General features: G+C 52.5%; 72 protein-coding genes, 2 pseudogenes, 1 CRISPR repeat array and 1 riboswitch. Of the genes and pseudogenes, 34 read left to right on the plus strand and 40 right to left on the minus strand.

The features are described 5' to 3' along the window. The first annotated feature begins 275 nt into the window (after nucleotides 1-275). Complete coding sequence (locus tag ACFSSA_RS08425) at nucleotides 276-476, plus strand: hypothetical protein (protein WP_386819993.1); 201 nt, start codon at nucleotides 276-278, stop codon at nucleotides 474-476. 35 nt (nucleotides 477-511) lie between these two features. Here the strand turns inward: ACFSSA_RS08425 and ACFSSA_RS08430 are convergent, their stop codons facing one another. Continuing rightward, complete coding sequence (locus ACFSSA_RS08430; RefSeq protein WP_386819994.1) at nucleotides 512-1,627, minus strand: DEAD/DEAH box helicase; 1,116 nt, start codon at nucleotides 1,625-1,627, stop codon at nucleotides 512-514. 8 nt (nucleotides 1,628-1,635) lie between these two features. On the opposite strand from ACFSSA_RS08430, the gene ACFSSA_RS08435 reads away from it, so the two are divergent. From ACFSSA_RS08435 to ACFSSA_RS08445, 3 genes are read left to right on the plus strand one after another with little or no spacing between them, the layout of a single operon-like run. Next, a complete protein-coding gene (locus ACFSSA_RS08435; protein ID WP_386819995.1) occupies nucleotides 1,636-2,784 on the plus strand; it encodes a methyltransferase in 1,149 nt (382 codons plus the stop codon). A gap of 59 nt (nucleotides 2,785-2,843) precedes the next feature. After that, nucleotides 2,844-3,311, plus strand: coding sequence for an MgtC/SapB family protein (locus ACFSSA_RS08440; protein ID WP_386819996.1), 468 nt, complete (start codon nucleotides 2,844-2,846; stop codon nucleotides 3,309-3,311). Beyond that, nucleotides 3,304-3,630, plus strand: coding sequence for a hypothetical protein (locus ACFSSA_RS08445; protein ID WP_386819997.1), 327 nt, complete (start codon nucleotides 3,304-3,306; stop codon nucleotides 3,628-3,630). Before ACFSSA_RS08440 ends, ACFSSA_RS08445 begins: the two co-directional genes overlap by 8 nt. Nucleotide 3,631: 1 nt before the next feature. On the opposite strand, the gene ACFSSA_RS08450 is transcribed toward ACFSSA_RS08445, so the two are convergent. From ACFSSA_RS08450 to ACFSSA_RS08480, 7 genes are all read right to left on the minus strand, one after another. Further along, nucleotides 3,632-4,060: a rhodanese-like domain-containing protein gene (locus ACFSSA_RS08450; RefSeq protein WP_386819998.1), complete on the minus strand. Its 429-nt coding sequence runs from the start codon at nucleotides 4,058-4,060 to the stop codon at nucleotides 3,632-3,634. A gap of 41 nt (nucleotides 4,061-4,101) precedes the next feature. After that, entirely contained in the window at nucleotides 4,102-4,380 is a 279-nt protein-coding gene (locus ACFSSA_RS08455; protein WP_386819999.1) for an RNA recognition motif domain-containing protein, read from the minus strand. A 75-nt stretch (nucleotides 4,381-4,455) separates the two neighbouring features. Then, nucleotides 4,456-4,728, minus strand: a complete 273-nt coding sequence (locus ACFSSA_RS08460; protein ID WP_386820000.1) for a GNAT family N-acetyltransferase — start codon at nucleotides 4,726-4,728, stop codon at nucleotides 4,456-4,458. A 69-nt stretch (nucleotides 4,729-4,797) separates the two neighbouring features. Beyond that, nucleotides 4,798-5,367, minus strand: a complete 570-nt coding sequence (locus ACFSSA_RS08465) for a hypothetical protein (RefSeq protein ID WP_386820001.1) — start codon at nucleotides 5,365-5,367, stop codon at nucleotides 4,798-4,800. A 1-nt stretch (nucleotide 5,368) separates the two neighbouring features. Then, nucleotides 5,369-6,796, minus strand: coding sequence for a DUF1501 domain-containing protein (locus ACFSSA_RS08470; RefSeq protein ID WP_386820002.1), 1,428 nt, complete (start codon nucleotides 6,794-6,796; stop codon nucleotides 5,369-5,371). A 14-nt stretch (nucleotides 6,797-6,810) separates the two neighbouring features. Further along, nucleotides 6,811-9,909, minus strand: a complete 3,099-nt coding sequence (locus ACFSSA_RS08475; protein WP_386820003.1) for a DUF1800 family protein — start codon at nucleotides 9,907-9,909, stop codon at nucleotides 6,811-6,813. A gap of 230 nt (nucleotides 9,910-10,139) precedes the next feature. Beyond that, nucleotides 10,140-10,826, minus strand: a complete 687-nt coding sequence (locus ACFSSA_RS08480) for a haloacid dehalogenase type II (protein ID WP_386820004.1) — start codon at nucleotides 10,824-10,826, stop codon at nucleotides 10,140-10,142. A 277-nt stretch (nucleotides 10,827-11,103) separates the two neighbouring features. Here ACFSSA_RS08480 and ACFSSA_RS08485 point away from each other — a divergent pair, with 277 nt between their 5' ends. Both ACFSSA_RS08485 and ACFSSA_RS08490 read left to right on the plus strand, forming a co-directional pair. Further along, nucleotides 11,104-11,595: a hypothetical protein gene (locus ACFSSA_RS08485; protein WP_386820005.1), complete on the plus strand. Its 492-nt coding sequence runs from the start codon at nucleotides 11,104-11,106 to the stop codon at nucleotides 11,593-11,595. Nucleotides 11,596-11,969: 374 nt separating this feature from the next. After that, nucleotides 11,970-12,539, plus strand: a complete 570-nt coding sequence (locus ACFSSA_RS08490) for a fasciclin domain-containing protein (protein WP_386820006.1) — start codon at nucleotides 11,970-11,972, stop codon at nucleotides 12,537-12,539. A 56-nt stretch (nucleotides 12,540-12,595) separates the two neighbouring features. On the opposite strand, the gene ACFSSA_RS08495 is transcribed toward ACFSSA_RS08490, so the two are convergent. Then, nucleotides 12,596-13,918: a DUF1552 domain-containing protein gene (locus tag ACFSSA_RS08495; RefSeq protein ID WP_386820007.1), complete on the minus strand. Its 1,323-nt coding sequence runs from the start codon at nucleotides 13,916-13,918 to the stop codon at nucleotides 12,596-12,598. A gap of 33 nt (nucleotides 13,919-13,951) precedes the next feature. Beyond that, a complete protein-coding gene (locus tag ACFSSA_RS08500) occupies nucleotides 13,952-16,510 on the minus strand; it encodes a DUF1592 domain-containing protein (protein ID WP_386820008.1) in 2,559 nt (852 codons plus the stop codon). A 332-nt stretch (nucleotides 16,511-16,842) separates the two neighbouring features. Between ACFSSA_RS08500 and ACFSSA_RS08505 the strand changes: the two genes are divergently transcribed. Continuing rightward, nucleotides 16,843-17,733, plus strand: a complete 891-nt coding sequence (locus tag ACFSSA_RS08505) for a type II secretion system protein (protein WP_386820009.1) — start codon at nucleotides 16,843-16,845, stop codon at nucleotides 17,731-17,733. A 29-nt stretch (nucleotides 17,734-17,762) separates the two neighbouring features. Here the strand turns inward: ACFSSA_RS08505 and ACFSSA_RS08510 are convergent, their stop codons facing one another. Next, nucleotides 17,763-18,932, minus strand: a complete 1,170-nt coding sequence (locus ACFSSA_RS08510) for a nucleoside monophosphate kinase (RefSeq protein WP_386820010.1) — start codon at nucleotides 18,930-18,932, stop codon at nucleotides 17,763-17,765. A 143-nt stretch (nucleotides 18,933-19,075) separates the two neighbouring features. Here ACFSSA_RS08510 and ACFSSA_RS08515 point away from each other — a divergent pair, with 143 nt between their 5' ends. Beyond that, complete coding sequence (locus ACFSSA_RS08515; RefSeq protein WP_386820011.1) at nucleotides 19,076-20,083, plus strand: L,D-transpeptidase family protein; 1,008 nt, start codon at nucleotides 19,076-19,078, stop codon at nucleotides 20,081-20,083. Nucleotides 20,084-20,142: 59 nt separating this feature from the next. Continuing rightward, the gene (locus ACFSSA_RS08520; RefSeq protein WP_386820012.1) at nucleotides 20,143-20,823 is read left to right on the plus strand and encodes a tetratricopeptide repeat protein; all 681 of its coding nucleotides are present in this window, start codon (nucleotides 20,143-20,145) and stop codon (nucleotides 20,821-20,823) included. 43 nt (nucleotides 20,824-20,866) lie between these two features. Here the strand turns inward: ACFSSA_RS08520 and ACFSSA_RS08525 are convergent, their stop codons facing one another. The 4 genes from ACFSSA_RS08525 to fabV form a co-directional block, all read right to left on the minus strand. Beyond that, entirely contained in the window at nucleotides 20,867-21,151 is a 285-nt protein-coding gene (locus tag ACFSSA_RS08525) for a DUF167 domain-containing protein (RefSeq protein ID WP_386820013.1), read from the minus strand. A 20-nt stretch (nucleotides 21,152-21,171) separates the two neighbouring features. After that, nucleotides 21,172-22,458: a chromate efflux transporter gene (gene chrA, locus ACFSSA_RS08530; RefSeq protein WP_386820014.1), complete on the minus strand. Its 1,287-nt coding sequence runs from the start codon at nucleotides 22,456-22,458 to the stop codon at nucleotides 21,172-21,174. 93 nt (nucleotides 22,459-22,551) lie between these two features. Then, entirely contained in the window at nucleotides 22,552-24,216 is a 1,665-nt protein-coding gene (glgP, locus tag ACFSSA_RS08535; RefSeq protein ID WP_386820015.1) for an alpha-glucan family phosphorylase, read from the minus strand. Between the two features lie 91 nt (nucleotides 24,217-24,307). Continuing rightward, nucleotides 24,308-25,498, minus strand: a complete 1,191-nt coding sequence (gene fabV / locus ACFSSA_RS08540; protein ID WP_386820016.1) for an enoyl-ACP reductase FabV — start codon at nucleotides 25,496-25,498, stop codon at nucleotides 24,308-24,310. Nucleotides 25,499-25,952: 454 nt separating this feature from the next. Here fabV and ACFSSA_RS08545 point away from each other — a divergent pair, with 454 nt between their 5' ends. The 3 genes from ACFSSA_RS08545 (at nucleotide 25,953) to ACFSSA_RS08555 (ending at nucleotide 28,521) form a co-directional block, all read left to right on the plus strand. Then, the gene (locus tag ACFSSA_RS08545) at nucleotides 25,953-26,240 is read left to right on the plus strand and encodes a hypothetical protein (protein ID WP_386820017.1); all 288 of its coding nucleotides are present in this window, start codon (nucleotides 25,953-25,955) and stop codon (nucleotides 26,238-26,240) included. A 69-nt stretch (nucleotides 26,241-26,309) separates the two neighbouring features. Next, nucleotides 26,310-26,684 (plus strand): hypothetical protein, encoded by a 375-nt coding sequence (locus ACFSSA_RS08550; protein WP_386820018.1) that lies wholly within the window; start codon nucleotides 26,310-26,312, stop codon nucleotides 26,682-26,684. Nucleotides 26,685-26,775: 91 nt separating this feature from the next. Then, nucleotides 26,776-28,521: an SMP-30/gluconolactonase/LRE family protein gene (locus ACFSSA_RS08555; protein ID WP_386820019.1), complete on the plus strand. Its 1,746-nt coding sequence runs from the start codon at nucleotides 26,776-26,778 to the stop codon at nucleotides 28,519-28,521. A 4-nt stretch (nucleotides 28,522-28,525) separates the two neighbouring features. On the opposite strand, the gene ACFSSA_RS08560 is transcribed toward ACFSSA_RS08555, so the two are convergent. Next, nucleotides 28,526-29,245: a spermine/spermidine synthase domain-containing protein gene (locus ACFSSA_RS08560; RefSeq protein ID WP_386820020.1), complete on the minus strand. Its 720-nt coding sequence runs from the start codon at nucleotides 29,243-29,245 to the stop codon at nucleotides 28,526-28,528. Nucleotides 29,246-29,346: 101 nt separating this feature from the next. Between ACFSSA_RS08560 and ACFSSA_RS08565 the strand changes: the two genes are divergently transcribed. Then, on the plus strand, nucleotides 29,347-29,859 hold the full coding sequence (locus tag ACFSSA_RS08565) for a PH domain-containing protein (protein WP_386820021.1): 513 nt from the start codon (nucleotides 29,347-29,349) through the stop codon (nucleotides 29,857-29,859). 160 nt (nucleotides 29,860-30,019) lie between these two features. Further along, nucleotides 30,020-30,331 (plus strand): DMT family transporter, encoded by a 312-nt coding sequence (locus ACFSSA_RS08570; RefSeq protein ID WP_386820022.1) that lies wholly within the window; start codon nucleotides 30,020-30,022, stop codon nucleotides 30,329-30,331. A gap of 22 nt (nucleotides 30,332-30,353) precedes the next feature. Here ACFSSA_RS08570 and ACFSSA_RS08575 read toward each other — a convergent pair whose 3' ends face one another. Beyond that, a complete protein-coding gene (locus tag ACFSSA_RS08575) occupies nucleotides 30,354-31,976 on the minus strand; it encodes a sulfatase-like hydrolase/transferase (RefSeq protein ID WP_386820023.1) in 1,623 nt (540 codons plus the stop codon). 331 nt (nucleotides 31,977-32,307) lie between these two features. Here ACFSSA_RS08575 and ACFSSA_RS08580 point away from each other — a divergent pair, with 331 nt between their 5' ends. The 3 genes from ACFSSA_RS08580 to cas9 all read left to right on the plus strand — a co-directional run bounded on the left by ACFSSA_RS08580 (nucleotide 32,308) and on the right by cas9 (nucleotide 40,416). Further along, nucleotides 32,308-34,719, plus strand: a complete 2,412-nt coding sequence (locus tag ACFSSA_RS08580; protein ID WP_386820024.1) for a ligase-associated DNA damage response DEXH box helicase — start codon at nucleotides 32,308-32,310, stop codon at nucleotides 34,717-34,719. Further along, nucleotides 34,719-36,821: an ABC-F family ATP-binding cassette domain-containing protein gene (locus tag ACFSSA_RS08585; RefSeq protein WP_386820025.1), complete on the plus strand. Its 2,103-nt coding sequence runs from the start codon at nucleotides 34,719-34,721 to the stop codon at nucleotides 36,819-36,821. Before ACFSSA_RS08580 ends, ACFSSA_RS08585 begins: the two co-directional genes overlap by 1 nt. Nucleotides 36,822-37,041: 220 nt before the next feature. Further along, complete coding sequence (gene cas9, locus ACFSSA_RS08590) at nucleotides 37,042-40,416, plus strand: type II CRISPR RNA-guided endonuclease Cas9 (protein WP_386820026.1); 3,375 nt, start codon at nucleotides 37,042-37,044, stop codon at nucleotides 40,414-40,416. Between the two features lie 56 nt (nucleotides 40,417-40,472). Here cas9 and ACFSSA_RS08595 read toward each other — a convergent pair whose 3' ends face one another. From ACFSSA_RS08595 to ACFSSA_RS08605, 3 genes are all read right to left on the minus strand, one after another. Beyond that, nucleotides 40,473-40,802, minus strand: a complete 330-nt coding sequence (locus ACFSSA_RS08595) for a YegP family protein (RefSeq protein ID WP_386820027.1) — start codon at nucleotides 40,800-40,802, stop codon at nucleotides 40,473-40,475. A gap of 191 nt (nucleotides 40,803-40,993) precedes the next feature. After that, nucleotides 40,994-41,446, minus strand: a complete 453-nt coding sequence (locus tag ACFSSA_RS08600) for a type II toxin-antitoxin system VapC family toxin (protein WP_386820028.1) — start codon at nucleotides 41,444-41,446, stop codon at nucleotides 40,994-40,996. Then, complete coding sequence (locus ACFSSA_RS08605) at nucleotides 41,443-41,691, minus strand: type II toxin-antitoxin system Phd/YefM family antitoxin (RefSeq protein ID WP_386820029.1); 249 nt, start codon at nucleotides 41,689-41,691, stop codon at nucleotides 41,443-41,445. The genes ACFSSA_RS08600 and ACFSSA_RS08605 overlap by 4 nt, the downstream gene beginning before the upstream one ends. 167 nt (nucleotides 41,692-41,858) lie before the next feature. Here ACFSSA_RS08605 and cas1 point away from each other — a divergent pair, with 167 nt between their 5' ends. Together cas1 and cas2 are read left to right on the plus strand one after the other, a co-directional pair. Continuing rightward, nucleotides 41,859-42,779: a type II CRISPR-associated endonuclease Cas1 gene (gene cas1, locus ACFSSA_RS08610; protein ID WP_386820030.1), complete on the plus strand. Its 921-nt coding sequence runs from the start codon at nucleotides 41,859-41,861 to the stop codon at nucleotides 42,777-42,779. Continuing rightward, entirely contained in the window at nucleotides 42,746-43,081 is a 336-nt protein-coding gene (gene cas2, locus ACFSSA_RS08615) for a CRISPR-associated endonuclease Cas2 (protein ID WP_386820031.1), read from the plus strand. The genes cas1 and cas2 overlap by 34 nt, the downstream gene beginning before the upstream one ends. A 63-nt stretch (nucleotides 43,082-43,144) precedes the next feature. Continuing rightward, nucleotides 43,145-45,092: direct repeats of the CRISPR family, unit length 36 nt; unit sequence AGTCTGCCCTCTGCAGTTTTTGAATCAAGGCAAAGC. A 492-nt stretch (nucleotides 45,093-45,584) separates the two neighbouring features. Here cas2 and ACFSSA_RS08620 read toward each other — a convergent pair. Then, entirely contained in the window at nucleotides 45,585-46,196 is a 612-nt protein-coding gene (locus tag ACFSSA_RS08620) for a hypothetical protein (protein WP_386820032.1), read from the minus strand. A gap of 68 nt (nucleotides 46,197-46,264) precedes the next feature. Then, nucleotides 46,265-46,942, minus strand: coding sequence for a FadR/GntR family transcriptional regulator (locus ACFSSA_RS08625; RefSeq protein WP_386820033.1), 678 nt, complete (start codon nucleotides 46,940-46,942; stop codon nucleotides 46,265-46,267). 117 nt (nucleotides 46,943-47,059) lie between these two features. On the opposite strand from ACFSSA_RS08625, the gene ACFSSA_RS08630 reads away from it, so the two are divergent. The 6 genes from ACFSSA_RS08630 (at nucleotide 47,060) to ACFSSA_RS08655 (ending at nucleotide 52,604) form a co-directional block, all read left to right on the plus strand. Further along, nucleotides 47,060-47,458 carry an RbsD/FucU domain-containing protein gene (locus ACFSSA_RS08630; protein WP_386820034.1) on the plus strand — a complete coding sequence of 133 codons (399 nt, stop codon included), beginning with the start codon at nucleotides 47,060-47,062 and terminating at the stop codon, nucleotides 47,456-47,458. Next, on the plus strand, nucleotides 47,458-48,267 hold the full coding sequence (locus ACFSSA_RS08635) for a TIM barrel protein (RefSeq protein WP_386820035.1): 810 nt from the start codon (nucleotides 47,458-47,460) through the stop codon (nucleotides 48,265-48,267). The genes ACFSSA_RS08630 and ACFSSA_RS08635 overlap by 1 nt, the downstream gene beginning before the upstream one ends. Before the next feature lie 63 nt (nucleotides 48,268-48,330). Next, a complete protein-coding gene (locus ACFSSA_RS08640) occupies nucleotides 48,331-49,269 on the plus strand; it encodes an aldo/keto reductase (RefSeq protein WP_386820064.1) in 939 nt (312 codons plus the stop codon). A 64-nt stretch (nucleotides 49,270-49,333) separates the two neighbouring features. Beyond that, a complete protein-coding gene (locus ACFSSA_RS08645) occupies nucleotides 49,334-50,368 on the plus strand; it encodes a zinc-binding alcohol dehydrogenase family protein (RefSeq protein ID WP_386820036.1) in 1,035 nt (344 codons plus the stop codon). Between the two features lie 79 nt (nucleotides 50,369-50,447). Then, the gene (locus tag ACFSSA_RS08650; protein WP_386820037.1) at nucleotides 50,448-51,692 is read left to right on the plus strand and encodes a tagaturonate epimerase family protein; all 1,245 of its coding nucleotides are present in this window, start codon (nucleotides 50,448-50,450) and stop codon (nucleotides 51,690-51,692) included. Between the two features lie 84 nt (nucleotides 51,693-51,776). Further along, nucleotides 51,777-52,604 carry an amidohydrolase family protein gene (locus tag ACFSSA_RS08655; RefSeq protein WP_386820038.1) on the plus strand — a complete coding sequence of 276 codons (828 nt, stop codon included), beginning with the start codon at nucleotides 51,777-51,779 and terminating at the stop codon, nucleotides 52,602-52,604. A 41-nt stretch (nucleotides 52,605-52,645) separates the two neighbouring features. Here the strand turns inward: ACFSSA_RS08655 and ACFSSA_RS08660 are convergent, their stop codons facing one another. Both ACFSSA_RS08660 and ACFSSA_RS08665 read right to left on the minus strand, forming a co-directional pair. Next, entirely contained in the window at nucleotides 52,646-55,174 is a 2,529-nt protein-coding gene (locus tag ACFSSA_RS08660; RefSeq protein ID WP_386820039.1) for a protein kinase domain-containing protein, read from the minus strand. Nucleotides 55,175-55,188: 14 nt separating this feature from the next. Beyond that, nucleotides 55,189-55,797: a class I SAM-dependent methyltransferase gene (locus ACFSSA_RS08665; RefSeq protein WP_386820040.1), complete on the minus strand. Its 609-nt coding sequence runs from the start codon at nucleotides 55,795-55,797 to the stop codon at nucleotides 55,189-55,191. 130 nt (nucleotides 55,798-55,927) lie between these two features. On the opposite strand from ACFSSA_RS08665, the gene ACFSSA_RS08670 reads away from it, so the two are divergent. Beyond that, complete coding sequence (locus ACFSSA_RS08670; protein ID WP_386820041.1) at nucleotides 55,928-57,259, plus strand: DUF1501 domain-containing protein; 1,332 nt, start codon at nucleotides 55,928-55,930, stop codon at nucleotides 57,257-57,259. Then, a complete protein-coding gene (locus ACFSSA_RS08675; protein WP_386820042.1) occupies nucleotides 57,256-59,676 on the plus strand; it encodes a hypothetical protein in 2,421 nt (806 codons plus the stop codon). Before ACFSSA_RS08670 ends, ACFSSA_RS08675 begins: the two co-directional genes overlap by 4 nt. 17 nt (nucleotides 59,677-59,693) lie before the next feature. Here the strand turns inward: ACFSSA_RS08675 and ACFSSA_RS08680 are convergent, their stop codons facing one another. The 3 genes from ACFSSA_RS08680 to ACFSSA_RS08690 form a co-directional block, all read right to left on the minus strand. Further along, a complete protein-coding gene (locus ACFSSA_RS08680; RefSeq protein WP_386820043.1) occupies nucleotides 59,694-60,617 on the minus strand; it encodes a PEP-CTERM sorting domain-containing protein in 924 nt (307 codons plus the stop codon). A gap of 1 nt (nucleotide 60,618) precedes the next feature. After that, the gene (locus tag ACFSSA_RS08685) at nucleotides 60,619-62,595 is read right to left on the minus strand and encodes a TonB-dependent receptor (protein WP_386820044.1); all 1,977 of its coding nucleotides are present in this window, start codon (nucleotides 62,593-62,595) and stop codon (nucleotides 60,619-60,621) included. Between the two features lie 73 nt (nucleotides 62,596-62,668). Next, a complete protein-coding gene (locus ACFSSA_RS08690; RefSeq protein WP_386820045.1) occupies nucleotides 62,669-63,481 on the minus strand; it encodes a DUF4465 domain-containing protein in 813 nt (270 codons plus the stop codon). A 97-nt stretch (nucleotides 63,482-63,578) separates the two neighbouring features. Next, nucleotides 63,579-63,706, minus strand: a riboswitch (cobalamin riboswitch). 154 nt (nucleotides 63,707-63,860) lie between these two features. Here ACFSSA_RS08690 and folD point away from each other — a divergent pair. Then, the gene (gene folD, locus ACFSSA_RS08695; RefSeq protein WP_386820046.1) at nucleotides 63,861-64,739 is read left to right on the plus strand and encodes a bifunctional methylenetetrahydrofolate dehydrogenase/methenyltetrahydrofolate cyclohydrolase FolD; all 879 of its coding nucleotides are present in this window, start codon (nucleotides 63,861-63,863) and stop codon (nucleotides 64,737-64,739) included. Here the strand turns inward: folD and ACFSSA_RS08700 are convergent, their stop codons facing one another. The 5 genes and pseudogenes from ACFSSA_RS08700 to ACFSSA_RS08720 all read right to left on the minus strand — a co-directional run bounded on the left by ACFSSA_RS08700 (nucleotide 64,740) and on the right by ACFSSA_RS08720 (nucleotide 69,677). Beyond that, complete coding sequence (locus ACFSSA_RS08700; protein WP_386820047.1) at nucleotides 64,740-65,330, minus strand: 2OG-Fe(II) oxygenase; 591 nt, start codon at nucleotides 65,328-65,330, stop codon at nucleotides 64,740-64,742. A gap of 140 nt (nucleotides 65,331-65,470) precedes the next feature. Further along, nucleotides 65,471-66,460, minus strand: coding sequence for a UDP-glucose 4-epimerase GalE (galE, locus tag ACFSSA_RS08705; protein ID WP_386820048.1), 990 nt, complete (start codon nucleotides 66,458-66,460; stop codon nucleotides 65,471-65,473). A gap of 57 nt (nucleotides 66,461-66,517) precedes the next feature. Beyond that, nucleotides 66,518-67,180, minus strand: a pseudogene (locus ACFSSA_RS08710) (beta-galactosidase small subunit-related protein); the annotation flags it as partial. A gap of 30 nt (nucleotides 67,181-67,210) precedes the next feature. After that, nucleotides 67,211-67,711 (minus strand): beta-galactosidase domain 4-containing protein, encoded by a 501-nt coding sequence (locus ACFSSA_RS08715; RefSeq protein WP_386820049.1) that lies wholly within the window; start codon nucleotides 67,709-67,711, stop codon nucleotides 67,211-67,213. A gap of 7 nt (nucleotides 67,712-67,718) precedes the next feature. Next, on the minus strand, nucleotides 67,719-69,677 hold the full coding sequence (locus tag ACFSSA_RS08720; RefSeq protein WP_386820050.1) for a glycoside hydrolase family 2 TIM barrel-domain containing protein: 1,959 nt from the start codon (nucleotides 69,675-69,677) through the stop codon (nucleotides 67,719-67,721). Between the two features lie 153 nt (nucleotides 69,678-69,830). On the opposite strand from ACFSSA_RS08720, the gene ACFSSA_RS08725 reads away from it, so the two are divergent. Both ACFSSA_RS08725 and ACFSSA_RS08730 read left to right on the plus strand, forming a co-directional pair. Beyond that, nucleotides 69,831-72,776 carry a ligand-binding sensor domain-containing protein gene (locus ACFSSA_RS08725; protein WP_386820051.1) on the plus strand — a complete coding sequence of 982 codons (2,946 nt, stop codon included), beginning with the start codon at nucleotides 69,831-69,833 and terminating at the stop codon, nucleotides 72,774-72,776. Between the two features lie 3 nt (nucleotides 72,777-72,779). Beyond that, complete coding sequence (locus tag ACFSSA_RS08730) at nucleotides 72,780-73,448, plus strand: response regulator transcription factor (RefSeq protein ID WP_386820052.1); 669 nt, start codon at nucleotides 72,780-72,782, stop codon at nucleotides 73,446-73,448. Nucleotides 73,449-73,475: 27 nt separating this feature from the next. Here the strand turns inward: ACFSSA_RS08730 and ACFSSA_RS08735 are convergent, their stop codons facing one another. Further along, nucleotides 73,476-74,234 (minus strand): type II secretion system protein, encoded by a 759-nt coding sequence (locus tag ACFSSA_RS08735; protein WP_386820053.1) that lies wholly within the window; start codon nucleotides 74,232-74,234, stop codon nucleotides 73,476-73,478. Between the two features lie 252 nt (nucleotides 74,235-74,486). Between ACFSSA_RS08735 and ACFSSA_RS08740 the strand changes: the two genes are divergently transcribed. Next, entirely contained in the window at nucleotides 74,487-76,067 is a 1,581-nt protein-coding gene (locus tag ACFSSA_RS08740) for a DUF4955 domain-containing protein (protein ID WP_386820054.1), read from the plus strand. Between the two features lie 176 nt (nucleotides 76,068-76,243). Beyond that, nucleotides 76,244-76,915 (plus strand): hypothetical protein, encoded by a 672-nt coding sequence (locus tag ACFSSA_RS08745; RefSeq protein ID WP_386820055.1) that lies wholly within the window; start codon nucleotides 76,244-76,246, stop codon nucleotides 76,913-76,915. Between the two features lie 134 nt (nucleotides 76,916-77,049). Here the strand turns inward: ACFSSA_RS08745 and ACFSSA_RS08750 are convergent, their stop codons facing one another. Together ACFSSA_RS08750 and ACFSSA_RS08755 are read right to left on the minus strand one after the other, a co-directional pair. Beyond that, nucleotides 77,050-79,014, minus strand: coding sequence for a glycoside hydrolase family 97 protein (locus tag ACFSSA_RS08750; RefSeq protein ID WP_386820056.1), 1,965 nt, complete (start codon nucleotides 79,012-79,014; stop codon nucleotides 77,050-77,052). Nucleotides 79,015-79,177: 163 nt separating this feature from the next. Beyond that, nucleotides 79,178-80,706 (minus strand): annotated as a pseudogene (locus ACFSSA_RS08755) (arylsulfatase). Between the two features lie 196 nt (nucleotides 80,707-80,902). On the opposite strand from ACFSSA_RS08755, the gene ACFSSA_RS08760 reads away from it, so the two are divergent. Beyond that, nucleotides 80,903-82,072, plus strand: coding sequence for an AraC family transcriptional regulator (locus ACFSSA_RS08760; protein ID WP_386820057.1), 1,170 nt, complete (start codon nucleotides 80,903-80,905; stop codon nucleotides 82,070-82,072). Nucleotides 82,073-82,528: 456 nt separating this feature from the next. Here the strand turns inward: ACFSSA_RS08760 and ACFSSA_RS08765 are convergent, their stop codons facing one another. The 3 genes from ACFSSA_RS08765 to ACFSSA_RS08775 all read right to left on the minus strand — a co-directional run bounded on the left by ACFSSA_RS08765 (nucleotide 82,529) and on the right by ACFSSA_RS08775 (nucleotide 84,189). Next, the gene (locus ACFSSA_RS08765) at nucleotides 82,529-82,942 is read right to left on the minus strand and encodes a hypothetical protein (protein WP_386820058.1); all 414 of its coding nucleotides are present in this window, start codon (nucleotides 82,940-82,942) and stop codon (nucleotides 82,529-82,531) included. Between the two features lie 318 nt (nucleotides 82,943-83,260). Beyond that, nucleotides 83,261-83,518 carry a hypothetical protein gene (locus ACFSSA_RS08770; RefSeq protein WP_386820059.1) on the minus strand — a complete coding sequence of 86 codons (258 nt, stop codon included), beginning with the start codon at nucleotides 83,516-83,518 and terminating at the stop codon, nucleotides 83,261-83,263. Between the two features lie 131 nt (nucleotides 83,519-83,649). After that, nucleotides 83,650-84,189, minus strand: coding sequence for a macro domain-containing protein (locus ACFSSA_RS08775; RefSeq protein WP_386820060.1), 540 nt, complete (start codon nucleotides 84,187-84,189; stop codon nucleotides 83,650-83,652). A gap of 366 nt (nucleotides 84,190-84,555) precedes the next feature. Between ACFSSA_RS08775 and ACFSSA_RS08780 the strand changes: the two genes are divergently transcribed. Further along, nucleotides 84,556-84,822 carry a hypothetical protein gene (locus ACFSSA_RS08780; protein ID WP_386820061.1) on the plus strand — a complete coding sequence of 89 codons (267 nt, stop codon included), beginning with the start codon at nucleotides 84,556-84,558 and terminating at the stop codon, nucleotides 84,820-84,822. Between the two features lie 127 nt (nucleotides 84,823-84,949). Here ACFSSA_RS08780 and ACFSSA_RS08785 read toward each other — a convergent pair whose 3' ends face one another. Further along, nucleotides 84,950-85,432 carry a hypothetical protein gene (locus tag ACFSSA_RS08785; RefSeq protein WP_386820062.1) on the minus strand — a complete coding sequence of 161 codons (483 nt, stop codon included), beginning with the start codon at nucleotides 85,430-85,432 and terminating at the stop codon, nucleotides 84,950-84,952. A 402-nt stretch (nucleotides 85,433-85,834) separates the two neighbouring features. Continuing rightward, the coding region (locus ACFSSA_RS08790; protein WP_386820063.1) for a hypothetical protein at nucleotides 85,835-86,474 on the minus strand (640 nt) is incomplete at its 5' end.

Raw genomic sequence — 86,474 nt, forward strand, 5'->3', positions numbered from 1 at the left:
CCGCCCCTCTCCTTAGACAAACACCAGCCACGTTAGCTCTAGTTTAGAACTGTCCAGAAAATGGGGTCAGGCCAGCCGGACGTTCAAAAGCCCAAAGTCTTTGGGTCGTCTCATGTGTCGCCCTGAATATCATCGGTTTATTCGGAGTTTTACTGCTGCCTATCGGCTTTGCGGGATGGGCCGCGCTGCCGATCGGGTTCGGCATTAATGCTGGTTTTGGTCTGGTTTTACTCCTGATCGGCCTACGCAGTAGAAATCCTGAAACAGCTGCGAGTTTGTCCTCCTTCGCCCAAGCAGGTGGCTACCTGCTTGCTGCTCCGGGGCCGTGGCTGGTAGGGCTACTTAGCACGACGGCAGGTGGCTGGCCTCTTGCTTTCGGCCTGATCGTTTTTCTAACCGTAATCTCCGCGTTCGCCGGTCATCTCGCGGGCAAAAACGGCGAGATGGATATCGGCGGCCCCGACGATCCCATGTAGTCCGCGAGGGGATAAGGCTCCATGCCAGGGAAACATCAGCCCATTTCCGTAAAGTCCACGCCCAGTGCCTCTTCGAATTTTGCGATTTTTTTCCGCTCCCGGGGATCTATCAAAGCTATGGATGTCCCCTTCTTTCCCGCCCGGGCGGTCCGTCCGCTACGGTGGGTATAGTATTCGAATTGCTCCGGCAATTGGTAATGGATTACAAACGAAAGCCCTTCCACATCAATTCCACGTGCGGCTACATCCGTGGCGATGAGAATACGTGTTCTCTTATTGCGGAACCCGCGTAGCACTTTGTCCCGCTCCCGCTGTGAGAGATCGCCCTGGATCACATCCACCGGGATACCGAATTTCTCGAGTTGGCGGCCAAGTGCAATCGCCCCGGCTTTGGTTCGGACAAATATCAGACCCCGCTCATCGGCATGATCATCGAGAAACTCGGAGATAAACTCGTTTTTCTCGTCTTTTCCACACACTGCATAACGGTGATCGATATTTTGGTTAACGACGTGAGCCTTATCGACTTTCAACATTTCCGGCTGGCTGTGCATGGAGCCCTTGACGAGCGTTTGCAGAGAATCCGGAAAGGTGGCGGAAAACAACCATGTGCTGCGGCGCTGCCTGGTAAGGCCGAAGATGGAAACGAGCTCTTTTTTGAAACCCATACTTAGCATTTCATCCGCCTCATCCAGGACAAGGTGCTTCACATGGATCAATGTCAGCGCTTTCTTTTTCAGTAGGTCCAAAAGTCTACCCGGAGTGGCCACCACGATATGGGTTGGCCTTTGCAGATTCGCAATCTGTTTTTCCATCGGCTCACCGCCCGTAAGGGTTTCAACAAAGATTTTTTCACCATAATACTTCGTATACCTGAAAATTTGCTTTGCGATCTGCTTGGCAAGCTCCCTGGTGGGTGCGATCACAAGGCCTTGGATTTGCTTTGCCTTGGGATCGATTTTCGTAATCAGCGGCAGGCCGAAGGCCGCCGTTTTGCCAGTGCCGGTCTGTGCTTGCGCGACGAAATCTCCCCCGCTTTTCAATAGGTATGGGATGGAACGCGCCTGAACCTCCGTGGGAGTGATGATACCCAGCTCGTCCAAGCCTTTTACCAAATCTGCGGGAATTCCTAATTGTCTGAATGTGCTCAAAATCGTTTGTGAATAAATTTCTGACGGGAGAGTGCATCGGCCAGCCGGAAAATACGAGCGATATCAAACAGGCGATTTTGCCAATGGATTTTACATACAAAATATATCAACCTACCGCCATGAACCCGATCTTGACCCAACACCCAACGACAGATCCTGCAATTATTCTCCAGCTTCGTGATAGGCAATATGCGGCGGAGCTGATAGCAACGGCACTCCTGCGATTCGACTTTTTCAGTTGGTTGCAGGAAAATGAAGGGACGACGGAGGAAGCGGCAGCGAAGTATTTTCAGTGTGAGAACCGTCCTTTTGATGTCTTGCTCACCTTGTGCCGTGCCTACGGATTCATCACCGGTGGAGCTGATGGGCTGAGCCTTACGGGCATGGGCAAAGAGCATTTGGTCGAGGGATCACCATGGTATCTGGGTCCCTATTACACACCGATGCGGGATACTCCCATCGTCCGCACCTACCTTCATGTTCTCGGCACCGGAAAGCCCGGAAACTGGCGGGCAAAGGATACTGGAGCCGACTGGCATGATTCTATGCGGGAGCCGGCTTTTGCTAAAGAATTCACCGGGCTGATGAACTGTCGTGGCCTTCTTCTCGGCCAGAAGTTGGCAGAGAGTATCACGCCGTTTTTGGGAGAGCGGACAAGGCTTCTCGATATTGGAGGCGGCTCTGGCATTTACTCCGCCACACTTTGCGCAGCCCATCCGCAGCTGAGCGCTACGGTTTTCGAGCAGGCGCCTGTGGATCGCATCGCTCGTTCGGAAGTTGGCAGACATGGCTTGGAAGATCGGATCTCTGTGAAGACTGGGGACATGTTTCTTGATGAATGGCCGGAGGCCGAAATCATTCTCCTTTCGAATGTGCTGCACGATTGGGACATTCCTCAAGTTCGCGAAATCATAATCCGAGCTGCAAAATCCCTGGTCCCGGATGGCCTGTTGATCATTCATGACGCATTTATCGACGATGACAAATGCGGCCCGGTCGAGATTGCCGAATATTCCGCCCTGCTGATGAACATCACTCAGGGAAAATGCTATTCTGTCGCCGAGTATGCCGGGATTCTTGCACCGCTGGGTTTCGAAATTGGATCTTTCAACCCGACGATTTCCAAGCGGGGCTTCGTGACCGCCATAAAAAAATGAGGCCCCGAAAATCCCTTCAGTCCATTTGAAATCCGACGTTTTTCCGTTAACATTCTGGAATGGATTTTTTAAGTGAACTCAGGGATATCGGTCTAATTACCCTCGCCTGCCTGTTGGGCGGTGCCGTGGGTCTAGAGCGGGAGTCCGACGGGAAACCCGCTGGCTTCCGCACCCATATGATCATTAGTGGCGCTGCTTCTCTGCTGGTCGTCTGCGGCAAGTGGCTTGTCATTGATGAGATCTTTGCAGGACCGGAAGGTAGTTTACGTTACGATCCCATCCGAATTATCGAGGCCGTTATTGTAGGCGTAAGCTTCATCGGAGCCGGCACCATACTGAAGATTTCCAATAACGATCACGGTGCCAGGGTGAAATACCTCACCACTGCGGCTTCCCTGTTGTTTTCAGCAGGGATTGGGATCTGCGTTGCGTTGGAACGCTTTGTAATTGCGATTGGAATGACCGTTCTGATTTTGGTCATCAATGGCGTTTTTGGCCGATGGGAAGAAAAGCACCTGAATGATTGATTTCCCGTCGATACCTACTTCATATCACATCCATACCATGCCCTCCAGAGGACGCCACCAATCAACATCCAAGGAATGCCGGGCATCGATCAAAAAGATTGAAGCCATGGATGGAGTGATCGGTGTGATTATCGGACGATCGTATGGAGGTAAATCGCTGGGGCCGGGTAGTTCGACAGGGACAATCAAGGTTCAGAGACAAATTTCCGGCGGAATCAAAGCCGTCACCCAGTCAGCAAAAGGATTGCAGGAACTTTATATCCGCACGGAATCCGGAAAAGAAATTGAGATCGCCGATGCCATCACACGCTGGGCTTAAGCTACTTCTTCTCCGCTTTGCGGATGGGGAGGCCAGCATCGATCCAGTTCTGTAATGAGCCGGAATTGGCGACATCAATCCCCTCTTCCGCGAGTGCATTTGCAACCGCGCCTGCACGGGCACCTGAGCGGCAATAGACGATAATCTTCTTATCCTTGTTCTTTTGTAGGAACGGCTTCCAGAGTTTCCTGGCTCCGTCAAAGTCACTTTTTGCAAGGAGTTTTGCCGGCTCGGCAACGCCGGACTCCGCCCATTCGGATGGCTCACGAACATCGACCAAAACAGCCTTGCCTTCTTTGATCTGATCCATGGCTTCAGCAGGGGTAAGTTTTGTCACCTCTGCCGCAAAAGTGATCGAAATCAACCCCATGAACGTCAGGAGTATGGACGTCAGTCCACAGCTGGATAGGATACGGAAATTAGGATTCATCACTGTGCTTGAGCTCTAGCGTTTGTTGACATACCGCCTTTTTAAAATGGCTTATGCTTTGTTTGTTTCTTCAAAATCGTCGAGTTTGCCGCACGTTTCACCCGGAGAGTCGAAGCTTTCAACTTCATTCCGTTGAGTTCTTCAATCGCTTTGATGGCCTCTCCCAGCTCAGGCATTTCCACAAAACCAAAGCCCTTGGAGCCTCCGGTTTTCTCATCCAGGACGAGATCGCAGGACTTCACCTTCCCGTGTTTTCGGAAAAGCTCGTGGATTTCTTCTTCTGTAACGCTGCGGTCGATATTTCTGATCAGTATTTGCAAAGTGATTGGACTTGGTTCTGGGGATATCGTGACTCAGGAGAATGCGATGGACTAGCATAAAACCGGGGCAAAAAATCAGGCCAAGAGATCGGACACCTCGTGATGTTTTCTCATGTATGCTACCGCGTATCCGCAGATAGGCCGCACTTTCAGCCCTTTTTTCCTCACATCTGCCAGCATCCCTTCCATCAGTCTTCCCGCGGCTCCGGTTCCCCGCAAAGCAGGATCTGCCTCGACGTGGGGTATGGTTATTACATCGTTTTCCAAAACGTAATCAGCGAAGGCGAGTTTTCCCTGCTCAGTCAGCTCATAGCGACTCTCATCGGCGTTATTGATCACGGATCTCATACGCTAACTATACATCAGAACCCTTGAGCGCTACCCAATGATTTTTTCCCGAAAAACGTGGATCGTGTCTTACTGAGCTGGATAGCCGCGGAGAATATGGCCGTCCGGATGAATGCCTATATCATCCTCATTGTAGGGAACGCGATCCGGCCCAGCACTTCGGAGCTCCAATAACCCTGTGCCCAAAGGATGGATGATAATGGGTGAATCCCAGCGATCCACCAGCAGGCCGTCATTGTTGAAAGCGGCTGAATCCGGAGAAACATACTGGAGATCCTCCGGGTTCTCTCCTTTTAAAAATGCTGAGAGTTGCTGATTCGTTGCTATCAAGCGGGTGTCCAAGTTTTTGAACAACAATAGCATACCTTCCACCGCATGGGATAGCTTACGTAAATCTTCCTCGGGCTTTGTGGTCACCGCCCCATACCCGGCAAGCAGTTCATCTCCCGGCCGGGTTTGGGTTCTACTCTCATCATCGTAATCCGGAGGGAAAGGCACTTCCCGGGAAGGAAGAGTCGATTGTTCAGCCTGCTTTCCACGGGATATCAATAGCACCATGAGTAATGGCACAATGACTGCCGCGAAAAGCAGTATCTGAGTGAATCTTCTATGGTATTTCAAACCCAAGGAACGAAACATATCAGGCAATGAAACCAAGATCGGGACTTGAGGAAAAATTGCCGATGTTTGGGAGTATCAAATCCATATCCGCGCTCGATACGCCAAACCAGAGCGCCATTTCCTCATAGAATTTATCAATTGAAGTTGTTGGCAACATACGACCGCCCAATCCGATATCATCGTTACTGTTGAGCGCTAGGTCCGGGAATGCTCCATACACTTTTCCTCCGGCAACCGGCCCTCCCCAGACCATCTGGTTCCCACCCCACGCATGATCTGTTCCACGTCCGTTCGATCTCAACGTGCGTCCGAAGTCGGATGCAGTGTAACTGATGACATCATCAGCGACTCCCAGAATTTCCAGTGCTTTTTGGTATGCGGCAATTGCCTCTGATAGCTCGGTCAGCATACCGGCCTGGGTATTGAGCAGCTCTCCGTGATGATCCCATCCACCGCGTTGAATGAAAATCGTGCTCCGGCGGAGCCCCAATTGATCGCGGGCCTTGATCGTTTTCGCCGCGGTCAGCAATTGCTTTGCGATGTTTGAATTCGGGAACAAAGGAGCAATCGCAGAATCGTCAATGCTCTTATAGATCGCATCAAATGCGCGCTGGGACTCGTGGCTGAGTTTGACGTGATCCGCAAAAGCGTCCTGCATAAGATTGCGATAGGTCGCGCCAAGCAAGCCATCCACCGCAAGATTCTTCCTCGCGGTGATATTATTTAATCCGGCAGAGTTTCCCGTCGGAAGAAGAGCACCATTCTGAGTGATCGCAAACTGTCTGGTCGCCTTTCCAATCTGGAAAACGTTATTTCCGGCCAGAGAAATCGACATGGAAGTGGCACCTGTATTCATTTCCGAATGGATCACATCCGCCATACGTCCTGCCCAACCGGACAACTCGGAGAGGCCCTGCGGAACCGACGTCTGCCACTGGTTGATCTGATCGATATGGGAAAACAGCGACTTGGGCAACTTTACCCCGGAGCTGCTTGAGACATACTGGGCCTTGGTCACCGGCTGCACCAATGTGCCAATGTTCGAAACCATCGAGAGTCTTGGACCTGAGGCGGCAAACTCGCCGGTCCCGTTGAACATGTCCGCAAGTCCCTGACAGCTGGGATGAATTCCATAGAGATTTCCGTCCCCTCCCCCAGCCTGATTCAGGTTGATGAGATCGGCTTTTGGCAAGGCCATATCACTGCGCGACGCTGCGTAATCATTATAACCCCCATCGCGCCTGACGAGGAGGTTGAAAGTATCGCAACCGCCCGCAAGAAGGATGCATACGAGAGTTTTGCAATCGTTGCCGGACGGCAGATTCGCCGCTGCGGCTTGGTTGGTTAACTTGAGGTTCAACAGGCTGGCCAGCACTGAGATGGAACCGAGCGAAGCGCACGATGCTTCGCCGAGAAATTGACGACGGGTTTTTAAACTGGGATTCATTTGGGTTTTTTTGATTATTTCAAACAAGCACCTTCCGGAGAAACGAGCACCAGATAAGCGGCAAGCCGCGCCCTGTCCGTCATGTTGTTTTCAGAGGCTAAAGAGGTGGAAATGATTGCCCTGCTCTGCGCACCGAGCGTTCCAGCACAATAGAGCAATGACAAGTGATCGAGCAGTGCCGGGATGTCCGGAGCAAGTGCTTCCAACTCGCTAAGATCTTCCCGCTGCTGGTTGGAGTTTATATTCGGGACCTGAATTCCCTTGGTGCACATATTCCAGAGATAGTTCGGGAATGAAATGGAAGAGTAGGAATCGGTTATACCAAAGGCCGGTGAGTCGAGCTCCCGCTGGGCAAGCTCTCCAAAGAGCCGGTAATCCGGCCGGAAATAGTTGAACACACTCGGTGCGTTCATGGGCTCCTGGAGAGTAGTTTCCTTATAAGATGTGGAACTATCCCAGCTCCACCATAGGAGATTGCTGATTCTCCCCATCTTCAGCATTCTTGCCAGATGCATGGTGCGCACCGTTGGCTCACGCAATTGCCCGAAGTGTGGGGTGCTGAGATGTCGCATCGGATCGCGGGCCTCCTCGTCCAAGACGATCGCGCGAACCACCGCCTTGAGATCGCCTACCTCTCCGTTTCCATTGTTGGTGAAAACAGCGGAAATCCTAGCCACATACTCTGGAGAAGGATTGGACGTGATCAGAAATTGAATCAACTGCCGTGATATGAATGGAGCTGTGTTCGGATGGATCACTAGCTGATGAATCGCATCTTTGACATCCTTGAGCGCGTTCGCATCATTCGCGCTACGGGCGGGAATCGTATATTTCGTGCCATTCCCGGAAACCACCGTTTTAGCATTGAAATCGTGCTCCGAGGCAAAAACCTTCATCGGGGTATTCATATACGGGCCATCATCGCGGTAACCGCCACCGAAATTCGAGGCATTGTAATGAGTCCCCGTGAAGACTCTGGCGAGCTGAGTGATGTCGCCATTGTCATAAGTCGGTATGGGCTCGCCATCACCATCGAGCTTCTGGGTGCCATCCGGGTTCAGTTCCCACAGCCCGATGCTGAAAAGTTGCATCACCTCCCGCGCATAGTTTTCATCCGGAAACCGGTTTGCCGCGGCGTTTTCCTTCCGGTTTCCCAAATGGCTGAGATAGTGCCCCATGTATGGACTAAGCGAAACCTCCAACAGGAGATCCTCATAGCTACCAAAGGCGTGATTGATCATTTTGTCATAATAATCCGCCGTCGTTTCCAGCTGATTGGCCAGCATGGCACCAGCACGGGAAGCGACCAAAATCTGGCTCAAAGACCATGCGACACGTTGCCGCAGCTGATCCGGTGCGCGAACCGCGTTACGCGGCCATGAGTTCATGAAGTTAAGTCCGTGAATCAGGTCCGAACTGGCTGCGTAGCCGGCAAGCGAAGGGTTGTTTTCATTGTTCTTCCAGTCATTTTTGATTGCCAGCACATATGGCTTGGTGAACACGGGCGGCTTGGCCAGCTGCTCATCCACCCAGGCTTCCGCGCCGATACTTGCAACCCTCTCGACCTCGGCTTTGTCCGCCGGACCGAATGTGCACTGAAGGAGCAGACGCGCGGCTTGCGCATTCGTCAGCTGTTTTCCCGGACCGGATCGACGGTAAATTTCATTGAACGCCGCCAAATCGCCCGAGACGCTGGTATCAGCCGTGCCATTTCCGGTGGTGTCGTAGGAGCGTGCCTTTCCGGCGGAGTTGGATTGTCCGCTGGCACTGGAAAAGCCGAAGTAGGGTTCCAGCCAATCCGGCACCCCGTCGAGATCAGCATCGTCTTCAGTGATACGGACGCGATAAAAACGGCGGGGATCAGAGAGAGCGATCGGGGTTTCCCACATGCCTCCATTTCGTGTCGCAGTAGTGTTCATATCATCCCACACATCGGTCGCGCCCAGGTCCGTGGAGGTCTCCACCACTCCTTTTCGTGCGTTCAAATAGGTCCATTTGAGTTTTGCCGCAGTCCCCTGGCGCTCTGCGATTTCAGAGGCGAAGACACTGAAGGGATCGAAAGGATCTGTTCCCGCGGCAGCCTCGCGGGCATTATTGACTCCATCTCCGTCGGAATCCGCATTCGGGTTCAGATCTTTTGCTTTGTAAAGTGCTTCCCATACATCCGGCAGTCCGTTCTCATCAAGATCCTGCGAGCTAGGGCTCATAGTGATCTGATGCGGAGGTAGGACAGGTGGTGGAGTGCCGCCTGTAAAACTGAAATCATCCACATTCACCGCGGTGACCTTACCTTTGGACAACACTTTGGAAGTGGCACTCTCCACATAGGGAACTCCGATCCCTGCGTAAACGATATCCCCTGCCTGGAATGCGGCGGTCGCTGCGGCATTGGTGGGATCATTCTGGTTGGAGGTGATTGGCCGACTCGGAATATCCAATGAGAAAACCACGGTGCCGGATTCATCTTTCACCTCGCCGAGAACATCCCATAGCGGTCGCCCCAAGGCATCTACGCTGGAGTTCGAGGTGACCGTCAGCGAAAGGGTGAACCACTGACTGCTCGCAGTGGAGCCCGGGAGGGAATTCGGCAGTCCCAACTCACTATTCGCCTCCCATCCGCTGACTTGCCATGCCTGGAACTCGGTCGAGGACTTACCGATCCCGCTCAATCCATATCGTTTTCCCCCGTCTCTTCTTACAAGATTCAGGACGATTCCATTTCCACTACTCCATAGCGGACTTGAGCTCAGATATACGCTACAAATAGCATGGTTCGCGGTGACCGGAGCGCTATTGCCGATCGTGATTTTGAAGCGACTCGATACCTGATAAACCGCACCCGAAGCTCCCGCTGTGTGAGTCGCGCGATAGCTGCTTTCAGCTTCCGAGGTGTTGATGTAAAGCCCCTTGCTTCCGTTGACTCCATTACTACCTCCGATCTTGAATAAATTTCGTTGTGTGGAGGGACTTGCAATATTGGTCTCAGACCATTTCAGCAAATTGAGGTTTCCGGTGGGATCTAGGTCAAAGCTTTCGAAATCACCATACACGGTGAATGTTGAAAGCCCTGCCATCACGGCGAATGCCGAGACATGGGATATTTTTGTGGTCACGTGGGTTTGTGGGTTTTTGATCGGAAGTCATTTTTATACAAAAATGGTTCCAACCTAGGCTATGTATTCGACGAGAAATAATTGCAGACTATTTACGAAAAAAAAGCAAAGTCGAAAATAGCACGATTTCCACGCTCTTCCAAAAGCCGCCAAACCTAGGTCTAATTCAGCAAAGCGAACCAAAAATTCGTCCGGTTGCTGTTAGCCCTTACCTTCGTAAAGACAGGACACTATTCCAGCGTCACCAAATAGTCCGCAGCTTTTGATAAATCCGCGGAGCTATGTTCCGGTGGAGGTCCCAAGGGATAAAGTTGTGCGCCGGGACGAGAGAGAAAAACTGCCCGCAGGCCCGCCCAACGCGCTCCGGCAATGTCCCAACCGTGAGCCGCCAGCAGCATGGAATTTTCTGGCTTCACGCCCATTTGCTCCGCCGCCCAAAGATAGGTCCTGCGGTTTGGCTTGTAGGTTTCGATTTCACCGACACTGAGACGTTTCTCGAAAAAGTGGCTCAGGCCTGCATTTTCCATCTGGGCATCCACACCCTTTTGGGGAGAGTTGGTCAAAGTGACCAAGCGGTATCCCGCATCTTTGAGTCTTTCCAAAGCAGGCTTCACATCCGGGTGGGCCGGAAGCGAAGTGATCGGCTTGATCGCTTCCTTAGCCTCTTCGATACCGAGATCGATCTCATTTTTTCTGGCGACCATCACCATCGCCGCTGCTCCGATTTCGCCAAATTCCTGATACGACTCTCCAGCAGACTCCACCAGAGAATATTGAAGCATCGTGGTGAACCATAGGGTCACCAAGTCATCACGTCCGCCAAATGCCTTCGCGACACTCTTTTTCAGAGGTTCCAAATCCAAAAGAGATTCGTTCACGTCAAAAAAGAGGACTTCCGGGCGTTTGCTTGTTTTCATGGTCTCGGTTTCTCCAAGGGATCTGGGGGTGAGCATAGCCAAAGAGCTCATTGCGGTTAATCCGCATAATTTCCTGCGATTCATTGTCGAAGGTAGCATCCCCTCTCCGCCAAGCAACCGCCTCTCCGATATGGGATGGAGAAAATCTCTCCATTCATTCATCCCGACCATGCAAGATGCACTCATTTTGACCCCGTCGTTTGTCTTAGCGGAGGAGAATCCCTTATATTTCTTACCGTCGTCCACTTGGCATGATTTGAGCAAATAAGGAATTGCCATGAAAAATTCAATTCCTAGTCAGAAAAAACATAATGCCTCAATATATCAACGCCACGCCACAAAATTGAAAACCGGTGTTTGTGCGGTGATCTCCGCACTCGCCTTTCAGCTTGCCCATGCTGATATTCCGGATCGCCCGGCCACGCATTTGGGCGGGATGTATAAAGTAGCCAGCAGTAGCGATCCCCTGTTTCCGATGAATGGACAACAGGAATGGTTTCTCGACTTCGGGAAAGGGATGTCGGATGGCTCGACAAGCGGAAAGGTAGCAGTGTCCCTCCGTCAAAATCCAAAGGTCAGTATTCGTATTATGGTGTGGCAATATTTTCCCGAACAGGGCGCATTACTGATTGGTAATCAGACCGAAGAGGGTTCACGACAAGCAGTGGCAAGGGCTGTCTGGTCGCTCGCAAACGATTCAGGGAAAGTAGTGCTTCTCCGCGATAATTCTGCTCTCGTCTTAAATCAAGCTGATCAAAGTGACTACTGAGTGGATTCCAAGACCGCTCCTCTGCGAGCACTTTCTTCCCCTAACGCGGCTCCTGATCCTCCAAATCGGGCGTCGCGTTTTCATTTAAATACATTGAAATATTTCATCTCCGTTATCGCCGCCGGGATCTGCAGGTTGCATGAAGCAGGGTTCCCATTTGCATGATTTTTCATAGATGCACGCAGACCTCATCCTGCGCACAACATTCCAAGAACCTTATATAACTTAAGGGATAAAATGGATTCAACGCATGAAAATCGAGGATCGGCATACGCGCTGCGATAACGAATACCGAAACGCAGAGGAATGGATTCGATGCTAACCCAAAAGGGAAATCGCCTCCTTCACGACGCAACCTCAACCAAACAACTATTATGAAGAACAAGAATATTACACAAATCGCTCTGGCTCTCTCAATCGCAGCTGTCACTCCTATCGCATTCGCTCAGGAGGCCGGAACTGCGGACAAGAAAATGGAGGAAAAAGCAATGCCGGAGATCAAACAAGGCTCCCTGACCAATGTGATCGCAGACAGTGTGACGTTCAAAACGCTTTCCGCAGCGCTCAAGGCCGCCGAGCTGGATGTGACCCTCGGGGGCAATGATAACTTCACGATCTTCGCTCCTACCGACGAAGCTTTCCAGAAGCTTCCGGAAGGAACTTTGCAGAAGCTTCTTCTCCCCGAGAATAAGGAGAAATTGCGCTCACTTCTTCTCTACCACGTGATTGCAGGAAACGTCATGGTTGCTGATCTCAAGGATGATCAGAAAGTGAAAACCATGAATGGCGAGCTTCTGGAAATCGATATCGACGGTGACGAAGTCAAAGCCAACGACTCAAAAGTCTACAGTGTTGATACAATGGCTACCAATGGTGTGATGCACTCTGTGGGCGAGGTGATCGTTCCCGAATCACTTGATGATTTTGCCGGTCTTGAAGACTAATATTTGATATATCACGAGGCCGCCGACTCTTATTGAGTCGACGGCCTTTTTTGTATTCAAGCTTCGAATAATTCTTTGATAATTCCGGTCGAATCGCCGTGCGATTCGGCTTCTACTCCCACGCCGTTTAGCAAGCTCAACCATAGGTTACAGAGCGGAGTTTTCTTGTCTTCCATCACCAGATGGCGACCGTGGACAATTCCCGCACCTCCCCCGGCTACCAAGGTCGGGCAATTTTTGAGGCTATGGCCGGTTCTAAGATTACTTCCGAAGGTGATCACAGTATTATCGAAAAGGCTGGAACCATCGGCATCCTTCAGCGCCTTCAATTTGTCGAAAAATTCCGCAAGCAATCTCGAATTTGCCAAATCCCTCATTTCTGAAACGATATAGCGCTCTCCCGCAGTGTAATGGCTCATCGTATGGGCGCTCATCTCCGCGCCAAGACTTGAGATCAGGGCATTGACAGGCATACGATAACTGAGCACCCGAGTTGCATCCACCTGCATTGCAGCGACCATGAGATCATACATCATCCGGATTTCTTCGACTCCTTCCAACGATTCACCGGGCGTTTTCAGACCGCGTTCCGGCTCTTTCACCGGAATGCCCAGCCACTGCTTTTCCTTCTCGAGGCGGACTTCGATTTCCCGGATCGATTGGAAATACTCATTAAGTTTATCGGCATCGGTTGGATTGATTTTACGCTTCAACGAGGTTGCGTCTGACAATACCGCGTCAAGCACACTGTGTTGCTCCGCGAGCAATTTCTGGCGCTGCTCCAGAGGCATTGTGCTATCGGAGAAAAGCCTGTGATAAGCTGCCACCGGTGTGTTTTGGGCAGCAATCGGCTTTCCATAGCGATTCCATGCCAGCGATAGGCCGGGACCGTGACCATCCGAGGAGCCGCCCCCTGCCCCACTCTTGCTGGCCAACTGTATGGAGGTAAACCGCGTATTTTTCCCCAGCTGCTCTGCCGCAACCTGATCGGCCGAAATGGTATTGTGGAAACTTTGTCCGGAAATCGCATAGCGGTTCGCCCCCGTCAGCCAGAAGGTGCTTCCGCTGTGTCCGTCGTTGGAAAACTGATTTTCCAGATTCTGGATGATCGTCATATCATCCCGATGCCGCTCCAGCGGTTTGAGCATTTTTGGCAGGGTGTAGTTTCTGCCCACTTCGTTAATATCCGGATACCAGCGGTTCTCCGTCACGCCATAACCCATACCTAAAAAGACCATCCGCTTCGGTGCAGCAGCGATGTTTGTAGTAGCTGCCGAGGCATATTTCCGGAATCCCAGCGATTCCAAGAATGGCAACGCGACCAGTGCGCTGCTGCCTCGGAGAAACGCCCGGCGTGTGTGTTGTGCGAATGATTTCATAGGATCTGTGGATGATTGGTTAGAATTGATCGGTTATTTCGTTTGGAACATCTCGGACTGCACCAGAGCATGGATGAAGTCGGCGATCCGGTAGTCTTTTGCGTGTGCTTGCTTCGTGATGGACTGCGCCAAATCGTAATCGGTGAAGCCATACGGGCGGCCCAACCCGTAGGAGATCAGCTGTTCGGTAAATCCCAGGGCAAACGCGTCCAACCGCGAATAAACTACGTCCCGAAGCTCATAAAAGCCGGAGAATTCCGTGCCGTCGTAAAGGGCCCCTTTCGAATCTATCTCAAAGCTTTTCTCTCCATCTCCGCCATGTGCTTTCACCAGTTCTTCCATACGCCAGCCACCTGCCGCATCGAAGTTTTCCAAGCCATAGCCAATGGGATCGATCTTCACGTGACACTGTGCGCACTGGGGTTCTTCCTGATGGGCTTCCTGTAATTCCCTGGCTGATAGAATCTCACCTTCCAGCCGGCTTAGCTGCGGGACGTTTGCCGGGGCAGGAGGCGGTGGATCATTCAACAAATGCCTCAGAACCCACGCTCCGCGCTCCACGGGTGATGAGCGGAGACCATCGGAACCCATCGCCAAAACCGCTGCCGTTCCCAATAACCCGCCGCGTGGTAATCCTTCAGGAACTTTGACTTTGCGGAAATGCCAACCCTCGACCTCGTCGATCCCGTAGTAATCGGCAAGCACGTCATTGATCACAACAAAGTCCGATTTCAATAGATTCTCCAAAGGGAGTTTTTCATCCATTAAGGTTCTGAATGTCTCGTAAATCTCCCTGCGTGCGCTCTCACGGGTCGCATTGTCAAAATCCCGATAGCTGACGGCATTGAACTCAAACATATCGAGCCGATACATATCCAGCCACTGGTGAAGGAAGCTTTCGACAAAACGATCCGAACGATCGTCCGCGAGCATTCGCTCCGTCTGCTGACTCAAGACTTCCGGATCGGATAATTTCCCCTCATCCGCCAGCCGTAATAGCTCCTCGTCCGGGGCAGTGCTCCAAAGGAAATACGAGAGTCTCACGGCAAGCTCCCTCTCGCTCAACCTGGGTTTCCCCTGGCTTCCGGTGGATTCGACCATGTAGAGAAAGCTTGGAGATGAAAGAATCACCGATAGCGGCTCCACAAGGGCCTGTTCTGTGTTCAGTCCATCTTCCAAACGATTCTCATACAGACCGAAAAGCTTCTCGATGAACTCTTCGCTAGGGGCTTCCGTCCTTGACGCCCTACCGGCAAATTTTTCGATAACCGCACGGGCGTAGGTTGCATCATCCCAATTCCGGGGCTTTTCAAAAAACACCTCATCCAAAGGATTTCGGGTGTCTTCTGCCGGTGCCGATGGCCCCTCGATTTCCACCCAGTCGATCCAGCCGCCGGGAGTGGTGCCCATGCCATTGACCTTCCTATCGTAAGTCCAGAGATTTTTGTCTCCACGACCCTGGTGGCTTCGCTGATGAATGATGTATTGAGCCTTTTCACCTGCTATGTGAGTGACCGGGAATTCAATGATCTCCGGCTCCTCCACCGTGCCATGAATCTTGCGCCAGCCGAGCCGTGTTTCACCGGAATCCCCGGAAACCTTTTTCGTGAATTCGAGGTATTGGAGGCGTTTGGATGCGTCGGGATAGGCGCCGGCACGGACTCTGAGAACGTAATTCCCCGCATCGTCTGAGGACAAGCCGGGTAACTTCACAGTCACAAATCCACCACTCTTGATGGTGACCTGAAGGGTTGCTCCGGTTTTCGTCTCGGGACGTCCGAGATACTCTTCAAGCTGCGGAATCCAATCTACCGCATTTTGCCGGCTCCGTCTGGCTCCGTAGGCATCACCGAAGCCAAAATCGGTAGCCGGCTTTTCCTTCTGTGCGAAAAAAGCATCCGATCTCTTTATCGCCTCCTTATACGCCTCCAATCTTTCGCGATAGTTCCGGCTGGCTCCCATCTCTGGCTCCACCCTGAAAATTTTCGACTTCAACGGTGGAGACTCCCTCATTGCAAGGGCAAAGGATTCCTTCGCAACCGACATGTATTGCTCGAACTGGTCGCTAGAGAAAAACAATGATGCTCCCAGGGTATCGAATCCACCTGTATCATCATCTTTCGGCAGCTCACTCACATCCGGAGCCACCCCCAGAAGGTCTTTCATCGTATTCACATACTCCCGCTGATTGAGGCGACGCATCGTGATCACTCCTCCGTTATCGCTCAGGATTTTACGGGCGGATACCATCTGGTTGGAAAGATCTCCCAAAAATGCCGTCTTTTCTTCTGCGGGAACCTGCGGCTCTTTCTTTGGCGGCATCTCGCCGGAGTTGAGAACATTGAGAATTTTTTGCCAGGTCTCGGCAGTCTGCAGATCATGTCCCAGATCAAAGGATAGCGTCTCCAAATTCACTTCACCCTCTTCGAAAAGCGAATCATGACATTCGTAGCAATAGTTCTCAAATAGCTGCTGATACTTGTCCGGCATGATCGCCTGAATATCGTTGGCAGAATCTTCAGCATTGGATTCAGGCATCATTAGAGATGTGACCAATAATATTGCTGTATGTAATGCTGAACTTTTTTTCATAAAAATCTAATGAGCACATAAGAGGAATCTTTCGTCACCTGTCACGGTAAGCACCTCTTACCCTCCCTACTCCCGCCTAATTGGAAAATGGCCGAAAAATTTTGCCAGCTCGCGTCACCTTTTCCCGGAAAGCGTTGCGCAAGCGAAGAATCCTATGCCTCTCCCTCCTCAAAAAATCGGCGTATTGTGAAACATTTCATTGTCAACAATCTCCAAGATGGTAGTCTTAGGTTTAGTTGGTCGCCTGTAGTTTCCCGTTTCCAGCAGCACATCCTTATGAGCAATGGGCGCTTTTAGGCTTATATCCAGAAAGACAATCCAAAACCCACCAAATGAAATCAAAATACAATTCTCTCTGTGCCGACTCTAATCGGTGTCTCAAAAATACCGCCGCACGAGGCTTCACACTGGTTGAACTACTCGTGGTCATCGTGATCATAGCCACGCTTGCGGGCATCTCCTTTATGGGTGCGAGAAAAGTGTTGCAGTCAGCGCGCGAGTCCACCGCAGTCTCAAATTTGAGAACGATTTCGCAAACTTTATTTACTATCCAATCGGATGGCGGAGCCCTCGGGGAATTTAAGCTAAACGGGAGTTATCCTGCTGAAGCCGGCTACACCAAGCCCGGCGGTAAATTATATACCTGGGCATATGAAGCGGCGGAACAAATGGGATATGGCCATTACGACTCGGATGGCTGGGGCGGACGTTTTGTATGGACCACCGATCCCAACGAAACAGTATTCCACGATCCTACCGCAGACTGGGAGATCGAAGACACGGGGGTGCCAAATGCCCGTGGCAATGGGACCCTCTGGAAAACCTCCCACTATGCGTATAACTCCCAGCTGGGATCCTTCATCAATCCGTGGAGTCAGAATTTCCAACGCGGCGCAGGCGGCTATGAAGGAGACCGTGACGCTCTGATCTCTCAGACCACCAGACCCTCCACATTGATTTACGTTGCCCAAGCTGCGGCAGCCGATAAACTTTCCGAGCTGGAATCCTCTATGCCCGGACACGTTGTCCGTTCGAATTCACTCCATATCTCGCCTTGGATTGGAGGAGGTAGCCCGGCCACACGTATTCGTGGCGGCGCAAATTGCGCATTCGCAGATGGCCATATTGGCTGGGTGAATACTCTCAAATTATATGAAGGAAACTGGAACTCGCCAAACCTTGTCCACGATTCCACAAACCCGGCAAAACCAGTCCTGAAATAGCTTTCGAGCCGTTCCGTCGTGGGTTCTCTCTATCCGCGGCGGATCTTTGATCCACTGAAGAACACTGTGATCCGGTAAACCCTTTTTTGCCGGGTTTCTATCTTCCCAGTCTGCAAATCAAAGCGTTCCGGGATTTCCTGGCGGTGTATATCCACCATTGCCTGGAAGCCTCGTTCCGAATAAATATCGATCAGAATGGCCAGCGCCACCGGATCGTGGAAAATTGGTTCTTCGGTATTGATCGTTGCCCGCCCTGTGACCGCATAGCGTTTGATGACGGGCATCATTTTCTCCTGGATGAAATCCACGACCTTGAGCAATAGCTCCGGATATTCCACCTGGTAGCTATCCAGCCGGTTCACCAACTCCTGCCGCGCCTGTAACACAATTTCATCGGCCAGGGGTATGTGACGCAACGTGTCGTAGGTCCGTGGGTCAAGCTCCAGAGAGCTCTGATACTCCAGCTCGCGGATGATGTTTTTCTGCACCTCGGATATCGGTGCCTGGGCGTTGATGAAGTGGTAATGGAAAAGCTGCTTGAGCGATACCAATGCATCATAGGTTTTTTCTTTGAATGTCCGATACCGGTTACGCGCCAGTTCCGGATCGAAATCCGTTGCCCTTTCCTCCTCCAGCTCGCCCACTCCCGAGTGCCTGACTTCCGCATTTTTCGCCAGTGCCTCCTGTCCCCGCTTCAGCTGTCTTGCGATACTCTCCGCCTCATCCACGAATAAAACCATAATGTGAAAAACCGGCTGACGGAAAAAATGCGCACGGGGGGTATTGGAAAATTCGCGACGAAGACGCACCATTTCATCGTAAAACATTTTCAGACACTCCACCTGGACATTGGTTCTAGGGAAACCATCCAGCACCGCACTATCGCGGAATTCCGGTTTCAACAGCTCATGAAACAACAGCCGCAGGACCTCCTCGTCTCCAACCATGCCGCCGCCCGCTTTGATCTTCTGTGCTTCCGGGGAATCGAGCAGCTGGCTGACCACGATCGGGCGCGCGGTAATTCCACGCACCTTGCGGATAAAATCGGTATTGGTCCCTTTACCTGATCCCGGCGCGCCACCCAGAAGGATCAATTCCTTGGGAAATCGTAAATTCTCCACGCCGACTTCGCTCTCGAGCTGTTTCCAGACACGGTTAAAAATCAATTGGGCATCCTTGATCTCAAGGTCGGCAGACATGGTGACGGGTGGATTCGAACTCACAGTGGGAAGCATCCAATATAACCACAAGCTGCTCGTCCAGTCTCGGGAGAAGGAAATCGCACCGATTTCACACTATTTCACCTTCCAAAACGGCATTCATGTGCTCCAGTGACGGGAACATGAGATTTTCCAGTCAAACTCCCCGTCCCACCATCCGCGCACGGTGTCTCAGAGCAGGGTTTTATCCACTCCTCATTGCTTCTTTCCTTTCATTTTTTCTCATCGGCTGCACCCCCTTCGCTCTTCCCAAGACAGCGGACAGCATCGAAAAACAGCAGCAGAACCTCCGCCTTCAGATTCTCCTGGATTCGGAAAACTTCGGGCCGGGAGTTGTCGATGGCCATTATGGGGAATTCACGGCCAAGGCATTGATCAACTATCGCCGTGCGAAAGGTCTCGCCCCGGATGCGCTTCCGGATATCAGCCAGATCCGCCCCTACACCCGCTATACGATCACTGCGACCGATTTCTCTCCTCTTGGCACGATGGCCTCTTCCACCGAAGAGATGGCTAAGCAATCCAAAATGCCTTACACAACACTCATTGAGCTACTTTCAGAACGTTTCCACACAACCCAAAAGTTTCTTAGAAAACTCAATCCGGGCAAAAACTTCTCATCCATGCAAGCTGGTGAGATGATTACCGTGCCGAATGTGAAACGGCCATTCCGGGTGGATCGCTACCCTTCCTCCTACCCGGCGGCGGGTAGCTCGCTTGCGGCAAACCGCCATGTCACGGTAGATATCAACCAGCGTATTCTAACGATCGAGGAAAATGGACGCCTCATCGCCTCATTCCCCATCACACCCGGTTCGGCAGAACATCCGGCTCCCGTCGGCGAATGGCGCATCGTGGGCTCTGTGCCATGGCCGTGGTATCGGTATGACGAGGGTGTTCTGAAGCGCGGTGAGCGCACCGAGACATTTTACAATTTACCGCCGGGACCGAACAGCCCGGTCGGCATTCTCTGGGCAGGTCTCAACCGCGCAGGCATCGGTATTCATGGCACTCCGGCACCAGATACCATTGGCCGCGCAGGCAGCCATGGATGCATCCGGCTTTCCAACTGGGATGCGGCAACCTTCCACACCATCGCCGGCAAGGGAACCAAGGTTACGATTCGGTAACAAATTTCTCGGTTTCCAACCTTGGATTCCGGAATCACCTCTCTAGCCTATTCCTGTATATGCCTAAACCGAGTATCGAATTTTATAACGCAGCCATTGATGCTGTCCAAGCCGGCAAACTTCCCGAAGCCCTCGCCGCGGTGGAAAACTCTCTCACGGAAGATCCGCGCGACGGTGAAACCTGGCAGCTGTATGTATTGATTCTCAATTCCCTCGGCCGCACGGAAGATGCCCGGAAGGCTACGGAAAAGCTCCAGGATATCGGTCTAAATGAGATCGATGAGATTCTATTGAAAGCTTCCGAGGCCTCCACAAACCTGGATGCCCGGGCAGCGATCGAGCACTACCGTTCCGCCATTGAGCTTGATGCTTCCCGCCCGGAAATTCATGCCAGTCTAGCCCTCGCCTTGCTTCAGGCCGGTCAAGCGGACGCGGCTCTTTCCTCCGCACGAACCGCAGTTTCGCTCGATCCTGCCAATGCTTCCGCGAACTATGCCTTGGGGCATCTCCTCAGGCTGGAAGGCAAAGACCAGCCAGCCCTCGAAGCTCTTTCAAAGGCGGTCGCAAGCGATCCGTATTTCATGCTCGCGCTTTACGAGGAAGGCATGCTTCTCGCCTCCTCCGGAAAACTCCACAGGGCACTCGGCAACTTTGAAAAATTTCTCGAAAATCATCCGGATGACGAGAGTGCGCAGCAAGCGGTGAAAAACATCAGGCAGCGCCTGGAAGGAACCTTCTGAAAGCACGGCATGATCATCGTTGCGATCGATTTTTCGAGCTTTCTCAGAGAGAGGTTTTCCTCGGAAGTTTCAGGAGGACATCGTCCCCTGAAGCCCCGTCGATCTTGACCGTTTTGGTTTGGATCGTTCCTCCGCGCAGCACGTAAACCGCCTTCTTCGGAAGTCCCAGTTGCTTTGCCAGTAACTGGCAGACCGCCTTGTTCGCCTTCCCCGATTCCGGCTGCGCGGCAGTTTTGATTTTCAAAAGTTCGTTGTGCCACCCAATGATTTCATCGCGCGAAGCATTTGGAATCACTTTCACTCCGAGCTGGAAACTCTTCTTCTCCATATCCATTACCAAAGTTGGTCCTACAATAGGCTAGTCAATCCAAGCAACCCACAAACCGCTAAAACCCATGTGAAGGGAACCTTGAATTTCCACATTGCGATGAAAGCAGCGATCGCCGCAGCAAGAACAAAAACATCCGGACCCGCTTGCTCCGGAACAGACCATAACGCATGGCCGGCAAACACTACGCCGAGGTTTAAGATCACGCCTACCACAGCTGCGGTGATTGCCCGGAGCGCAGATCCGATCCGTGGTAGATCCCGCAGCTTTTCGACGTATGGAGCCCCAAGGAAAACGAACAAAAAGCATGGGACAAACGTCGCCCACACGGTAATGAGCGCACCGATACCAGCACCCATCAAAGGACTGAAATTCCCCGGATGCTGCCAGCCGCCGACAAATCCAACAAACTGCAGCACGATGATCAATGGGCCCGGTGTCGTCTCTGCGAGAGCCAGCCCACTCATCATTTGCTGATGGGTTAGCCATGAAAATCCCTCCACCGCCTGTTGCGCCACGTAGGGCAAAACTGCATAGGCTCCGCCAAATGTTACCAGCGCAGCCTTACTAAAAAACAGCCCTTGTGCCACTGGCGTGCTGGCCCAGCCAAGCCACAGACCAAGTAAGACGATAGGCAGTGACCAGAGGACAAAACAGATTCCGATCACCGCTGCCGCCCGCTTCAATGTTGGCTTTGGCGATGCGGGAAGCGTCAGAAAATCCCCGTCCGCCGCATCGTCCTGCAGTTGCCGGGAATTATTTCCCCGGAATTGCTCCGGAGCCCACCGGTGCCCGAGCCAGCCGATAAGCGCTGCCCCGAAGATAATGATCACAAAAGATACATCGAAGAAATAGATCCCCACAAACGACAGCAATGCCACCAACCAAAGCATTCCGCTTCTCAAGGTTTTTCCACCAATGCGCAGCACCGCATCCGCAATCACCGCAATCACCGCAGGCATCAATCCATAGAAAATTGCCGCGAGCCAAGGGATGTGGCCACCCGCCATATACAGCCAGGCGAGAAAAAACAACATGAGCGCGGAAGGCAGAACAAACAAACTGCCAGCCGCCACTCCACCCTTCCAGCCATGAAGCCGCCAACCTAAATAAGTTGCCAGCTGCTGGGCTTCCGGACCGGGAAGCAACATACAAAAATTCAACGCGTGAAGAAAATGGCTCTCGGTGATCCACTTCCGCTTCTCCACCATCTCCTGATGCATGATGGCAATTTGCCCAGCAGGCCCCCCAAAACTGATGAAGCCCAGCTTCAACCAATAGAGTAACGCTTCACGAAATGATGGCATGCCACACTGTAAACTATCGGACCGTGAACGCCCATTCATCGCTGGTTTTGATGAAGGCACGTTGGTCGATCATTCGTAGGTGGTTGGAATATTTCAGCGATACATCTTCTCATAATACTCTGCAGCCATCCGATCGGAGTCGAATTCAGGAGAGACATCATTCATTGAATTGAGCACGATCCTATTCCACTCGTCCGGAGTGTCGTAATACAGCGGAAGTATGCGCTCCTTGAGAATGGTGTAGAAACCAAGCATATCCTGTCTGTCACGCTCCGCATGATCCAGCTCCGGATCCAGAGGAGGGATGATAAAGCTATTTTCCCCATCCTTCGCGAACTCACAGATCCAGCCATCGTAGGTAGAGAGATTTACCGAGCCATTCATTGCTGCGGTCATCCCCGAAGTGCCGGACGCCTCCCTGGTCACCACTGGGTTATTGAGCCATACATCGGATCCGTTTTTGAGGAAACGGGAAAGCTCCAACTCGTATCCGGTAAGGACGGTCGCATTCGGGTAATCCTTTGTGATCCGGATCAGATGATCGAACGTATCGATTGCAGAATAGTCGAAAGGATATGGCTTGCCCGCCCAGATGATCTGAACCGGACGTTCATTATTGTTCAATATTTCACGGAACAAGCGCATTTCCTTCGTGATAAGATCTGGACGCTTGTAACCGGCGAAACGGCGGGCCCAGACAATCGTCAGGACGTCGGGGCGAAACAACTTGCCGGTTTGATCTGCCACAACCCGGAACAAGCGCTCCTTGAGTTCACGCTTGCGGTTACACAACATTTCGATGTCGTTCTCCTTGCGGGCGTTTTCCATTCCGTGATCGACCCAATACTTCTTGTTCTGGGCATTGGTGATATGTGTGATTTCGCAGATATCAGGAGCGTCTTTCCACATTTCACGGCTCACTTCCCCATGCAGTTTTGAAACACCGTTTGCTTTTTTTGCCAAACGCAGTGCCGCAAGCGAGTGATTGAAAATCTCGCCCTCGATGCCCGTGATTTTCCGGATAGTATGCTCGTCGAGACCACTGAAAAACGTGAAGTCCCGTAGCAACTGGAAGTTGTGTTTTTCATTGCCCGCTTCCTCTGGAGTGTGGGTGGTGAAGATCAATCGCTTTTTAACATCGTCCAGATTTCCATGGGTTTTATAGAGATGGAAGGCTGCTGAAAGGCCGTGTGCCTCATTGAGGTGCCAGATCTCCGGATCGACCCCCAACTCTTCAAGCAAGCGTGCCCCGCCGACTCCGAGTATGATATATTGGGCAATCCGCCGGAGCGGATCGTTATCGTAAAGCCGATGCGTAATGGCCCGCGAGAGGTCATCGTTTTCCTCGATATCCGTGGTGAGGAAAAACATCGGGACCGTGCCGAAAATCTCGCCAGCAAGAAACATCACTTTCACCCACACTGGGTGTCCATGAACCGGAACCGTATAGCGGATGCCGGTATCCTGGAGAAAGGAATAGACCTTTTTCCGGAACTGGACCGCCATCTCCCGATCCTCGCCGCGCACCTGATTGTAATACCCATAAGTCCATAGGATTCCTATTCCCGCCATATTCTGCCGCAAATCCGCGGCAGAACGCATGTGCGAGCCAGCCAGAAAGCCGAGCCCACCCGAGTAGATCTTGAAACTTTGATCAATGGCGAACTCACAGGAAAAGTAGACCGCACTCTTGGAGAACCGCGGATCAATCTCATATTTATGGGCGAACCGCTCAGGTAGAAATGACTTTCTGGACATAGGAATCGAAACTCAGGATTGTGTAGATCATATAGCAGAGCACGGAATTCTGCCTTCTCAAGGGGGCGCGTGTGACGCAATTGACAAAAATTTACGATAGCGACGGCACACCTACAGATGTATCCACATCTGCCTCATAATCCACCCCATCCAGGCCGAACCCGAACAGCTTGAGGAATCCGTTTTGATAGCCTTCGTAATCGGCCAAGGTATTAAGATTCTCTGTATTGACCTCCGCCCAGCGTTTTCCGACGATATTCTGGATTTCCGGGGACATTTCCCAGTCGTCGATTCTGATGCGACCCGCATCATCTGGAAGCGGTTGATTATTGTAAATTCTCTCGCGCAAGAGACGATCCATCTGCTCGATGGTATCCTCGTGGCTTCCTGCATCTTTCATCGCCTTATAAAGCAGAGAGATATAGAGCGGCACGACCGGAATGGCAGAGCTCGCCTGGGTGACGAGCGCTTTGTTTACCGATACCCATGCCTTGCCGGAAACCGCGGAAAGCTTCGCATCCAGCGAGCGCTGGGTTTTTTCCAGATCCTCCTTTGCCTTTCCGATCGTTCCGTTTTTATAAATCGGCCAGGTCACCTCCGGCCCAATATAAGAATAGGCCACTGTCTGAACCCCATCGGCAAGCACACCTGCCTTTTGCAGGGCATCCATCCATAATTCCCAGTCTTCCCCGCCCATAACGGCAACGGTTTCCTCGATATCATTCCCTTCAGCTGGCTGGATCGTCACCTCTTCCACGCTGCCGGTATTGGTATTGAGAGTCTTGTTTGTGTAGACTTCACCAATCGGCTTGAGCACCGACTTGTGGACTTCGCCTGTCTTTGGATTCGTGCGGCGGGGAGAAGCCAAGCTATATACCACCAAATCCACCTGACCAAGATCCTCGTGAATGGCTTGAATTACTTCGTGTTTCACCTCATCGGAAAATGCATCTCCGTTGAACGAGCGGGCATAGAGACCAGCTGCTTTCGCCTCACGCTCGAATCCGACAGTATTATACCAACCCGCTGTTGCCGTTTTCTTCTCATCGCCCGGTCTTTCAAAAAAGACACCCACTGTCGCAGCATCGCTACCGAAAGCCGCCGCAATCCTGGAAGAAAGCCCGTAACCAGTGGATGATCCGATTACCAGAACCTTCTTTGGCCCTCCCTCAATCGGGCCGCGTTCCTTCACCACTGCAATCTGCTCTGCAACATGCTTTGCGCACCCTTCAGGATGAGCTGTTGTACAAATAAACCCGCGAATTTTCGGTGAAACGATCATAGTCCTGAAATCGTATCCGCGCAGCCGCGTCAGGCAACTCCAAATCCACTCTGCGGCAGGCCGGAATAGCGCGTATTCGGCATCGTGAGCATTCCTCAAAAAGACGTAATCTATCGATATGAAATCAAACCCTGTCTTATCCGTTAACAATTAACATAATGAATCATATTCATTGGGATCGTTAATAAACCTCATAATATTTCGGCGAATAGCGCCGGCTCATCGCTGTCAGTCCATCAGCGAAGCAGAGCAGGATCTCACATGTGTTCTTCACCCCGGATTTGTAACCGTATTAGTTATAGCCAAAATAAGATCTCACTTGCCACACAAATTACCGGCCATTAATCGTAATGCCTCATAATCCCAACGATTTCACATGGGTGAAAGCTTTACACATCATACCGCGAATGGGTTCGTTCATGTCACTCCGAGCGGAGATTTTTCGGTAGCTGAGATGATATCCTACATCGGGGGAATCCTCTCGGATCCCCAAGTATCAACTCCCGCTCTCATCCTTATAAAGCCTAGGAATGTTACCACTTCGAGAACTGTGGAAGACGTGGAGGAAATCGCCAGAGGTTTCGAAAAATTATCCCCGCTGATCGCCAAGATCGCCATAGTTAGTGATTCCGACCTACACTACGGAAATGCTCGTATGGGTATTGCCTTCTCGAATCCTGCCATCTTGAAGGCTGGAGCTTTCCGCACGGTTGATGAAGCTATCCTATTTCTTACAACTTAAGTTAGACATTTAAACTGATAGATTCTCGACATCCTGACAAATCCGGATAGAAAACTATTTATCCCCCGTATGGACTCCAATTTAAGTTATAACATATCCGACAGCCTGGTATACGTCACCTTGAAAGGTGACTTCACCGTTCAGGAGTCGATGGCACTACTTGATGAGGTATTGCACCATCAGGATGTAATAATTCCCGCCAATCTTTTGATTGATGTCCGGGAAGCCACTGCACAGCGGACGACGGAACAAATCGAAGAAGTCGCATCCCACATCAATGAATGGCGGGAAAAAATTTCAAGAATCGCGGTTTTGACAGGTTCCGATCTGCATTTCGGCATTACAAGGATGGGGGTTTCCTATGTGGATCCGGCGGCCGTAAAGGTTTCGCCTTTCCGCAATATCGAAGACGCTATCGTCTTCCTTACCTCGCAGGATGTATGACTGCTGCCATGGTTATGTGAAACAGGGGGATCCGGATGCTTTTGCCCTTTTCCAGTCTCTGCTTTCTGATAAGCCCTTGGCAATTATTCCCATGAAACCCATCTTCCTGACCTTTCTGTTTCTTGCAACCAACAGCGCTTTCTCACAGATAGAAAATTATCCGACGCCACCAGAGGCAATACGCCAGGAAAATGTAGCCAAGGGAAAACTCATCCAGGGAACATATCGCGGATCCAGAATCTTTCCCGGGACTGTCCGCGATTATGCGGTATATGTCCCGGACCAATACGATGGCAGCACTCCTGCCTCCCTTATGGTTTTCCAGGATGGCATGAGTTACTGCCAGGAAAACAGGGGAACACGGGCTCACATCGTGTTCGACAACCTTATTGCCAAAGGCGAAATGCCGGTAACGATCGCAGTTTTCATCAACCCCGGAGTGGTGCCCGCAAACCATCCGGACAAGGCGGAAGCCAGATACAATCGCTCATTTGAATACGATGGCTTGGGCGATGCCTATCCGCGCTTCCTCATTGAAGAATTTCTCCCTTTCATTGAAAAAGAACACGATCTGAAAATCTCAGAAAACCCCGATCACCGTGGGATCTGTGGCTCGTCCTCCGGCGCGATCGCGGCATTCACCAGTGCTTGGGAGCGGCCGGATTCCTTCCGCAGGGTTTATTCGATGATCGGAACTTATGTGGGCCTCCGTGGCGGCAGCATCTATCTGGATCTCATTCGTAAAACAGAGCCAAAACCGCTGCGGATATTTCTCCAGGATGGCTCAAACGACAATAATATCTACGGTGGCGATTGGTGGATGGCGAATCAGTCCATGCAGCGGTCCCTCGAATGGGCAGGCTATGAGGTTAATCATGTATGGGGTAAGGGAAGACACAATCGCAAACATGGTGACTCGATTTTCCCGGATGCGATGCGCTGGCTCTGGAAGAGTAAAACCGTCTCCGTTCATCCCTCGCGATCCAATTCCCGCGCAAGTGAATACCTGATCCCCGGTGAGGACTGGAAGGTGCTTACCGCCGGGCACCAGTGGGCGGAAGGTATGGCTTTCGCGCCCGACGGATCATTGTTTTTCACCGATGTTCCCGCTTCCAAACTCTATAAAATATCCCCCTCCGGAGAGCAGTCGCTTATCGATGCAGATACCGGGAAGACCAATGGCCTAGCAATTGGACCGGACGGTCTGATCTACGGGGCATCCCCTGCCGCAAAGGAGATCCGCACCTGGGATCCTGCCACAGGAGAACGGAAAACAATTTTCAGCGGAGCCACCTCCAATGACATCGTCGTCCGGCACGATGGGCATATCTATTTTACCAATCCGGTGGAGAAAAAGGTCCACCACCTCGCTGCAGGCTCACTAAACCACAGCATCGTTGAGACAAAGCTGGAACGCCCGAACGGAATCGGCCTCTCCGCCGATCAATCATTGCTCTTCGTCGCGGATTTCACGGGGCGTTTTATTTATTCCTACCAGATCAACGAGGATGGCTCCTTGAAGAATCGCCAGAAATATTTCCACGCACACCTTCCAGACGACGGCCCGGGTGCACTTGATGGCATGACGGTTACGGCGAATGGGATGCCGTTGGTAGCCACCGAGCTGGGAATTCAAATCTTCGATCAACCCGGTCGCGTGCAGTTAATCATTCCCCGCCCCAAACCGGAGGACAAACGGACAAACTACGTAGCCTTCGGAGGCCCGGATAGAAAAACCCTATATGTAGCCACTGCAGGAACCATCTATACACGGAAGGTAAATCTGAAAGGTGCCGATCCGCTCAGCCCCACGAAGCCGCCGAAACCCGGCCTATAAAACCTTACAGACATGCGATATAGACCGTGCTTTTGGAGACCGTTTCCAACAAGGGATTTGGAAACGGCATGATTTCCGTGGTCACGGTGCGGAAGACCGCTTCGAGATCGGAGATAAACCGGGCATCCGGCGGATCGTCTGACCACATCGCAAAAACTCCACCGTCATACAATTGCGCGGCAAGTTTCTCCAATCCTTCCCTTCGGTAGAAATCGGCGTTTTCCACCGCTAGAAGATTCCTTGGCGAATGATCTATATCCAGCAGCACCGCATGGAATTTCCGGCCGGGACTTAGGGGATCGAAACCCCGTTCAGGATCCGCCGCCAATGCGAAAAAATCCCCCAGCACATACCTGCATCGTGTGTCTTCATTCATTCGCCGGCCCAGGGGAACCAATTCCTTTTCATGCCAATCGATCACCCCTTCCATGGCGTCAACCACCAGCAAGGATTCTACTTCCTTGGATTTCAAGGCGGCAACTGCGGTATATCCGAGTCCCAGCCCGCCGACAACCACATCAAATCCCGTCCCTTCCAAAGCTCCCAGGCCGAGCTCGGCAAGTGCTTCTTCCACCACATGAAACAAGCTGGACATCAGATACGCATCGCCAAGCTTTACCTCGTAAACATCCAGTCCCCCGAGCTGGAGATACTTGCGGCGCTGCAGGATCAAATCACCCAAAGGCGTTTCACGGAAATCCAGTTCTTCGAATAATTTACTCATACGGAACCCACAGCCTCACCCTGTTTCCCATAGAACCGCAAGCAGCGAAAAACCCATCATTGCCAAGCGCATAAGTTAAGCGGATGATTAGACCCATTATTATGAATGAAGAAACCACCTTTTGGAAAGGAAGCCCATCTCAATGGCTCAATATCGGTCCCTTCAGCTTGGCGATTTTGCTTAGCGCGGGCATCGTTGCCGGAGGAATCTTTTTCCCACCTGCCTTTATAGGATTGATGCTACCTGCCATTTACGCGCTCTGGAGTTACCTGACAGTGCGCTGCCAGACCTTTGAGCTCACCACCGAAAGACTCAGAATCACGAAGGGAGTGATCAATCAGAACATCGATGAAGTCGAACTTTACCGCGTCAAGGACATGGTGGTGGAGAGAAAATGGTGGATGCGCCTGACGGGACTGGGAAATATCCACCTGGAAACATCGGACCGCTCGCTTCCGCATGTCGATATTCCGGCAATCAGCGGCTGCCTGGAGCTGCGCGAAGATCTCCGCAGGAAGGTCGAGGCGATGCGTGATAAGAAGCGTGTTCGTGAAATGGACTTTGATGAAACCGCAAGCGATGGAGCATTCGATGATATGGGCGATATGATTTGAGTTCCCGATTCAGCAGACCAGGCGTTTCCCTTTTACGCATTCCATTTGACTGATGGTATCTCCTGTTTTATCGGATGACCACTTCAACGAAGTGAGGACGACCTCACCGCTCGCATAAAAATACTACCGAGGACGACCTTGGCTAACTTTGAAAATTGCTATGCCTTGGATTCTACTTTTACTCGCTGCCTGTTTTGAAATTGCCTGGGCATTGGGCCTGAAGTTCAGCGATGGTTTTACCCGTTTGTGGCCGACCATCGGCACGATTCTGGCACTGGTTATCAGCTTTATCCTGTTAGGCATCGCTTCGAAATCGATTCCAATCGGCACCGCCTATGCGGTCTGGACCGGCATCGGGGCAGCAGGCACGGTGGTTTGCGGGATCGTTTTTCTCAACGATCCCGCATCGGCGACACGCCTTGTCTGCGTCGGACTGATTTTGGCAGGCGTGCTCGGGCTGAAGCTCACTTGAAATCCCCGCTACGCAGCATTTTTCAACGCGGCACTGCTTCCAGGGAGAGTGGAATCGTCGAAGCCGGGACATCGATAGGGCCTTTCGCGACCGCGACGAGACGCTTGCACTCCGCACGCATGATATCGAGAACCTCGCTATGCTCGGCCACGCCGATGAGGTTCTTCGTTTCATTGGGATCCGCTTCCAGATCGTAGAGTTCTTCATAGACTGGCTCCTCACCGAGTATGGTGGATGTAAGCCATGTCTGGTAAAGTTCGCTTTGTTCGGCGCTGACCTTATAAATATTCTTTGGTTTCACCTTGTTCCATAACGTGCGGTCATTTTCGAAGTAGCGGATATATTTCCAGCGGGAGTTACGCACGCTTTCGATACGCGGGTTACCGAAAATGGTGGACCAAAGATTTTCCGCAAAAGCAAAGGTTCTCCAGTCCGCTGCATTCTCCCCCTTCACTAGACGCACATAGGAACGTCCCTGCATGGAGTCCGCTGGCTCAATGCCTGCCAGATCGAGAAGCGTCGGCGCGAGATCAATGGACTGGACCAATTCCGGAACACGGGAACCTTTCCTCTCCGCCGGAAGGCGCGGATCACTGACGATGAGAGGAACCTGAAGGCATGCCTCGTAATTAAGCGCTTTGCCACCCAGTCCTTGATCACCGTGCAAAAGACCATGATCGGAGGTGATGATGATGACGGTGTTTTTATCTTCGCCGCTTGCTTCCAGTTCCTTTCGAATCCGGCCGACCATATTGTCGATGCCCGTAATCGTCTCATACTCCCGGACCATGAGCTCGCGCAGCCGCTCAGGAGTATCGCTGTCATCGTAGATATCTTGCCGATACTGCGTATAGAGCAAATCGGCGGGAAGTTTCGGGGTCTTGATATCGGCTTTTGCGATAAAGGTTTCCGGGAACTTGATATCGGCCATCGCATCACGGTAACCGGTCCTATACAGCTCGGGATCGCTTGGCTTCTGTTTCATATTCAGCACACCCGCGCCGTGCGGAACATTCAGACAGATGGAAAGGCAGAACGGCTGCCCCTCCGGCCGTGCATCCAGAAAGGAAAGCGCGCCGCCGATGTAGGTCCCATCGTTTTTGAGGAAAGAGAGCGCTCCCTCGGCAATTACTTCCGGCTGGGTGTCCGCCGGATTGTCCGCAAAAATCTTGTGATGTTCCTTCGGGTAAAACTTGAGATGCCCGTGACCAGCATACCAATAATCGAAAGACTTATCCATCAGGCCTGTCTCGTAGCCGTTGTCACCGATCGGGACGTGGTTTTTCCCCACATAGCCGGTGTAGTATCCATTTTCTTTCAAGATGACCGGGTAACTCTTTGACCACGCCTCCGCACTCATCGCTGTGCCGGAATTGAAATTCACGCCGTGTTTCCGCTCATACTGCCCAAGGAAATAACAAGCTCTGCTGGGAGTACAAATCGCAGAGGTAACCGAGGCGTTGTCAAATACCACTCCGCTCTCCGCCAAGGCATCGATATTCGGAGTTTTCACAAAGGTATTTCCATAAACAGGAAGTGAATCCTGACGCTGATCATCTGTCAGAATGAAGATGATATTCGGCCGGGGCGCAGCAAAAGCCGTGGAGCTGATCAAAGATAAAAGAAGCAGTGAGTTTCGAAGCATTTTTTCAAATGAGGTGTGGTTCGTAAAAAGATAAAAGCCATAGATTCCATGGCTTTACAAATTCTCAGGAGCAATGCCGATAGCGTATCAACAAACCGTCCTTTGGAAAGAGAGGATTCCCTCTTCGCTCCGGACAGATCCTGCTATCATGTAAATGTCTTCATGCTCACCGGGAATGCATTGAAAAATCCCGTTCAAACCCATCCCCGGCTTTCATCGGGCCGGCACTCGCAAAGGATTCCCGGCCAACCGCCCCTGCAGCATCATCGACAAGGCAACTTTTTCCTCATTCGGGTTTCGTGAAGATCTTTTGAGGTTATGATAAGGGGCAATGCCAAAGCCTTCGTCGTTTCTCGCCTCAAAAGGCTTCAAGCCATTTCCCTTTCAGAAACAAACCTGGGCGGCTTATCGCAAAGGCATGTCAGGGCTCCTACACGCGCCCACCGGACAAGGGAAAACCATGGCTGTCTATCTGGCGCCACTTGTTGATTCCATCTCCAGCCCGGACAAATGCGCCATCCTCTGGATCACCCCTCTGCGGGCTCTGGCGGCAGATACACTACGTGCCTTACGGGAAGCCCAGAGCTTCTATAACCCGAAGCTGAGCTCGGAGGCACGCACCGATGATACGTCAGCTGCGGTTCGCGCAAAACTCAGAAAACGCCTCCCCCACACCCTCGTCACCACACCCGAGTCCCTCTCTCTGATGCTGACCCACGCCGATATGCGGGAAAAGCTAACCGGCTTGCGCTGTGTGATCGTCGATGAATGGCATGAGCTGTTGGGCACAAAACGCGGGGTCCAGACAGAGCTATGCCTGGCGCGGTTGCGGACTTGGTTTCCAAACCTGCGGACATGGGCGCTTTCCGCGACATTGGGCAATCTGGAGGAAGCCAGGGACACCGTTGCCCCGGAAAATGCCGCCACGATTTCGGCTACGATCAAAAAGAAAATCCTCATCGAAACAATCATCCCCAAGGAAATCAGGCGCTTCCCATGGGCAGGACATATCGGGACCTCTCTCGCTCCACAGGTTGTTGAGAAAATCGCCAATGCCCGCACCACATTGCTTTTCACCAATACCCGTTCCCAGACGGAAATCTGGTTTCAGGAACTGCTCAGCCTACGTCCGGAATGGGCGTCACAGCTGGCGATGCATCACGGATCACTGGACAGAACCGAGCGCGATCGCGCGGAAAATGGCCTACGTGAAGGAAGCCTTCGCTGTGTGGTCGCCACCTCTTCGCTAGATCTCGGCGTGGATTTCTCGCCTGTCGATCAAGTCATCCAGGTCGGCTCTCCCAAGGGCGTGGCCAGACTCCTGCAGAGAGCCGGCCGATCCGGACATCAACCGGGCGCCGATTCCAGGATTCTGGGAGTTCCGACCAATGCGTTGGAACTGATCGAGTTCGCGGCGGCCCGGCAGGCGGCGGGGGCAAAGCAAATCGAATCCCGCCGGCCGTTGCTAAAACCCTTGGATCTCCTCGTGCAGCACCTTGTTACCTGTGCCATCGGGACGCCCTTCCGCGCGGACGAAATGCTCGCTGAAATCAGATCAACCTACTCCTATCGGAACCTCAGCGAAGATGAATGGCAATGGGCACTCACATTTATCACCAAAGGCGGCAAGGCACTCTCCGCCTATCCTCGTTACCAAAAAGCGCAGATCGATAAAAACGGTTTCTACTACATCGCAGACAAACGATTAATCACCCAACACCGTCTATCGATCGGCACGATTACCTCGGACTCGCATGTCTCGCTGAGATTTGCTAACGGACATACCCTCGGCAGTGTCGAAGAGAGCTTCATCTCCAAGATAAAACCCGGGGCGAACCTTATTTTCTCCGGCCGCCACCTTTCATTGGTCAGAATCCGCGGAAAAATTGCTACGGTCAAACCAGCGAAGAAAAAGAACAGTGGCCGTATCGCCATCTGGGGTGGTTCCAAAATGCCGCTTTCGACTGAGCTCGCCCACGCATTTTCGGATCTGATCAACCTCTCGGGAAAAGCGACCGTTCCGCCTGAGCTGCGCAGCGTAAGACCTATTTTGAAAATTCAAAAAGAGTGGTCACACCTGCCGGACGATCAGGCATTACTCATCGAGCACGCACACTCCCGCGAAGGCGAGCATCTGTTTATCTACCCCTTTGGCGGTCGTCTTGTCCACGAGGGTCTCGCCGCATTGCTCGCCTTCCGCTTATCGAAGGAAAACCGCCAGACCATCACCACCACACAAAACGACTACGGATTTTCTCTCACAGCGAGGCGAAATCTACCTCTGGCAGAAGATGTCTTACGGGAGGCACTCTCGCCGGAAAACCTTCTCGACGATCTGTTGGAATGCATGAATACCGCAGAGCTTGCACGGAGACAATTTCGGGAAATAGCGCGTATTTCCGGCCTGATCCTACAACCTATGCCCGGACGCCGGCAAACCAATACCCAACGTGAGCTACAATCATCCGCAACCCTGCTCTACGAGGTGCTCCAGCGCTATGATCCCGAGAACCTGCTTCTCGCCCAATCGGAGCGTGAAATCCTGGAGAAACAGCTGGAGCTCACCCGCTTGAGCAACTCTCTGCATAAAATTTCCAAACAAGAATTCATCCTCCGGGAAACCGAAAAACTCACCCCTTTTGCCTTCCCATTGTGGGCGGATCGGCTTTCGGCCACGCTCTCCCCTCTGGATGCCAGCAGTCGCCTGGAAGCAATGTTGCAGGAACTCAACGGTGCCACTTGATGGAAATCGGTCGCTTGCGGGGCTCGAAATCCCGCACAGCTCGTCTTGGCATTGACCAAACGGAAAAGAAATGCACCCTCCCCGGCTTCATGATTTCCGTCCAAGCACTCCGCGTCGAATTTGGCCCACGCGTCCTTTTCAACAATCTTTCCTTCTCCGTTCAGCCCCGTGAGCGCATAGCATTCGCCGGGCACAACGGTGCGGGAAAATCTACGCTCATGAAGTGTATTGCCGGTATTATTCCGCCATCCGGAGGACAGATATCCGCTCCCAAGGGAACAAAGATCGGTTACCTCCCACAGGAAGGGATCCACGTAAAAGGCCGCACTCTCTGGGAAGAAACGGAATCCGCGTTCGGCGAAACCATGGCTCTGAAGAAGAAGGTCGAGCGGCTCTCCGACGAGCTGATCAAAATGGATCCGCGTTCATCACCCTATGGCGATTTGCTTGAGGAAATCGGCGAGCTCGAGCTCAAACTCTACGCAAACGATCCGGATCTAATGAAGCCGAAGATCGAGTCCATCCTCAAAGGACTTGGATTTTCCGAAAAAGATTTCACCCGCGATTGCTCGGAATTCTCCGGCGGATGGCAGATGCGCATCGCCATGGCGAAGCTTTTCCTCCAGCAGCCTGAAGTCCTTCTCCTTGACGAGCCGACGAACCACCTCGACATCGAAACGCAAATCTGGGTCGAGCAATACCTCATCAATTATCCCGGGGCGATTCTCCTCATTTCCCACGATCGCGCACTGCTCGACACACTCTGCACCCGCACGATTGCCTTTGCCCATGGGCGTGCGGAGGAATTCGCGGGGAATTTCTCGTATTTTGAGAAAGAATCCGTGCTCCGAAAGGAAATCCGGCTGAAACAATATAACGCGCAGCAGCGCGAGATTGCGGAAACACAGCGTTTCATCGATCGCTTCCGTGCCTCTGCCAACAAAGCCACACTCGTCCAGTCCCGGATCAAGCTGCTTGCAAAAATCGAGCGGATTCCAGCTCCGGAACGGGATGACTCAGTGATGAACTTCAAGTTCCCGCCTCCGCCGAACTCCGGCCACACGGTTGCTCTTATCGAAGGAGTATCAAAGGCTTACGGTCCTCTGCAGATTTTCAACAACTTCGACTTCGAGATCAACAAAGGCGAAAAATTCGCCATCGTCGGCCCCAATGGTGCCGGTAAATCCACCTTCTGCCGCCTCGTCACCGCCCAGGAAGAACCGGATTCCGGCAAGGTGACCCTCGGCCACAAAGTCGCCCCATCGTTCTTCTCCCAGAACCACGCGGACGAACTGGATCCCAACCTCACTATCCTAGAAACGGTGGAAGCTGTGGCATCCCGCGAGGCGATGCCACAAGTCCGGAACATTCTTGGCTGTTTCCTGTTCACCGGAGACGATGTTTTCAAAAAGATCGGCGTCCTTTCCGGGGGTGAACGCTCACGTGTGGCCCTGACATGCATGCTGCTGCGTCCGGCGAACTTCCTCATCCTTGACGAGCCGACCAACCACTTGGATATGCAATCCCAGGGCGTCCTCCAACGCGCCCTGCTGGACTACCCCGGCAGCGTGATGATCGTCTCCCACAACCGCGATTTCCTCGACCCGCTCGTCACCAAAACCCTTGAATTCCGTCCCGGACAGCAGGCACGGCTTTTCCACGGGAACATCAGTTATTACGTGGATAAAATCGCCGAGGAAAAGTCCGCGGGCAAAAACCTTGCCGCCAAGCAACCTGCCGGGCGGACGACAGATGCCGCGGTGACACCCGCCGCAGTGGTTCCGAAAAAACAATCCACTCCGGGAGTGAGCCGCAAGGAGCAACGCCGTCTCGACGCTCTCGCACGGGAAGCAAAGACAAAGATTCTTGCCCCACTCGAGAAAGAGCTGGAAAAACTGGAAGCAAACATCGCCCAACAGGAATCCACCCAGGCAACGCTCTCTGCCGCAATGAGCTCGGATGAAGTCACCGCAAATCCGGAAAAGCTCCGCCAGACAACCAACTCCCTGGAAAAAGCCACCAAGGCCCTGGACCTTTCATACACCCGCTGGTCAGCTCTCACCGAAGAAATCGAACAGGTCAAAAAGGAGCATAACCTTTAAGATAATCTTCCATTATTATTTCCCGATCAGACTCCAAATAAAAACAGCCACCTCGTCAGGTGGCTGTTTTTATTTTATTAGAGCACTTTTTGAAACCGGTGTGCAATGCAGGGAAACGGCTTGTGCTTCAAACTTTGTCTTGATTCAAGCTCCAAGATGCAAAAACTCTCGCCAAACACAATCAAAAAATCATACATCTATGCAATCGCGCCGCACATAAATGTATAACAAAAGCATAACTCTCTCATTTGACATTGGTTACGCATCCATAGGCTGGTGCGTTCTTGATACCACAACACCCGCTCCGAAAGCACCGGAAATTCTTGGCACCGGCGTAGTCACCTTCCCCACCGACGATTGTCTCGCCTCCAAACGCCGCGACCTCCGCCGCACACGCCGCCACATCCGCTCCACACGACAACGTATTGAGCGCATGAAGCGTTGGCTCCAGCATCGCGGAGTTCTTTCCCGCGAAGATCTCGACAAACCCGGCCATCCCGCCCCCTTTCTTCTCGCGGCTGCCACACTCCAAGGAAAAAAGGAACTTTCCGCTTGGGAACTTTGGACCGTTCTTCGCTGGTATGCTCACAATCGGGGCTACGATGGTAACTCCCTGTGGTCACGAGACGAAGCCAACGACGACGATACCGAAAAGGAGACCAACGCCAAAAATATCATGGCGAAACACGGCACCTCCACCATGGCGGAAACCGTCTGCGCCTGCCTCGGCCTCAAAGTTGCTGATCACGCCACCCGAATCTCCTCCGCCCTCCCATACAAGACCCTCAACTCCGCCTACCCGCGCGAGACTGTCTATCAGGAAGTCGGGAAAATCCTCTGCAAGCACACCGGCGTTGTCCCCGGCCTTGACACGGAAACCGTCCGTTTTCTCCTGAAAAACTCCCCCCTCACCCGCGAAGAACGCGATAAACTCACCTCCGTCGGCATAAAACTCCCCCTCCGCTACCACGGCGGCCTCCTCTTCGGCCAGCTCGTCCCCCGCTTCGATAACCGCATCATCTCCCGCTGCCCCCTCACCTGGGCGAAAACATACGACGAGGCCATCGCCGAAGGAAAGGACGACAAAGAAGCCCGCAAGCTCGCCGAGAAATTCGCCAAAGTCCCTGCCGCGAAATCCGTGGAATTCCTCGAATACCGCTTCGCCCGCATCATCGCAAACCTCCGAGCCAACGGCGAACCCATCGCCCCGGAACTCCGCCTGACCCTCCTCAACCTCGCCCGCGAGCAAGGCCGACTCACAACCAAAGACCTCAACCGCGAGCTCAAGGAATACTACGGCAAAGCCAAAACCAACATCTCCGACTACTTCACCCTCCACCCCGATAGCACCGACGCGCTCGTCCTCGACCCAGTCGCCAAGCTCATCCATACCAAACAAATCCTGACCCCCATCTGGAGCCTCCTTTCACCGGAGACACAGGAGAAACTCAAAGACTCCTGGCAGAAAAACAAAGCCATTTCCCTCGCGGAAATCATCCACCTCAGCGGCAAGCGCGAGAAACTCGAAGCCGCCCTCCAGCCCGCTTTCCTCAAAGCCAACAAACCCAAGCAGGGCAAAACCAAATACGCAGACTTCGACCAATACCTCCGCAAAACCACCATCGCCCCGGACTTCCCCTCCGGCCGCGCCCCCTACGCCAGACCCGTTCTCAAGCAAGTGCTGACGGAAGTCCTCGCAGGCCACGATCCCACCAAAGCCGCCCGCAAAACCTCCGCCTCCGAGGGCGAAACCAAGGAACAGGACGGCATCCTCTACCCACTCAACGTAAAAGGCTCCCGCGTCCGCACCCTCGAAGCGGAACGCCCCCTCGACCAGCTCACCAACAACCACCTCGTCCGCCACCGCCTCCTTATCCTCGACCGCCTCACGGAGGACATCGCCAATGAATTTCTAACGGATGGCCGCGAAGTCTCCCAGATCATCATCGAAGTCGCCCGCGAACTCAAAGAATTTTCCGGAAAAACCGCCAAGGAAATTTCCTCAGAACTCAACAACCGTCTCAAGGATTTCAAATCCACCATCAGCTATCTGGAAAAACACGCCCCGGACATGGAGCTGAACGGCAGTCTCATCCGCAAAGCCCGCATCGCCATGGACATGGGCTGGAAATGCCCTTTCACAGGAGAGCAATACGAGCCGAGCTCTTTAAAGAATCTGGATCGCGCGCACATCATCCCCTTCGCCAGCCGGAATACGAACGCCCTCCATGCTCTCGTTCTCACCCGCCCTGAAATCAACAGCAAACAGGGAAAGCGGACGTGCCTGCAATTCATCATGGACGAAGAAGAGAATAGGAAATCCGGCAAATCCAACCTCGATCTTTTCACCCTCAAACAATACGAAGCCTTCGTCGAAAAGCTCGATACCAAAGGCCACCCGGACGATGCACGCCGCAAGAAAGCCCGCAAAGCCCTGCTCCTCACCAAGGACATGGACGACAAGGATCTCGGCTTCACCGACGGCCAGCTCACCCAGACCAGCCATCTTGCCAAGCTCGCCATGCGCGATCTCACCAAGCGATTCCCCAGTGCCGCCATCGACCCCATCCCCGGCCCAGTCACCGCAGAACTCCGCAAGGCATGGGATCTCACCGGCACCCTCTCGGGCGTCTGCCCGGAGGTCTTGGACAAGGACGGCAAAGTAAAACCCAAGGGCGAAATCCGCGGCCTCACCCACATGCACCACGGCCTCGATGCCGCCACCATCGCCATAGCCGCCCACTACTTCCCCTTCAACAAAAACGGTCAGGATCAGAAAGGAAAACTCTGGCGCGCCCTTCTGAAACGCAGCCGCACCCCGGAGGAACAGGCCTTCCTCCAAAAAACCGGTCTCTTCAAAACCTACCAAAAACCAGCCTACGACCACGAAGGCACCCCGAAACCCGCCCGCACCGAGCTGAAACTCGAAGACCTCCCCGCCTCCCTCAAACAATCCCTACGCCTCTCCCTCTCACAGGCAAGGGTCATGCAGCACCTCCCGGCAGACCGCTCGGGCGCAAAGGCGGAACTCACCATTTGGGGAGTCGTCTCTACGGAAGGCGAGGGCGATGACGCAAGGATCACCCTCCGCCAGAACGCCACCACCGTCGAGGAAGGCCGCCGCAAAAGGGATCCGAAAACCCGCGAGGAACGCGCCGGGAAACTTCTTGGGCCGAATCCAAAAGGCGGCAGAGGCAAACTCGCCGCCATCAAAGGAGCCATGATCATCGGCGAAAACTACGGACTCGCCCTCGATCCCACCCCTACCGTCATCCCCTTCCACAACGTCACCGCCCGCCTCGCTGAACTCCGTAAAGCAAATGGAGGGAAATCGATACGCGTTTTGAGAAACGGGATGCTGGTCCACCTGGAGAAAAGCCCCGCCCGCTCCCAACAGGACTATTCAGGAGTCTGGCGCATTGCCTCCATCAAGAACAACAAGGGAAAATTCCTCATCGACATGATTCGCCCAGCCTACATCACTCCGCAAAACGGAGTCGAGTGGTCAGGCATGAACAAAAACATCGGCCCCCTTCTCGAATGCGGTTTGACGATTTTGCCTCGCGATTACGCGGCGAGACAGGATTGCTCATAAGAAAAATGCCCTCTCCGGAATTTCCGAAGAGGGCATCTAACGATTGAACGCCGGAATCAGCCGTGGTAGCAGTGAAGCCGAGCGTTTTCCTCACAGTTACTTTTAGCGGAGTAGCCCTGCGATGATGCGCCGACTTGAACACCGTTGGAGGCTTGCCGTTTCCAGCGGTGTTTTCCGTTTGCGTCAACGTAGAACGTCCAGTTGTCGCTGTAACCGAGTGTGCTACATCCTCCGTAACCATGTCGGTTGGCATTGGATTCGCAGTCCGCTTTGTTCTGGTAGCCTTCGCTTGAGGCTCCGACGATTTCGCCGTTGGCCGCAGTTCTGCGCCAACGCCATTCGTGTTTCTGGTCGAGGTAGAACGACCATGTTGTGTTGTCTGTCATATCTTGAATGCCGGCTTTGCCCGTCCAAACCAGGTTCTCATTGAACGCATCCCGCACTCTCACTCGAGAGCACGGGATGGTCTGAATCAATGGCAAAGCAGTCCCACGTAGGGATGTTCGACTCGGAAACAATGAACAAATAAGTTGAAAATGTCCACTAGATTATGCCAGTCCCACTATTTTTGTTTCACTCAAGGATTAATCGTAAGCCCCACCGCCTCCGCCAGCTTCCTCTGCTTCGCGTCGAAGCTCCAGAATGTCCGGGCTCCGATTTCGAGGGCGAGGGCCACTTGCAGGACGTCCAGGCTGCGAACAAAGAGAGTTCCGGAATACTGTTTCCCCAAGGCAAGGGCGCGATTCCATAACCTTGCCTCATCCGTTTCCACCAACCGAAGGATACCGTCATCAATATGCTTCTCGAAAATATGCAGAACATCCCGTGCCTGCACGGCTGTGAGGTTCCCTTCGCCTTCCAAGCGGCAGATAACGGTGGTGAACTCCAGCCGGTTCAGACGTGAAACTAGGATCGGACTGCTTGTGGTTTCGATTAACGCCAGTGCCTTATCCCGGTGAAAGTCGCCCACTCTCTCACTGATGAAAACGCTCGTATCGCAAACGATGGGTTCGGAGTTCTTGTTTTTCAAAACCGTTCATCCTCACGCATTCTCTCCACGATCCCATAATCGAACGTCGGCATTTCCCCGAGGCGCTCGTGCATTTCACTATGGATGAGTTTCCAATCGACTTTCCGTGTTTCGGAGGAATTCACGGGGGTTATTTTGCACACCTCCTTGCCCCGGCGGGTAATCAGGATCTCCTCGCCCTTTTCCACCTCCACCAGCAGCTTGGAAAGATGGTGCTGCGCCTCTCTAACGGTTGCGGTTCTCATTTGTTGACACTATTGACGCACAAGCTACTGAGGTCAAGCGACTTCGCAATATGGAGAAGGGGTTTTCAACCCCTTCTCCATATTCACACGCGATCACGTAATGGCCATTTCCCACGGTTTCCCGCATTCTGGAAACACTGCGGAAAAGTTCCGTGCAGCCTCCCCCCATGTCCTACCACATCGTCAGCATCGATGCTCCGGATTGCTCGCTCTCCTGCAGGGACGGGCAGCTCACCTGCAAGTCCAAGGAGGGGGATCGCAGCGTGCCGTTGGAAGATGTCGCCGCGATCATCGTCACTTCCTTTTCCGCCTCCATCCACTCGAAGCTGCTGCTGGAGGCGGCCAAGCAAGGAATCGGCCTGGTGATCTGCGAGAATTTCAAACCCGCCTCCCTCGTCCTCCCGGCAAACCGCTCCACCGACACCCTCCTGACCCGCGCCCAGGCATACATTCCTGCCCAGCTCAAAGAGCGGCTCTGGCACAAGACTATCGACGCGAAATGCCGCAACCAGCTCACCCTCGCCACCGAGATCGCCCCCGGCGACGAAAGGCTGGAACGACTCGCGATTTATGCGAACAGCCGCCGCCCGACCAAGGAAGCCGAGTGTGCCAAACTTTTCTGGCGCATCTACGCGGATCATGTCGCTGAAACGGATGGCTTCCTCCGCCGCCGCGATGGCGACGGACCGAACCCGCTCCTGAACTACGGCTACGCTGTCCTCCTCTCCACCATCCTCCAGAACCTTTTTGCCATCGGCCTAGATCCCACCTTCGGCATCTGCCACGTCGTCCGCGAGAGGTCCACCCCGCTTGCCTACGATCTGATGGAACCTTTCCGACCCTGTGTCGATTGGCGGGTCGCCCAGTGGATACGTCAAAATCCCGGAATCGAGAATCCGGAGGTCACCCGCGAGTTCCGGCAATGGGTCACAGGATTCCCTTTGGAAAAAATCGACTGGATGGAACTCAAGCTTGATGTGCGCGGAGTGATCGAAGGAGTCACCCGCAGCTTCCGCGAGGCCGTCACCACCCACCAATCCGGCCCCTATAAACCATGGACCCGAACCACTACAAAATGGGATGGTTGATGGTAGCCTTTGACCTCCCGGTCAAAACGAAGGACGAGCGGAAACGGGCGACCGATTTCCGCAAGTTCCTGCTTGATGACGGGTTTCAGATGATACAGTTCAGCGTCTATGCCCGACCTTGCGTCACCTTCGCCCGTCAGGAAACCCACCTCCGCCGCGTCCGCTTGGCCGTCCCTGATGAAGGATCCGTCCGGGCGATCTACATTACCAAAGCGCAATGGGAAAAAGCGTTCATCATTCACGGAAAACCCGCTCGGGAAGTGTCAGCAGAGGAAATACCAGAGCAAATCATGCTCTGGTAAAGGAAATTTCGTTTTCAGCAAATCCTCCTATCTCCTTCACGTTAAAGGAGATAGGAGAGATCTAGTCTGCCCTCTGCAGTTTTTGAATCAAGGCAAAGCCTTTTCATGTTGGCAGTGACAAAGCCAAATAGTCTGCCCTCTGCAGTTTTTGAATCAAGGCAAAGCAAACTATGAAAGCAGGAGCAGAATCAACCAAGTCTGCCCTCTGCAGTTTTTGAATCAAGGCAAAGCTTCACAGGAGTGGAGTGGCAACTCACCCGCAGTCTGCCCTCTGCAGTTTTTGAATCAAGGCAAAGCAACCCTTTCCAACTGATATGATCTGCCTTGAGTCTGCCCTCTGCAGTTTTTGAATCAAGGCAAAGCGAGACGGGTAGTCATTACGAAAAACCGTAGAGTCTGCCCTCTGCAGTTTTTGAATCAAGGCAAAGCTGGCGTTTACGTGGGCTTGCTGCACGTAGGAGTCTGCCCTCTGCAGTTTTTGAATCAAGGCAAAGCAAGCACGCGAGAACCCCTCTCGACGACGTAGTCTGCCCTCTGCAGTTTTTGAATCAAGGCAAAGCATCCTTGGCAAACACCCGGGCGACGATGGCAGTCTGCCCTCTGCAGTTTTTGAATCAAGGCAAAGCTGGGAATCCACAAACGGCGCGTTTTTGGCGAGTCTGCCCTCTGCAGTTTTTGAATCAAGGCAAAGCCTACGAGCTACACAGTAGAAGTGATTGATGAGTCTGCCCTCTGCAGTTTTTGAATCAAGGCAAAGCAATACCAGAGCTTTGCAACTGGCTTTCTGAAGTCTGCCCTCTGCAGTTTTTGAATCAAGGCAAAGCAGGCGGCAAGGTCGGCCTCCTGGAATCGGAAGTCTGCCCTCTGCAGTTTTTGAATCAAGGCAAAGCATCGAAAGCGAGATCGAGCACTACGAAGCCAGTCTGCCCTCTGCAGTTTTTGAATCAAGGCAAAGCTTATAAGGCACAATCACTACTCTAGCCCCTAGTCTGCCCTCTGCAGTTTTTGAATCAAGGCAAAGCCCAGTGAGCAAGCGGAAGAAAAATGAGGAGAGTCTGCCCTCTGCAGTTTTTGAATCAAGGCAAAGCTGAGCCGGAAGGCTGGGATGCGACCATCGAAGTCTGCCCTCTGCAGTTTTTGAATCAAGGCAAAGCGACAGGCTGTATGCCGCGGAATCCCCAACGAGTCTGCCCTCTGCAGTTTTTGAATCAAGGCAAAGCCGAGTTAACGGACTCGACAAGATCGGGGTTAGTCTGCCCTCTGCAGTTTTTGAATCAAGGCAAAGCCTGAATCCATGCGCTCAATGATCCGCAAAAAGTCTGCCCTCTGCAGTTTTTGAATCAAGGCAAAGCATGGGGCACGGGCGCGGGTGCTTTGTATCTAGTCTGCCCTCTGCAGTTTTTGAATCAAGGCAAAGCGCCTTCACCAATGTGAGCCTCGGTGCAATTAGTCTGCCCTCTGCAGTTTTTGAATCAAGGCAAAGCGGCATTTGCTTGTGGGTCGCACCTCTAAATAGTCTGCCCTCTGCAGTTTTTGAATCAAGGCAAAGCAACGCAATTCTCAAGTAATCCATATGATTCAGTCTGCCCTCTGCAGTTTTTGAATCAAGGCAAAGCCTCCGCGCCTTGTACGTTAAAATTTAACATAGTCTGCCCTCTGCAGTTTTTGAATCAAGGCAAAGCCAACACCGTTGACACCACCGCACCGCTCAAGTCTGCCCTCTGCAGTTTTTGAATCAAGGCAAAGCGAGAACAAGAAAGTGAATTTCACTGTTCCAAGTCTGCCCTCTGCAGTTTTTGAATCAAGGCAAAGCAGTTTTCGTGGTTATCCTCTCAGTCGTATCAGTCTGCCCTCTGCAGTTTTTGAATCAAGGCAAAGCGAAGATGTCCGTTGGCCACTCTACCACCACAGTCTGCCCTCTGCAGTTTTTGAATCAAGGCAAAGCTGCTAGTTCAAAGCTCTCGAGCGCGTAGCCAGTCTGCCCTCTGCAGTTTTTGAATCAAGGCAAAGCAAAAAATGGCACCCACAAGATGGGTGCCTCAAGACGGATGGGACGGGATTGCACTCCCCACCCTTCGCTGAACCGTCCGCTTTTTACTGGAGCAATTCAGGGTGCCGTCAGGACTTTTAAATTACTATGAAATCGAAACGAATCAATCTGAATCTACTCTGCCTCCCTGCATGCCTGGGGTTTCGGGAATCCGAAACAAACTCCGGAGCCTACCCTCTGCAGTTTTTGAATCAAGGCAAAGCATCACAACCCTTACCCCGTTTTCCGTGCGGGCAACTCCGCGCAATTCGACGAGATCACCAAGCACTTCGTTGGCGACCTTCCATCTTTCCAAGTATTCGAGCGGCGTGGCCTCACTTATAGAAGAGAGTCCGTCCGCACCTGGCAAAACCGTCCATCCAAACGAATCATTACGAGTGGCCTTCCATATCTGGCCATCATGCTCTGACCCACCGATGGCTGCAACATCTTCCCATAGGGAAGAATCGACGCTCAGGCCATTTGCTTCCGACCAACGTATGAGAGCTTCATACTGGGCCACTGCCGCCTATTGGCGTAGTTCGAACGATTCGTCTCCAGTTGTATCCGCATGTCTTCTGAGCTCGTCGATGGCTGCGTCAAGCGAACTTTGCGGTAGTGTTCCTTCATGCTGGTTTTCTTGCTCATATCTGTTTGGCAACACAGCAAAGTATTTTGGATCCCCCTGCGCTTCAAGGACAATTCTTCCACCATCTTTCCTTGCCCGCATCGATACCATGCGCTCCCGTGCGTATTCCCCGCGCCCTTCCTCGGATTGTTGATCTTCCCGTTGAGGTCGTCCAAGAGCTTTTTCTTCAAGGCTGGATCCATCTTCTTCGTGCTCGCGCTTAGGCCAGAATTCAGGCTTGGAAGTTTTTCTTCCTTGGCGTGCTTCTCCACATTGAGGCCTTGGGCTTTCGCCGCTTCCCGTGAAAAGTCAATCTGGCCGGCTCCCGAATTGAAGCCATACGGCTCCCACGGCACATCGAAATCTCCTATTGCCGGGTCGTTCTGGTAGGCCGACCAATAGGCGAAGTCTATCTTGAACAGTCTGCCCTCTGCAGTTTTTGAATCAAGGCAAAGCATGGGAGCCGGATTGATCCAATCAAGTTCCACAGTCTGCTAACCGATCTTCAAATGTCATTCCTTGGTGATCACTTATCCAGATCCAGGAAGTGCCGTTTGGATGAAACCAGGTGCCGTCTCATCGCGTCTGCTGCGTGGTCGCCAAGACCGAGAGCAATGGCCTCTACAATTTCCCGGTGGCCTTCCACGACATCGGTATACCAATCGATATCGCCGTGATTTTTCTGCGCGTATTCGATACAGCTGCGCTCCATTGCTCCCAGAACTCCGGAGTAAATTCGATTGCCGGATCCTTTCGCGAGAACCAAGTGGAAGGAGATGTCCGCTTTGCTGAATTCGGCGAGTGAACCTTTCAACCCCTCCATCCTCCCGATGACCTGGCGCAGTTCTTTTACAATGGATTCTCCTGCATTGACCGCCGCCAAACGTGCGCACTCGGTTTCGATAAGGATACGAAAGTCGATTAATTCCATGAATCCCGCCTCCGCGACCAGGGAAGCATACATTTCCATCGCCGTGTTCAGGGAATCCAGACTGGGCTTGGCGATGTAGGTGCCACTTCCCTTCGTTGTCCTTAACAGCCCACGACCACGCATCTGCTGTATCGCCTCCCGCACCACTGTGCGGCTCGCCCCAAATGCTTCGCAAAGCCTCTCCTCGGAGGGAAGGCGCTCCCCGGGTGCAAGCTTTCCCGAAAGGATCTCGCCTTCGATCTGTGCAATAATTTCCTGACTTCGCTGTGACACTCGGGAAAATCTGCCCATACCTGTGGCTCATCTCCAGATGTTTTATCAAAAATCAAAATTTCTGTCTGACAACTCTCCCGCAGATCTGTATGACAACCGCCACCAACCAATCGGCCAATGCTGCAAACAGGAATACTGAACCCACAAATTCTCTCTCTAATCGCCCGCGTGCGTCACACGAATACCCTGGTCATTTCCGACTGGGCCTTCCCCTACTGGCCAGAGATCGAGACCGTCGACATTTCTCTGACAAAAGGAATGCCAACCGTTCTGCAAGTTTTGGAACTATTGAAACCAAATTTCAAAATCGGCCGCATCGTCCAAGCAGAGGAATTTCTTAGCACGAATCCGGATGAGAAAATCAAAGCTTTCAATACAGCATTCGAAGAGATTCCGGACTGCATTATTGAAAGGCCTTCCCACATTGATCTCAAAAAACAAGTTCCATCCGCCATCGGTCTCATTCGCACCGGTGATCCTACCGCTTACGGAAACATCATCCTGGAATCAGTCTAATGCGCACCGCAGTCACACTCTCACAAGTCCCGGAAGCAGCAGCCGGCCCTTTTGTTTTCCACGAACCTCTGGCCGATGGCTTCGCCCTGGCAAAGTCAGCTGGCTTCGATGACGTGGAGCTATTTTTCCCCGGTCCGGATGCCTTCAGCGTAGAGGAAATCAAGGCCCTATGCGAAACCCATGGTATGGGCGTAGCTGCCGTAGGCACCGGTGCAGGCATGGTAAAGCATGGCCTTTCCCTGACTGATCCATCTCCCGAAAAACGTGCTGCGGCACTCGATTTCATCACCCGGATGATCGACTTTGGCGGTGCACTTGGCGCACCTGCCATTCTCGGCTCGATGCAGGGAAAATGGGGTGGCGATGTCTCGCGGGAGCAGGCTCTGAAATGGCTGGCAGAGGCTTTGCGAAGCGCTGGCAAGACAGCGGCGAAGCATGGCGTCCCATTCATTTACGAGCCACTCAACCGCTACGAGACGAACCTCATCACCCGCCTTCAGGATGGCGCGGAATGGATCGAAGCGGAATCGCTCGAAAACATTGTTCTCCTCGCGGATCTTTTCCACATGAACATTGAGGAAGTAAACCTCGCCGAAGCACTTCGGAGTGCCGGAAAACATGTCGGACATGTGCACTTTGCGGACTCCAACCGGCGTGCTTTCGGCTTCGGCCACACGGATCCGACACCTATTATTGCCGCTTTACGCGAAATAAATTACACAGGAAGCATCTCCGCGGAGATATTCCCCTTGCCGGATGCGAAGACCGCAGCCGCCCAAACCATCAAATCAATCAAATCGCTGCTCTGAGACAGCCGGGCACCGGTTTCAAACACCTCTGCCCAAACCAACATTTTATATATTCGACACATGATCCCTACCAGACCACTCGGCAACACCGGCATTGACCTCCCAATCCTTTCCTTCGGAGCTTCCTCCCTCGGCGCGGAATTCCGCTCCATCACCATGGACGAGGCAATGCTTTCCACCCGCACAGCTCTCGATCTCGGGATGAATTTCATCGATACCTCCCCGTATTACGGCCGCGGTATGTCGGAGATCATGCTCGGTCTGGGTCTCAAGGGGATCGATCGCTCATCATACCTTCTCGGCACAAAACTCGGCCGCTACTCGGAAGAGCATTTCGATTTCTCCGCAAAGCGTGTCGAAGAATCCACCCACATCTCCCTCCAGCGCCTGAAGACCGACTATCTGGACATCATGCTTCTCCACGATGTGGAATACACCAATCTCAATCAAGTCTGGGAGGAAACCATCCCCGCCCTCATCAAACTCAAGGAACAAGGCAAAATCCGCGCGATCGGCTTTTCCTGCTACCCGTTGAAAACCTTCAACACGGTTCTCGATCACGTGGAGGACGAGATCGACTGCGTTCTCAGCTACAACCGCTACACCCTCCAAAACACGAGTTTTGTCACAGACATTGTGCCACGCCTCAAAGCGAAAGGTATCGGAGCGATGAACGCCGGTCCCTTCTCTGCGCGTCTGCTCACCAATGCCGAGCTTCCAGCATGGCTGAAAGAACCGGAAAACGTGAAGCAAGCTGCCCGTGATGCAGCCAAGCTTTGCGCTGACAATGGCGTTGATATCGCACAGCTTGCGCTCCAATTTTCATGTGAGTATCCAGATCTGGCGACAACGGTCGCAGGCTCCGCCAACCCGAAAAACATCGAGAAATGGGCCGAGTGGCTTGACCAACCGATCGACCGCGAACTTCTTGATAAAGTTCTCGCCATCTTTGAACCCGTCAAAGACATCGGTCACCAGGAAGGACGTCCTGAGAACAATTGATTCCCGCGCGAGTAAGCCTTTATCCGCGACTCTTCCACCTGATCACCAGTCCCCTATTTTTCCCATGTCATACGCCATCGAATTCACCGACGTAAAAGAAATTAAAGCAGTCGATCTCCCCGACGCGCCAGCACCCGGCCCGGGCGAAGCTCTTGTCCGCACCCACCGCATGGGCATCTGCGGCACGGATCTTTCCTGCTACCTCGGCAAGTTCCCGTTTTTCGCCTACCCACGCACTCCCGGTCACGAGCTCGGTCTTGAAGTCGTTGCCGTCGGCGAGGGTGTGACCAGTGTAAAACCCGGCGACAAATGCTCGCTCGAGCCTTATGTCAATGACCCGGCCACCGTCGCTTCCATGAAAGGCAAATCAAATGCCTGCCCGAACGTGCAAGTCATCGGCGTTCACAAATCCGGAGGCCTGCGCAAAAGCAACTGGATCGTCCCGGCACACAAGCTTCACCCGGGTAATGACCTTTCGTATGATGAACTAGCTCTCGTTGAGACTCTCGCGATCGGTTACCACGCGGTCAAGCGCGGCAATCCACAGCCCGGTGAAACCGTCATGGTTATCGGCGCAGGTCCTATCGGGCTCGCTTGCCTTGAGTTCCTGAAACTCATGGATGTAAAAGTCCTCGTCGTCGATTTTGCCCAAAACCGCCTGGATTTCTGCAAGGAAAAACTCGGCATCCAGCACCCGGTTCTTGCCCAGGCCGATGGCTCGCATCTTTCTGAAATTGAAAAAATTACCGATGGCGCGTTCTGCGATGTAATCATTGATGCCACCGGCCACGCCGGATCGATGGTAAAATGCTTCGAATTCGCGGCAGTAGGTGGACGCGTTGTCTACGTTGGCATTACCGCCCAGGATATCAGTTTCCCGCAGGCACCGTTCTTCCACCGTCGCGAGCTGAGTGTCATGGCATCCAGAAATGCTCTTCCTGCGGATTTCCCGGAAATCATCGAAATCATCCGCGCAAAGAAAATTGATCTCAACAACTGGATCACCCATCGCCTTTCCATTGAGGAAGTGCCGGAAGGTTTTGATAAATTCACTGATCCGAAGCTTGGCGCGATCAAGGCGGTAATTGAGGTGAACTGATCTTTCCTTTGATCGGATTTCAAGCTATCCCACCTGTGTCCAGAGATCGCACCCCGCGCGGTCAACAATATACTATTTTATGAAAACCTGTCCAAAATTCACTTTCGGTGTCGGCGATCGCTTCGCACACGGCGCACACGCCCAGCTTCAAGCTTTCATCAAAGCCAAGGAACTGGGGATCGATATTGCTCCGGTATGGAACAAATCTAATCGCGAGCACGATATTATCGGCTCCCAGCCGCAAACCACCCGCGATGCGGCAGACGCAGCAGTCAAAGACCTCGGCTGGACTGGTGACTACCTGCTTGATGCGGATCATATCAATCTCAAGACAGTGGATCGTTTCATTGCTCCCTGCGATTTCTTCACCCTCGATGTCGCGGATGATATTGGCGAGGCTGCCGAGCCCGCCGATGTTGCCGCTTTTATCGAGCGTCACCCGGAGCTGATCGGCACAGTCTCGATCGAAGGTATCGAAAAACCGTTCGAAATTTCCCGTGCGGATGTCGAAAAAACGGCAAACCAGTTCCTCAAGGCCACACAGAAGGCGAAAGCAATCTACGAGCAAATCCTCGCAGTCAAAGGTCCTGACTTCGTGACCGAAGTCTCAATGGACGAAACCGATAGCCCGCAGACTCCTCCGGAACTTCTAGTAATTCTTGCTGCTCTCGCGGATCAGGAAATTCCGATCCAAACCATCGCGCCTAAGTTCACGGGCCGTTTCAACAAAGGGGTTGATTACGTCGGAGACGTCGTCCAGTTCGAGAAGGAGTTCAATGATGATCTCGCGGTTATCGCCCATGCGGTGAAAACCTACGGCCTGCCGGCCAGCCTGAAGCTTTCCGTTCATTCCGGCTCAGACAAATTCTCTATCTACGCACCGATCAAACGCGCTCTCGCACGCACCGGTGCCGGTCTTCATATCAAAACAGCAGGCACAAACTGGCTGGAAGAAGTCATCGGCCTCGCGGAATCCGGCGGCAGCGGCCTTGAGCTGGCGAAGGAAATCTATGCCAAAGCTCTTGAGAAAAAAGAAGCTCTCTGCGAGCCGTATGCAACGGTAATCGATATCGACTTCGCAAAGCTCCCTTCCGCGGAAACCGTCAATGGCTGGACCAGCGAACAATTTACGGGAGCCCTTCGCCACGATCAGAGCAACCCTGCCTACGATCCGAATGTCCGCCAGCTCCTCCACGTGGGCTTCAAAATCGCGGCAATGATGGGTGACACCTATTTGCAAGCACTCAAGGACAATCGTGAAATCGTTTCCCGTTGCGTTACGGAGAATCTTCTCGAGCGTCACATGAAGCTTCTCTTTGCTTGATCTTCATCTTTCAGGAAAGGGGTTGGATTTCGATTCCGCCCCCTTTTTTGTTTTTCTTCAGAAATACTATAATATCCCTGTCCTATGATCGATTCACACCACCACCTTTGGAACTACTCCGTCGAGGAATACGACTGGATCCCGACCGGCTCACCGCTTGCGCAAAACCAGCTTCTTCCCGAGCTAGAGGCAGTAACCGCGGAAGCCGGAGTTACCGGGACGGTCGTCGTCCAGGCACGCCAGGTTATCGAAGAATCTGACGCACTTCTGGAACTGGCGGACGCGAGCGACGTCATCAAGGCAGTCGTCGGCTGGGTGCCACTGATCGACGAGAACGTGGCAGATGATCTCGAACGCTTGTCACCTGCTTCAAAATTCAAAGGAGTTCGCCATGTGCTACAGGGCGAGCCTGACGAATACTTCCTCCGCGATGATTTCCACCGGGGGCTCGCCAAGCTCCCCGATTACGATCTGATCTACGATCTTCTCATCTTCCAGCGCCAGCTGCCGGTAGCTACCCAGCTGGTGGACCGTCAGCCGGATCTTCCGATCGTGCTCAACCACCTCGCTAAACCAGAAGCCCGTGATGGACGGATCGAGCCCGCATGGCGCGAAGGAATGAAGGAACTCGCCAAGCGTGAGAACGTAATCGGTGTGAAGTTTTCCGCACTTCTCACAGAATTTCCAGAAGGAGAGGGCAATCACGAAACCGTTGCCGCCTATTTCCAGGAAACGCTGGAAATCTTTGGAGCAGACAAGGTGATGTTCGGCACAGATTGGCCGGTCTGTCTTTTACGGACCACCTACAAGGAGTGGACCGATTCTATCCTCAGGCTTACCGCATCACTCTCCGCCAGTGATCGGGAAGCAATTTTCAAAGGCAATGCCACCCGTTGTTACAACATCGGATAAGCGCTGAACGGGAGCGCAGAAGCCCGTGGTTTATCCTACGCTCACACGCCTTTCGCACGCTGCTTGATCCATTCCAGGCCCTCGCGGTATTCTTCGCTTTGTGGGCGGGATTTCAGCAAGGTATCCCAGAGATCTATCGCTTCCTGATAGATCTCTTTTGCTTTTTCCGGCTTATCGGAAATTTCCAGAGCGTGAGCCAGATCTCCCAGGAGATAGGCACTTGAGCGCTGGATGTCCTCGCTGCGCAGTCCGCTCTCCTCCCCTTTTCCCTCGAGATCGATCAACGTTTCACGAGCCTTCTCCAGGAGCACCAGTTCCCGGACCTTGTCCCCTCCAAAGCCAAGCATCCGTCCCTTTTGCCACCACAGTAATGCTAGCCGGTAATCAACCATTCCACCGTGTCCAGATCCCTGACGTTCTAAAAGATTGATGCCATTTTCAAATGCAAGCAACGCTTCTTCCGACTTCCCCTGATCCCGCAGCAAGCCAGCTTGCAAGCCCAACTGGGCGGCCTTCCGTATGGCGGCGATCGTCGAGTCCGGCCTCTTTTTCAAAACATCATCCAGCAGATTCATCGCGGCAGCGGAAGTCTTCTGGGCGGCATCCACATCGCCGGATAAGACCGATGCCTCGGCCATCGCCCCGTAGCATCCAGCGAGCTCCAGGCGCAGCCTGATATCCGCAGGGTTGTCCTTCAGTAATCGCACCATTTCCTGGGCAGCCAGCGAGCGCACCTCCCGCGCATCACCGAGTTTCCCAATCCCTTCCAGAATTGTTGCCGAGGAGAGATAACATGCTGCCAACTCGGAGCGTAGAACGGCGATGTCAGGCCGCGCGTCAGCCAGCTGGTTGAGCTTCTGGGTCGCCGCCATCAACTGGGCCAGCGCCTTCGCGTCCTCTCCTGAAGCTGCCAGTAGCTTTGCCTCGTGAAAATCGAGGATCGCCAAAAGCTGCTGATGCCGATCGGCATCCACCTCGGCTTCCGGAACGTCCAGTAATGCCCGGCGCGCGGCAACGAACGCTTCCCTGGTATCCCCATCCCCCTTCTCCTGTTTGAGCAGCGCCAGGAGAAATGCATCCCTGCCAAGACGCAGTTTCATTTCTCCATCGATCGAGCCCGTCCAGGTGTCAATCGCCTCAGCCAATCGCGTCGCGGCAAGGTCTGTCTCTCCTGCGGAAATAGAGACTTCCGCAAGCTGCAACCTCACCCGGGCACGCTCATCATCCAAACTCTTTATCTCGGCTGTGCGGCGTAGGAAATCCTCGTAAAAGCGTTCCAGTCTTTTCAAACGCAGTTCACGGCCGTCCAATGGCGGCAAGGTCCGGTGGCCTTTTTCCAAAGCCCATTCGAAAAGGCGGTCACCAATCAATCGGGAGGCCTCCAGGCGTGCCAGGCCAAGCTCGCGCTGATATTCCATTTCCTGCTCAGTCGCTTTCTTATCCCGGAGGGCCGAGGACTTGCCCTCCAGTGCCTCATTGGCCTTTGTGTTCAACAGAATCTTCTCCCGCTCCCGCTCGATCTGTTCGTTACGAAGCTGTTTACTGCTTAGATACCATAGCCCCCCCAATACAATGCACCCGGCGGTAACCATACCCGCATAAAACGTGACATTCCGTCCCGAGCGCTCTGCACGCTGGCGTTGATCAATCAGTTTTTCCCGGACTTCGGTAGCTTCCACCGTTACGTCAACTTGTGCGATCCCGGCCATCACCTCCACCATCGAGCCAGGCCTCTTGATGGGATTGAGCTTCAAGCAGCGGTCAATCCACTCCCGGTATCCGCGCTCCAGTTCATTGCGCGGCTCAGAGGGCCAGGAAACATCCGGCTGCGAAAGGAGGTTTTTTGCGATTTTTCCGGAATCGGCATGAATTCCATCCTTTCTCGTCTCCCCTTGAGCTGGTGCCACCGAAGCAAAAATATCCTTACAGCGGGGGAAGTCTCCGGTGAGCAAGCGAAACGCCATGACACCGAAGGCAAAAACATCCCATTCGTAACCTTCCTCATCGAAATACCCGTTTGCATTCACCAGCTGCTCGGGTGGTTGATACAAAAGAGCATCGGTAAAATCAAAATGACTGATCCCCGGCATATTTCCCAGCGTCCAATCGCTCAGGAGAACCTTACCTGCCTCGTCGAAAAATACGTTTCCCGGTTTGAGATTTCCATGCGCCACACGCCGCCCATGCATTCCCGCGAGAGCTTTCCCGACCTCTTTCACAATCCGCCAGGAATCATCGCCGGGATGTTTATCAATCGCGTGCTGGAGACTCCTGGGCTGCCATTTAGCAGCATCTCCCTCGCCTTCCCCGTCCGCCATCAGAGGAAGAACCCAACAGGCGGGACGTCCTTGTAAATCGGCCGATTCCACCGTCATCACACCTTCCGGCCATCCCCCTTTTTCCAGCCTCTCGGTCATTGTGGAAATCAGGCCGCGATTGATCGCCATTCCTTCGAAGACTTTTACCGCCCACACCTTGCCGTCATCATCCTTTGCGGCGAATACGCGTCCGCTTTCTCCGGCTCCGATCAATCCCAGAACCTCGAGCCCATTCATCTCCGGCAACTTCATTAGAAATGCTTATCTCAATTGGCCGTTTTCTGCACCACCAAATACACATGTAGCTCCGGGTGCTGATCATACTCCAAATGCCTCACAACACAGCTGCATCTTCGCATGATTTCGAGAACTTTCGGGATTCCCAATGTGGCATGATAGAGCGGCACTCCTTGAAATGGATTCGTGGCCTCACCGGCACAATCGAGACCTCCGATCGTGAAGATAAAGACCCCGTCATCGGACAGGCTGTTGCCTATCTTTTCCAGCACTCCTTCCTGAAGTTCCAGAGGCACGTGCCAGATGCTATCCCACGCGGAAATGAAGTCATATTTTCCGGGAAACTCCCATTCGCTTATATCGGCTTCATGGAAAGCTGCCTCCGGTTGCTTCATACGGGCGTAACGGAGCATTTCAGCGGATTGGTCCAAGCCCTCGATCGTTTCAAACCCTTCCGCATGGAATAAATGAAGAATTCTACCGCTCGACCCACACCCGATATCGATCGCTTTCTTCCTGCTTTTCGAAAATTGCAATGCCACCCGGTGTTGTTTCAAGCCATTCATGGTATTGAAATCTTCTCCAGCCCAATGCTTGGCCAAGCTGTTGTAGTTTTCCGCCATTTGCCCCGCATTCATACCCACGGCGTATCAAAGAACGATCGTTTGACCAAGCCACCAACGATCGTAGCTTCGGAAATAAACAAAAAACTTATGCAACAGCCACCCTTCTGTCTGCGTATCCATAAGGTTAACCCACGCTTTTCTCATGAAACTCCAGTGCCCAGGAAATCCTCTCGAAAACTACTCTTCCCGCCGTGAATTTCTTTACGTCGGCCTTTTGGGCTCCGTTGGCATGGCGTTGCCCCAATTTTTCGGCTCACGCGCGGAAGCAGCGATAAAACAATTTCCACAGCATGCGGCTGTCGCTGAAAGCGTGATCCATATCTTTCTCCCCGGTGGCATGTCGCACCAGGAATCCTTTGATCCCAAACCATTCGCTCCTGCGGAATACCGCGGTCCCTTTGGAGCGATCGATACGAAGATCCCGGGAATTCAATTCGGGCAGTTCATGAAAGAGACCGCAAAAATAGCGGATAAGCTCACGATCATTCGCTCGATGTCCCATGGCGAGGCTGCCCACGAACGTGGCACCCACAATATGTTCACCGGTTATCGCCCATCGCCGGCGCTTTCCTATCCTTCGTTTGGCTCTGTGGTTTCACATGAGCTCGGCCCGAGAAATGACCTACCACCGTATGTGTGCGTCCCCAGTGTGCCGAATGAGTTCGCCAATTCGGGATATCTGTCTTCTGCGTTCGGCCCCTTTGCTCTCGGCTCGGATCCCGCGCAAGGAAACTTCAAGGTTCGCGATCTTAATCTGGCCGATGGAGTTGATCACAAACGTTTCGAACGCCGCCGGACTTTGCTTCAAACAGTGGACGATCATTTCCGCACTTTGGAAAAATCCGATGCGCTCGATTCCATGGATTCCTTCTACCAGCATGCTTACAAACTCATCTCCTCCCAGCAGGCCCGGGAGGCCTTCGATCTATCCAAAGAAGATAGCAAAACCAGGGACGAGTATGGAAAAAACGAAGCGGGGCAAAGGATGCTGCTTGCGCGGCGCTTGGTGGAAGGCGGGGTTCGCTTCGTTTCCCTGACGGCTGGCGGATGGGACCACCACGACAACATCAAACAAGGTATTGAGAAACACATGCCGAATACCGACAGAGCGATCGCCACCCTGATCCGTGACCTGGATCGTCGTGGAATGCTGGAAAAGACACTCGTCATGGTGACCACCGAATTCGGTCGCACGCCAAAGATCAATCCAACGGCCGGACGAGACCACTGGCCCCGGGTTTTCTCTACGATGCTTGCGGGAGGTGGGATGAAACAAGGCTACGTTCATGGCGCATCCGACTCATTGGGTGGCGAGCCGGATCAGGATCCCGTAAGCATCCAGGATCTGGCAAAAACCGTCTATCACCAGATCGGAATCAATGCCCAGACAGAGCTGATGTCACCGGGGGCAAGACCGATTGAAATCGTTGATGGCGGGGATGTGCTTGATGCCATTTTAGCAAACAAGGCATGAAGATTCCGGCATCCAAAACAGGGATAGAACTCCGGATTCTGATGGCAGTGCTCTGCGGCAGCAGCATCAGTTTTGCGCTAGAGCCGGTTTCTCCTCCCGGAGGACAGCGGGGCACCGATGTCACCATCACATTAAACGATCCGAATATTGCCTCGTTCCAAGAGCTGATCACCTACCAGCCCGGTCTTTCGCTCAGCAACCTCACGCTGGATGAAAAAAACAAAAAAATTGCCAAAGCCACGCTGCATGTTTCTCCCGATGCAGCCTTCGGTGAGCACTCCCTGCGGATCCGCACCGCATATGATATCTCCTATCTTCGTTCCTTCTGGGTGGGACCTTTTCCCAGCATTCAGGAAATAGAGCCGAACAACTCCCCCGCCGAAGCGCAGCGTATCGAGCTGAATTCCACCGTGCAGGGTATTATAAAAACGGAGGACCAAGACTCTTATATTGTCACGCTGAAGAAAGGTCAGAGACTATCGGCGGAAGTCGAAGCAATGCGATTGGGGCGGATTCTTTTCGATGCACATCTGTCCATTCTAGCTCCGGATGGCCGCGAGTTGGCTGCAGCTGATGATACCACCCTTTTGAAGACCGATCCTTTGCTTTCAGTCATTGTTCCAGAAGACGGCGATTATGGTATTATCATCCGTGAGGCCGCCTATGAAGGAAACAACAACTGTGCCTACAGGCTGCATATCGGCACTTTTCCCCGTCCGACTTCGGTCTTCCCTCTGGGCGGCAAACCCGGCGAAACCATCGATTTCAAATTCATCGGAGATCCTACCGGTGCGTTCACACAGACCGTAACACTGCCGCAGGAAACAGACGAAGCTTTCCCATTATATCCGGTTCTGAATGATGAGACGGCTCCGTCGGCCAATCCGGTTTTGATCTCCACATTGGAACACATCACCCAGGACAACACGAATTTCTCCCAGCAAAAAGCCTGTCCGTTCCCACCGATTCCATCTGCTGTCGATGGGATACTGAATGGAAACGTCAAACATCGATGGTTCAAATTCCGTGCGAGAAAAGGCCAGAATCTCGATATAAAAGTTCTCGCCCGTAGCCATCGCTCTCCGCTTGATCCGGTATTGGCGATTCGTGATGCCAGGAACCATCTTGCCAGCAATGATGACGATCAGAACTTCCCGGATAGCCTCATCAAATGGACTTGTCCGGCAGATGGAGAATATTTTCTCCTTCTACGCGATCAACTGGAACGCACCGGAGAAGATTTCGTATTTCGTATTCAGATAGCCGAGAGGAAACCCCTTATTGCCGCCAGCCTCCCTGTCACTCAGCGGAACAATTCCCAGAAAGACAAAGTGTTTGCCGTGCCGCGCGGCAACCGATACGCCGCATTGATCCAGCTCAAGCGCGAGAATATGAATTGCGGGTTCAGCTTCCTCACGGGAAACCTTCCCGGAGGGATCAAGATGATCATACCGCCTATCCCAAAAAGCCTTAATAAATTCCCCGTAATTTTTGAGGCCGAAAAAGATGCTCCATTGGGTTCGTCATTGCAGAAGTTCACGCTTCGACCAACTGGTGAAAATGTGCCGGATCATTTGACCGCCTCACTCTCCGATACAGTTCACCACATCGAAATCAATAATGAAGGCACCTATCACTCCTTTTCGACTGAGGTGGTTCCCCTAGCTGTCACCGAGCCTACGCCTTTCAGCATAGAAATCGATAAACCTACTAAACCCATCGTAAAGAACGGAAAACTGATGATCAGGGTCCGGGCCCATCGTGAAGATGGCTACAAAGGAAAAATCATCACAAAGCTACCATGGAGCCCAGCGGGTATCTCTGGCCCCGCAAGCCTCGATATCCCTCCTGATAAAACGGAGGCGGAATACGAACTCAATGCGAATACGGATGCAGCCATAGGCACTTGGCCGATCTGTATCACCGCCGAAGCCGATACGACCCATGGCCGCCGCACTGTTTCTTCAGGCTTCGTTGATCTGGACATCACAGAGCCATTTCTTGCACTGACATTGGACATGGCGAGCGGACAGATTGGTCGGAACTCCGCTGTCCTCGCAAAGATCGAGCATTTCAAAAAGTTCGAAGGTCAAGCAACGGCAGAACTTGTGTCGCTGCCACATGGAGTAACATCCACTCCTGTATCATTTACCGGGAAGGATGAGGAAATCATTTTTCCCCTTACCATCTCAGCAGAGGCAAAGCCCGGAAAAAGCACCGGTCTATTCTGCAAAGTTCTGATCCCGTTGAATCACCAGCCAGTCATTCATCAGACCGGCCAAGGCGGAGTGCTCCGCATCGATCCGGCTTCAGAGCAACAGCCGGAGCACTCCCAAACTAATGAGAAACCGGATCAAACGATAGAATCCAAAACAAAGCCTCTCTCGAGATTGGAACAGCTGCGAATGAAGAAGTGAGGTTTGCCATTCCTTGATCAACCAGTTGTCAGCGGCTTGCGCACCACTCTCCAAAAACGGCGGGGCGCCTCATCCAACGGTAGCATCACACCGCTCTTCCCACTTGTGAAAGATGGAAGAAAATCGCCGACCTTCTCCCAATCTTCGTTCATGGTCTCCGATGTTTCGATCATATATTCGCTCCCCGGATTGCTCTCCCATTCCAGAAGAAATTCGCTCGCTATAATTTCACTGCGAACGATTTCAAAGGCACCTTCGTTCTGATTCAGCACGCCGATCGCCTCGAGATCGAAGCCACCGGATCCAACTGTGGGAGTGGGATCATAGATTGGATACCCGCTGCTGTCCTTCACCGAACCATCACCCACGATATCCACAACCCGCACAAAGCGGATGTTCATCTTATCCAGTAATCCGGATTCGGGTAAGTCCCGTAGATCAAAGGGAGTTCCGTAACCGGCACGATGCTTTCCGGCCAGTCCGCTGAGGGTTGTCGGGTCGACGGAGCCAAATGCGCCAACTACCGACGTGCCCTCCGACCGGTTCGGAAAACGGAAGAAATTCACTCCATCACTCGAGACGTCGACGAATGCCAATTCCAAAAACGTATCACTGAAGCTATTTTCAAAAACGGCAAAATCTGCGCCTTCGCCATCCCGGATCGCGCGGGGAAAATATAGGGTTATAACGCCTCCGTTTCCGAGGCAGACGATATCGCCAGAGCCACCAACTGCTTTGCCCAAGGCTTTGGACGGAGTTTTGAATGACTCTGAAACATCTGTCCCATACTGCGGGGTAAGATTGCCATTTGCCCATGTCAGGAATCGTATCGAATCCTTTGAAATCGCTTCGGAACCGCTTGTGCCAGCGGCTCCGGAGAAGGATCCGCCCATTGCTGAAAGCGCCGTAAGAGGTAGTAAGAGAGCCAAGTATTTCTTCATATTAAAAATTTATTTTCATTCCCACCGACATGCTTCTGCCAGCCCCGGGATAGTAAACACCGCTATATTTCAAAGCCGCGTAGCGCTTATCCAGCAGGTTATCCACGCTCAGATATACCGAAGCATCCTCCGTTATCTCATAACGCACCTGGATACCGATCAATCCGTAAGCGGATAGTTTCTCAGCCGTATTTTCAAAATCATTTCCCTCGTAGGTCGAGCTGATGTAGCGGTAATCGCCACGCAGCGAAAGGCGCTCGCTCGGGCGGAAAATCAGATCAACCGATGCCTGATGGTTTGGAACCAGGCTGACACTTCTCCCCTGATAAGGACCGCTTTGGTATTCGGCTCTCAGCCCGCTGTAGTGCACACCCGCCTCCCAACAATTTGCTTGGTATATCATGTCCAATTCCACCCCCATCCGCTGCGTATCAGCAAAATTCGTGTTCAGGTTCTGCTGGAAATCATAAACGATTTCACCTTGAAGAAACTGCACAAATCCGTTTCCCCGGAAGGTCCAGTTACCGGTCTCAAATTCAGCCCCAAGCTCGATATTTTGTCCGGTTTCCGCGAATAATTCATCGTTGAATGGGACTGTCAGCGGGAAACCCTGATAGGATGCGAGCTCATCCGTTGATGGCAGGCGGTATAACTGATCGAATCGCAACCATGTCGATAAATCATCGCGCGGTTCCCAACGTAGACCAAGCTGATAGGCGTGATCGAAATCACTACTGGAGCGCTGGAAATTGAGATCCGGATTCTGCGGGAAGCGCAGCGATCTCGCCATCGCATCATTATAGGAGTAATTTGCTCTTACCGCTGAGCTCAGATGGATATCACGAATCGGTTCCCACTCGGCAGCGATAAAAATACCGGCTACCACGCGCTCGAGCTCCGCGTTCCCGGTCTCATTCCATCTCTGAATTTCAGAAAACTGATCAACCTCTAGTGAGTCGTATCGGAAACTCGTGCCCACCTCCAACGCATGATTTCTCCATTCTCGGCGCAGCACTGGATCGAATGTCAGAGTGTTCAGCTTGTTATCAGTGTGGGATCCCGGTCCAAGATTTGACGCCTGCTCCCTCGCGCTAAAACCTAACGGTAAATCCACGTAAAAATCCGAATTCCTACCGATACGTAAATTCGCACTTCCGCCCAATAATTTCTGCTCATAAAAATACTGATCCGCTTGTCCCGAAGCGGCATAAATCGAGTAGGTAGGATCGGATAAATACTGGTCTTTAGCCAATGGCCCGGGAAAGCCTGCCTTCAGGTCCGCCCATGATATGCCGAGTTCCAATTCGTTATTTTTCCCCAGATCGCGCTTCCACTTGCCAGCCATGGAGGTAGATTCGCTAAAGGCGTTGTCGCGGTAGCCTTCTGTCAAGCTCTGTTCGAAATCAACGTTCACCGCATTACCATTATGCACTCCCTCATGTCCGCTACGGAGTAGCTGGTAGCCGAAACTTCCCACTGCGGTTTCGATATGAGACCGGGGCGTGCCGGCTTCCTTTGTGACTACATTGATCACTCCGCCCACAGCGTTATCGCCAAAACGGGCCGATTGGCTACCACGCAAAATTTCAATCCTGGATATCCTGCCTATCGACACCTCCCTCAGTGAAACGCCTGCCATATCCGGCCGATTTACCGGTTTCCCATCCACCAATATCAGCACTCTCGACGCCGAATTCTCTCCGAACCCACGAAGACTGACATTCCCGTCGTCCCGATTCCCCGTGGTGTTCGTCACCCGGATCCCTGCTCTGAACGAGAGTAATTCGGCGATTGAGCGGGCACCGGACTCCTCAATGGTTTTCTCATCAATGATCTCCGCACTACCCGCGTAGTTCCGGGGCACGGCACTGTCGGCATTAGCCTTTACCACCAGTGCCTGCAATTCATCATACTCCTCCTCAGCCGCTGCCAAGCAAGCACCAGCTGCAAAGAGCAACACCGGAAAAACGGGTTTCATAGTAAATTCCCCAGAGAAATTCTTTTAAGATTCCGCCGGGAGTGAAGTAGTTCGGATTCTTCCGTCCAGTCGACTAGCTTCGTCTGCGGATTCCTAGAAGTCCGAGCGTAGTGATCAAACTCATGGAGAACAAACTCGGCTCCGGCACCAAGGTCAGATTGTCCAAAGCGAAATACGAAGGTGTATTGATCCCAAATTGTCCGATATCCGACGAGTCATAGGAGAAACGAATTTCGTCCGCTACCCCCAGTCCTCCGAGATCCACTTCCTTCCAATCATCCAGAATGAAATCCAGGGAATTATCGGCAAAACGGAAATCGGCGAGATAGACTTCGACGTTCCTCCCTGTCGCAACACCGCCGTCATAGCCGGAAATGATCAGTTTGAAAAAATCCGCATCGTTACCGGAACCGCCACCGAATTTTTTGGCGAATCCATCGCCCTCTTTCATCGATAATCCGGCATAGGTGGTATTGGTAATCAACGCACTGGAGCCCGCAAGGTCAGCGCGGTCAAAAGTGATTGAGGCATTGGTATACCCTATCGCGAAGTTCGATGAGCCCAGCCCCCCCGCACCTGCAAAAGTGCTGTATTGATTGCCAAACCCGGGAGTAACCGTGTCGGTATGGTTGGAAAAAACAAATCCTGACCAGAACGTATATGAGCCAGCATCCGTGAAAGAATTACTGAAAGTGACCCCATCAATCGTGAGCGCCCCTCCCCCGGATTGGCCGTTCCAGACACCCGTAGGGCCGTTCATACCGCCCAGCGGCACACTCTCGAAATCCAGCACTGCCGCGCTGAGTTTACCGGTGAATGAAAGTGAAGTCGCAGAGCAAAATATTGCACCCGCTGCGATCAGGCGCGTCGTGTTATGTAGTTTCATATTTCGTTGAAGGCTTTGGAAACGAGCCATCGTCGATGTATTTTTTCGTAATCCGTAAAGCTCAATGCCCTACTTCCTACTCATGTCCGTGAAACAAGTGTTCTGACTCCCGGCTTCTGGCCTCCGCCCCGCCTTCACCTCCTTGTTTTACCTCGGAGATTGGCATTTTGGGACATTGTATCCGGTTACAGCAGCGCCAACTGTCCCGGGATTTCACCGGGTTCCATGTGGCACGGACGGATGGCTTATCTCCCGCTACCGGCATTGCGTCAAGAAGAACGCTGCCGATGAGGAAAAAAGCGAGTCTGACTGTGGAAAAATCTCCGTTTCCGATTTTTCAGACTTTCAGTTTCGAAGGTTTTGCCAAAACCTCACAGCCATGAACCAACCCCGCATCCTCGACGGTAAAGCCGTCGCCGCAGCCGTCCTAGATGAATGCCGCGCTGAAACCGCCGAGCTAAAAGCACGAGGAATTACACCGGGTCTTGCCGTGGTGCTCGTAGGTAACGATCCCGCTTCCGCGGTATATGTCGGCTCAAAAGCCCGCACCTGCGCCGATCTTGGTTTCCACTCGGTAAAAATCGAGCTCCCTGCGGAAACCACCCAAGAAGAGCTTCTCCAAGTCGTCCGGGATCTCAACGCGGATCCGGCAGTGCACGGCATTTTGGTCCAATCACCTCCGCCGGAACACATTGATGAGGCAACCGTCATCCGTGAGATTGATCCCCGGAAAGATGTCGATGGATTCCATCCGGAAAACGTCGCAAAGCTCGTTCTGGAAGATCCTTCCGGTTTTGTCCCCTGCACACCTGCCGGTTGTATGAAGCTCCTTGAGCTTTCCGGCATTGATTTGAACGGAGCGGAAGCAGTGGTAATCGGCAGGTCCATGATTGTCGGGAAGCCTATGGCATTGTTGCTCGTCGGAAAAAATGCGAACGCAACCGTCACCATCGCCCACTCTCGCTCGAAAGATCTTCCCGCGATCTGCCGCAGAGCGGATGTGGTTATTGCCGCGGTTGGCCGTCCGGACATGGTCAAGGCCGATTGGGTAAAGCCGGGAGCAGTTGTCATCGATGTCGGCATAAATCGCGTCGCCGATAGTTCCAAAAAATCCGGCTACCGCCTGACGGGGGATGTCGATTACGCGGAAGTCGCCCCGCGCACCTCCGCCATCACACCAGTGCCGGGAGGCGTGGGCCCGATGACCATCGCGATGCTGATGAAAAACACACTTCAGGCAGCGCGCCAGCTTGGCTGATCAGACTCTGCCCCGAAACCATCCGGTGATGCTCGCGCGGGTCTTCTTTGCGGGCAGCACTTCGTGCCAGTGATCACCAGCGATAAAGCAGACCAGCGTGCCCATCCGGGGCTCGATGATGACAAATTCGCCATCTTGATCACCCGGATTGGTCCATAGCTTTAGCTCGCCGCCATCACCGGGCTGCCATTCGGGATTCAGGTAGAGAATCACCGTAACCAGCCTATCCATGGAATTCCGGTGTCTATCGAGATGCGGCTTATAGAAGCCACCTTTCGGATAAACCGCGAAGTGCCCTTCGAAATCCATCAGACCGAGGAAAAAGTTCTGGTTCAGCACGAGGCGGATCTCCTCCAGCGTATCCAGGTATTTTTGCTGACAGAGCGTGATATTCTCGTCACGTAGCCAGGAGACGTGATCCGTCCTAACATCTTCGCGGATGACCAGGTCCTTCCCACGGCCAACGCCGGCCCTGCGGAACTCGCCTTCCTCCCAAGCCGACAAGCTCTCTGCGGATAAAGCGCCCGCCACCTCCCGGTCCATGAAATCCGGTAAAACGCACCAGCCTGATCGCTGGATGTCATCGATCAATTTCTGATGTGGCGATATTTGGTGCTCGTTCAGGAGCGGAAAACTGCTCAATCGCCCGTATCGAAGCGAGCAAAATTAATGGCCTGCCGGAAAAAAATCCGGACAGGCCATAGATGTGATCTTTCCCATTTATTTGATGACTAGGAATTGTATCCCTCAGGGTGGTTTTTGTGCCACTTCCAGGCAGTCTCCACGATCCCCCGGATATCCGTGTATTTGATTTCCCAGCCAAGCTCCTCGCGGGCTTTCGTGGAATCCGCGTATAGGGCTGGAGGGTCTCCGGCCCGTCTTTCGCCAATGACCTTCGGCACGGTGAGGCCGGTCACTTCCTCCACTGCACTGATCACTTCATTGACAGATTGGGGAGTTCCTGTGCCCAGATTGTAGAACAAGGCAGTGCCGGGTGTGTCCAATTTCTCGAAAACCGCAATGTGCGCACGGGAGAGATCATCGACATGCACGTAATCGCGGAGGCATGTGCCGTCTGGAGTCGGATAATCTGTGCCAAAAATCGTGATCGGACCGCGGCGGCCGGTAGCTGCATCGATCACAAGAGGAATGAGGTGCGTTTCAGGATCATGGGCTTCCCCGATTGTGCCATCTTCCGCAGCGCCGGCAGCATTGAAGTAGCGGAAAGCTGCAAAACTCAAGCCGTGGGCTCTCGCGCAGTCCTTCAGCATGGTCTCTACATCCAGCTTGGTCTGACCGTAGGGATTAATCGGGCTCTGGGAGAGATCTTCCGTGATCGGCAGCTTCTCCGGCACACCATAAGTGGCACAAGTTGAGGAAAATACAAACTTCGAGACTCCGCTATCCTTCATCGCCTGCAACAAGGTTACGACCTTTGCGAAGTTATTATCGTAGTATTTCAGAGGATCTGTCACCGACTCACCGACATACGCGTAGGCTGCAAAGTGCATCACTAGATCGATTTTTTCCTTCTCGAAGATCTCTTTCAAAAGTGCCGCATCGCCAAGGTTTCCATCGTAGAACTTGATATGTGGGGCAACAGCCTTGCGATGTCCGAAAACAAGATTATCCAGCACCACTGGAGTGTGACCTGCGAGTTCCAACTGCCGCACGCAATGACTCCCGATATATCCGGCTCCGCCGATGACTAGTGTGTTCATGTGGCCGAGTAATAGCGGCTGGGCAGACTGCTAGTCAAGAGTCCCTCCCCGGGAATCTCAATGCCCGGGCCCGATGATCAACGCCCACGCATAGCTGTTTTCAGCCCGTATCCGGTAAGGCTCGTTCACCGGCATTCCCCATGAATTATCGCCCCCGACTCCCATTTGCAGACAATCCAGGTTTACAGTGATAAAATCTCTTCCGACCATCTCAGCATCATGGGTCGTAGCCAGTAAATCCTCCATTGAGTATGGCCATGCGCTGACGGAAGATTTCCTTTCCCCTACGGATCTAATCGTGATTCCCCCACCGTTTCCATCGCTTAGCGAGATCCAGCGGATATCGCTTCGATTGGCGTTCTCCTGAGGCCTTACGTAGTGGCTGACCCAATCGCTGACTGTGGAGCCGTATTCACCGATCGTCGCCGAGCTCTTGCGATCCCAGTAATTTTCATGTGGCCCCCGGCCATACCATCTTATTTTCTCCATCTCCCTTGGCAGGGCAAATGTCACACCGAGCCTGGGAGGATCGGGTAGATCTGACGCTGTCGAAAAGTCAAAACAGCTCTCCATTAGTAGCCGTCCCTGTTCATCACAGCTGTAGTGAACTCCGATCCGGAACTCATTTCCCGGAGAGGAAATGTGCGCTCTGATCATTTCCACCCCGTCCTGGTTTTCAATGATATCCAGTGATTCCACCTTCAGCCGACTGGCTGCATCTTTCCAGAATCCTAACCTGGAATCAGCTTTTCAGCCCTTGTCATTATCTGTCAGCGCTCTCCAGAAATTCCACGCCATCGGCCTCCGTAGAGCTTCTTTTCCGCTCAGGATCATGCTCTCGGGCAAACCGGTTTTACCCGAAATCCTATAGGTCCCATTTCCATGCGCTATTTCAATATCGTCACCGGACCGTTTCGCGAGGAAGGTTCCTCTGGAATTTTCCGCGACCCGGGAGGCATAAGCAACCGGCCACGGAAATTGCTCATAAGCCAGAACGTGACCAGCTGAAGCCCATGGGCTGGGATCATCCTGGAGTAACTTGAACGTTACAAAAACCTCAGCCCCCGATCTGGCAGCCATTTCCGCTGAGCTCGCCACAGCAGACACATCGATTGCCTTGCTCTCGCAAGCGGCAAGACTCATTTTGGGCAATGCTCCCTGTTCGATCACTTTTCCGTTTCTTAAAATTTCATAAAGAAGGGAAAACCCGTTTGGGTCGCAGGCAAGCATGCGATTTTCGATGGTTAGCACTCCTTCGTTAAGCTTGGCTCCGCCGAAAGCGAACGGTTGATAAACTTTTTTTTACCTCCTGGTAATGAGGATGCGGGATCCTGTCCGCACCGATTAGCCCATTGATACAAAAGTTCCCATCATTCGGGATATCACCGAAATCGCCCCCATAATAAAAGCCAGCTTCTGGATCGGACCGATTCCTGTAGAGCGCCTGATCCACCCAATCCCAGATAAAACCGCCGCACAGAATCGGCTCCGAATTGATAAGGTCCCAGTAATCCTGGAAGTTACCCAAGCTGTTTCCCATTCCGTGGGCGTATTCGTTCATCAGGAAAGGACGGCCCGAAGGGTAGCTGCCGTGCTGCACCTCATTGCTCTCTTCGCCATGCTCGCCCTTTCGGGAAGCTTCGCCCTTCACATGTTTTTTCAGCCACTCGATATCGGGATAAGTCTGGCTATCTAGATCTGCTGCCAGATTCATATCGGCATACTGAATGAGACGCTTCTCAGGGTCTGCTGCATGGCAGGCCCGGCGCATTTCCATAAATGCAGAACCATAGCCCGCTTCATTACCCAGCGACCACATAACGACGCTTGGATGTTGCCGTGCACGGATCACCATACTTTCCATCCTCTCCACCGAAGCCTTCGTCCAATCTGGTAAGTCAGCCGGTAAAACCCGTTTATGATAGCTCAGCCCGTGGGATTCCACATTTGCCTCGTCCATTATCATCATCCCCATTTCATCACATAGATCATACCACAGTGGATCATTCGGATAGTGGGCGTTGCGCACGAAATTGATGTTCGCCTGCTTCATCAACACGAGATCCCTTCGCATCAGTTCCCCAGACATCACATAGCCGGTATGAGGATCGAATTCGTGCCGATTCACCCCGCGGATCTTCAGTGGAAGCCCGTTATAGAAAAGTTCAGCACCCCTCACTTCCATCTTCCGGAACGCGATTGGCAACCGGAATACCTGAATCGTTTTCCCATGAATTTTCACATCAACAATTACCGAATACAGTTTCGGCTGCTCGGTAAACCAAGGGATGACACGAGCGAGAGAAGCAGAATCTTCCCCTTTGGCAACCACCGCTCCGGCATCATCCAATACGCTGAAATCCCATTCGGGTTTGGCTCCAGCCATCGGGGTGGTATGTAAGGTTATTTTTCCGGCGCCCGTCGCAGGATCATATTCAGGTTCCGCATAAACGTCCCACAGCCCTGCAGCTGGAATCGCGGCTACAAACACATCCCGGAAAATTCCACCCAGACGCCAGAAATCCTGATCCTCCAGATACGAACCATCGCAGTATTTATAAACCTCCACTGCCAACCGGTTTTTCCCTGGACGCAATTTATCGGTGATATCGAAATGAACCGGTGAGCGGGAATCCTGGGAATATCCGATCTTCTCACCATTCACCCAGACAAACATTGCCGAGCTCACCCCTGCAAAATGCAGCATAACGCGCTTGTCATTCCATTCCCTGGGGATCTCGAAATCCCGCAGATAGGATCCTACCGGATTACGCTCGATGTAGCTCGTGAATGTCTTTTTTGGTTCTCCCATGACCCGCGGCGGATCGACACGGAACGGATACTTCGAATTGCTATATATCGGTGTCCCATATCCCTCACGTTCCCATGTCGAAGGCACGGAGATCTCACGCCACATGCTGCTGTCGAAATCCGTTTTAAAAAAATCCGGAGGCCTCTCCTCAGGTCTCTTACTCCAGTGAAATTTCCATTTTCCATTCAACGAAGCGACCCAAGGTGAATTCCCATAGCTAGCCGTTAGAGCGCTCTCAATATCCGGACACGGCCACACATCCACCCTGGGCGGCAAATTCCCGTATCTCGTGATTGCTGCATTCTCTATTTCAGCGGGAACAATTTCCTTCCCGCTCGATATAACTACCAACGACACGATCAGCAGCAACACCTGGTATCCTAATCCGCAACCCATATAACCCATTTAAAATTTTTCTCCACCTATCCGGGGATTTACTAGGCCCCGATGGAGCAATCCTGCCCGGCTTTCCCCATGACTGGATATGGGTAGAATTGCCCATGCGTTCCGGCCCGGCTAGTCTTGCCAGAAGCCCCGGGTAACTGAGAGAATCGGAAAATGCCGCTACGCTCAAAAGCCTTCCACCTGATCATTCTGCTTTTTGCAGTTTCACCGATGAATGCGCGGCCGGTGGAAGAGATCGACATGCTTTTCCGGAATTGGACGACACGGGATGGTCTGCCAAACAATCGGGTGCGTTCGGTGATCCAGAGCCACGATGGATTTATCTGGCTGGCGACTGATGCAGGTGCGGTCCGGTTCAACGGTGCCAATTTCAAACTCTACGGACTTCGGGAAGGTCTTCTGGCACCCATCGCACTGACCCTGCTCGAAACGGAAGATCAATCGATTTGGGTAGGAACACTCGGAGGCGGAATCACCGTTCTCAAAAATGGACGGATAGAACGCACTTTCACCACCTCGGATGGATTACCTTCAAACTGGATTTCTGATCTTACCACGGATTCATCCGGGAACCTGATCGCGTGGACCCGTAATGGAGCAGCAATCTTCGAGAAAAATTCATTTACGTCCCTCGTTCCGGCTAATTCCCGTCCGCTCCCTCCACGGTTGATCCTCAAGGATCGGGACGGCTCCACATGGCATTTGCACTCGAACAGGGTTCTTTCGGAGCCTACCGATTCCCTACCGATTGAGAATGCGCTAGCTCCGGATAAGCATGTGGTGGGCACGTTGGACCATGAGGGGAGAATCTGGGCATGCGGCGAAAACTTTCTCTGGACCAGGAGTGATGGGAACTGGAAATCCATTCCACTTCCGGAGCATTGGGAATCCACTGCCAGCTCCATTGCCGCAGCGCCGGATGGCACGATCTGGATAGCTTCTCACCGCAGGGGGATCCTCGGATACCGGAACAATCGCTTTATCACACCCACAGCCACCCGTGTCTATTCGCCAGCACTTGTGGAAACTGTCACCACAACCAAAGACGGGCAGGTATGGATCACCTCTGCCAACGGAATTTTCCGAATGAGTCCGCAGACCATTCGCGTCTCTTCTATCGATGACCCCCTGACTGCCAACTCCGCCAATAATATCGGCGGATTGATCGAGTATGCGCCTCATTCCTTCATCGTAGCCACCCAAGGAAGCGGCTACTATCGCTGGGAAAACCACCATGCCACCCCGCTTGAGGAAAAAGCAGAAACCGATGTCGGCTCTTACGGCAACGCCCTCCTGAAGACGCGGGACGGGAGTATCTGGCTGGGAAGCAACAATGGGTTGTTTAAATTGGATTCCAACGGAGGGATCGCCGCCTCGTTCTTGGAATCGAAAAGCGTATGGGCGCTCTTTGAGTCAACCGGTGCGATCTGGGTCGGCACCAGCTGGGGAAAACTTTATCGGATTGCCGGCAGGGAACCGGAACTGATCGATTTCGGAGGCGCAATGGAGCCGGTGAAAGCCATACTTGAAGAACCCGATGGCACACTATGGATCGGCACTCGTGGCAATGGAATCTTTCGCAGAAAAAATGGCATCTGGAAACGATTCGGCAGGAATGACGGGCTCATCAGCGAGGTGATACGCACCCTCTATCTGGATTCTTCCGGCCGGATCTGGGCAGGCTCGGACGGAGGTGGCCTATCCCTATTTTCAGACGGTCGATTCATCACGGCAACGAGCAACGAGGGACTACCCAGCGACACGGTTTCTCAAATCATCGCCGACGATAACGGCCGCTTATGGATCGGCACCCACAAGGGGCTGGGCGTGCTCGACATCGACGATCTAGCGCGGATCGAAGGCGGCAATCCCTCCGGCTTACATCCACTGATTCTTAGCCAAACAGATGGATTGCCTACCGATGAGTTCACGATCGTTCCCCCGATAAAAACCAGTGACGGATCGTTTGCATTTGCCACGATTCAGGGTTTCATAAGGATTTCCCCAGATTTCCAGAAGCCGGTAACCGACGCGCCACCTGTCTATCTCGAGCGCGTCGTATCAAACGGCACCGAGCATCTGCCAGCATCAGATACCATTTCATTGGAAGCCGGAAGCAAGCGTATTGAGATCGAGTTCTCAGCACTCTATTTTTCAGATCCGGATCGGTTGCAGTTCAGGAACCGACTCCTGGGCCTGGAAAAGGATTGGCAATATGTGGGAAGCCAACAGAGCGCAGAATACCGGAACCTGGCGCCGAACTCCTACCTCTTCGAAGTCTCCGCCTCCAACGGAAACGGTGAGTGGTCCCGCATTCCCGCCACTATAGAAGTCGTAATACTCCCCCATTTCTGGCAAACGCTATGGTTCAAGATTATCGTGTTCTCGGCTTCGATTGCCTTCGTCGCCCGGATAGTCCGCCAGCGGGAGAAAAGACGGAACAGAGAAAAAATCGGAGCCTTGCAGATCCGGCACGCCATCGACATTGAGCGGGCCCGCATTGCCCGTGATTTGCATGACGACGTCGGTGCGAGCCTTACACAGATGGCTTTGCAGAGCCAACTGGTCGAACGGAATATCACCCGCCAGCCGGATCGAGCGAGCAATTATCTTCAGGAAATATTTAAAACCGCGCGGACAATGACTCGCTCGCTTGATGAGATCGTCTGGGCGGTCAATCCCGGCAATGATGTCCTAGATAACTTCGTATCATTCCTGGCTACCTTCGTGCAGGATTTCGCGGAAGGTGCCGCCTTGCGCACGCGTTTTGATCTACCGGAAAATATTCCGAAAAGACCAATCTCCTCCAGTGTCCGCCATCACCTATACCTGGCGACAAAGGAAATTCTTCATAACATCGTCAAGCATGCGGATGCCAGTGAGATCTCTATGGGGGTGTCGATTGATAAAGGCTCCTGTCAAATCACAATCAGCGACAATGGCCGCGGCTTCACGGGCGAAATCAATGCCCCCGGAGAAGATGGACTAAGCAATCTCAAAAAACGTTTCCAAGAACTTCGCGGCACCTGTGTCCGCCATAGCGAAGAAGGAAATGGAACATCCTTTGTGATGAAATTTCCCATCGATACACTCAGATAAATTATGAAAACAGGTTCCAACTCATACGGAGAAAACAGAATCAATCGGATTACCATATCCATAGTGGAGGACGATTCACGTATCCGCTGGGGACTCACTGCAATATTGGAAGACGAGGATGATTTCGAATGCGTGGGGTCTTTCGCAAGTGCCGAGGAGGCATTCCAGCATTTACCCGCGCTGAACCCGCAGGTCGTCCTCATGGATGTCAATCTACCCGGTATAAATGGAATCGAGTGCACAAGGCGATTGGCAAGCTCTCCGAAGCCACCCCAGATCATTATGCTCACCGTGCGACAGGACTCCGAAATCATCTTCGATGCGCTAGCGGCTGGTGCCAGTGGATATTTGCTCAAGCCACCCAGCGCCAGGGAACTGGTCGACGCTGTTCGTGACGTATTTGCAGGCGGGGCGCCTATGACTGCCTCCATCGCACGCCGGGTGGTCCAATCATTCAAGCAAGTCCGGGCGAAAACCTCCGAGACTGAGAGCCTCTCCCCGAGGGAGATCCAGGTCTTGGAACTTTTGGTGAAAGGCTTTGCCTACAAGGAGGTCGCCGCGGATCTGGGAATCAGCTACTCAACTGTCCAACGTCATATTGAGAGTATTTATCGCAAGCTTCATGTCCATTCCCGCACTCATGCGGTTTCAAAATACCTGGGCGCCCAATAGAATACCCCGGGCATCCCTTTCTCCACTCTAGAGATTTATCATTTTTGGAGGCGTGCTGCTGTTGTCATAAGCCTTGGTGAATCCGGCTTTTTTTAGATCATCCCTGTCCATCGCTCTGGCAGCTCCATCGAACATGAATGCATTAGCTTTCCCCGAGTTCCTCAGCCCCACCAAGTTTCCGGATTTCTCATCAATTCTAAAGATTTCACTTCCATCTGATGTAGAGGAGTCAATCAACAGTGGATACACACCCGGTCTGATCAAATTCGCCAAGGCAAGGGATTTCACATTGGCAGACCTCTTACCAGAATCCTCAACCTTTGTTTGGATCCATTCAGCTCCAATCTCCGGAACATTGTTGAAGTTGACAGCATAACAATTCCAGTGAGCGGAAGAAGGTGGCAACTGATTCCGATCCCAGTTCATAAGCTCGAAGTCATCCAGATCTCTTGAGCCAAGATTCAAAGAGCCAGTGACCATATAATAAGGTCTAAGCTCAAAATTACCGCTGCCACCTTGAAAATAGGTGCAACGTCCATTCCGCTCTGCCGCATCGCTCAATAGAATCATCCCGCTCTGCCTGAGATTCGAAAGCCGCACAGCGCCAGCTGCACGATCCCTAATCGTTCCCCGAACAGAGAATACAATCCCTGCCAGCGCAATGATCATCGCAACCACCACCAGTAGCTCTATCAACGTAAATCCGTGGGAGCCGGACGAGTGAACGCTCTGGCGAAGGATATTTTTTCTAATACGTGAATCAATCGAGATATCATTATTTTTCATGGTTTTTTTAGTTTCAGATAAATCAAAAATTTATCTTTTTATTTTAATAACTTTCCGAAATCGATGACATTGGAATCATGATCCGAACATAAATAGAATATTGATTACGGAAGTGCTTCATATTGGCAAAACTGCCCATACTACCCTTGCAACCATGGGTAATCTTGCCCAGTGACTCTGCCAACCAGGATGTCGATCCTAACGTTCATTAAAAATTTCAGCAGTCTTTTCAATTTCAGATAATACTTCCCCATGCGCCATAGCCCATCGTTTTCCAAACTAAGCCAACTATGCATCTTCCTCGGTTTGCTCATGGAGGCGAAGTGCGAGAACCCATCAAAGATTTTCCAAGACTTTCTCCGTGATAAATCAACCTCGGAACTTCCCGATTATTCGTGGGCCGGTTACAAATTCGGGGAAGAAGGTATTCCCGAACCAAGGGGGAGGATCTTCAACGTTAACGATTACGGTGCGGTTCCCGATGACGGAATTGAAGACCGAGACCAGATCCAAGCCGCGATCCATGCTGCGGAAAAGGCAGGAGGCGGAATCGTTTTTTTCCCGAAAGGCCGATTTCTTGTGAATGAAATGGCCGATCGGAAATCCGGTATTTCCGTCGAGCATTCAAATATCATACTCCAAGGCAGCGGCTCCGGCCCGGAGGGAACTGAGTTGTTCATGCGCCACCATTTGCTGGCAAAGAATCCCCGGCAAATGTGGACCACGCCTGCGATGTTTGAGTTCAAGGGGAAACACCGGATGAAATCCTTCAAAACAAAAATTCTCAGCCACAAAACAGATAGCGATTTTACGATCACCGTAGCCGATGGATCAAATTTCAAACCTGGGAACATGGTCATTCTAGCCTCTCAAACGCCGGCGGCAAACGCTCGGAGAATGGCTGGCCTGGAACCTTGGCCGAATTGGAGCACAACGCTGAACGCGGGCGTTGCCGTTCGCGAACGTCATGAAATCAAAACCATAAGCGGAAATCTGATAACCTTCGGAGAACCCATCCGCTCCCCCATCATTTCAGATCATCCGTGGACCATGGAGAGCTACTCCGCATCGGAGGGATGGGGCGTGGAAAAGCTGTGCTTCCGCGGGAATTTGCAGGGCACCTTTGTCCACCACCAAAGTGCGGCTGTCGACAGTGGTTGGACTTTTCTAAATATGTCCGCCGCCAAGGATGGATACGCCCGCGATATCAGACTCGTCGATATCAGCCAGGGAATCATTTTTTCCTCCAGCTTCGCATGCTCCATACAGATGATCGTTTTCGAGGGGAACCGTGGCCACTCCATGACGTCAGCTACGGGAAGCTATGGGATTTTGATGGGACCCATATATGATCATACAAAGGATGGTATGTATCACGGGCCTTCGGTAAGCGGAGGAAATATAGGAGGCGTGATCTGGAGGTATTCCGGAAAGGAGAAAAGCGGTATCGACTGCCATGGATCCTGGCCGTCCTGCACACTGATCGATAAGTCTTCCAGCGGACTGACCGGAAACGGTGGCAGCCATACATCCCTACCCAATCATCTGGAGAATCTCACTTATTGGAATTTCCACGAGCTCGGACAAGCGAAAATCGACTATGATTTCTGGGATGCACAAAACCCGGAGTTCCCGAATAGATATACAGGAATGAAAGTCGTCCGGCCACATATCATCGGCTTACACGGAGCAGGGAGCACCTTCATTGAAAAACATCTCGGCCTTGTGGAATCCCTGGGAAAGCCAGTCTCGCCGGAGTCTTTATATGAAGACCAACTGGAGCGTAGGCTTGGATATTTGCCGCGGTGGATCTCAGAAGTGAAAGCCAGGTAATTCCTTTACCGACTCTTCGATCCACTGACCAAGGCGCCAACTTCTAATCGCGGTTCCCCTCCCCGGCATGGGCAGAACTCCCCATAGACGCCCCAAACACTTGCATGCAATCTATTCAAGTCTCGCGGTAACAGAGTGATCCTCCGGCCGCGTAACTTACCAATTCAAAAAAACCGATGAACTTCAAAAACTATTCAAACGCTTTATTAGGCGCAGCCATTCTGGCATCGACTTCAGCTAGCCAAGCGGCACTTGTCGCAGATTTCACAGAAAGCTTCTCAAGCGCGGGAAGCATTTCGACGTGGACAGCATTCAACGAAACTTCCGATTTGAGCTGGAACGATGGTTCTATAAAGGTCGATAGAAATCGTCTGGATACAACCGGTGATGGTTTCCTGCAAATTGGCAAAAACACTGATGCCAAAGTCGTGGTGGGTGCGTATTTTAACCTCGGAACCGTTGACACAAGCGATGTGGGCCGAACCGTTTCCATCGATTTCTCCTACGAAAGACTTAATGAAGGTCTCAGCCTCACACCTCAGTTCCGTCTGGATGAAACCAATCTCACCGTCGGCACAATCATCGACTTCTTCAGTGCCGGCAATGATCCGGGCGCTGGGAACGGTCTCTATTCTTCAGTCGCCGGTGGGGCATATTCCTACACTATTGCCGCGGAAGACGTTGATAAGGAACTCTCGATTGCCTTTTCATTCTACGAAAGCACGACCGCGCGGACACGAATCCTGGGCATTGATGCCGTATCTTTCACAAATGTTCCCGAGCCTTCGGTAATTTCGCTTGGCTCTCTTGCATCGCTAGGTTTATTGCGTCGCAAGAGGAAATCCTGATCGCGCTTCATTGCTTTTCCCCTGTCGTAGGAGAAAGAAACATTCCGCACGCGTTTCATAAAAGAAAACCAGCGATCTCGTATCGCTGGTTTTTTTGCGGTTTTACAGATCTCCGGTTGAGAAGAGCTCCGTGTTTATTGTTTCACAATGCGGGCGACAAAACCACCTCCCGTGGCTAGCTCGACGTCCACGGACTGGGTCCGATTTACTTTCCTATTGCTGACCTTGAACGGGATCGTCGTGGTCCATTGCCGGAGTTTCGCCTTCGTGTTCACACCTACCTTGGCGACATCCACCGGTTCGGCGGAAAGATCGTCTTCGACAAGTGTTGCCTCATACTCACCGTCCGGTAGAAATGCCAGATCCAGCTGGTAACGGCGTTTTCCGGCTCCATTCAGAACACCCACGAACCAGGTATCGCCGGAACGCCGGGCGAAAACAGATAGTCCACCGATGGAACTTCCGGGCAGCACCAATGTTTCATCCCACAAAGTCGGGACATCCTTCATCACGGATAAAGCATTTTTCAAAATTGGATGCTCCATCATCGTCTCCGGATGTTCCGCCACGATCTGGAGTGGCGAAACATAAGTCACCAGAGTGGCCAACTGATGAGCCCATGTCGTAGGTCCCGGGTTGGTATATAGAATAGGCGTGTAATCCGCGTGTCCTACGGCAAAACGGGTGAATGGAAGGGCAGCATTGTGGGCAGCGGGAAGCGGCCCTTCCTTCAGTTTATTGAGCTCCATTCCCCGGATACCTTCGCGCGTCATTTCGTTCGGATAAGTTCGCTCCTCTCCGGTAGATGCGTGGCAGCCATGGAAATTGATCATCAGTTTGCGCTCCGCAGCCAGTCTTAGAGCCGCGATTTCAAAATCGATCAGTTCTTTGGTTTCCCCGTCCATGAAGTCGGTCTTGATACCTACCACACCAGCTTCCACAGTGCGGTCGAAGTAGGTTTTCATTTGCTGCCAATCGTTCGCAGGATCTCTTATATCCTTGGAATGAACCCATACCCAGACACCAACATTTTTCGTGCGCGCGTGAGTGGCCAGCTCTTTTATGGTTTCCCATGGTGAGTCCCATTCCTTCCAGCCATCGTCTACCAACGAGTATTCATACTCCAGCTCGGCAGCCAGATCGATGAAGTCACGCTGGGTTTCCGGAGTGCCCAGACCAAGGGTTTCCCAGCTCCAGACACCGCGTCCCGGCTTGATATAGCTGGTGTCCGCGAAAAGCTTCGGATCTGGTGCAGGATTGAGGTTGTTGATAAAGTCGCTATTGACCAATTCGTTCAAATCATCTGCCAACAAGGTCGCACGCCAAGGCGTTACAATGTCTCCCTCGACGTCAAATCCCTTATCCCCTTCGGTGAAATTTGCCACAACGGTGCGATCGCCCACGGCCTTGAGCCGCATGCCACTGTAGTTGTAAAGTGCTGCTTTTGTGATCAATGCATAGCCCAGCTTTTCTGGCAGCTCCATCACCAGCGGCACTCCTTGGATGGGACCGACGGATGCAGGAGTGGCGCTATCAAGCTTTCCGATATCAGTGGACATCCACTCGCCTGCGTAGGATTTCAGCTTCCAGCCGGGAGCCAGACGCTCGAAATACCAGACCTTGGAGTCTTTCATAATCGTCCAGCTGGAGCTTTCTCCATCGACGTGCTGTTTCCCTTCACCGGGAACGATATAGCGATACGCCGCACCATCATCATAGAGACGGAGCTCCAGGGTGTATTCTCTCCCGGTTTCCTTATGTGTAACCGGAAATATTAACTGGGTGTAATGATTCCGTGCCTGCCTGTGGTTTCCACGTGTTTCGTATTTTTCATCGATCACCGAGGTCTCCGGACTCCCGAGCGCTACACCTTCTCCCAACTTGATTCCTTCCACTGTTATCCCTAGGGCTGAAGGCTCGACAACTGTGGAGTTTTTAAAATCGACCCGGTAGCGAAGCGAATTTGCTTCATCCACGAAAATGGCAGCGGACACTTTCCCATCCGGGCTTTTGCCTAAAATCTCCTGCGCCCAAGCTCCGTGTCCACAGGTGATTGCGGCGATCGCCAGGAGGCTGTATTTCAAAGAATTATTCATCATATCGGTTTATTGGAGTCGGTCACCTGCTTGAAAGAGCTGCCGGACTTTAAGGCAGAAATCCTAGCGCTCCGCACGCAGGCGGACACATAAGAACGCGCAAAGAATGTATTATATTACGCCAACCTTCGGAATTTCATCATCCGCAAGGATCAGCCTCTCCATTTCATAGATCCGGGCGCCTGGAATCGAGCTGAGGTAACAGAAGCGCCTTCAAGCTTTCCACCCGCTCCGGATATTTGCCGGATAATTCATGACGTTCCTCGTTATCCTCAAGGATGTTATACAACTGGAACTCATCACGCTTGCGGTCTATCTCGATCAACTTCCAACCTTCTCTGGCGATGATGGCACTACTTCCCATATGGGCCTTCCTGTTGTTTACAATCACGTAATCGTGAGACTTCACCTGCGGCTTTCCAAGCAATGTCGGAAGATAGGAAATACCGTCCTTACCTTTCGGTAGCGAAACTCCACCGATTTCCGCCAAGGTGGCCATAAAATCATAATGGGCGCTAAGCAGCGATGTCTCCGTCCCCGGACTAACTTTTCCGGGCCAGCGCACAATCATCGGGCACTGCATCCCGCCCTGATAACCACTGCGCTTCAGCCCCGCGCGGCCGCCTGCGCCGTCGAACACATCTCCAGCCTCGGAGGTCCGCCACTTCTTATCGGTCAGGTTGGTCTTTTCGCCATCGGCTAGCTCCTGCTTCGCATATCCGGGCTTGGGACCGTAATAGAGCTCGTGCCCATTGTCCGAGGTAAAGATGACGATCGTATTATCATCAATCCCGAGCTCTTTGAGTTCTGCCAAAATCAAGCCCACATGATCATCGAGCATTTTCACCATCGAGGCATATTTCTTCTCCTGAAAAGTGAGCCGTCCATCGTTTGAAAAATCCGGATGGATTTCAGGGATTGCAATCGGCCCGTGCGGTAGCTGCGTGGGATGATATAGAAAAAAGATTCATCTTTATGTTCCCGGAGATATTTCAAAATACCGGCGATAAAGACGTTCTGGGAGTAGGTCTCCCCACCGTAGCCGACCGGTTCGGTGCCCTCCTCGGAGGTTTTGCCGCAATCAGCCATCGTATTTCCTTCGAGCATGAATTTTTCTCCGTTTCTCCAGAGATATGGCGGGTAAAAACCGTGGCAACGATTGTGATCATAATAGCCCTCGTGAAAATCCCAACCGTAGCGGCGAACTTGTTCATCCCACGTTAGAAAGCCGCGATCCAACTTGCCAAACTGCGCGGTTTTATAGCCTGCTTGTTGGGCAACTTGCGCAAGAAACACCTCATTCGGAGGAATGGGCAGGGCTGTTGCCTTCAATTCTGCCAAACGTTTTTGATACTCGGCCTCCGAGATTTTCCCAGAGTCACGGAGGATTGGCAATCCTCCCCGGGTCTCCTTCCACCCGCCAATCCTACCGTCATGCATTCCCGTGAGCAAAGTCCAACGGGCCGGAGCACAATACACCCCTCCGTAGTAGTTATTGAATTTCATTCCCTCCGCCGCCAAGCGATCAATATAAGGCGTCTTTACAATCTTCTGTCCGTAGCAGCCAAGCATTTCCGGACCCAGATCGTCGGCGAAAATGAAGATAACATTCGGTTTGTTTTCCGCTGGACGGGCCGTAGATACGGATACACCGATCGCCGACAGAATCAGTAGCGTGAGGCCTAGTATTTTCATTGAGAAATATTTTCTATATTTACTCGTTTTCCACCTTGGAAAATACACACGCTTCCGGCGCGCTTCCGCGGCCAGTCGGCGGATCGAGTGAACTCCTGGCTCAGCTATTCATCATTGTGTTTTGACCAAATCCGCGAAATACAATATTTCACAGTCTGCATATGACTTCACGCCACGGCATCGCAGATTTTATCGTATGAAAGAGCTCAAACAGATCGCCGTTCTCGTCGACAGTGCCTCCGGATGGGGAAGACGTGTCATTGAAGGTATTCTTTCGGAAGCTTTGGAACACCACCGCTGGCATATCTGGATCTCCCCGATGCATCGGAAAACCGAGTCATTTCTACCAAAAGGTTGGATCGGGGACGGAATCATCGCCCGCATCCCGAATGCAAAATCGGCATGTAATCTGGCAAAACTGAAAGTCCCAGTCGTTGACGTTTCTTCCATCCCCCTCCCTGGCAATCCCTATCCGCGTATCATGCCTGATCATGAGGAAGCGTGTCGCCTGGCATTGGATCACTTTACCTCAAAGGGATTCAAACGTTTTGGATACGTGGGGCCAGTCCGCCTGCCATGGGTGCAAGCACACTTCGCCGCTTTTCAAAAGGTTTTGGCAACACACAAGCTCAAAGGCAGGGTTTTCTCCAGTCCGATGGACTTCACTTCCCAGAAAGATTGGCAGGAGTGGATGGATTCCCTATGCCAATGGCTCGCCGAGCAACCAAAACCTCTCGCCATCCTTGCCTGGAGCCCGCGTATGGGCCGGGAAGTCGTTGAAGCATGCCGCATGGGCGGAATCCAGGTGCCACATGAAGTCGCGATTCTGGGTAGCAATAGTGACGGACTCTTGGACCAGGCGTGCCATCCTCCATTGGCCGGGATCGATGAGCCCTGTTTTGAAATGGGAAAGCTCGCCGCAAAATACCTGGACAGCCTCATCTCGGGTTCTGCCGATGTCCCCCCTCTGACCTTGGTCAAACCGTCCCGGATTATTCCCGGAGGTTCCACTGATACCCTTGCGCTGAACGATCCCATGCTCGTGCAGGTTATGAAATTTATCGAGTCCCACGCATGTGATTGCGGGATGTCCGTTGAAACCATCCTGCAACACGTGCCGATGGCCCGTAGGTCATTGGAACGAAAATTCCGCGAAACCTTTGACCGCTCTCCTGCGGAGGAGATCCGTTTGCGTCGGGTAGCCCATGCGAAAGCATTGCTTCTCGATACAGATCTACCCATGTCCGAGGTAGCGGAAGCCTGCGGCTACTCCACCTACAATTACCTGTATTCTGTCTTCATGAAATCGACGGGAATATCGCCAACAATGTATCGGGCAGAACATCGGTCCAGCGATCATTGCTGATCCTTCTCGCCCATCGAATCGTCATGCGGAAAAGAGCTGCAAGTTAACTTTATTAGGCCGACCGATGCATCGGGTTTAGGAAACAATGGAATTCCCGGTGAAATTCCATCTGAGCACCGGATTCTTCGCCAAACATGTCCTGCATGGTGAGGAGAGAGTTGTAGTTCTTGCGAACAAAGATATTGCAGCCACACACTACGCCTTCTCCTCAAGTTCAACGGTCACTGGGGAGTGGCAAAAAGTATCCCCGAGGGATCTTAGCTTCAATTTCTCACGAATCTTCTCAAGAATTTGTGCCATATCCTTTGAGTATGTCTTCCATTTGCTCTTCCCTGTGTAGTTTTCAGACTTAGCAACCTAGCGCGAGTATAAGGGTCCCCAGTCCGAAGTAATCCAAGCTAGTGCGTCCGACTTTTAATTGATCTGTGCAATGAACACATACAGTTGACGATCGACTTAGCGACCGATCCACATTGGGACTTTGTGGCTCCTAGGATAGCCAAGATACAAAAGGGCCGCGACTCTGTGATACCCGTCCATCAAAGCCGGAGGTTCTCCCGCATAGCATACTAGCGGAGCTGGAATAGCACCGTGCTTTTCTAAAAAGGTGATGATGCTCTCGAACCGATCTCTGGAACTTGGGGGAGCCTCGACTCCGGCTGTTGTTGTCCCAGTGTTGAACGCGAGACAACGATTCACATTCTGGTTGATAACTTGATCCAGCTCTACGCAGTCGATCGACCATTGGAGTTTGGCAACCTCTATCATCTTCTTGCTTCCAAAGAAATCTTCCCAACGGGTCCCCTTCGTTTCTTCATCATTCGTCGCAAAAGGCCAGCCATGAACCTCAGCTTTGGGTTCAAGCCACATTGCTCGAATCTCCTCTGGGAGATTCGGAAAAAATTCAGGCGGGACTATCATCATGTAAAGGTCAAGCGAAGATATTTTTCAGAAAACGTCATAGGAATAGCGCCACCGGTGTAAACTCCCAATTTAATCAGAAGGCTTCCTCGGCGTCGCCATCTCCGCCTTGTTCTGCTTCTTCTTAATTAGCCAGGATTGCTCACTCAAGCGCTCCTCGAAATGCGACGGCTTTAGACTTGGATAGTATTCAAAAACCCTCGCTTCCAGTGATCCGAGCTGCTCGATAGCTTCCCACTCGGTGGCTGTGTGTGGATCAAGATAGATTCAGCGCAGGGTATCGGGATTCTTGGTCAAGGCGACCCCTGTGAGAGCCATCTTGTAATACGAATAAGCACCGTCCGCTGGATAGTTCAGAAGATCTCTCATGTGCTGTTCCGATGGGTCGGCGTCAAATCGAGCGGCAAGCAAATCGAGTTCTTCGTAATGGTTCTTATCGCCTTCAAAAATAACGACACAGCAGATGACGATTAAGGCCACGAGTCCCATGAAGGCTATCACGCTCCTCACTATCATCTTTCTCATCGTGATTTTCTTGCAGAACGTCATAAGACACCCATCCGCTACCGGGGGCGCGCTTCGACTTCGGGGTTAGGGTTAAAATCATCTGAAAAATTCGACTCGGAACGGGTAGCGGATTGGTGTGCTCTGCCTTGTTAGCCTTCTTGTTCCCATTGTGTGTTGATGCTCTCGGAGGCAACTACCAGCTCTCGATACGAAGGCTCGTAATCACAGCAGATAATGACCTCGGCTATGTCAGTATGCTCGAATCTCTCAGTCACCTCTGAAACTATCTTCAAGAATAGAGGCAGGTCGAGGTCGCCATACCCTGCACCGAGAGGACTCATGACCAAGCTTCTCACATCGGCACGAGAGGAGCAAATATCAAAAAACCTGGAAACCAATGAACTCACAGTTTCAGGTTTGGTGTGATACATGGGGTCGGTGGCTATGGTGTGCACGATCAAATGCCAAGGATCACCTGGGCGATTCGAAATGAAAATCTCGCCAACCTCTGCATAACGCCGATTGGAGCTTCCAAGTTGACGGTATAAATCATCTTGAAAATCATTCCCGAACTTCTTCAGTAGGCATGCCCCAACGCCTCCGCTTAACATCAAGTTCACATTCGTAGAGTAGATCAACGCATCTGCTGCTACGGTTGTGATGTCGGTGTTGCGCAATACGCGTTTCATTATTCTTAGGCTAACGTCATAGGAATGGCGCGCCGGTGTAAAGTTCCAATTTCATCTGACAGCTTCAACGGCGTCGCCATCTCCGCCTTGTTCGCCAAGTTTTGGCGTCTGACGGCCGCAAACCACGGAAAGCCAGAAGCACCGAGCCGAAACCCAAGCCTATGCCCGGGAACTGCGAAGCGGACATCTATCTACAGGACATAAAGCCAAGCACTCAGCTCGAGCCAATGCCCGAGAAGAACGCGGCTCGCTACATCTGGCGGACGACAACCCAAGCACGCAAGCCAAGCCGACTCGGAATCCATCTCAATTTTGTGGCGAACGCCATAGGAATGGCGGCCACTGAAAACTCAAAAACAAACGAAAATGAACGATAAATTTACAGACTCCAAAAATGATCAGACGGCGGGTGAGGCTCGCCATCTCCGCCTTGTTAGCCCTGTTGTTACGTGGCAAGCTGCTAAGCTCCGACCTGTTGATCGCGATATGCCAACCCTAAACGCATGGATACTCTCGGTAGATGGGAAAGCTATTCTCACGGCGACGGCGGGAAGCGATCTCCATGAGTCTGTCTCGTCAGAAAACAGACGGATGATAGGGCAGGCACTCGTTGATTATCTGGCTAACGTCTGAGAAATGGCGATCCCGACCCTCATGGCGGGGCTCCCGATTCTCGTTGTCGGATTGAATCATCAGACCGGCAACGTAACAAGGCCGCTGTAAGGGGTCGCCATCTTCGACTTGTTGTGCTTCTTGGATTTCAACGTGCGATTGCTTTCTTTGCGAGTTGGATCGAAGCCAGATCACACCCAAGTGCCTTCATGACCTCACCGAGCATCTGCTGCTTGAGGTCCGTAGGCGTCGTGGTGATCACCCAATATGGTGTCCCGGGAATCTTCTTCGGATTGACGCTACGCCCAGACCCCTCGAGCTCCTGAACGCTCTTCGAGAAGTAAATGCGTCCTCGTCCCCTGACGTCTTCGACTACCGAAAACGCGTTGGCATCCTGCTTGTAGAGCCAAGAAAGGATCGCCAGAAAGCGTCCTACTGCGCCCTTGGCAAATCTGAACTCCGTCAAACTCAGGAAATCCTGGAGAGGTGATTCTTGGGTTGGTGCCGATACCTTACCCGCCCCGTTAAGGCTGAATTCTCTCCGAAGAACTAGATTAGGTGTATCCCCGAAATCCCGAACCTTCCCAAGCAGCACCTCATACACTTCGTCGTCAATCTCGATCGTTTTCACAGCGCCACTGTTCCAACTGTTTGGACAGTTGGCAAGATCTTTTTTCTGCACAACGTCATAGGAATGGCGCGCCGGTGTAAAGCTCCAAATTCATCTGACAGCTTCAACGGCGTCGCCATCTCCGCCTTGTTCGCCAAGTTTTGGCGTCTGACGGCCTCAAACCACGGAAAGCCAGAAGCACCGAGCCGAAACCCAAGCCAATGCCCAGGACGTGCGAAGCGGACCTCAATCTACAGGACATAAAGCCAAGCACTTAGGTCGAGCCAATGCCCGAGAAGAACGCGGCTCGCTACATCTGGCGGACGACAACCCAAGCACGCAAGCCAAGCCGACTCGGAATCCATCTCAATTTTGTGGCGAACGTTATAGGAATGGCGGCGCCGGTGCAAACTCCCAATTTAATCAGACGGCTTCCTCGGCGTCGCCATCTCCGACTTGTTCTGCTTCTTTTTGATTCGGGGATGAGCTGTAATGCAATTCTCTGAGGCGTAACTTCTCATCAAACCAAGGATTGCGATTAGGATCGTCAGTCATTGCTGCAGTGTAGTCCGCCTCCCATCCGACGTAAGTCTCATCGAATCCCTTCTCTATATCGAATCCGTCAAAATCGTGCAAACGGGCAATCGCGGCTCTGAAAGCATCAAGATGTCCCGATTCAAATGCCCGAATCATCTCCTCCTTCGTGCCAAAGTGAACTGTAAAGAAGGGATAGCCATAGCTGTTGGTTCTCTTTAGCTCTGGATGAGTGCCTTGGAAGGATCCAAACGCTTGGTTGAACGCGGAGTCAATCCTCTTGGTCTCCATCTTTGACTTGAAGACTCCGACTGCAACCCAGAAAATGACGATCGCTGCTGTAAAAATCCCGAATCTACTATCCACGAAATACGCGAGTCCACCTGTGATGACGAGCGCGACGAAAACGATCAAACAGCCGCGAGTAAACATTTTACTTTCCTGTGCAGGAGTCATTTTTTTGCAGAACGTCATAGCACACCAACCGCCTGACGGCAGCCGCGCTTTGACTGTGGGTTGAGGTTTGTAA

This window comes from Luteolibacter algae (genome assembly GCF_042683045.1).
In the GTDB taxonomy this organism is placed as follows: domain Bacteria; phylum Verrucomicrobiota; class Verrucomicrobiia; order Verrucomicrobiales; family Akkermansiaceae; genus Luteolibacter; species Luteolibacter algae.

Bases quoted from the DNA above. Each gene is read 5' to 3' on its own strand.
- ACFSSA_RS08480 (WP_386820004.1), bottom strand. From the start codon at position 10,826: ATGAAAACAAGCAAACGCCCGGAAGTCCTCTTTTTTGACGTGAACGAA.
- ACFSSA_RS08690 (WP_386820045.1), bottom strand. From the start codon at position 63,481: ATGAAACTACATAACACGACGCGCCTGATCGCAGCGGGTGCAATATTT.
- ACFSSA_RS08775 (WP_386820060.1), bottom strand. From the start codon at position 84,189: ATGAAACGCGTATTGCGCAACACCGACATCACAACCGTAGCAGCAGAT.
- cas9 (WP_386820026.1), top strand. From the start codon at position 37,042: ATGTATAACAAAAGCATAACTCTCTCATTTGACATTGGTTACGCATCC.
- ACFSSA_RS08645 (WP_386820036.1), top strand. From the start codon at position 49,334: ATGTCATACGCCATCGAATTCACCGACGTAAAAGAAATTAAAGCAGTC.
- ACFSSA_RS08650 (WP_386820037.1), top strand. From the start codon at position 50,448: ATGAAAACCTGTCCAAAATTCACTTTCGGTGTCGGCGATCGCTTCGCA.
- ACFSSA_RS08660 (WP_386820039.1), bottom strand. From the start codon at position 55,174: ATGAAGTTGCCGGAGATGAATGGGCTCGAGGTTCTGGGATTGATCGGA.
- ACFSSA_RS08630 (WP_386820034.1), top strand. From the start codon at position 47,060: ATGCTGCAAACAGGAATACTGAACCCACAAATTCTCTCTCTAATCGCC.
- ACFSSA_RS08685 (WP_386820044.1), bottom strand. From the start codon at position 62,595: ATGAAACCCGTTTTTCCGGTGTTGCTCTTTGCAGCTGGTGCTTGCTTG.
- ACFSSA_RS08605 (WP_386820029.1), bottom strand. From the start codon at position 41,691: ATGAGAACCGCAACCGTTAGAGAGGCGCAGCACCATCTTTCCAAGCTG.
- ACFSSA_RS08595 (WP_386820027.1), bottom strand. From the start codon at position 40,802: ATGACAGACAACACAACATGGTCGTTCTACCTCGACCAGAAACACGAA.
- ACFSSA_RS08725 (WP_386820051.1), top strand. From the start codon at position 69,831: ATGCCGCTACGCTCAAAAGCCTTCCACCTGATCATTCTGCTTTTTGCA.
- ACFSSA_RS08680 (WP_386820043.1), bottom strand. From the start codon at position 60,617: ATGAAGAAATACTTGGCTCTCTTACTACCTCTTACGGCGCTTTCAGCA.
- ACFSSA_RS08580 (WP_386820024.1), top strand. From the start codon at position 32,308: ATGCCAAAGCCTTCGTCGTTTCTCGCCTCAAAAGGCTTCAAGCCATTT.
- ACFSSA_RS08525 (WP_386820013.1), bottom strand. From the start codon at position 21,151: ATGGAGAAGAAGAGTTTCCAGCTCGGAGTGAAAGTGATTCCAAATGCT.
- ACFSSA_RS08760 (WP_386820057.1), top strand. From the start codon at position 80,903: ATGAAAGAGCTCAAACAGATCGCCGTTCTCGTCGACAGTGCCTCCGGA.
- ACFSSA_RS08440 (WP_386819996.1), top strand. From the start codon at position 2,844: ATGGATTTTTTAAGTGAACTCAGGGATATCGGTCTAATTACCCTCGCC.
- ACFSSA_RS08445 (WP_386819997.1), top strand. From the start codon at position 3,304: ATGATTGATTTCCCGTCGATACCTACTTCATATCACATCCATACCATG.
- ACFSSA_RS08505 (WP_386820009.1), top strand. From the start codon at position 16,843: ATGAAATCAAAATACAATTCTCTCTGTGCCGACTCTAATCGGTGTCTC.
- chrA (WP_386820014.1), bottom strand. From the start codon at position 22,458: ATGCCATCATTTCGTGAAGCGTTACTCTATTGGTTGAAGCTGGGCTTC.
- ACFSSA_RS08485 (WP_386820005.1), top strand. From the start codon at position 11,104: ATGAAAAATTCAATTCCTAGTCAGAAAAAACATAATGCCTCAATATAT.
- folD (WP_386820046.1), top strand. From the start codon at position 63,861: ATGAACCAACCCCGCATCCTCGACGGTAAAGCCGTCGCCGCAGCCGTC.
- ACFSSA_RS08745 (WP_386820055.1), top strand. From the start codon at position 76,244: ATGAACTTCAAAAACTATTCAAACGCTTTATTAGGCGCAGCCATTCTG.
- ACFSSA_RS08620 (WP_386820032.1), bottom strand. From the start codon at position 46,196: ATGCTTTGCCTTGATTCAAAAACTGCAGAGGGCAGACTGTTCAAGATA.
- ACFSSA_RS08675 (WP_386820042.1), top strand. From the start codon at position 57,256: ATGAAGATTCCGGCATCCAAAACAGGGATAGAACTCCGGATTCTGATG.
- ACFSSA_RS08750 (WP_386820056.1), bottom strand. From the start codon at position 79,014: ATGATGAATAATTCTTTGAAATACAGCCTCCTGGCGATCGCCGCAATC.
- ACFSSA_RS08565 (WP_386820021.1), top strand. From the start codon at position 29,347: ATGAATGAAGAAACCACCTTTTGGAAAGGAAGCCCATCTCAATGGCTC.
- ACFSSA_RS08740 (WP_386820054.1), top strand. From the start codon at position 74,487: ATGCGCCATAGCCCATCGTTTTCCAAACTAAGCCAACTATGCATCTTC.
- cas2 (WP_386820031.1), top strand. From the start codon at position 42,746: ATGGACCCGAACCACTACAAAATGGGATGGTTGATGGTAGCCTTTGAC.
- ACFSSA_RS08465 (WP_386820001.1), bottom strand. From the start codon at position 5,367: ATGTTTCGTTCCTTGGGTTTGAAATACCATAGAAGATTCACTCAGATA.
- ACFSSA_RS08780 (WP_386820061.1), top strand. From the start codon at position 84,556: ATGAACGATAAATTTACAGACTCCAAAAATGATCAGACGGCGGGTGAG.
- ACFSSA_RS08545 (WP_386820017.1), top strand. From the start codon at position 25,953: ATGATATCCTACATCGGGGGAATCCTCTCGGATCCCCAAGTATCAACT.
- ACFSSA_RS08570 (WP_386820022.1), top strand. From the start codon at position 30,020: ATGCCTTGGATTCTACTTTTACTCGCTGCCTGTTTTGAAATTGCCTGG.
- ACFSSA_RS08510 (WP_386820010.1), bottom strand. From the start codon at position 18,932: ATGTCTGCCGACCTTGAGATCAAGGATGCCCAATTGATTTTTAACCGT.
- fabV (WP_386820016.1), bottom strand. From the start codon at position 25,498: ATGATCGTTTCACCGAAAATTCGCGGGTTTATTTGTACAACAGCTCAT.
- ACFSSA_RS08555 (WP_386820019.1), top strand. From the start codon at position 26,776: ATGAAACCCATCTTCCTGACCTTTCTGTTTCTTGCAACCAACAGCGCT.
- glgP (WP_386820015.1), bottom strand. From the start codon at position 24,216: ATGTCCAGAAAGTCATTTCTACCTGAGCGGTTCGCCCATAAATATGAG.
- ACFSSA_RS08460 (WP_386820000.1), bottom strand. From the start codon at position 4,728: ATGAGATCCGTGATCAATAACGCCGATGAGAGTCGCTATGAGCTGACT.
- cas1 (WP_386820030.1), top strand. From the start codon at position 41,859: ATGTCCTACCACATCGTCAGCATCGATGCTCCGGATTGCTCGCTCTCC.
- ACFSSA_RS08500 (WP_386820008.1), bottom strand. From the start codon at position 16,510: ATGAAAAAAAGTTCAGCATTACATACAGCAATATTATTGGTCACATCT.
- ACFSSA_RS08450 (WP_386819998.1), bottom strand. From the start codon at position 4,060: ATGAATCCTAATTTCCGTATCCTATCCAGCTGTGGACTGACGTCCATA.
- ACFSSA_RS08655 (WP_386820038.1), top strand. From the start codon at position 51,777: ATGATCGATTCACACCACCACCTTTGGAACTACTCCGTCGAGGAATAC.
- ACFSSA_RS08560 (WP_386820020.1), bottom strand. From the start codon at position 29,245: ATGAGTAAATTATTCGAAGAACTGGATTTCCGTGAAACGCCTTTGGGT.
- ACFSSA_RS08550 (WP_386820018.1), top strand. From the start codon at position 26,310: ATGGACTCCAATTTAAGTTATAACATATCCGACAGCCTGGTATACGTC.
- ACFSSA_RS08490 (WP_386820006.1), top strand. From the start codon at position 11,970: ATGAAGAACAAGAATATTACACAAATCGCTCTGGCTCTCTCAATCGCA.
- ACFSSA_RS08720 (WP_386820050.1), bottom strand. From the start codon at position 69,677: ATGGGTTATATGGGTTGCGGATTAGGATACCAGGTGTTGCTGCTGATC.
- ACFSSA_RS08730 (WP_386820052.1), top strand. From the start codon at position 72,780: ATGAAAACAGGTTCCAACTCATACGGAGAAAACAGAATCAATCGGATT.
- ACFSSA_RS08770 (WP_386820059.1), bottom strand. From the start codon at position 83,518: ATGAGAAAGATGATAGTGAGGAGCGTGATAGCCTTCATGGGACTCGTG.
- ACFSSA_RS08575 (WP_386820023.1), bottom strand. From the start codon at position 31,976: ATGCTTCGAAACTCACTGCTTCTTTTATCTTTGATCAGCTCCACGGCT.
- ACFSSA_RS08520 (WP_386820012.1), top strand. From the start codon at position 20,143: ATGCCTAAACCGAGTATCGAATTTTATAACGCAGCCATTGATGCTGTC.
- ACFSSA_RS08735 (WP_386820053.1), bottom strand. From the start codon at position 74,234: ATGAAAAATAATGATATCTCGATTGATTCACGTATTAGAAAAAATATC.
- ACFSSA_RS08670 (WP_386820041.1), top strand. From the start codon at position 55,928: ATGAAACTCCAGTGCCCAGGAAATCCTCTCGAAAACTACTCTTCCCGC.
- ACFSSA_RS08515 (WP_386820011.1), top strand. From the start codon at position 19,076: ATGAGATTTTCCAGTCAAACTCCCCGTCCCACCATCCGCGCACGGTGT.
- galE (WP_386820048.1), bottom strand. From the start codon at position 66,460: ATGAACACACTAGTCATCGGCGGAGCCGGATATATCGGGAGTCATTGC.
- ACFSSA_RS08470 (WP_386820002.1), bottom strand. From the start codon at position 6,796: ATGAATCCCAGTTTAAAAACCCGTCGTCAATTTCTCGGCGAAGCATCG.
- ACFSSA_RS08765 (WP_386820058.1), bottom strand. From the start codon at position 82,942: ATGTGGCTTGAACCCAAAGCTGAGGTTCATGGCTGGCCTTTTGCGACG.
- ACFSSA_RS08635 (WP_386820035.1), top strand. From the start codon at position 47,458: ATGCGCACCGCAGTCACACTCTCACAAGTCCCGGAAGCAGCAGCCGGC.
- ACFSSA_RS08495 (WP_386820007.1), bottom strand. From the start codon at position 13,918: ATGAAATCATTCGCACAACACACACGCCGGGCGTTTCTCCGAGGCAGC.
- ACFSSA_RS08665 (WP_386820040.1), bottom strand. From the start codon at position 55,797: ATGAATGCGGGGCAAATGGCGGAAAACTACAACAGCTTGGCCAAGCAT.
- ACFSSA_RS08585 (WP_386820025.1), top strand. From the start codon at position 34,719: ATGGAAATCGGTCGCTTGCGGGGCTCGAAATCCCGCACAGCTCGTCTT.